The sequence below is a fragment of the Daejeonella sp. genome, assembly GCF_017495225.1.
Lineage (GTDB): Bacteria > Bacteroidota > Bacteroidia > Sphingobacteriales > Sphingobacteriaceae > Daejeonella.
Map to the genome: position 1 here is coordinate 1 of NZ_JAFEIG010000003.1, position 115,343 is coordinate 115,343.

Genomic DNA, 115,343 nt, shown 5'->3' on the forward strand with positions numbered 1-115,343 from the left:
GAGGTACTCGAAGCCCGGAAAAGAGTTATCAGTTGTCAGTTATCAGTTATCAGGCAAACGACATCAAAAATCATAAAAATCACTTCAATCTAATAAATCATAGTTCAGACAATTAAATTGCAAAAATAACCCAATCGATATATCGATTGGGTTAAATACTCTATTTATTTTCAATTTCGGTAATTCTACCTTTTCGGCCTGCCACATCAAAAGCGGCAAATTTAAACTTACCTTTTTGAGAAATTGGAGTGGTATAAATTGCACTCGTTTCGCTCGGTTCTGAGCCATCCATAGTGTATCTAATAGTTAATCCAGGAAGCTGAATATTTGCATCCACCTTGCCATTATCGGCCTTCAAGCCTACCTCGGGAATACGATAAGCAAAACCTCCATGATAATAGCTCAAACGTGGCAATTCTCTCTTCCCAAGTACATTGGTAAAAGTCGACCAGTCATTGCTGTATTTCAAATCATTTAATGCAGAAGCCTCACCAGTCTCCCATTCTGGTGCTTTAGACCAAGCACGTTCTGCCAAACCTAATAATTTAGGCAATAACATGTATTCTAAACGCTCAGCGCTTGTATTATGCTCCGACCAAAGTAATCCCTGCAAACCAACAATATTTGATTTACCATAATCAGTCAAGCGAATCATTTTTGTCTGGTCTAAATTTTTTAATGGTCTACCTGAACCATCTTCCTTCACATTCTTCAAATAATCGAAAGGCAGGAAATAAAAAGGTTTATCAACATCTACATATCCACCCCATTTTAAGCCTGGTTCAAAGTATGATGAATTTGATGCTAAGTCGAAATACATATTTGAAACAGGTGATAAAACCACTTTATAGCCTCCATTAGCTAATTTATGCGCTAAATCTTCAGCACCCCAGCCAATCACATTATTCCAAACATGAAGCTGAAAATGTTGGTTTCCAAAATCAGGATTTGCAATGTAGGTTGACTTACCATCAAGTACAGTTTTACGCATTCCTGCTTCTTCCCATCCCGAAAGGAACAAACCACGCTTTTTAACCATTTGGTTCAAACGACCGAAATAATAGTACCACATATCATCCACACTTTTGATATTTGGATTGGCTTGTTTAAACTTTTGATATGAAGGCGACTTTTCCCAAACACCTGTTGGCACCTCATCACCACCATAGTGAATGGTTTTTAATGGCGCACCAGCCTCCTTGTACATCAAAATCAATTCATCGGTAACCTTCTCCACAAAATTATATACCGATGGCATAGACACATCCATAATATTGTCGTTCCAGCCTTGAGCTGATCTAAATTGGGATTTATCTTGCGGATCAATCAAGCGATATTTAGTCGCCTCAGCCATATTACCAGCCTTTTTAAAACGCTCATAGCGATACTCCATGGCTCTAATTGCTGCACGTGCATGCCCTGGTGATTCTATTTCAGGAATCACTTCTATGTGACGAGCGGTAGCATATTTCAACAGTTCAATAAACTCTTTTTTAGTTAAATAACCGCTTCCATGCAATTTATTTGGGACTCCACCAGAAGCAAATGCAGCTTGAAGCAGATTTTTATTGTCCAATGTATGTCCGCGAACACTACCAATCTGAGTCAGCTCTGGAAGTGAAGGAATTTCAACTCTCCAGCCTTCATCCTCAGAAAAATGGAAGTGAAAAACATTCAATTTATATAAACTCATCAAATCCAAAATCTTGAATAATTCCTCTTTGGTATGGAAGTTTCTAGCAACATCCAACATGAAACTACGATATCCAAAGCGTGGCTGGTCTTTTACGTCAACAGACTGAACATTTACAGATGCTTGTTTGGATTTCCAACTTAGCGGTGGAATTAAACTTTTTAGAGATTGAATAGCGTAAAATGCACCTGCTGGACTAGATGCAGCGATTTGAATACCATTTTCAGTAACCTGAAGTGTATATGCTTCCGATGCCAAACTAGCGTCCTTTTTAATATTTATGACACCTTGCTTAGCAATTGAAGGCTTTCCTGTTAAAATTTTCGCTAATTCATCAGATAAATATGCTGCTTCTTTCGCGAAAAGCGGATCTGCTGAAATGGATGTGCTTGATGAGATTTTAAACTCACCTGTATTGACCTTCATTTCTGTGGGACTAGGGAAAATTAAAGGCAATTTTGAGCTAGGAATATCTTGAATATCTTGATTTTTAGAATGTACAAAACTAGGATTCATCCAAGTTTTAGAGCTATAAAGTGTATTTAAGTATTCTGCACTTGGTTCAGGATAAGTACATTGAAGAGGAATAGCTTTATTGGGTTCGCTATCAAAAACGATGTAAAAACCTTGTGGCGACTGAGTTACATTGTCGGTACTGCCAGATTTAAGCATTTGATAACTAAGTTTAGAACCTGCTGGAATTCCGTCGAAAGCAGCAGTAGGCTCAATTTTATACAAATCTCCATTTATAAATGACATGCTTAAACCCCTACTCTCAGGTTTCGGAATATCTGCTCCATAATTGAAATATAAAGTCCAGCCCTTTGCGGGGATGTCAAATTCAGATCCATTGCTAATGCTCAGTACTGAAAGAGATTGATTCTTACCTTCATAATTATTCTGTACGGGTTGCCATTGCAGACTGATTTTATAGTCCTTAACTTGAGAGAAACCTGTGTAAACACTGCATAATACTGCTATAAATGCAAGGAACAGGTGTTTTTTAGTGGAAATTACGTTCATGATTAGATTTAAATAAAAAAGCAAATTACAAATTTATCCTGAGAGCTAATTGTAAGAAAGATGTTATTTATTACAAATCAACATTCAGAATCAAAAAAGATAAAGGTAAAAGCTTGAGAATGAAGCTTGAAAAAAATGAAGCCCAAAGGATAAATATTACTTCATTCCTTCCACTTTTCTTTCTATTGCTCCCATTGTAATTAAGTATTGGGCTATCATATAGGTCGACATGATTAAAATACCCGCGAAAGAATAAGGTTCAACAAACTTATTAAAGGCGAGTGCAGCATCTGAAATCACGAAAAATACAGCTCCAAACAAAATCAAACGGAAACTTAAAAGATTAACCCTTTTATAGCGGTAAGCAGCCAAAATAGCCATCACAGAGATCACAAACATATAAACCATCACAGGAATTCTGAAATCATTTAAATAATCTCTAATAAAACTGTAAAAGCTCAAGGTAAATACGCCTAGTATGAATAACATCACATGACCATAAAACTTGGATGCTTGAGGATTATTCTTGAAATCCCTATAAAAGGCAAAAGAATAAAGCACATGTGCCAATAAAAATGACACTAAACCATACAAGAAAAAGTAAATATCACTACTTGCAAATAGTAAAAAACAATCCCCGAAAAGCGAGCAAATAAGTCCCGCAAATACCAAACGATTAAAACCCGCTGCCATATTTACCTTTCTAAACAAATAGAATGCTAATGCGATACAAATAAGCGGTTTAATAAAAATATTGAAGTCTTGAAAAAAGGAAGATTGAGAAAAAATATTAAGTATAAATATCAAATTAAATGCAAGCGTAAAAACTATATGATTTTTGAACATAATTAATTATTAAAGAGGCGTTTAAACCAGATATATGAAAAGAATACCAATGCTGTATTCCCAAGAAGTAAATATATAAAAAATACGTCCCTATAGAACATAAAGGGTAAAATCAGCCAAAGGAATAAACGAAAATTCTCAATAGTTTTAGCCCAATTCTTTTGCTCCATCAAAGCACCGTAGGATGTGAGTCCCAAAATTACCAAAACACAATTACTTAGCAATTGTATTGCACTTAGCTTTGAGGCTGTAAAGAGTAAAATACTTGCAATAGCTAGCGAAAAAACGAATTGGAAAAAGATGTAAGCATTAAATTTAAGCTCATAAGTGGGACTATATTTTTGATATTTATCCATGTCGATTTCTTTAGGATATTGCCTTCCTCCCATGCTTTTTGGAAACCAACCCGGCGATCCAAAGAATACAGATAGCTTTTCCTTTAGTCCATCAGCGTTTTTAAAAGTATTAAACAACTCTACCCAATAATGAAAATTTGCCCACAGCGGGTTCCAGCTAGCTAGAGGCGTGGTAATTCCATAAACAACCTCTTCTTCTTCCTTTTGGAAAGTACCGAATAATCGATCCCAAATAATCAAGGTACCAGCATGGTTTTTATCAATATATTTAGGATTAGAGCCGTGATGTACTCTGTGATGTGAGGGTGTATTTAAAACCCACTCCAAAGGGCCCATATTGCCAATGGCACGGGTATGAATCCAAAATTGATAAAGCGTATTAAAAGCACTGACAGTCAGGAACATAATGGGCTCAAAACCAACAAAAGCAAGGGGTAAATAAAATATCCATGAAAAGCCTGATTGAAACCAAGACTGACGGAGGGCAACGGTTAAATTATACTCTTCCGATTGATGATGAACAATATGAGCGGCCCATAGAGCGTTTATTTGGTGACTATAACGATGGAACCAATAATAGAAAAAATCGACTCCCATGAACAAAAGCAACCAGGTAAATAGCGTGTTAGGAAACGAAAAAAAACGCCAATGCTCATAAATGTAGAGGTAGCCAAAAAAAGTAATCGTTTTTAAGAAAATCCCGACCAATTGAGATCCAATTCCTTGGCTCAAATTAGCAATTGAATCGTTTATTCGATAGTAGTTAAGTTTTTTATAAAAAGCATAAACAAGCTCTACTGCAATCAAAATAAAGAAAATAGGAATTGAGAGGGCGATATAATCAACTTTCATAAGCACAATTTAGGATTTAAACTTGAAGACAAAAAATCCAAATGAATATTATTCAATTAGCTGTCAAGCTAGTATATTAGCAGAGTAATAAAAATTACAGAAACAATCGATTTTAAATCAAATAAACCATATCAATGAAACGTTTTCTTTTATTTTTCGCCGCAACGGCAATTTCAACTTTGGGCTTTGCACAAACTAAAACAGCAACAACACCTGCTAAAAAAGTTGTCACTCCCGCCAAAACAAGCGCCGCTCCCGTTAAAACTACGGTTGCTCCTGCCCCACTTTTCAAAAATCAAATCGATTCAATAAGCTATGCCTTTGGTGCAAGCATTGCTAACGACCTGAAAAAAAGAGGAGTAAATAATTTAAACTTCGCCTTGCTTAATAAGGCAATGAATGATGTTTTTACCTCACAAACTCTTACTATTAGTCAAGAAAAATGTCAAGAAACAATATATACCTTCCTAAGCGGATTAGAGAAGAAAAAGTATGAGGGTTCTATTGGAGACGGTGCGGCTTTCTTAGCAGAAAACAAGAAAAAACCGGGAATTACGGAGCTTCCAAGTGGTTTACAGTTTGAAGTTATTACCCCAGCTGATGGACCTAAGCCCATAGCTACTGATGAAGTTACTGTACATTATAGAGGAACATTAATAAATGGCTTTGAGTTTGATAGTTCAATTAATCGCGGACAGCCAGCTACATTCACTTTAAATCAGGTTATTCCAGGTTGGACAGAAGGACTTCAGCAAATGTCGGTTGGTTCAAAATACCGCTTTTTTATTCCTTATAAATTGGGTTATGGTGAGCGAGGAGCAGGAAATGATATCCCACCTTACAGCACTTTGATTTTTGAAGTAGAACTATTCAAAATCGGAAAATAATTTTTTGGATAACGCTGATGATTATTAAAAATCATCAGCGTTATTTTTTTTAACTCAAAAGAAATATCTCATACCTCACAATAGCCTCATTAAAAATTAATTACGAATTTCGAGCTTCTGAAATTAACTTAGAAGAAAGATCCTTCCCTAAAAAACGATCGATGATATTATGTACTACATACAATAAAGGTGTCATCAAAATAGCAACAATAAATTTATAGCTATAATTAACTATCCCAATTGCTGCAACCATTTGCCAGCTCCAATTGTACTGCGGATTGATGTAAAAAGCGATAAAAATCACTACAAAACTATCAATAAACTGAGAAGCCAGCGTTGAGCCTGTTGCTCTTAACCATAAAAAACGCTCGCCAGTCATTTTTTTGATACGATGAAAAATGATAACATCCACCATCTGCCCAATTAAAAAGGCTACAATTGATCCCACGATAATCCACATCCCCTGACCGAAAATTGCGGAAAAAGCGTTGTTCATATTCATAGGCTCATTATTTATGGTTTGATTAATCCAAAAATCTGAGGGGACTAAATTCATGGCAAAACCCACTACTAGAAAAGCGTAACTTATTAAAATAGCTGCAAGAATAGATAAAAATCGCACTTGCTTTATCCCAAAATACTCATTGATAATATCAGTCATAATAAAAATTAATGGCCAAGTTATCACGCCTGCCGACATGTTAAAGGAGAGATCTGGTACACCGAACATGTTGATATCAAATTTTTCAATCCCAAGAGAGCCTTCAACAGTAAATATTTTTACACCAATAAATTCGGCGAGAATGGCATTTGCAATTAAAAAGGAGCCCAGAATAAGAAATAAACGGCTTTCTTTGGTTTTATAAGTCATAGATATATCAAAAATAGGCCTTAAGGTAATAATTTAATCTAAATTTTAAAGATTCATAAGGATTCTGGATTTAGATTTACCTATTTTAGCTTGAAATGAATATTGAATCAAAATTGCCCGAGGTAGGTACTACTATTTTCACAGTAATGTCGCAGCTGGCAACACAATACAAGGCTGTAAATTTATCTCAAGGTTTCCCCGATTATGAGTGTTCTAAAGAGCTAATGAGCTTGGTAGAACATTATATGAAAGCTGGTTTTAACCAATATGCACCCATGGCCGGATTAATGAGTCTGAGGGAACGTATTGTAGAAAAACAAGAAAAATTACATCATACAATTTACAATCCAGAAACAGAGATTACCATCACCGCAGGTGGTACGCAAGCCCTTTTTGCCAGTATTGCCTGCATTATCCGACCAGATGATGAAGTAATAATCTTTGAACCATCCTACGATTCTTATGCCCCTGCAGTGAAATTATTTGGCGGTATTGTAAGGCCAATAGAGCTCAATGCGCCAGATTATAACATTAATTGGGATGAAGTAAAAAAAATGATCAATGCTAAGACAAGAATGATCATTTTAAATAATCCCAATAATCCTACAGGAAGAGTTTTGGAAGAAAATGACATCAAAAGTTTAATTGAATTAACCCGAAATTCCAATATTATTATTTTAAGTGATGAAGTATATGAGCATCTAATATACGATGGGAAAAAGCACCTGAGTCTTTCAAGATTCCCCGAATTAAAGGCAAGAAGCTTTATTATTGCCTCTTTTGGCAAGCTTTTACACGCTACGGGCTGGAAAGTGGGATACTGCCTAGCTCCCGAAAACCTAATGAAAGAATTCAGAAAAGCACATCAGTTTGAAGTGTTTAGCGTAAACTCATTTATCCAGCATGCCATTGCCGATTTCCTTCAAAACGAAGCTAATTATTTAGAAATAAGCAATTTATTTCAGGAAAAGAAAGATTTTTTTCATAACTTGATGTCTCAAACACGTTTCGACTTGTTAACATGCCATGGATCCTACTTTCAAACTGTCCAATATAAAAGGATAAGTGATGAAAAAGATACTGAACTGACAATGAGACTAATAAAAGAGTTTGGAGTGGCATGCATACCGGTTTCGGCATTTTATTCAAAGGGTACAGACCAGCACGTACTTCGATTTTGCTTTGCCAAAAAGAACGAAACACTTGAAAAAGCGGTTAATTGCTTGATTAAGGTTTAAAAAACATTTGTTGAATCATTACGTTTAAATAAATTCTAATGAGCACATTAAAAATTACAAGCTTTCAATCTTATCTTTTTTGGGAAAATATTGACAAAAACCTTCAAAATCTAGGTTTAAGACTCAATTCTATTCGTGAAAAAACCGACTTAATCGTTCTGCCAGAGATGTTTAATACCGGATTTTCAATGAATCCAAGCGAATTTGCCGAAGAAATGGGTGGTAAAACCATGAAATGGATGCACGATCAAGCTCGGAAATTTGAAAGTGTAATTACTGGGAGTTTAATTATAAAAGAATCGGATAAATATTATAACCGACTCATTTGGATGCGACCAGATGGAAGCCATGAGCAATACGATAAAAGGCATCTTTTCGGTATGGGTGAAGAGGATAAACATTATACGGCAGGTACTCAAAAGTTATTCGTTGAGCTTAAGGGTTGGAAAATCTGCCCGGCAATATGTTATGATCTCCGATTTCCCGTTTGGCTAAGAAATAAAAATGAAGAATATGATTTATTGCTAATTGTGGCCAACTGGCCCGAACGTCGCTCATTACACTGGCGCTCATTAATTCCCGCAAGAGCTATAGAAAATCAAGCATTTGTGGTGGCAGTAAACCGCGTTGGCCATGACGGAAATGAAGTCTTTCATTCTGGAGATTCTATGTGCATAGATCCAAATGGAAAGGTAGTTTACTATAAACCTAATGATGAAGATCTCTATACATTCACCATCCACAAAAATGATCTTACCGAAACTAGAAGGAATTTACCATTTTTAAGAGATGCTGATTCATTCGATATAAACCTCTAATTAATTTTAAAATTAGGTATGTTTTTTGCTTACAATCAGAAAAAATATTAGCAAAACCTAATTAAAATCAAAAAAACGATTTAAATATTCATTTTGAATTTATCTTAAATAAAATCAGATAAGCGAAAGACAAAAATGTATTGACCTGATATTCAGGTACATTTAACTTCTAATTTTAATTCAACAATAAAATTTATGTTTTAATTAAATTAATAATTTTTAAATTAATTCCCGAAAATTAAAAAAAATAAATTTTTATCATTTTAAGCATGATTTCCTCATATTTACCAGATGTTCAAAAGAATTAAAAACAAGAGTTTTCGCTATGCATGCATAGCATTATACTTTGTAGTACTCTTTTTCTGTGCCCTCGAACTTAATTTTTTATGGTTATTTGGATATTCACCAACAATAAAAGATATCAAAAGTCCGGCAATCAATATAGTATCTGAGCTCTACACTTCCGACGGCAAACTAATAGGTAAATATTTTAAAGAGAATAGAACTCCTGTTGAGTATGACAGTATTTCTCCGGCACTTATCGATGCCCTCGTTGCTACAGAAGATGTTCGTTTTTACAAACACAGTGGCATTGATATTCGCTCTCTTCTATCCAGTATTGTTTCAACTGCAGGTGGCGATAAGAGAGGTGCTAGTACCATTACTCAACAATTAGCTAAAAACCTTTACAGCACTAGAAACAGAAAATCGCAGGGATTTATCAAATATATTCCTTTAGTAAGGACCGTCATTTACAAATTAAAAGAATGGGTAACCGCCTATAAATTAGAGAATTATTATACCAAAAATGAAATCATCACCTTATATTTAAATACGGTCCCTTTTGGAAATAATACCTTTGGAATAAAGACGGCGAGCAAGCGATATTTCAATAAAAATGTGAACAGACTTCAAGTTGAAGAAGCTGCATTATTGGTTGGGATGCTCAAGGCTACTACCACTTATAATCCGATCAGAAATCCTGAAAAATCGCTGGAGCGTAGAAATATAGTCTTATCTCAGATGCAGAAATATGACTATCTCACTGAAAAAGAGTATGTAAAATATAGCCAAAGACCCCTTAAGATCAATCCAGGTAGTATTGATGAGGGTAGCGATGGTGGATCGTACTTAAGATCTGCCGTATCTCGTTATCTTGAAAAATGGTGTGAAGAAAATGACTATGATTTATATGCTGATGGTTTAAAAATTTATACGACTATCGATTCAAGAATGCAGCAATATGCGGAGGAAGCGGTCAATAATCACATGAAAATCTTACAAAGGAGATTTGAGAATGTGTGGGGAAATGAGAATCCTTGGCGCACATCTGATGGTAAAGAAATTCTCGATTTTCCTGAAAAAGCTGCCCAGCGACTCCCCTATTACACTTTTTTAAAGAAGCGCTATAATGGTAATCAAGATTCTATTGATTTTTATTTAAACCGCCCGAAAAAAATGAAAGTTTTTAGTTGGAATGGCGAAAAGGAAGTCGATTTTTCAACTATCGATTCTATAAAATATTATGCTAAAATCCTAAATACAGGAATGATGACCCTCGATCCATTCAATGGGCATATCAAAGTATGGGTTGGTGGTATCAATCACAATTATTTTAAATACGACCATGTAAATCAGGCAAAAAGACAGGCTGGATCTACATTTAAGCCTTTTGCTTATTTAGCTGCACTTGAGTCGGGAATGTCTCCTTGTGATAAATATATCGATCAAGCAGTCCGAATTCCTTATACCATGAGAGGTAAAACCGAATACTGGGAGCCTAAAAATTCGAGCTATACCTTCTCTGGAAGAGAAATGTCATTACGCTGGGCAATGGGTAAATCTGTAAATTCAATTACTGCTCAAATTACCGAAAAAGTTGGTGCCGAAAATGTGGTAAAATATGCTCATGAATGTGGAATTGAAAGTGATCTCAAAGCAGTACCATCAGTGAGTTTAGGTCCGAATGATGTCAGTGTTTTTGAGATGGTTAAAGCCTATGGAACATTCCTTAATAAAGGAGTTCGTTCTGAACCCATTTTAGTCGAGAAGATTCTGGATTTAGATGGCAAATTAATCGAAGAGTTCAAATCAGAGCAAAAAAGAACATTAAGCGAAGAAATTGCATGGTTGATGTTGTATATGCTTCGTGGCGGTATGGAAGAGCCTGAAGGTACATCTCAAGCATTATGGGAATGGGATTTATGGAAAAACAACAATCAGATTGGTGGTAAAACAGGTACATCCTCCGATTATGTTGACGGTTGGTACATGGGTGTTACTAAAGACCTTGTTACGGGTGTTTGGGTAGGATGCGATGAGCGAAGTGTGCACTTCAAAACATCCGAAACTGGCGAAGGATCAAGAACAGCATTGCCTATTTTTGGTAAATTTATGGAAAAGATATATCGTGATAAGTCATTAGGGATAAGTCAGGGACCATTTCCAAAACCCGGAGTAAAAATCACTAGAGAATATCAATGTGTGAGCCCTAGATTTTCAAGAGATACCAGCTTTGTGGATTCGCTGATAATTGACACTATTTCAATTCCCAAAGAAGATTTGGATACAGCAAAAGGTGTAAATTCAGGTCCGAAACCAATAATTAGCACTAAATTACCAGAAAATCGGGCAAACCCTGCACCTGAAAATAAAACACCTGCAAGTCCCAAATCTGAACCTTCAACAGAAGTAAATCAAACAAGAAAAGAAATAAGAGACGAGCGTAAACAAAATAAAAACAAACCTGTTAATTGATTTTACATTTCATTGATGCTTTTATCTAAGCTCAAAAAATCAGAATCAATATTTTTACGTATTTTAGTTAAGATCATTTTAGATATCAAATGAGAGAAAAGACCATTACCCAAAGAAAGCCATCATTCTGGCTAATTATTTCCTTTTTGTTTTTAGCAGTTTTCGGACAAACATCCGACGTTCAAGCTCAATATTTTGGCCAAAACAAGGTAAGGTATAAGAATTTGAAGTTCAAAGTGTATGAAACACCGCACTTCGACCTTTATTATTATCTTAAAAATGACAGTCTAGTACAGCGTTTCGCCAAGGAAGCTGAAGTTTGGTACGAATTACATCAACAAGTATTTAGAGATACTTTCTTTAAGAAAAACCCATTCATTCTTTATTCCAATCACCCTGATTTCCAACAAACTACAGCATTGAGTGGAGAGGTTGGTGTAGGCACAGGTGGTGTTACTGAAGGATTAAAAAACAGGGTAATTATGCCCATTTCTCAGGTAAATCATCAAACAAGACATGTTTTGGGTCATGAATTGGTACACGCCTTCCAATATCATTCATTAATTGAGGGCGACTCAACCAATCTTGAAAACATAGGAAATTTACCCTTGTGGATGGTTGAAGGGATGGCAGAATACCTTTCTGTTGGTAAAAAAGATGCCTATACATCTATGTGGATGCGTGATGCCTACTTAAATAAAGACATTCCTAGCCTAAAAGATTTAACAGAATCGAACAAATATTTCCCCTATCGTTATGGGCAGGCATTTTGGTCTTACATAGGCTCAACTTATGGCGACACAGTGATTGTTCCTTTGTTTAAAGCAACTGCCAAGTATGGTTATCAAATGGCCATTAGAAAGACATTTGGATACGATGATAGAACTTTATCTAGCCTTTGGAAAACAAGCATTGAAAATACTTACAAGCCTTATTTAAAAGATACAGCACAGGTTCCAATTGGTAAGAAATTGATTGATGAAAAAAATGGAGGTGCAAATTACAATGTTGCTCCATCTATCTCTCCTGATGGGAAATTTGTAGCCTTTCTTTCTGAGCGAGATCTCCTCAGTATCGACCTCTTTCTGGCTGATGCAAAAACAGGGAAAATTATCAGAATGCTATCTAGCAAGGCAAAAAATGGAGACATAGATGAGTATAACTTCATCGAATCCACAGGTGCATGGTCGCCAGATAGCAAAAAATTCGCCTTTAGTGTTTTTAGTGGCGGTGTAAATAAATTAGTTATCGTAAATGTGTCAAACGGGAAACTACTAAGCTCTGTGGCTATGGGAAAGGTTGAAGAGTTTAGCAATATTACTTGGTCGCCAAATGGTGAGGATATCGCTTTCTCCGGACTAAGTGAAGGTCAAAATGACATCTATGAATATAATCTTCGTGAGAAAAAATTAAACCAGTTAACCAATGATAAATACTCCGATTACCATCCTAGCTATTCTAAAGATGGACAGTCTATTGTATTTAGCACCGACCGCAAAACACTGGATCAAGCTAGTAAAAGCGTAGATATTTCTTTGAATTTGGCGACTATCGACGTGGTGACAAAAATAATTACAAATATTCCATTATTTACGGGTGCAAACAATCTAAATCCTCAATATTCTGGGGATAATAGAAGCATTTACTTCCTTTCAAACAGAGATGGATTTAGGAATTTATATCGCTATTCATTAATCAAAAAAACAGTTGAGCAATTAACTGATTATTTTACTGGCATTAGTGGGATTACTGAATATTCGCCAGCATTAAGTGTTTCGGCTAATGATGATATATTATACTCCTACTATAGAGCACAAAAATATACCATTTATAATGCCAAAGCGGATGAATTTACTCCTAAACTAGTAGGAAACGAGGATTTAAATTTTGATGCAGCACAGCTACCCCCCTTTAAATCAGTAGGAGTAAATATCATCAATGCTAACCTACAAAACTTTGATCGTTTTGAAAGAATACCGAAAGAATCCATAAAAACCATTCCTTATAAGCCTAAATTCAAGCTTGATTACCTTTCAAGTAATGGTGTTGGTGCATCGGTTGGCCGATTTGGAACGGGTTTATCGAGTGGTATTCAGGGCGTGTTTAGTGATATTTTAGGGAGAAATCAGATATTCGCTACGGCTGCCGTGAATGGGGAAATTTATGATTTTGGAGCTCAGGTAGCTTATGTAAACCAGCAGAGTAGAATTAACTGGGGTGTTGTTGGATCGCATATTCCTTATGTTTCAGGGCAATTTTCTGCTGCAATAGAAAACATACAAGGTGTTGGACCTACTTACGTTGAACGTTTTGATATTATACGAACTTTTGAAGATCAGTTTTCAGTCTTTGGATCTTATCCATTTTCGAAGAATCACCGATTTGAAGCAGGAAGTGGTATCTCAAGATATAGCTATCGTATTGATCGCTTCAATAATTATTTCGACATTAATCAGGGTTATCAAATTGGTAACAATCGCGAAAAGCTTTCTAAAGAAAAGGCTCAACAAACTTATGGTGTTCCATTTGAACCATTTACCACCGTACAATTAAATGCGGCATTTGTGGGAGATAATTCATTCTCCGGACTTACAGCACCACTTTCAGGTTTCCGTTATCGAGTGGGATTGGAAAATTATCAAGGCGACTTTAAACTAAATGCTTTAACCGTTGATGGAAGACGCTACATTCGTGTAAAGCCCGTTACCTTTGCCGCAAGATTTTATTCCTACACTCGTTTTGGAAGAGATGAAAGCAGACTCTTTCAAATGTATGCCGGCTATGGTTACCTCATTCGTGGATATGAAGCGAATTCGTTCTTTAGAAATGGGAACCAAACATCACAAGGTTTTGATATCAATCAATTAGTAGGATCAAGAATTGCAGTTGCCAATTTTGAAGTCCGAATTCCATTTACAGGACCAGAAAAATTAACCCTTGTTGAGTCAAAATTCCTATTTTCTGACTTAAATATATTTTTCGATATGGGACTAGCTTACGATAATGATTCAAAAGTAGCATTTAGATCTACACCAAAACAAATCGGTGGCACGAAAGGTTACTTTGAACGAATCCCAGCTATGAGTGCCGGAGTATCTTTAAGAGTAAATGTATTTGGATACTTTGTACTAGAACCCTATTATGCCATACCCTTCCAAAGGAAGGATGTTAACTTAGGTGTATTTGGTTTAACCTTTGCACCAGGCTGGTAAGATTTAAAAGCGACCTTTGGGTCGCTTTTTTTATGCTTAAAAGATTCTATTTAATCTTGTATGCAATCGAAATTAAATTTTAAATTATCTCTTTATTGTTCAGCCAGAAAATAAATAGAAAATTATTTTTTTTCAATTATAATATTTAACTTTAAGTAAATAACATTAAAAGGGTTGTTTTGCCACCGCAATATTGAAAGGCATTTTAAATTCTTATAAAAATGACAAAAAAAATTAGTGTTTGGACTGCTCTTAGCATTCGTTTTTACGCAGTGTAATCAAAAAGAAAAAGGATGTCTAGTATGAAGACTAATTTAGCATACCTGTCGCTTCTGGTTAATATATATTACATAGGCTCGTGGATATTTATCATTAATAAATACCCATACGAAGCTAGAGACAATGCATTTTGTAAAATTTTTCCACTTGCTCAATTATCCCCAATTGCGGTTAATATTTTCTTAATCCTGTTTAGTATATTTTCTATAATCATACTGAGTAAAAAAAGCACTGGCCATCGATTGGTTATTATAGTTCAGGCAGCTTTTATTTTACTTTTTCTATGGCAAATGATGTAGGGGTTTGGTTTAACCTTTGCACCAGGATGGTAAGATTTAAAAGCGAGCTTTGGTTTGCTTTTTTTATGCTTAAAATATTCTATTTAATCTTATATGCAATCGAAATTATATTTTAAATTATCTCTTATTGTTCAGAAAATAAATAGAAAATTGTTTTTTTTAAAATTACAATATTTAAATTATGTAAATAAATTAAATAGATTGTTTTGCCATCGCAATATTGAAAGGCAATTTAAATTCTTAAAAAAATGAAAAAAAAACTATTAGTGTTTGGACTGCTCTTAGCATTCGTTTTTACGCAGTGTAATCAAAAAGAAAAACCATTAGATGTAAAAGAATTAAAAGCAAAAATTCAAGCTTCGCAAGATTTTAAAAACTATCAATATTCTTTTTTAGAATTATCAGAAAGCATGATTCGTGGTGAAATTTCTACTTCAGGAAGCAATCATGAGATCATGAATAAGGCTCAAAATTCCAAATCTTTAGAAGAATTCACCAAATATTGTGAGGAAGCTGGTATTAAAGGTGCAAAAAAATATGCCGAATTGTTCTATTTACAGCAAACATCTCTGTTGAATATCGTAAAAAACAATCCCGAGATGAAACAATTAACACGAAATGAATTAAAACAAATATTAAAGTTTGATGCTAAACCGAATGTTTCAATTGATGATTTAAATAATAACTAAATTAAGATTGTTAATAACTGTATTGGGATTAAATTAAAAGCAGCTTGATAAAATCAAAAAACGAATTGGGGTCGCTTTTCTAGATAAATAATTGATTTTATCAATTATTTTCCGTATATTAATGGATACAAAAATTATAAAATAATAAATCCCAATAAATCAATACTATGAAGGCCCTTTTGAGTATTTTCCTATTAATTTTTATGCTTACAAATAGTAGCTGCGGACAAAACAAGTCTAAAAATATTCAAGAGTCTAATAAAAAAATAAAATTTCCCATTCAAAAATCAGATGAAGAATGGAAAAAGGTTTTAAGTCCCCTAGCCTTTGAAATAATGGTTGAACGTGGTACCGAGCCCCCTTTCAGAAATGCATACAATAGCAATAAGCAAAAAGGCATTTACGTAAGTGCTGCAACGGGAGAACCATTATTCAGTTCTGAGGATAAATATGAATCGGGTAGCGGCTGGCCAAGCTTCACCAAAGCAATTAAAGAAGGCGTAATTACTGTGGTTAAAGACAATAGTCATGGTATGATCCGCGATGAGGTTATAGAAACCAAAACGGGCCTACACTTGGGTCATGTTTTTGATGATGGCCCAAAGGATAAAGGCGGCAAACGCTATTGCATGAACTCGGCAGCACTTAAATTCATCAAACAATAATTAAGACAAGCTACTAAAAGAAGCACGCATTGGCTGAATACCTGAGACCATTATTTGCTCAAAATCTAAGCCTATGGTTAAATCTATCCAATCTGGGTTAACCCCTCTAATTAAACGATCTTTCTGAATACGTGTAAATTTACTGATTAAATTAAAGCGTTCTTTAGCAGAAGCTTCAGAGCTTAACTCTTCAAAATAAACGAGCCTAGTCAATTGCTGACCGGCATCAAAAAATAAATTAGGCATTTGCCTATAAAAAGTCATAGTTTTCATCAAGTCGGTACTCATACCCACATGAATACTGTTGCGGTTACGGTCGGTAACTAAATAAACAAATTTCTTAGTTTTCATGGCAGGCTTAGATAGGATCGGCATAATTTTAAATTTAATTTTTAGTTCCAATTATAATTGCTAATTTTATGAGCATAAATTTACTAACAATTTTAGTATTTCCAAATTTATTTTTCAAATGGCAAACATTTCTTCCAATTTAAAGTACCTACGTAAGAAAAAAGGGCTTACACAGCAGCAATTTGCAGATACACTTGATATTAAACGCTCACTAGTTGGGGCTTATGAAGAAGATCGCGCAGAGCCTAAATATGAATTACTAAAAAAATTCGCAGAGTTTTATGAATTATCGATGGATGAGCTCATCAATGAGCGCATCGATGATAAGTGGAAACCGAAGCCGAAAGCAGATCCTGCTAATATCAGAGTATTAAGTATTTCGGTAGATAGCCAAGATAGAGAGAACATTGAATTGGTGCCTGTAAAAGCAAGTGCTGGATATTTAAATGGCTATGGTGATCCAGAATATATTTCGGAGCTTCCCAAATTTCATTTGCCAATGTTTCGTCAAGGTACCTATCGTGCATTTGAAATAAAAGGCGACTCCATGCTCCCACTCCAATCTGGGACAGTTGTTGTAGGCGAGTATTTAAGTAATTGGAATGATCTTAAGCCTGGGGATACTTATGTAGTGATTAGCAAAAGTGATGGCATAGTTTATAAGCGAGTGGGAAATAAATTCAAGGAAAATAAAGCTTTGAAATTAATTTCTGACAATCCGGTTTATGAGCCCTATACAATCTCAGGAGATGACGTTTTAGAAATATGGAAGGCAAAAGCTTATATCAGCACCGACTTCCCAGAACCTGCTCCTGAACCTACCTTAGAAACACTTACGAGCATGGTTTCACAAATGCAAAAATCGATTTCTAATTTGGATCGAAATAAGAATTAGAAAGAACAATCGAATAAATTTGACCTTTTTAAGACAGATTATGAAGGTATAGAACTATGAGAAAAGCGGGATTATGTCTCGCTTTTCTTATTTTTAGCAAAAATACAAATGAAAAGCATCCATAAATTCATGTCTGATAGTCTGGCGCTACGAAAGGAAAATAATTCGCTACGCACCCTAAAAGCAGAAAGCAGTTTACTGGATTTTTGTTCCAATGATTATCTCGGTTTTGCTCGCTCTAACAATTTAAAACTCCTTTTTGAAAGTGAATTAAAAAAGCACCCCAATTATAACATGGGTTCTGGAGGCTCGCGTTTATTGGCTGGTAACTCAACATTTGCGGAAGAACTTGAACAAGAAATAGCTAATTTTCATCATTCGGAAGCCGCTCTCCTATTTAATTCAGGTTATGATGCAAACATCGGAATCTTCTCTTCTATCACTCAACGAGGCGACACCATCATTACAGATGAATATATTCATGCATCCATTATTGATGGAGTACGATTAAGTCACGCTACTCGATATGTTTTTAAGCATAATGATTTAGAGAGCTTAGAACAAAAATTAAAAGTATCCAAAGGCAAAATATTTATTGTGGTTGAAAGCATTTATTCGATGGATGGTGATCAAGCTCCATTAATAGATTTAAGCCATTTAGCAAAACAATACGATGCTGCTTTAATTGTAGATGAGGCGCATGCGACAGGAGTGTTTGGAGAATTAGGAAGAGGCTTAGTATATGATTTAGGTCTCTGTGATCAGGTATTTGCCAGAATCATCACATTTGGTAAAGCATTAGGAACACATGGTGCTGCTATTTTAGGTACTGAACAATTGAGGAGCTTTCTAATTAATTTTTCAAGATCATTTATTTATACCACTGCGGCCTCTTTTTTAAGTCATTTAGCTATAAAATGCGCCTATCAACAACTAAAAAATTCTGATTATCAATCGCCGCTTAAAGAACGTATAAAATGCTTTAGGGAGAGCATTAGCGCAGATATTAACTTATTAAATAGCCAATCTGCTATTCAAATTATTCTTATTCCTGGAAATAAAGAAGCGAGAGAAGCTGCACTCAATATCCAGAATGCAGGCTTTGATGTACGTGCTATTTTAAGTCCCACCGTTGCCCAAGGTACCGAGCGAATAAGAATATGCCTACACAATCACAATTCAATAGCTGATATTCAGAGATTATCTCACAATTTAAATGACATTATTAAATAAAACCCATATTTATCAGTGCTATTGGAACAGAAATAGGTAAAACCATTGTGTCAGCGGTTTGGAATGAGAAATTAGAAGCAGAAATTGGAAACCCGTATAATCGGAAGGACTTGTCAATAGCGTTTCTATACTCATAGAACCCCCGATTTCAAACAAACGAACATTTATTCACCCTGAAGCTTATCGTTTAACCTAGCCCTTTACACCACACGAATCGACCGTATTAGAAGGAATTCATATTGATTTAGATAAAATTAATTTACCAAAAAAAGATAATCAATTGATTATTGAGAGAGCTGGTGCAACTAATTAAAAGGAATAATCATAGAATCATTAAAAAATTTGATGCTGAGGTTGTTTTGGTCTCTAAAATTTATTTAGGGAGTATAAATCACACCTTGCTTTCGGTGGAATTATTAAAAAGCAGGAATATCCCTGTACGTAAATTGATATTTAGCGGGGAATGGAATTCGGAGGATATGATTAAGGCAAAATCCGAATTAGAAATATTGAGGGTGCCGTTTTTTGATGAGTTGAGTAAAGAAAGTATTCGAAAATTTGTTAGAAAATTTAATTTTTAAAAGGGTTATATTTTTTTGAGTCCAAAAAAAAGGCTGAACATTTACAATGTTCAGCCTTTTTTGCAAAAATTAAATTTTAATATTTGTCATTTTGGGTTATAATACCTCCAGAAGTTAAAACTTCTCTTTGAGGGATTGGCCATAAATTTCTAAATGCTTCACTAATTCCTAAAAAGGCACCAGTTTTATTGTATCTTCTTAAATCAAACAATCTGTGACCTTCATGGGCAAGTTCAACTCTTCTTTCAGCTAAAATAGCATCTAAAATTACATCCACAGAAGTTGATACCAAGGGACTTAAACCAGCTCTCTCTCTTACAACGTTCAAGTCAGCTAAACCACCAGCAATATCAGTATCACTTGGACTTGGTTTTCTTAATCTTGCTTCTGCTCTAATTAAGTAAAGTTCGGCAGTTCTCAATAGAATAACATTATCATCACGAGTTGCAATTCTTGTTACTTTTCTAGTTTTAGCTAGTGGAGCAACAACTGAATAATTAATATCTTTTCTGATATCTCTCGCTTCATGTATATCTCTCAAACTTGTTGATGCGCTTATTTCGTTTCTTCCACCAAGAGTGGTAGTGTAATAAAAGAAAGATAAATCATTCTGATCTGCAGTATTAAATTCCAATTCAAAAATAGACTCAGAACTGTTTTTACCGCTCCACATTGTGCCATAATTAGCTGTGGAAACCATTGGATATCTTGCTGAACCTATTACACCTGTCGCTAAAGTTTCAGCTTCAGCAAATTGACCTCTGTATAATTGTACACGAGCTTTTAATGCATTAGCAAAATCTTTACCAACTCGGTTAACAGTGCTTTGCTTGTTTGCAAAAGTACTTACACCAATCGCGAAATCTAAATCAGCTAAAATTGCTGTAAATATCTCAGCTTCAGTACTTCTTTTGATTGCAGCAGCTTCTGTTAAAGATGAAGTTGGTGTTAATTTTAAAGAAACACCAACACCGTTTCCTTTGCCATAACCATCAACTGAACCACCCCAGTATCTTAACAAATCAAAATACATAAGTGCTCTCAAAGTTCTCAATTCGGCAAGCGCACTTTCATTCACAAATCCTGATTCCTTGATGTTAGGTACAGCAGCAATGACAAGATTAGCAACATTTATAGTACTGTAAATACTATTGTACATATTGGTGACTTCAGCATTATCAGTCAAAATGCTTTTATTTGCAATTTGAGCAAATGATGGAAAAGTTCCAACGTGAGAAATATTATCTGCACCTAAATCCGCCATTACTTGATAGCGTAGTCCGTAATAATTTCCACTCTGCAAACCACTATAAACTGCATTAATACCTGCTCTAACATTATTTGCAGTATTGAATGCGATAGATGCATCTAATGATGCTTGCGGCTTCTGATTCTCTAATTCCTTCTTACAAGAACCGAGTAAAACTCCTGATAATAAAATTATCAGAAATGATTTATTTTTAATTATTTGTTTCATAATTCAAGTATTAAAAAGTTAGGTTCAAACCAAAAGTATAAGTTTTAGCCTGAGGGAAGGTTAAGAAATCTGTACCTGGTGCTGTATTTGTATCACTAAAAGTACTTACTTCAGGATCTAAACCTGAGTATTTTGTAATGGTGAATAAGTTTTGGCCAGCCACATATAATTTAAAATTACTAACTTTCAACTTTGATAAAACCTTAGGTGAGAAAGTATAACTTAAACTTATGTTCTTCATTCTTAAGAAATCACCACTCTCTAAAAATCTATCAGAGGTTCTTCTGTTATTATTAGGATCTGCGTAAACAGCTCTTGGCATTGTTGTGCTTGGATTGGTAGGTGTCCATCTTTCTAAAACAGCAGTAGTTTGTCCAAAAATACTATTCATACCTTCAGAAAATGCCCTAGTATTATTATAGATTTGGTTACCACCTGAAAACTGAACAAATGCTGATAAATCAAAGTTCTTATATCTGAAATTGTTGGTAAATCCACCGAAATAAGTAGGCATACCATTACCGATAATTTCTTGATCATCAGCAGTTATTCTACCATCACCATTTAAATCTTTAAATCTTTGATCACCAGGTGCAGTTGACGTTAATGCACTAGCGGTTTTTGTATGAATTGGAGCTGCAGCAATCTCAGCAGCATTTTGGAAAATTCCATCTGTTCTATAACCTCTAAAATCACCCAAAGAACCCCCTGGAGCAACCCATGAAGCAAAACCAGCAGCAAAAGGATTACCAGAAATCTCTAAAACTTTATTCTTATTGAAACTTAAATTCAGATTAGATGTCCAAGAAAAGTCTTTTTTATCAAAAATTACACCAGTCAACCCAAATTCTAAACCTTTGTTTTCCAATTTACCAATATTAGATTGGATAGTTAAAAATCCTGAAGAACCTACCAATGGCTGACCTAATAATAAATCTTCAGTCTTCTTTTGATAAGCATCAAATGTAAAAGTCAATCTATTTTTGAACATTCCTAAATCTAATCCTAAGTCAATAGAGCTAGTATTTTCCCAGCTTAAAATAGTATTACCTAATTGTGAAGGAGATAAACCAGACTGTTGCAAGTAGTTTGCACCACCACCAACTAATTGAAGTGAAGTGAAGTTACCAATTTCCTGATTACCAACTATACCATAACTACCTCTTAATTTTAAGTTACTAATTGAGCTTACATTCTTTAAGAAAGACTCTTCAGATATATTCCAAGCAGCAGAAACTGCAGGGAAAGTTCCGTATCTCTTATCAGCACCAAATCTTGATGAACCATCCACACGAACAGAACCCTGAATTACATACTTATTATCGAATGAATAGTTTGCTCTTGCTACATAAGATTCTAAAGCATAAGAGCTACCACCCGAAGCAGTAGTTACTCTTACGGCACCAGAAGATAATCTAGTGAAATCATTTGTAGGGAATCCTGTTGCAGATGCTAATAGGTTTTCATAATTAGATTCTTGATATGAAAATACACCTGTTAAATTCAAAACATGCTTATCTGCAAATGTTTTATTGAAATTTAAAATATTTTCAGTAACATAATTAACTTCCTGATTTTGACCTTCAGAACCAGAACCAGCAGATGCAGCACCTGTATTGGTAGTAGTTGGATTGTAATTTCTATCTTTTGTTGTCAGGTAATCCAAAGATAACTGAGATTTAAATGTCAATGATGGCAGAATTTGATACTCTGCCGATCCTGAAGTAAGCAATCTATTACTTGTATTCAAGAAAATTCTTTCAACAGCTGATGCCACTGGGTTATCAACAGAAGAAATTGGATCCTTACCGTATGTACCATTAGCATTATAAACAGGTACATGAGAACCTAATAAAATAGATGCACTTACTACACCATTAATATTGTTATCATTATTAATTCTGTTTGAAACTGAACTATTAAAACCAGCACTTAAAGATAATTTTAGTTTTTCAGTAGCTTGATTATCTAAATTCACACGACCACTCCATCTTTTGAAACCTGAAGCGATTACTATACCTTGTTGATCAAAATAAGATCCAGAAACAGAGAATTTAGTTTTGTCATTACCACCTCTAGCAGAAAGATCGTAGTTTTTAATGTCAGCAGATCTAAATATTTCATTTTGCCAATCAGTATTAGCATAAGTCTTAGGATCAGCACTTAGACCTGTAAGCCAATTATAGTTAGTTCCAGCACCATATCTATTAGCAACAGATTCATTCAATAATTCAATGTATTGCTGTCCAGAAACTAGCGGAAGTAATTTGTTAACTTGCTGAGTTCCGAAGTAAGAATTGAAACTTATTTTTGTAGTTTGGTTAACTCCTCTTTTTGTATTAACAATTACAACACCATTAGCTGCTCTTGAACCATAAATAGCACTTGCTGCCGCATCTTTTAAAACTTCAATCGACTCAATTTCACTCGGGTTGATATCAGATAAAGCATTTGACAACTGACCACCAGCCGCAACCTGAGTATATGAACCTGTAGAAATAGGCACACCATCTACTACATAAAGCGGTTGACTACTTGCGCCAATTGAAGATGTACCTCTGATTCGAATTGAGATACCTCCTCCTGGAGTACCTGATGATTGAGTAACCTGAACACCCGCAGCTCTACCTTGAAGAGCTTGCTCCGGACTTAAAATTGGAGTATTTGCTATATCAGCAGCTTTAACAGATGACTGTGCACCGGTAAAATCAGCTCTTCTTTGTGTACCGTAACCAGTAACAACAATCTCAGATAACTGCTTAGCATCTGTAACCAAAGCAATATTGATTGCAACCTTATTGCCAATTGTTACATTTTGAGACAGGAAACCAATGTAAGTAAACTCCAAACTCTTAACCGATGAAGTTACACTAATTGAATAGTTACCACTTACGTCTGTTTGAGTAGCAGCACTAGAACCAGTTGCTTTAATAGAAACTCCAGGCAATGGCAAACCATCTTCCTTAGATGTTACCTTACCTGTGATTCTTCTGTCTTGTGCAAATGCGGCACCAGCCAACATTATACACACAAAGAACATACTTAGTAATTTTTGTTTCATTTGATATGTATTTAGTTTATTAAATAGTTACAAAACCCTTTTAAACAAGTTTCAATAACAATATTAACGGTTTAAACTAACATTATTGTAGTTGGTTTGCAAGAATAATGTAACTAACTTGTTATAATTAGTGGTTAACTATATTCTTTTGCCAGTCTATAGGGTAAAAAAAGACTGTAGAATGCAGAAATTGACTACTAAACTAATTACGTATAACAATAAATTATTAATGCTAATTTAAAATCAAAGGACTCAAAATTTACAAAACCATGAAAATAATGAGACTAGAAGATTTAAAATCATTCCTACCTTTATTTATTATTAAGCAATCATAAAAACATGAAACAAATCTCAATTATAGGCTCCGGAACCATGGGTAATGGTATTGCTCATGCCTTTGCAATCTCAGGATTTCAAGTCAATTTAATTGATATTTCAGTCCCAAGCCTCGAAAAAGGAATGGATGCAATTCGCAAAAATTTAGATAGACAAGTCGCAAAAGCACTAATTACCGAAGATATCAAAGCTTTAGCTCTTAAAAACATACAAACCTTCACGGATACTAAATCTGGAATTGAAAATTCAGATCTTGTTATTGAAGCAGCAACTGAAAACTTATCCATTAAGCTCGAAATTTTTAAAAACTTAGACCAATATTGTAAAAAGGAAGCCATTTTAGCTTCAAATACTTCTTCTATATCTATTGGGAAAATTGCATCGGTAACAAATCGTGCTGATAAAGTTATAGGAATGCACTTCATGAATCCCGTTCCTGTGATGAAATTAGTGGAAGTTATTCGTGGATATTCAACTTCTGATGAGGTTACTCAAACAATCATGAACCTTGCCACTAAACTCAATAAAATTCCAGTTGAGGTAAATGATTACCCCGGATTTGTAGCTAACCGCATTCTCATGCCCATGATTAATGAAGCTATTTATTCCTTATATGAAGGTGTTGCGGGTGTCAATGAAATAGATACAGTCATGAAACTTGGTATGGCTCACCCAATGGGTCCGCTACAATTAGCCGACTTTATAGGCTTAGACGTTTGCCTAGCAATTATGAATGTATTACATCAAGGTTTCGGAAATCCTAAATATGCACCCTGCCCTCTCCTAGTGAATATGGTTACTGCTGGTAATTTAGGTGTAAAATCTGGCTTAGGCTTTTACGATTATAGCAATGGTATTAAAGACCCTTCTATCGCAAAGAAATTTATTAAATAAAAAAGGCGCATTAAAAAGACGCCTTGAATTATAACATTCGTTTATTACATTCTTGATGGGACGCTAATCCCAAGTAATTTCATTGCTTTGTTAATAGTTTTAGCAGTTGCAGCAGCAAGATCAAGTCTGAAATTTCGAACTTGTGGGTCTTCTGCCTTCAAAATGCTTTCTTCATGATAAAACTTATTGAAAAGTTTGGCGAGTTCAAAAACATAGTTTGCAATGTGCGCGGGACTATATTCTCTTGCTGCTGAGCTAATTACATCTGGGTATTTAGCTAAGTTGACAATCAAATCCTTTTCAAGTATTGTTAATACATTGCTATAGTTATCAGAAATTTTATTTTTATAATCGGCCTTTGCTAAAACCGAACAAATTCTGGCATGGGTATATTGAATAAAAGGCCCTGTATGACCTTGAAAATCAATTGATTCATTCGGATCAAATAAAAGGCGTTTTTTAGGCTCAACTTTCAACAAAAAGAATTTCAATGCCCCTAAACCAATCATATTATAAAGGTCTTTCTTCTCTTCTTCTGTAAAACCATCCACCTTACCTAGCTCTTCGGTTCTTTCCTGAGCAGTTTGAATCATGTCGTCCATTAATTCATCAGCATCAACAACTGTTCCTTCACGGGATTTCATTTTACCAGATGGCAAATCAACCATCCCATAAGAAAGATGAAATAGACCATTAGCCCACGATTTTCCAAGCTTTTGAAGAATTAGAAATAGAACTTTAAAATGATAATCTTGCTCATTTCCAACCACATAAATCGACTTATCCATTTTAAAGTCATCATATTTCAATTGAGCAGTTCCTAAATCCTGAGTGATGTAAACGGAAGTCCCATCAGCACGTAAAACCAATTTCTGATCTAAACCATCATCCGTTAAATCTATCCAAACAGAACCGTCATCTTTTTTGAAAAAAACACCTTTATCTAGGCCTTCCTGAATAGTATCTTTACCTAAAAGATAGGTATCTGATTCATAATAATACTTTTTAAAATCAACACCAAGCTTTTTATAGGTTACGTCAAAACCTGCATATACCCAAGAATTCATCATTTTCCAAAGGTCAATTACTTCTTGGTCGGCCGACTCCCATTTCAAGAGCATTTCTTGAGCTTCCTTAATAACAGGGGCATTCTTTTTTGCTTCATCCTCAGTCTGCCCCTCACTAATCAAGGTTTCAATCTGTTTTTTATATTCTTTATCAAAAATCACATAATACTTCCCAACCAAGTGATCACCTTTTAAACCACTACTTTCTGGTGTTTCTCCATTACCAAATAATTTCCAAGCGAGCATCGATTTACAGATGTGTATCCCACGATCATTAACCAAATTAGCCTTTATAACTTCATAACCATTGGCTGAAAGGATTTCTGCAACTGAAAAACCGAGTAAATTATTGCGAACATGACCCAAATGAAGTGGTTTATTGGTATTTGGCGAAGAATACTCAACCATTACTTTTTGTCCGTTGGATGGAAATTGTCCAAATGACTGACCATGAACGCTAGTTAACAATTCATCAACCCAATAAGAGTCGGCAATTGACAAATTCAAAAAGCCTTTAATTACATTAAAATCAGCAACTTCCTTAAGGTTCTCTTTAAGATATTCCCCTATTTCGGCCCCAGTTTGTTCTGGAGTTTTTTTAGAAAAACGTGTAAATGGAAAAGTTACAGCTGTAACTTGTCCTTCAAACTCTTTTCGAGTTTCTTGAATCACTATACTATCTAATTGTATATCAGTCGCATAAAGCGATAAAACCGCCTTTTGTATGTGTTGAACGATGGTATTTTCTATTGTCATTTCTATTGGCCTTTGGCCTGTAAATTTAATCGTTAATTAGAGAATTTGTTGCACGAAGTAAAATTTCAAAGGCATTTTCTGCCATTAAATTTTCCTTGTCAAGTGTAGGATTAACTTCTACAATTTCAAAACAACATACTTTTTCATGACTCATTAGTCGTGAAACTAAGTTTCCAGCCTCTTTTTCAGTTATTCCATTAGATACAGGGGTGCCAGTTCCTTTTGAAATTGATGCATCTAAAGCATCTACATCGAATGAAACATAAATCACATCACATTGATCTAAATATTGTAAGGCATCAATTGCCACACGTTCCACTCCGCGTTTTCTAATTTCAAGCGTGGGGAAATTCTTTATTTTATGCTTTTTAAGAAGATATTGCTCTGCCGGTTCAAAATCGCGTAAAGCAATGTAAACTAGATCATTATAGTTTATTTTAGGAGATATATTGCCTACATTTTTTAATTGATACCAATAGTTGAGAGTCTCCTGATCTGGCTTATTAATTTTTGAATCTACATTATCTTCGTCTAATACTACAGCGAGACTCATTCCATGTAAATTTCCCGAGGGGGTAGTATAAGGCGAATGAAGATCAGCATGAGCATCAATCCAAATTACTCCTAAACGAGCTTTGGGGAGTGCCTTTTTTATCCCAGAAATAGTCCCTGCCGCATTGCTATGGTCACCAGAAAGCACAATTGGAAATTCATCATTTTTCAAAGTTTTCGAAACTTCCTCAGTAATTCGTTCAACCATTGTGAGTACTCCAGATACACGTTTAGCATACTGATTGCCAACAGATTCTAGTAAAAGATGATTTTCATTTGCTATTTCAACGCTTTTATATTTTTTAAAATAGCGACTACCAAAATCAAGAGCTGCAATTTTGATGGCATCAATACCCATACTAGATCCACGTGTGCCTGCTCCAAGCTCAGATTTAACCTCAATAATTTTCAGTTCACGCATAGTCCACTTTCCCTTATTTTCGAATATAGTTTAAAAACATGTAACATTTAAGCAATGATTTATGTTCTATGCTATATGCTTTTTATATCTTTGCCAAAATTATAAAAAAATGCAGAGTTACGCGGAGTTTCTTGATTTAAGCGTGGGTTTCCCTCAGGATGGATTCGACATCATTGATGATGAATTATATTTTCATGACTTAAACCTCATGGAAATGATTGAAACGTATGGTTCTCCTTTGAGATTTACATATTTACCCATCATTAGTAAGAAGATACAACAAGCAAAATTATTGTTTCAAGCGGCTATCGTAAAGAACAATTACAGAGGTGGTTATAAATATTGTTATTGTACTAAAAGTTCGCACTTCCGACATATTGTGGAAGAAGCTCTTCGCAATGATATCCACTTAGAGACTTCATCGGCATTTGACATGCCTATGATTGATGCGCTTGAAAAAAAGGGATCTTTAACAAAGGATATCACTGTTATTTGCAATGGTTTTAAAACCTTTCAGTACAAGCAATACATTATTGATATGCTTCATGATGGTTTTAAAAATATTATTCCAGTTTTAGACAATAAAGAGGAGTTCAATATTTATGATGATGAGCTTGACATTCCTTGTAATTTAGGTTTTAGAATTGCTGCCGAAGAGCAACCTGATTCACAGTTTTATACTTCTCGTTTAGGAATTCGAATTGAAGACATAATTGACTTCTACAATCATAAAATAGCTCAAAACCCAAATTTCAAGGTTAAACTTTTACATTTCTTTATTAATTCAGGTATTTCTGATACGCCATATTATTGGAATGAATTAGAGAAATACGCAACCTTATACTGTAAATTCAAAAAAATAAACCCCGACCTCGATACACTTGATATAGGTGGTGGAATGCCTTTCAAAGATTCCTTAGCCTTTGATTTTGATTACGAATACATGGTCAACGAGATTGTGAAAAGAATCAAAGAAATTTGTGCTGAGCATGATGTTATGGAACCAGATATTATCACTGAATTCGGTAAATATACTGTTGCAGAGGCATCTGGAATACTTTATAAAGTCTTAGGACGTAAGCAACAGAACGACCGTGAAAAATGGTTAATGCTTGATGGTTCTTTCATCACTAACCTTCCTGATGTTTGGGCACTTAATCAAAAATACATTCTTGCACCAATAAATAATTGGGATTCTGAATATGAACGTGTTAACTTGGGTGGAATTACGTGTGATGGACAAGATTATTATAGTCAGGAGGCACATATGAACAACGTTTTTATGCCTAAAACACGTAAAGTTCAATATTTGGGATTCTTCCATACCGGTGCTTATCAAGAGGTTTTAAGTGGTTATGGTGGAATTCATCACTGCCTTTTACCATCTCCTAAACATGTTATTATCCGCCGAAACCGCGATGAAACCTTTAATTTTGAGGTTTTTGGAGAGGAGCAGAATAGTAAGCAGGTGTTGAAAATATTGGGTTACTAATCCGGGTCAAGCCCGGATTGACAAGTTTATCAATTGACAATTATAGTCGGGTCAAGCGCGGATTAACAATATTTTTAAATTTTCAGTGTTAAATGCCAGGTGTTAAAAAATATTAACTGAGAGTGATTTTTTAAACATGAAATCTAAATATTACCTTCTTTTATTTTGCCTGATTCCATTCATTTCATGTTCTCAGAGCAAGAAACAATCTGAAGAAGTAAAAAATGAGGCTCCAATTCTCAAACAAAGTTTTTCATCGCTTCAATTTGAATCGGATGGAAAACCTTGTATCGCATCAATTAACCAGCGATATATGTTTTTCAAAGAAAAGTCGAAATATTCCTTATCGCTTTTCGTCATAGTTAATACCCTTGAAAAGGATAAAAACGGGCATCCTACTGAAAAAGAGGCTGCGTTTTTTAATGAATTTCAAACACAAATTCTCCAGAAGCTCAGTACAGCCCTTGGTGACTATTGTTATATCGGTACGACAACTATGACAGGCTATAGGGATATATTGCTTTATATCAAGCCTGAGCATCAAAAAACAGCAATTGAAGTTTTGGAGAAAATAAAAGCTGAAGAAAGTCGCATTCAATCCATATCTTTTGAAGAAGATGCTCAATGGGAAGCTGTTTCAGGCTTTTACGATGCTGTTGATGTCAAATTCTAAGAATCGAACTTATCAAGCAGTTTAATTAAAGTCGCGAAATCCTTTGGATATGGTGCCTCAAAGGTCATTTCGGTCTTTTCATCAATCTTAAAAGTAATACTGCGAGCGTGTAAGGCAAATCGCTTCATAATTGGCAGTTCCTCCTGATCTTTCCCAATACGATAGCCTCTTTTAATTTCAGATAGATAAACTGGCTTACCACCATACATTTCATCTCCAGAGATATTTGCTCTTTGGGAAGCCAGATGAATTCTAATTTGGTGCATTCTACCTGTAATTGGCTTGCACTCCACCAAAGTATAATGTTTATAAAACTTAATTGAGTTGAAGATTGTTTCGGCTTGTTTACCCTCTTGCTTATTTATTGCGACATTTCTTGCACCCAAATTTAATATTGGAAGATCCACATGTAGCTCCTCAAAAACATGGGTTCCATTAATGATTGCATGATAAACCTTAGTCACTTTTCTATGTTCAAATTGCATAGAGATATGACGATAAGTCTCAGGGTTTTTAGCAATTATTAATGCCCCTGAGGTCTCACGATCTAAACGGTGACAAATCTGAGCGTCATCAGCGTATTGCTTTGCCATCCTAAGCAAATTATTATCCCCACCCTCCCGATCGTCGAGGGAGCTTAAAAATGCAGGTTTATTTACTACAATTAAATTGTCGTTTTCAAAAAGAATAAATTCTTGGAATTTAGGAAGCTTCACACATTAAAAATTAGAGTGCAAAGGTACGGATTTAATGGGAATGTGGAAATGGAGGTTCGTAGGGACAGGTCGCGACCTGTCCTCTTTTTATAACGTTTTTTAACGGACAGGTCACGACCTGTCCCTACACGCGTAGATTATTTCAATTCAAATTTATATCCCACACCTTTTACGGTGCTCACATAATTTTCACCTAATTTTTCACGGAGTTTGCGGATATGAACATCAATAGTCCGATTGGTAACTACCACCGAATCTTCCCAAATACTTTTCAAAATAACTTCTCGTGTATAGACCTTTCCGGGTTTAGATGCAAGTAGATATAGTAATTCAAATTCTTTTTTAGCTAAAACGATTTTTTCACCATTGCGAAACACGAGAAAAGCATCACGATCAATCACTAAATCACCAATTTCGACACTGCTTTTTACTTCTGGTTCTTCAGAATGAGAGTTTCGTCTTAAAATGGCATTTATTCGACTGGTTAAAGCACGTGGCTTAATAGGTTTTGCGATATAATCATCTGCACCAACATTGAAACCTGCAATTTCAGAATACTCTTCACTCCTAGCGGTCAGGAAAACCATAAATGTATTTTTAAATTCATTCATGGTTCTTAGTATTCGACAGGCCTCGATTCCATCCATCTTGGGCATCATGATATCGAGAATAATGAGATCAGGAAGCACTCTTTTGGCTTCGGCAACACCCTCTAAACCATTAGAAGCAGTATAAACCTGATAGCCTTCCTTTTTAAGGTTGTATTCGATAAGTTCCCGAATATCAGGTTCATCGTCAACAATCAGGATTTTGTGCTTAGCCGTACTCATAGATTTTTAATTTTAGTAAAAATAAATCCTTTGTTCTATCCTATCGTTAAGCCACTATTAACAAATTGTAAACTTTACAATCAAATTTACAAGAATAAATCTATTTCAATGTTTTCTCTAAAAATTGCTCCAATTCAGCTCCTCTTAAGTTTTTGGCAATGATTTTACCTTTAGGATCGAGAAGAAATGATGCAGGTATGCCCTCAACCTTGTAAAGCAAAGTCACTTTTCCGTCCCATCTTTTAAGTTCTGAAAGATGTGGCCAATTCAAGCGATCATCTTTAATAGCCTTTAACCATCCAGCACGATCATCATCAAGAGAAACACCTAAAACAGTGAAATTCTTATCTTTAAACCTTTCAAACTGCTTAACAATATTAGGATTTTCTTCGCGACAAGGAGCGCACCATGATGCCCAAAAGTCGAGCAAGATGTACTTTCCTCTAAAATCAGACAATTTAAACTCCTTGCCATTTTGATCAGGCAATTGAAAATCAGGAGCAATTTGACCGATAGAAACAGGCTTCAATCCCATCATTTTTGTCACGAAAGATTGAACAGCTTTATTCTTAGGGAATTTTGATTTCACCTCTTCTGCATAAGCAATTAACTCTTGCTCATACTTATTTTGATCGATAGTCCCAGCAACATAAAACCCTGCTAAATTATCTTTATTATCCTGAACAAATTTAAATCCTTTCTCAGAAAACTTATTCATATTAGACTGAAATTTAGGCATTAAGGCATTATAAATCGAATCTTTTGCATTCGGATTTGCACTTACTGATGCCGCATACTCTTCCTGAATTTTTTGGAATATTTTACCATAATCATTACTGATTTTATTAAAATCACGGATCTTCTCCGAATCACTAGAACCTGAAACTTCATAGGTATTGGTAGTGTCTAAATAATCAGACTTAAACTCCACTTCATCACCATTCTTACCTACAATAAGAAAATTTTTCTCGCCAATAACTAAAGTATAGAAATTAGGATCCGGAGCTACACGACGAAATTTAAATTCATTGCTTTCATTTAAAAAAGCTGAATCAACCACTTGGTCAGTCTCATAAAGCATAACCTTTTTGATTTCACCCGCGTTTTCAATTTTACCAGAAATAATTAGCTCATCATTGTTTTTACAAGAACTAACAAAAAACCCAAGCCCAAGTAGGGCAATCAATGTTACTTTTTTCACGATCTATTATCTATAATTTGTTATCCACTGTCTTTATTCTCTATTGTCAATTATCTCAAATCCCGCATCTCAAATCTCATATCTCATATCTCACATCTCAAATCTAACTTCTCAAATCTAACATCTCAATTATCAATTTATTAGCTACCTGCGGATTAATCTTACCCTTTGATTTTTTCATAAGATCCCCCATAAACAATCCTAAAACACCCTTTTTACCTTGTTTATATTCCTTTACCTTATCGGGATATGAATTTAACACCTCCTCAATGAGTAGCGCTAAATCATCGTCATTGGTATCGATTAAAACCTGTAAGGAAATAGCAATCTCCTCAGCAGTAGAATTTGGATTCTCAATTAAAGCCGGGAACACTTTACTTGCAGCAAGCGAATAATTTAACTTTCCGTTATCTATTAATTGAATAAGTCCCGCTAAGGTTTTAGGCTCCAACTTAAAATCTGAGACACTTGTACTAGAGTCTTGAAGATAGCTTCTTAGCGGACCAATTACCCAGTTGGCAGCAGCTTTATAATTATTATTCCAAATTACTAATTCATCAAAATAGTTGGCTATCTCCTTTTCAGAAGACAATAAAATTGCGTCATATTCAGACAAAGCGAACTTAGACATATAGCGTTCAACTTTTTTTGAAGGAAGCTCAGGTAATAATTTGGCTAATTCGTTGATGTATTTTTGGTCGATTAAAAGTGGTGGTAAATCAGGCTCCGGGAAATAACGATAGTCGTTTGCAGTTTCTTTACTTCTCAGCGGACTAGTTTTTCCAGTTTCAGCATCAAAATTTAGAGTATTTTGATCAATATATTCTCCCTTTTCAAGAAGCTCGGTTTGTCTGATAAACTCATGCTCAATTGCTCTTTGAAGGTTACGAATGGAATTTAAATTTTTTACTTCACATCGATTACCATATTCTGTTGCACCTTTCAATCGTATAGAAATATTTGCGTCGCAGCGGATACTTCCCTCCTCCATGTTTGCATCACAAATATCAATATACCTCACCAATTTACGTATTTCATTCAAATAGGCAGCGGCTTCAGCAGCTGATCGGATATCAGGTTCAGAAACAATTTCAATTAGCGGAACCCCTGCACGATTCAGGTCGATTAATGAGTCAAATTCATCCTGATCATGCATACTTTTCCCTGCATCATCTTCCATGTGAATGCGATGGATACGTATGCGTCTAATATTTTGATCATCCGTTTTTACATCAATAAATCCGGAATGACAAATAGGCTGACTATCCTGCGTAGTCTGAAAACCTTTAGGTAAATCAGCGTAAAAGTAGTTTTTACGGTCAAAATGAGTATTATTATTTATCTGACAATTTGTGGCAAGACCCATCTTAATGGCATATTCCACAACTTTTTTATTGAGCTTTGGCAATGTTCCGGGTAGGCCTAAACTTACCGGACTTATATGTTCATTTGGACCGGCACCAAAAGAAGCTGAATCTGAAGAAAATATCTTACTATAGGTTGACAATTGAACATGCACTTCAAGTCCAACAACCAATTCATATTTATCAGTTAAACTGTCAGTGATAATTGTCATTTAAAATTATTGTATTAAATACAAAGATAAGCAATTGATAACAAATGAGTATTTCAGGCAAATAATGGGCCTTTAACTATTCAAATCCTAAACAAAATGGAAAATAGACAAAAAATCTCCAAATTCCATATTTGATTTCAAAAAAGAGAAATCAAATTTTAAGCTACAAATGACTTTGCTTTATCTAATGCACGATCTAATCCGGAACTATCTTTGCCCCCAGCTGTTGCAAAAAATGGCTGACCACCACCACCACCTTGTATTTCTTTGGCAAGCTCACGGACAATATTTCCAGCATTCAAGCCTTTATCCTTAACAAGATTTTCTGAAACCATAACTGTGAGGCTAGGTTTTCCATCAATTTCGCATGCTAGGACTAATAAAAGGTCATTAACAAGGTCTTTTACTGCATAAGCCAAGTTTTTAACCGCATCAGTATTTGGCAAATCGACTTTTTTAGCTAGGAAATTAATCCCATTAATGGAAACAAACTCCTTTACAAGTTCATGTTTCAGACCGGCAGAACGCTCCAATATACTTTTCTCGATTTCTTTTTTCAGTTTACTGTTTTCTTCAATTAAACTTTCTACAGACTTTAATAAATCGGAAGGGTTTTTTAAAAGATCTTTAAGGCCTTTAATTTGCTCGCTTTGTTGATTAATAAACTGTTCTGCCACATCTGCGGTAATGGCTTCAATTCTTCTAACTCCTGCTGCTACCGCACTCTCAGATGTGATTTTAAAAAATCCTATCTGTCCAGTTGATTTAACATGCGTTCCTCCACATAGTTCCTTCGAAAAATGATCATCAAAAGTAATTACACGCACAAAATCACCATATTTTTCACCGAAAAGTGCTGTAACACCCGAATTTATAGCCTCTTGATAAGGAATATTTCTTTGCTCTTTTAAAGCAATATTTTCACGAATTTTTCGATTTACAATATTCTCAATTTCAGCGATTTCTTGATCCGTAACTTTAGAGAAATGTGAAAAATCAAAACGTAAATAATCACCATTTACTAAAGAACCCTTCTGATTAACATGAGTACCTAAAACCTGCTTTAATGCTGCATGAAGCAGGTGTGTTGCAGAATGGTTATTTTCAGAAGCTTTGCGATTTGCAGGATCAACAATCGCTCTAAACGCATTTTTAGGCTCCTCAGGAATTTGATCTAGATAATGAATAATTAATCCATTTTCCTTTTTTGTATCGCTAACCTCATATTCAAACAATCCGGTCAAATCTTCAATTTTTCCTGTATCTCCCGCTTGCCCACCACTCTCTGCATAAAAAGGAGTCTTATTTAAGACCACTTGAAACTGCTCTTTACCTTTGGCGGTAACTTTACGATATTTTAAAATTTGGCATTCGCTTTCAAGCTGATCATATCCAACAAACTCAACCTCATCACCTTCATTAGCTACCACCCAATCGCCAGTATCAATAGCCGTAGCGGCACGTGAACGTTGTTTTTGCTGTTGTAGTTCTGATTCAAAACCCTCCATATCAACAGTCCAGCCCTTTTCACGAGCCATTAACTCGGTAAGATCAATTGGAAAACCAAAAGTATCATAAAGTTCAAAAGCGAAATCTCCTTTAATCAATTTATCGCTAGTCTCAAAGCGCTCAAAGCGCTGAATACCAGTCGCTAAGGTTCTTAAGAATGAAACCTCCTCTTCAAGTACAACCTTTTGAACAAAATCTTGTTGCTTTTTAAGTTCAGGAAAAACTCCATCAAATTGATCGGCCAAAATAGGCACCAATTTATTTAGGAAAGGATCTTTTAGGTTAAGGAAAGTATATGCGTAACGCACCGCTCTTCTTAAAATCCTTCTTACTACATATCCAGCCTTATTATTTGATGGAAGTGTTCCATCGGCAATACAAAAACAAATGGCACGAATATGATCCGACATCACACGCATCGCTACAGCAGCACCCCATGTATCATCACCAGGATTTGATGCTCCGACATAGGGAATACGTGATTGCTCAGAGATATATTGAATTAGTGGCTGAAATACGTCTGTATCGTAATTTGATGTTTTATTTTGAATAACTCTCACTAAGCGCTCAAGACCCATGCCCGTATCCACATGCTGATTAGGAAGCTTCTCAAGAGATCCATTTTTCAGTCTGTTATACTGCATGAACACATTATTCCAAATCTCAATAACTTGAGGATCATCTTGATTTACAAGGCTACTACCAGCTATCTTTTTACGCTCAGCTTCAGGGCGCATGTCAACGTGAATTTCAGAGCATGGTCCGCAGGGACCTGTTTCACCCATTTCCCAGAAATTATCTTTTTTATTTCCCAAAAGGATACGATCTTCAGAAATAAATTGCTTCCAAATTACATAAGCCTCCTGATCCTTTGGTAATCCCTCTTTCTCATCACCCTCAAAAACGCTTACATAAAGTTGGTCTTTAGGGATTTTATAAACTTCAGTGAGCAGCTCCCAACTCCAAGCAATGGCTTCTTTCTTAAAATAATCGCCGAAGCTCCAGTTTCCAAGCATCTCAAACATAGTATGGTGATAGGTATCAATACCCACCTCCTCTAAATCATTATGCTTACCAGAAACGCGCAAACAGCGCTGCGTGTCTGCTACTCGCGAATGTTTAATTGCTGCCTCACCTAAAAAAAGATCTTTAAACTGATTCATTCCCGCATTGGTAAACATCAATGTAGGATCGTCTTTAACCACAATTGGTGCTGAAGGAACTATCTGATGGCCTTTTGCGGCAAAAAAGTCTAAAAAACTCTGTCTAATCTCTTTGGTAGTCATGCTTGATTCGCTAATTTGCAAATATAAATATAGAAGCGGAATTGTATGTGCTGAATGTGATATTATTTATCCCAAGCAAATAAATTATAATTAGGAAAATGGCTTATTATTTGCTAGAATTAAATAATTGCCAGTCTTATTTCTGCAATCTAAATATAAATGTCCAATTTTATTAATTTTACAGTATAATTGAAGGTATGCCATACAAGGATAGAGAAATAGAGAAACTGTATTATACGATGGGCGAAGTAACCCAGCTTTTTGATGTAAATGCATCTCAAATACGATATTATGAACGTGAATTTGAGATTCTTCAACCTAAGAAAAACAAAAAAGGAAACCGACTTTTTAGTCCGGAGGATGTAGAAAACCTAAAAATCATTTTTAGCCTTTTAAAAGACAAGGGATTTACTCTTCAGGGAGCCAAAGATTACCTTCGCAGCAATAAAGGCGAGGTGAAGGAAAATCAAAAAGTAATTGACTCTTTAGAAAGGCTGAAGCAATTTCTCTTGGAAGTTAAAGAAAAGCTCTAATTCTATGAAGAAGCCTGAAAAACCGGCAAATAATAGATTAAGGATATTATTTATCTTAAATCGAAGGTCAGGCAACAGAAATTTAAATGATTTACTTGAGATTATTGAACAAAAATCAAAATCTCATCCCTTTGAATACTCCACTTATTTTCTAGATACATTTTCATCGGATTTAATCCGCAAAGAAATCTTTAACTACAAACCTAATATCGTTGCAGTTGCTGGTGGCGATGGAAGCATCAATTTAATTGCTACTATTCTAGCTGGAACACAAATACCTCTTGGCATCATACCTTTTGGATCGGCAAATGGGATGGCGAAAGACTTAGAAATTCCGGTGGATATCAAAGAATCAATCGAAATTTTATTAACTGGATCGATAAAAAAGATTGATTTGATTAAAATAAATGATCGCACTTGTTTACATCTAGCTGATGTTGGACTTAATGCAAGAGTGGTCAATCGATTTGAGAAAGATATTAACAGAGGACTTTTGACCTACGTAAAGCACCTTTTCGGGGAAATGTTTTTCCTGAAAAACTATGTTTTTCACATTGTTTATGATGGAAAGAAAATACGAAAAAAAGGGGTTTCCATCACTTTTGCCAATGCTTCTAAATATGGAACGGGGGCAGTAATCAATCCCGAAGGCCAATTAGATGACGGAAAATTTGAGATTGTATTGGTAAAACCCTTCCCGAGAATCAAATTATTTTCAATTGCATGGAAAATGTTTAGCAATAAATTACACACCTCCGATTATGTGGAAATTTTCAGCTGCAAAAAGGCAGTGGTTTATAGCAATAAAAAAACTACCCTTCAAATTGATGGCGAGGTTATTGGAAAAGTAAAAGAAATACGACTTGAGAGCCAAGAGAAAGTCCTAAATATAATAGTTCCGCATTATCATTCAAGCAAACATTCATAAACCATTTTACCCATTTTTGCATGATGATCTATAACCCATGCTGAAAGATTCAACTTCCCATCTGCCTCAAATCGAAGTTTAAAAAAGCCCTTCTCTTTAATTCCGAACTTCAGGTTTTTACCCGACCTGAGTACATATTTTAATTTTGAACCTGCTCCACTAACAATATAATGGTTCTCATCTTTAGCAATATGTTGTAGATTATGCTCATGCCCTGATGCATAAATAATGCCTGGGTGACTCTTAAAAATTTCAATTAAACGCTTTCGCAAACGCCTATATCTGGGGTGTGCGATATCTTCTTTAGCACCAAAATATTTACGATAAATAGGTAATAATGAACCTATTAATGGAAGAGGAAGGTATGCTTTTTTATGGTAAATAGTAAAAGGAAAAAGATGGTGCTTTAATTTATAGCGACCACCATGAATTGCATAGCTATATACTGGAGCATGTCCTGCAATGAGTATTCTCTTTCCATAATTATTCTCAAGAATTGCACTTAGTTTATTAAAGAATTCGTCCTCTGTTTCTACCCCACATCCACAATCTTTACCAATGGGTCTGAAGCCTGGTTGTAACCACCATTGGGTATTTATTAAAATAAGGGTTAGTCCTAGGTTTATATTAATTTCTGTTGGCCCCGGACAGCCATTTTCGGGAAACATAACCTTCTCTGAAAAGAGTGTTTCGAGATATTGTTCTTGGCGGATAACATATTGATAGCCATCTGGTCTGCCCTTATTCCAATCGTGGTTACCTGATATAAATAATACCTTACCATGATAATCTTTTAAGGCATTTTTATGAGCTAACAAACCATTTTCGGCATCTTTTCTTAAAATATTGCCTTCAGGAGGTAAACCACGAGGATAGATATTGTCACCCAAGAAAATTACTGCAGAACTTTGTTCCTTATTAAAATGGGAGGATAATGTTTTCAAAACCGGATCTGCACCATGCCGATGCACATTTCCTGTATCACCGATTAAAAAAATTTCAAATGTATTAACTTCCTTATTTTCTGATTGCATTTCAGATAATTTAAATAGAAGAAATTACCAATCCAATTTGTTTTTGTTCAAAAATGCGGTTATTCCTTTTTTACAATCGGCAGATGACCTTGTTTGTACATTTAAACCAATCGCTAAATTTAAGCTCTCATCAAGATTAAGATCCTGAACAGTGCTTAATAATTGCTTGGTTACTGTAATTGAATTGGAAGATGTGCCTTCAACAATTTTCTTAGCGTATGTGTGTACAGCTGATTCAATTTCCTCTTTTGAGGCTATAAAGTTAATCAATCCGTAAATTGAAGCTGTTTTAGCATCTATAAGTTCACCACTTAATAGCAATTCTTTGGCTCTACCCTCTCCCAATTTCCGAATTAAAAAGCAGGATACTAAAGCAGGAATAAATCCAATTTTAACCTCCGTATAGCCAAATTTAGCTTGTGGAACCGAGAATATCACATCACAAACTGAAGCTAATCCACAGCCACCTGCAATTGCATGCCCTTCAACTTGAGCAATAACAAATTTGGGGGATCTATAAATTGTGAGAAAAAGCTCTTTTAAGATATAGGTGTCTGTGAAATTCTCCACATCAGTATTTTGCTGCAATTGTTGAAGATATTCAAGATCAGCACCAGCGCTAAACACATCACCATTTGCCTTCAATACAATTACTTTGACATCAACGTCTTCAATTACATTTTTAAATGCATTTGAAAGCAATTTTACAAGTTCCGGATTTAAGGCATTACGCTTATCGGGACGGTTAATTGTAATATACGCAATTCTTTCTGATTTATTTATAACTACTAAATCCATTTAGGAGACAAATTATTTTTTAGGTAAAAGCAATAAAAAAATAGAATAGTATCACATTTTAACGATGTATGCAGACTTTTTTTGAAGAGAAATACAGTTTATATTTAATTTTCTTGCTTCCTCTAGGTATTTATTAATCTTATAATCAGGAATCTTAGATTCAAAAATTAATGTCTTAAAATTCACTCGATTCTTTAGATTAATCAGGTTGATATTTTTTATATTTTTTTGGACAAGAACGATATCAACATCTATTTTATTTGATAAAGCTAATTCATTAAACTCATTTTTCCATCTTAAAACTCTAAAATTACCAAATTGCATAAAATCAGTCGCTAGGTAATAGCTCTCTTTCTGAAGGTGTTTTTCGAAATTTATATATTTAATTTCTTTAAGCCCACGACTAGTAAAAAAGGGCTTTATTGAGTAATTAATGAGTTTATCTAGCGAATCAATGTCGCTAATTACAATAGCCCGACCTTGATTTATGTAGGCAATTGCTGTATTCTTTCGGAGGCTAAAAAAGACCAATTCATGTCTTGTAAAATTTTGAATAGATTTAAAAGAAAAGCTAATCGATAAGAAAAAAACATTGACTAGGGCCAACCAAACAACACTTTTATTTCTAAAAGTATGCCATAATATAAAAAGAATTATAATCAAAAACAAAAATAATAGCTCAAAAGCGGAAATCCACAAGCCTTCTAAAGCAGAAAAGGGTAGGTTTTCAATTTTATATAAAATATTGTTCGTAAAGTTGATTAGGTAATTTAAAAATGTGCCAAATAGCTTATTTAATATCTCAAATGGCATAAATAAAAAGGCAATTCCTACATACATAATAATTGCAACTGGAAGCACAATTAATAAATTACTTAAAAGAAAATATATTGGAAATTGATGAAAATAATAGACACTTATCGGGAATGTGGCTACTTGAGCGGCGAGCGACAAAGCCGAATAGCTCCAGAGATAGTCTAAAATTTTATTCTTAATGTAAAAACTATTGTAAATTATAGGATGGAAATAAACTAAGCCAGCAACAGCTAGGTAGGATAATTGAAAACCTACATCAAAGAGATAAAAAGGATCATATAAAAGCAGAAAAAAAGCCGAAATAGCCATTAAATTATAGGTGTTTTGATTTTTATTGATTGCCTTCCCTAGCACTACAAAACTTAACATCAGCGCAGATCGGCATACCGAAGGAGAAAAACCAGTTAAAAGTGAATAAAACCAAATAACCCCAATGATGATGATAGCTCTTATCAAAATAAGTTGTCTATTCTTATTCATTGCTTTGAGAAAAAAGGTCAATACAAGAAACACAATACCCACATGCATTCCCGACACAGAAAGTACGTGCATTGTACCAGTTTTTGAATAAGCTTCAACCAAATCATTGCTGAGCTCTGCACGATAACCAAGAATTAATGCCGATGCCAAAGACGAAGCTTCTTCATCAGGGATATATTTTACGAATTTCTGAACCAATTTCTTTCTTAAACTAAGCGCATAAAAAATGATTGGATTCCCAAATTGCTCTGCTACTTTCTTTACTTGAGATAGGTCAACAAATTGCTGATAATAGATTTGCTTATTTTTTAAATAGGATTTATAATCAAATTCGCCAGGATTATAGGGAGCTTCAATCTCTTTAAAGTTTGAGGGGACTAATAAAAGATCACCATAATAAAAACTTCTGTTTTTTAAGCTATCAATTTTTATCGCCACCAATAATTTTCCAGTACTACTTTGGATACTATTATTGAAATAAATGGCTGGCACTTCTGCCTCGAAACGAACAATTCCAGCAGCCGTTTTAGGCTCATTAATAATTTTTAGGAAAAGCATTTCAGACTTTATAGCACTGTAATATTTTGTATCGTAAGTGCCCGAATAATGAACTGCCAAGCTATATGACAAAAGAGCAAGAAAACCATGAATGAGAATGCCAAAAACCCATCCAAATCGAAATAATCGATGTTTTTTATAAAGTTTTAACAAAAGTAAATAGGAAATAAGAATTGAAATGAGAAAAATAATAGCCCAGGAATAGATGAAAGAGCTAGGGAAATAGGAAGCGATTATTATCCCAATAATCAAAGGAATTAATAATCTTACAAATGGCACTTCCCCCTTAAAAATCATATTTAAAACTGAAAACGGACTTGCAATCTCACATCTGATCTATTATTACCATTAATCTCATCATTCCCACTACCCACTGTTTCTTGTCCATAATAGCTTGTTTGGGCATACCTCAACCACAAATCAAACCCTCGAAAAAAAGTATATCTCACATTCCCATAAAAACGAGTCCCCCTACCCTGATAAGCAGGAACAGCATAAGAATATAAAACATCATTTTCATAAGCATAGATTCTAGAGTTAAAACTTTGAGTATCAAAAATTCCAAAACGTAAATTCCCAGATAATTTGGAACTTAAAGGTTTATAAATAATATCTTGATAAAGCAAAAAGCCTGTCTCATGATTCAAAAATCCTTTTTCAAATCTTACCACCTCAGCACGATTTCTTAATGTAAATTGGTCATTTAAAGCATAAATGAGCTCTAAACGATAGTTTTGCTTATCAACTGCCTCCAAACCAAAACCATCTAAATCTGCACCATTTTCCTCTCTAAGCTGTTGCTTAAATCGGGCGCTAATTTTAAACTTCTTATTCATTTTATAATTGAGCTGTGCAAGCAACTCATAGCCTGATGAGGGAGCATCTACCCTAAACTTCAGCCATGGGAATTTGAAAAAATCGGAGTAAACAAATAAATCCCATTTTGAATCAAATTTTAGTGCCATGGCGGCATAAAATCCACTCTCATTTACTGCATTGGAAGCTTCCGAGACCGATTGATTGAAAAAGGAATGATAATTTTTCGTATATTTGCGGTGTAATAATACCAGTGAAACCCGAGATGACAGACTAGTCATCAAGCCATTAATTAAGCCATAGCCCGAATTTAAACTATATGCCATCTCCCCAAAGAAATAGGTATTTTTCAGGGCATAATCATAATGAAAACCCAAATTTGTAAGAGAATTACCCTGAAATTCATACTTCTCATACAATGATTTTCCTGCTCCAAAAGGCATGCTAAATTTTGTTTGATAAGCAGTTAATCCGAGATTCAAATTCCTCGTATTGTACTGAATATTAGTCCCATAAACAATAGAATACAGCCTATTCTTATTCTCAATTTCCGTTTTTGTCCGATGTAAGCCACTAATATTCACAGATGCTATTTCTGAACCTGAACTGCCTAAACTAGCGTCCAAATTCTTTTTAGAAACAAAGGGGGTAAATGAAATTTTCTTTAAGCCAAAAGTAGCTGAAGCACCTCTCAAAAAGCTCGCTTCATTAACTGAGCTGTATGGTTTTAGTCCGAAATCTTGCTTTGCAATAGTGGTTATTCCTACACCCTTACCAAATCCTGAACCCGACCACATGCTTAAACCCTGACCAAACTGTAGTCCATAATCACCTAAAACTAGCTTTTTTAATAGCCCTTGACCACGATAAGAGATACTCCCAGAATAGAAATCAAAACCTTCATTTCTATTGCGATCTAAAAAAAGTTCCCCAGCATCTTTCTCCATATTGAGTGATGCTGCCAATGTATTTGAATAGTTAAATCGATATCGTGTTAAAAGCTTTAATGGAGAACCTGAATAATTTGCTGGTTTCGAGGAATCAGCACTCATAAATCCTGCTTGCGGCTGAATAATTTGACCCATTCGAAGAATCAAATCATGATTCCCCTTTTGAAATAGCTTTTTAGCACTTAGATTTTGTAAAGGAGAATAAATTCCGACTTTCACAAAATTCAATAAAAGACTAATTATTTCAGGATCAAGGCTTTGCAGACTTTGCAATTCGAGCTTATCCATAAATGAGCCATTTTGAGATCTATGATTTAGGATTTCATTAATTTGCAACGGACTAAGAAAAAACAATTCTCTTAATTGCTCGGAGCTAGCGCGGTTTAAGTCCAAGGGATGAAGCTTATAAAAATTAAGCCTTTCTACGAGTTCTGAATAGTCTAAATCTTCGTCAGGGTCGCGCGAAACAAGCTCTAAAATTTGATCGATTATTTCGGAACTCTCATCTTGACTAAGTCCCACCTGCGGACTAAAAAACATCGCCCAAACCATAAACAAAAGACATTTACCCTTAAAATTCATAGCTAAAGGCCAAATTAGGTGAATAACCGAGTTGCAGGTGGGATGAAATAGCCACATCTAATGCAAATCGCTGATAATTTATTCCGAAACCTCCATATTGCTTAAAAGGATTAGCCGATAATCCGCCTCTTAGCGCAAACCAATTAATGAGCTTGTATTCCATCCCAACCTTAGTATCAATTCCGGCATTTAGCACTTTTTGAACATCGCTAATCACCAAAACCTTATCACTAAAAACATAAGAAAATCCAAATGAAAGGCCTACAGGAAGGTTTGTCCCGACTAAATCATTAAAACTTGCTTTTGCAGGATTTGAAAGATGAGAAGCAATCCATAATTTATCATTAACTCGATATTGCATTCCAGCATCTACGGAAATAAGCCTTTCTGAGCCATATTTTGCAACAGACAATTGATGATGCTTTACAGCGATTGAAAGCGCGAGCGCACCAGAAAAATTCTTTGCATAGGCGATGCTAGTAACTTGTTCTAAATATTCGTTAAAACCATAACGCTGAAAACTAAGACCGATAACATTTTTGTCAAAGGGTATGGCAAATACCGCCTTTTGAGTGCTTAGTTCTTGGTCGGAGAAATGACGCTGATAGGCCAAGGCAAAAATGGGTCTTTTAAGATGTGCAATACCAGCAGGATTATGCTGTAAAGACCAAACATCTTGGAGCGCAGTGCCGGAAGAACCCATGGCAAGTGAGCGTGGCCCGGGACTAATTTGAGCAATTGCTGATGCATGTAAGAAAATAAAAATCAAGCATATAAATTTCATAAACTGAAATTAGTCTGCACATGCTTGAGCTTCAAAAAAATTTATTTAACGGTCGTTTGTAACAATAAGCGGAAAATTTCGTCTATTTACAAGATAAATTTTTTAAACATGAAGAAAATTATTTTAAGTCTTGCGCTGTTATTAGTAGGAACAGGCATGTATGCTCAATCATTGAGCGGCAAAGTGAATGAAGGTACCATCATTTATTCGGTCGAGTGGAAATTACCTGAGCAGATGCAGGCTATGGCAGCAAGTATGCCAACAGAACTAACTGTTTATTTTAAGGGTGATTCATCAAGTCTAAAATCAGAATCTGCAATGTATAGCAGTACAAACATTCTAAATACAAGCAAAGATTATGAGCGTTTACTTTTAGATATCCCAATGATGGGTAAAAAGCTTTCTGTGGTTTTTACGCCTGCAGATCAAGAAATGATGGCCGAAAATATGCCTAATTTAACTGTAAAAGAAGGTACAGAAACTAAAACCATTATTGGATTTAAAGCATTAAAACATGAAGTAAATGAATCTAAATCAAATGAAAACTCGGAAGCTTGGTTTACAAAAGACATTGAAATTGCACCAAATTCTTTAAGTCGCTTTTTCAAGTCAAGCTATGGTATTCCTCTTGAATTTGTTTCATACATGAATGGAATCAGTGTTAAGGCTACTGTAAAAGAAATCAAAGCAGGTACAGTTCCAGCTGGTTCATTTTCTGCTTCAAAAGATTTCGAAGAAATTACTTTTGAGCAATTGATGCAAATGCAAGGGGGAAGGTAATTCCCACTCGATATTTAAAGCTTTTTAACATCCTCCTTTTTTCATAAATTGCGCTGATGTTAAAAAGCTTTTTTGTTTTCATTCGTTTCTACCTTTTTTGGCTTCTATTCTTTTTCATAGATAGACTTATATTCCTTGTTTATTTTTCAGATAGACTTAGCCATATTAAAATAAGCGAGATTGCTAGTACTTTTTTCTATGCCATCCGTTTAGATTCTTCCATGGTTGGTTATATTTCAGTAATTCCATTACTATTTTACCTTACTTTACTTTTCCTTCCTCGGATTAAATTTCCAGAAAGCATCGGAAAATACTACATCATTTTCTTTGTATTAATATTTTCAATAATCACCATATTTAATCTGAATTTATACCGTGAATGGGGCTCTAAAATTAATTATCGAGCGCTCGATTTAGCCTTTAACTCCACAAAAGAGGCTGTTGCATCGAGCTCCTCATCTCCCATTTTATCATCGCTAAGTATTTTCGCGGGACTAATCCTTAGCGCTTTATTTTTAGCGCAGAAAGTAATAGATGTAAAAATCAAGGACCATCTTCAACCTCTTTGGAAAAAGGCAAGCACAGCATTGATGATGTTGACGCTCACTTTTCTCTTAATTAGAGGTGGTTGGCAATTATCCCCAATCAACCAAAGCATGGCCTATTTTTCGAATGAGATTTTCTTAAATCATGCGGCAGTAAATACCGAATGGAACCTCATAGATGATATTTTAAGCAATAAATATGGGAAAGATAATCCATACCAATATTATCCAAGAGAGGAAGCACAGAAAATTCTGAGTGAAATCTATAAAAAACCAACAGAGAGCACTCCCATTCTATTAAATTCTGAGCGACCAAACGTAGTATTGATCATACTAGAAAGTTATACGGCAGAGTTAGTTGGCGTTTTAGGAGGCGAAAAAGGCGTAACACCAAACACGGATAGATTGGCTGGCGAAGGAATACTTTTCGAAGAAATTTATGCTGCTGCTGGCCGTACAGATAAAGGTGTTTTGGCAAGCATTAGCGCCTTCCCTGCTCAAGCTATAAGAAGCGTTATGAAACTAGGTAGCAAACAAGAAAAGCTTCCAGGAATTGCACAAGAATTTGTAAAAAACTCCTATTCTACATCTTTTTATTATGGTGGTGAAAGTGAGTTTTTTAACATGAAATCCTATGTTTTAAGTCATGGATACAAGAAATTGGTCGATCAGCATTCTTTTCAAAGCAAAGACATGAATTCTAAATGGGGCGCTTATGACGACAAGGTATTTACTAAGCAATTAGCCGATATGGAACATAGCAAGCAACCTTTCTTTTCTACCATTTTAACTCTAACCAATCATGAGCCTTTTGAAATCCCCGTTGAGAGAAAATACAAGGGAGAAAATGTAAATGATCAGTTTAGAAGCACCATGTTTTTCACCGATTCTTGCTTAGGAGCATATTTAAACGATGCGAAAAAGAAATCTTGGTATAAAAATACACTATTCGTAATTATTGCAGATCATGGCCATCGTTTACCAAACGATCTAACGGAATTTGAAGCAAGGAAATATCGAATACCACTAATATTTTATGGTGATGTAATTAAACCTGAGTTTAAAGGCTTAAAAATAAGCAAAACTGGAAGCCAGACAGATTTAGTCGCAACCTTATTAAATCAAGTAAAAATCGATGCTAGTCGCTATTCTTGGAGTAAAGATCTACTAAATCCATCTACACCTGGCTTTGCCTTTTTTAATTGGGACAATGGCTTCGGATTTGCCACAAAAGAGCAAGTCATTTCATTTGATAATGTGGGAAAAAACATTATCCTACGTAAAAATAAAGCAAATCCTAAACTTGATAATGAATTGTTAAGATATGGACAAGCTCACATGCAAGAGGTATTTCAACAGTATTTAGATCTCTAAGCGATTTCCTTCTGCAATGCTTTAAGCCAATCATTAAACAGTTTTGTTTCAAATTCAACAGCCTTTTCAGCATGCTTTTCCCAATCTGCAGAAAAACTCTTCAATTGGACAAGCATTTCCTCTAAATGTCCCTCCTCTTCAAGTATAATCGACTTCACATTCACTTTGCTTGATGCTTCGTCTAGAGCGTTCTGGTAGATGGGGTAAAGTTCATCGGCACGAACCTCAATAGCATAAGTAACTAAAAGGTATGCAGCAAATTTTAAATCATTTCCACTTAAATTAAGAGTGCTTTTCAGGTATTTGCATACTAAAACATCCAATAAATTTAAATAATATCTACTTTCTGAGCTTGCCAATAAATATTGGTCGGCGTAAGTGGGACAAGCATCAAGGCTAAGCTTAGAAATTTGTTTTTTAAGGTAATATGCATGCCTATGCTCCTCAGCGGCATGTTTTAGAATAATTAATGTAACATCCTTTTTATGCTCACTGGCAGATATTTTCCGAGCACCTGAATTTTCCATTAAGGAAAGTGTGTTCAACCAGCGTGCGTGAGTATCGTTATTGGAAACTATTTTTGAAAGTATTTGACTAAAATCCATGTTTAAAATCGTTCAAGCGCCTCTTCAATTTTTGCGTAAATATAATCGAGATCATCATTTTTAATACAATATGGTGGCATAATGTAAATAATATTTCCAAGAGGTCTTAGAATTATACCTTCGTCAAGGAAAAAATTATATAATGTATCTCTCAAACCGTTAAAATAAGATGTTTCCCCTGTTGTATTCCACTCTATCGCCAAAATTGTCCCAGTCTGGCGAATACATTTGATTTTTTTATGGGAAGCAATTTTTTCGGCAAAATCTTTGTGTTTCAATTCAATTCGATGAAGATTTTCCACCGTTGCTGGCTCCAAAAGCAAATCCATGCTGGCTAATGCGGAAGCACAGGCAATTGGATTTGCCGTGAATGAATGTCCGTGAAACAATGTTTTTAGTTTATCATCGGAAAGAAAAGCCTCATAAATAGCTCGTGTACAAGTGGTTACACCAAGAGCCATTGTCCCACCTGTAATGCCCTTCGAAAAACACATTAAATCGGCCTTTTCTGTGAGATGATCACTTGCAAACAATTTACCAGTACGACCGAAACCTGTCATCACTTCATCAGCAATTGTTAAAATATTTTCTTTCCTACAATGATGAATCAATTCATCAAGATAATGTGCCTCATACATTTGCATCCCTCCTGCCCCTTGTACCAAAGGCTCAAAAATAAAGGCAGAAATGTCTGATTTTAAGGAACTTATATGACTTTTAAGCTGCTCAATATTATTTTGATTAGGAAGTTCGATAAATTCGACCTCAAAAAGGAACTTATCGAATGGCTTAGTAAATGCACTTCTTGCACTTACTGCCATGGCTCCAAAGGTATCACCATGGTAGGAATTTTGGAATGCTAAAACTTTAGGTTTTTCAATTCCCTGATTAGTCCAGAATTGAAAACACATTTTAAGCGCCACTTCCACAGCCGTAGATCCATTATCAGAATAAAACACCTTTGCCTGATTATTGGGAAGGATATTTATTAATCTTTCAGCCAATTCTACTGCTCCAGGATGGGTAAATCCGGCGAAAATAACATGTTCCAACCTACTCAGCTGCTCCGAAACCTTTTTTGCAATGTATGGATGCGAATGACCATGGATATTTACCCACCAAGAGGAAATAGCATCCAGATATTTTGTCCCATCCTCAGCATATAAAAATACGCCCTCACCGCGCACAATCGGAATTGGAGCTGCCGCAGTTTGCATTTGGGTGTAGGGATGCCAGATTATTGCCTGGTCGCGCTCGACTAAACTTTTTTCGGCCATTTTTCTTTCAATAATTCTAAAACTTTTTGATCTGTTGGAAAGGTCAAATCATCCTTAATTAACTCATGAACACATTTCCAACGGAATGCTTGAAGTGTATCTCCTTTAGACTGAAAATCAAATGCCTTCTCTCTAAAATCAAGCTCAATATTTGAAATAGGTTTAACCAAATAGTAAACACTAATCACCTGACTTTCATTAAAGACCGATTTTATGAAAAAATCTGTCGTGTAAAAATGCTCTAAAACTTCAATTTCTGTTTGGCATTCCTCCACAAACTCTCTTTTTAATGCATCTATCAGTCCCTCGCCATACTCTAATCCTCCACCTGGGAATTTGCTGAACTGGAATCCATATTCCTCCTCATCACTGATTAAAATATGCTTATCCTCATTAAATAATAGTCCGTAAACTCGAACATTAAATTGATACATCGGGTGTAAAATGTTTATGGTTTTTGCTTACATTTTCTGTTGTCCACGCAATATCAAGAGTTTTTGGCTCAGAACGAACTGAACAATCCAACATTTTGCAATAATGACAACACTGTGGCACACATGGATCAGCATGGATAAAAAATTCAGTATTTGAATTTGCCTTGTGGTTTACCAATTTATCAAGTTCAGAAACCTCTTCATGAACCTTATTCAAATCAAAATAATAAGGAAGTGTTAGATGACAATCGATGTGAATATCAGTGCCGTAGCGTTGGGTTCTCAAATTATGTACATCAATCCACGAATTTTTACGATGTCCATTAAGAATGGCAACAATTTCATCAGTGGTGTCAAAATCAGATTCATCCATTAAACCAGAAACCGATTTTCGCACCAATTTATATCCACTATAAACAATATAAAATCCGATAACTATAGATAAAATACTGTCGAGGTAATTTAAACCGGTAGTATAAATGAGAATTAAACCCAAGACTAATCCCGCACTTGTATAGGCATCCGTTTGAAGATGTTTACCATCCGCAAACAAGGTTAAAGAATTCAGTTTTTTACTTTGATCAATGAGATAATATCCCAAAACATAGTTAATTAAGCCTGAAACGCCAATAATTACAGTACCAATGATTAAATCACTGATTTCATGTGGGAAAAAGAGGTTATAAAAGGACTTAAAACTGATTAGTATTCCTGCAATGATAATTAATGCTCCCTCAATAAAAACAGAGAAAAATTCAACTTTCCCATGTCCGTAAGGATGATTTTGGTCTTTGGGACGGGCAGCAAGATAAATACTATAAAATGCGAATAAACTAGCTAAAATATTGACAATGCTTTCGGCGGCATCCGTTAAAATAGAGTTAGATGAGGTTATAAAATATGCCGTAAATTTGGCTAGCATCAGTACGATACCTACGACCAGTGAAAGTAAAATGACTTTTTTTTGAGTTTGCAAAGCAGGTCTATATTTTCGGTAAATTTAGTCAATAGCAGAGAGCATTTATTAAAAAAATCGAAAAATTAGCTTGATTTAGCTTTAATTTTTGCATTGGCAGGTCATGTTTCTATATTTGTTATAATTATGAGCACATTATCACATCGCATCGACAATCTTTCCGAGTCCGCCACCATCAAAATGGCAAAAATGGGCCGCGAATTAGCCGCTAAGGGAGTAGACGTAATCAGTCTAAGCCTTGGTGAGACAGATTTTTTCACACCCGATTTCGTGAAAGAAGCAGCCAAACAGGCTATTGATCAGAATTTTTCTTATTACACTCCCGTTCCGGGCTATCCTGAATTGCGTAAAGCCATTGCAGCAAAGCTCAAACGTGAGAATGGTTTGGATTATGATTTTGATCAAATTGTTGTTTCTACTGGAGCTAAACAATCTTTAGCTAATGCGATATTAAGTCTCGTAAACCCTGGAGATGAGGTAATTATACCTACTCCCTATTGGGTATCCTATTCTGAACTTGTAAAACTTGCTGAAGGTGAATCTGTTCTAATTAACACCAATTTAGAAAGTGATTTTAAAATTACTGCTGAAGAGCTTGAAGCTGCAATTACACCAAAAACAAAGCTATTCTTGTTTTCGTCACCAAATAACCCTACTGGAAGTGTTTATACCCGTGAGGAATTAGCTTCATTAGTTAAGGTTTTCGAAAAGTATCCAAATATTTATATTATTTCTGATGAGATATATGAGCATATTAACTTTTTAAGTGATCATGAATCAATTGCTCAATTTCCATCTGTAAAAGATAGAGTAATCATAATCAACGGATTATCAAAGGCTTATGCCATGACAGGATGGCGTATTGGTTATTCAGCAAGTAGTAAAGCAATTGCTGCTGCATGCGATAAACTTCAGAGTCAGATAACTTCTGGGACTTGCTCAATCACCCAAAAAGCTGGAATTGCAGCTTATGAGGGTGGCTTAGAGACTATCCATGAGATGAAAGCCGTTTTTAAAGAACGTAGAGATCTTGTATTTGGCTTATTGAAAGAAATTCCAGGCTTGAAGGTTAATTTACCGGCTGGTGCATTTTATTTCTTCCCTGAAATAAGCTCATTCTTTGGGAAAACCACTCCTGATGGCGAAGTAATCAAGAATGCAGAAGACCTTTCATTATACTTATTAAATACGGGTCATGTAGCTACAGTAAGTGGCGATTCATTTGGTGATCCTAATTCAATCAGACTTTCATATGCTGCGGCAAATGTAAAATTGGTTGAAGCCATGAAACGTATCAAAAATGCTCTTGGAGCTTTAAAATAATATTTTTTCAAATAGCGGGCTAAAAACCCGCTTATAACCTTTAAAATAAAGCATGAATAACATCTTTGAAAAGTTCAATTCCTTAAATGTGTTGATTATTGGGGATGTTATGATCGATAGCTATATCTGGGGTAAAGTAGATCGCATTTCTCCCGAAGCACCGGTCCCAATTGTTCGTGTAACTAAAAAGGAAGACCGTTTAGGAGGTGCTGCCAATGTAGCCTTAAATATCCAATCGCTAGGTGCTAAACCACTTATTTGTGCCGTTATTGGCGATGATTTTGATGGAGAAAACTTTATTTCTTTATTGAAGAAACAGGGACTATCTGATCAAGGTATTATCAAGATTAAAGACCGCCCTACGACAGTCAAGACGCGAATTATCGCTCATAATCAACAGATTGTGCGTGTTGATGCCGAGACGGAAGATGATTTGAATGATTCTGACACTATTTCTGTCTTTGAAAGGATAAAACACATTATTTCGGGGCACAAAATTGATGCAATCATTTTTGAGGATTATGATAAAGGTCTGATTACTGAAAAGTTAATCTCACAAACCGTAGAACTTGCTCAATCACAAGGTATTATCACCGTTGTTGATCCTAAAAAGAGAAATTTTGAGGCTTATAAAGGCGTCAATTTATTTAAGCCAAACCTCAAAGAATTGAAAGAAGGTCTTAAAATTGACCTCGACCCAAAAAACATTCAGCAAGTTGAAGAAGCAGTAGAAAGCTTAAAAAGGCTCTTGGGAGCTAAATCCGTAATGCTTACCCTCTCAGAAAATGGAGTTTATATCAGTTCTGAGAATGGAAAGGAACTAATCAAGGCCCATAAACGCGATATAGCCGATGTTTCCGGTGCAGGCGACACTGTTATCGCTACAGCGGCGTTATGCCTTGCAGCAGGCCTAAACGAGCTTAAAACGGCAGAGATAGCTAATTTAGCTGGCGGACTTGTATGCGAGCATGTGGGCGTAGTTCCGATTGATAAGTGGAGATTGATGAGGGAAGCGGGGGATTTGTAGGGATCAGTTGGCAGTTATCAGTTGGCAGTTATTAGTTATTAGACTAGCGACATCTGTTGCCCGGTGGCTGAGGTTCTCGAAACCAGGTTCTATAAGGCAGGAAAAGAGTTGTCAGTTATCAGTTGTCAGGCTGGGCGGAGAGTAAATAGTTAAATTAATATTGAGTGTACCGTCCTTATTCCTTGCTCCTTATTCCTTATTCTAATTATTATAAATCATTATTAGACAATCTTTTTTCCTTCCTCCTTTGAAAATACTCAATGGCATCGATAATAAGTATTAAGGATAAATAAGAAACACTAATCCACTTTTCTTTACCATGTAAAAGACTAGTTTCAGTAAATTCAATAAATAAATGCAATGCTATTAAGCAAGCAACTAGTAATGTTAAAGTTTTTTTAATTGAATTATTCATCCGATTGAACAGAATTTATACCTAAAGTTACTTTTTATTCTTTAAAACTAAAATTAATAAAAAAGTCGATAATTAAGGTAAAAAACTATTCACCTCCCGCAGATTTTTGATCGTAATTGTTTCATACTTTTCAGCGCCTTTGCAAGCAAAATCAACTCTGCGCTGATCCGCGCAAATCTGCGGGAGCCGCCTCTCCGACTGGCTTCGTGAACCTCAGCCACCGGGTAAATAATAACTCCTCTCCGCCCAGCCTGACAACCGACAACCGACAACTCCCAACTGACAACTGACAACCGACAACTAAACTACTTACTCCTAATCGCCTCCACAGGATCCAGCCTCGATGCATTAAATGCCGGAATAAATCCTGATACAAGTCCGATGACGGTAGAAAGTACTATAGTTAAGATCACCTTACTCATATCAACAACAATGGTAAGATCGAAGAAAGTTTTAGAGATGAAAGCCAAGCCAAACACAATCAGTAAACCAATAAATCCTCCCATAAGGCATAAAAGCACTGATTCGATCAAGAATTGGAGCATGATAAAGTAATTTTTAGCTCCCAATGATTTTTGAATTCCTATGATATTGGTACGTTCTTTCACCGAGACAAACATGATGTTTGCAATTCCGAATCCGCCAACTAAAATGGAGAAACCACCAATAAATGCACCCGCAAAATCAATAATTCCAAAAAGTTGGTCGAGTTGAGCAGTAAGGACTGTTGTTTTATTTAAGGAGAAATCATCGTCATCTTTCGGACCAAGCCTATGAATAGAACGCATGGTTCCTTTCAGTTCACTTTCGAGCTCATCAACAGAAATATTTTCTCTGCCTTTTATAGTAATTTGCGGTCCGTAGCGCTCATCCTCCACCTTTATCACTCCTTTGGCAAAGTTTAGCGGAATTAATACAGTTTTATCTGCCGAGACACCTAACATGTCCTCCCCTTCCTCAGTAAAAACACCCACAATGGTAGTCTTTCTTCCCAAAACAGTAATCACTTTTCCAATTGGATCTTCATTTGGAAATAAGCCGTCGGCAATAGAATAACCAATAATTGCTATTGGTCTGCCGCTCTTTGATTCACTTTCAGTAAAATATCGTCCACCTTGAAAATCAAATTTCCAAACTTTATAATAGTCGTGAGATGCTGCTCTAATTTCTGCACCTTCAATACTGTTATTTCTATATTTTATAGTTCTATTGCCAATTCCAACTTCAAATGATATACCTTCTGCAGTTTGTAATCGTTCTGTAAGTTTATTGTAATCGCGCAAAGAAGGTTCCGGTCTGCTAATATATTTCCACCACGGAAAATCTGGTCCGCCAACCCAAGGCCATTTCTGAATATAAATGGTATTACTCCCCAATTTCTCAACACTACTTTGAATATTATTACGCAGAGTGTCAACGGCAGAAAAAACGCCTACAATGGTCATTATTCCGATTGTTATCCCTAATAAGGATAATAATGTTCTAAGTTTATTTTGCCTAAGAGCTTCAAAGGCAAACAAAAAACTCTCTTTTAATAGTTTGAGAAATATCATATACGAGATTAGACCAAATTTACAGAAAAACGTTACAGGTCGCTATAAGAAATACGAATATAATTAAAATTTACTAAATTTCTATCATTATAGATTAAACAAATGTGGTTTTAATTTGCTAAATTTGCGCCCTGAAATCCATTAAAAATAATTATGAAATTATCTCAGTTCAAATTTGATTTACCTGAATCATTAATAGCCCACAATCCTGTTGAAAACCGCGACGAGGCACGTTTAATGGTGCTGGACAAGAAAACCGGAGCAATTGAACATAAAATATTCAAGGATATTTTAGGCTATTTTGATGAGAAGGATGTGATGATTTTAAACAATACCAAGGTTTTTCCTGCCCGTTTATATGGAAATAAGGAAAAAACTGGTGCTACAATTGAAGTTTTTTTACTTCGTGAACTTAACCGTGAACTTCGTCTTTGGGATGTTCTTGTAGATCCTGCAAGAAAGATTAGAGTAGGCAATAAATTATACTTCGGTGATGATGATCTTCTAGTTGCTGAGGTGGTAGATAATACTACTTCTCGCGGTAGAACTATCCGTTTCCTTTTTGATGGAACTGATGAAGAATTCCGCAGAAATATTGAAATCCTAGGAGAAACACCACTTCCAAAATATATTAAGCGTAAAGCTACTGCTGAAGATAAAGAGAGATATCAAACCATTTTCGCGAAATACGAAGGTGCTGTTGCCGCTCCTACTGCAGGCTTACACTTTAGCCGCGAATTAATGAAACGCCTCGAATTAAAAGGCGTTGATTTTGCTGAGGTTACACTACACGTAGGATTAGGAACATTCAGAACTGTTGAGGTTGAGGATTTAACCAAACATAAAATGGATTCTGAGCAGTTTATTATTGAGCAAAAAGATGCAAATATTGTAAACAAAGCCATTGCTGAAAAAAGAAGAATCTGTGCTGTTGGTACAACTTCAATGAGAGCTATTGAATCGGCTGTATCTGCAGGAAAAGAATTGAAAGCTGCAAACGACTGGACAAGTAAGTTTATCTTTCCTCCATACGATTTCAGCATTGCAAATAGCATGGTGACTAACTTCCACACTCCAGAATCAACTTTATTGATGATGGTAGCTGCATTTGGTGGTTATGAGCACGTAATGAATGCCTATGAAGTAGCTGTAAAAGAGAAGTATCGTTTCTACAGCTATGGTGATGCCATGCTGATCATATAATTGCTTAGGTGGTAAAGAATGTAAATTCCAATCCACCAAAGCTTAATAATATCTGATTTTTAGCTTTGAAATATTACGCAATTATAGTTGGTGGAGGCTCTGGAAGCAGAATGCAATCGGAAATACCCAAACAATTTATGCTTTTAAATGGCAAACCCATTTTAATGCATACCATTGAAGCTTTCTACCATTCAGACCTAAAACCAGAAATTATTCTTGTCCTAAATATCGATTTCCATACTTTTTGGGAAGACCTTTGCTTAAAATACAATTTCACCATTCCTCATAAATTGGTTAAAGGCGGATTACAACGCTTTCATTCTGTTAAAAACGGAATAAATTGTGTCAAAGAAAAAGCAATCATCGCAATTCATGACGCAGTGAGACCATTAGCAAGTAATGACCTAATTACACGTTCATTTTTAGCAGCAGAAGAATTAGGAAATGCAGTGGCAGCCATTAAATCGAAGGATTCTGTGAGGCAACAAAATGACAGCAGAAGCCAATCATTAAATAGAGATGAAATCTATTTAGTACAAACACCACAAACATTCAAATCAGAAATTCTTAACAAGGCTTATAATCAGGAATTTAGAAATGAATTTACTGATGATGCCTCAGTTGTAGAGCGCATAGGAATCTCAATAAATATCATTGAAGGCGAAAGTAAAAATATAAAAATCACCTTCCCTGAAGATATTCAACTTGCCGAATTCTACTTAAATCAAAAAAAATAATCGTATCAGTCTGAATTTGACAAATACGATTATTTAATTCATTAAACAGTCCCGCCACGAATTACACGAAGTAATATTGCAATAACAGCAATTACCAGCAAGATGTGAATTAATCCTCCGCCAAAAGGGGTAATAAAGAAGCCAAATATCCAGGCTATGATCAAAATAACTGCGATTAAATAGAGTAGATTTCCCATAATTCATTTTTAAGTTTAACTATTAAATAATAACACTAAACTTTTAAAAATGTTTAAAAGGACTAAAAAATCGATTTTAATGGGACAAAAAAACCCTGCTAATGCAGGGTTAAATTTTAATATTCGTCTTCATTAAAGAAGAAATCATCCTTTGTGGGATAATCTGGCCAAATTTCTTCTATATTCTCATATGGCTCACCATCATCCTCCAATGCTTGCAGGTTTTCAATAACTTCCACTGGTGCCCCAGAACGAATTGCATAGTCAATAAGTTCATCTTTGGTAGCCGGCCATGGCGCATCTTCTAAATGAGATGCTAATTCTAATGTCCAATACATATTTCTTAGAATTTGGTTTATACTATTTTTTGCAAAAGTATAATAAATTAAATAACAAAATTAATTATTTTTCAACACCTGACTTAAACACGTGGAAACCACTGATTTTCAGGCACATTTCTATCAAAACACAACTTTCTAGCAAGAACAAATAGATAGTCGCTTAGTCTATTTAAATAAACTACTACCTTTTCATCTACAAAACTTTCCGACTTTAAGTGAACGATGATACGTTCTGCTCTTCTGCAAACACATCTTGAAACATGGCAGAATGAAACCACCGGACTCCCGCCAGGCAATATAAAATGCTTTAATTCAGGCAGTACCAAATTCATCTCATCAATTTGATTCTCAAGAAATGTAATATCCGAAAGATGAAGATCTGGAATTTTCATTTTCGATTTCTCAGGATCAGAAGCAAGTGCAGCACCAATGGTAAATAACCTGTCTTGTACCTCCTTTAGAACATCTTTCTGAGCAGCATCAATATCATGGTCGCGGATCATACCGATATATGAATTAAGCTCATCAACTGTGCCATAGCTTTCAATCCTAAGATCATATTTTGGAACACGTGTCCCACCAATTAGTGAGGTTAAGCCCTCATCTCCAGTTTTGGTATAAATTTTCATTTCTTTTTAATCGTTAGATTTCTAGATAAAGCAGAGTTCATTTTTAAGAATTGCGATATTAAGAATTATTAAGCAGAATATTAGGATTGTGGAAATGTTAATACCCTTATTTTGACATTTATAAAACATAAGTCGGGAATGCACCCAAATAAAAATCAAGAATGCTTTTCAACCAAATAAAATTATTGAATCTTCTCGAAATCAGAATCTTTGGATTTCATATCAGCCAAACGTGGAGAAACAGTTTTTACATTCTCATTGAGATAATCGTTTTCGATTAATCCATCACGCATTCTAACAATTCGATGAGCATGCTGAGCGATATCCTCCTCATGAGTTACAAGAATAATGGTATTTCCTTTAGAATGAATCTCTTCCAAAAGTCCCATAATCTCTACCGATGTTTTAGTATCTAGATTACCTGTAGGCTCATCTGCAAGAATAATTGAGGGATTGTTTACAAGCGCTCTAGCAACTGCTACACGTTGACGTTGACCTCCAGAAAGTTCATTTGGCTTATGGTCTACCCTATTCCCTAAACCAACATTTTCTAGTGTTTTTTGAGCACGTTCTTCACGCTCCTTGCGACCAACACCAGCATAAACTAATGGTAGAGCAACATTTTCGAGCGATGAAGATCTAGGAAGAAGATTAAATGTTTGGAATACAAAACCAATTTCTTTATTTCTGATTTCGGCAAGCTCACTGTCGGTCATTTCACTAACCTGATTACCGTTTAAGATATAAACTCCCTTTGATGGTGTATCTAAACAACCAAGGATATTCATTAGGGTGGATTTTCCAGAACCTGAAGGACCCATAAGAGCAACAAACTCACCCTTATTTATAGTTAATGAAACCGATTTCAAAGCATGTATAGTTTCTGCTCCAATTACGTATTTCCTACCAATGTCTGTTAAAGTGATTAGGGGTTCTTGTGCCATTTTTTTTATTTTTTAGACTATCGGTATGTATATTTTGTTACAATATTTTTAAAATTAGGCTTTATTAATCACCTTAGCTACCCTGAAAAATTTCCCATCTGACTTGGGAGCATTTTTTAAAGCTATTTCGGTGCTAATCTCTTGCTTTACTTCATCTTCACGTAGTACATTAACTTCATCGTTCAGATAAACTAAAGGCTCTATTCCCTGAGTATCCACTTCATTTAGCTTATCCATGAAGGTCAGAATTTTATTCATATCGTCTAAAAGACCTTGTTTTTCATCCTCTTGGACTTCCAATCTGGCCAGATGGGCGATTTTATCGATTGTTTCCGAATTTACTTTCATAATTGAATAAAAATCATTATATTAAATGAAGAGACATTTTTATTGAATCTTCTTCTGATAAGAGTCTAGTTGATTATAAATAATATCATAAACCTTATTTTTCAGCTCATCAGCATCGTCAGTAGTTAAACTTGCCGTATCGATGGGCGCATGAACACAAATATCGCAAATTCCGGGACGAGTACCGTATCGTTTACCATCATCCCACATTAAATTCCAATTATTGCAAATAGTAACTGGTAAAATTTGGACGCCCTGCTCAATAGCTAGTCTGAAGGGACCGTTTTTAAATGGCTGCAAAACTGGCGGATAATGCTCACTAATCATCCCCTCAGGGAAAATTACCACAGTTTTACCATCTTTTAGCTTCTCTTCAGCCTTTTTAAATGCCCTAAAGGCAGATATTTTACTCTCTCGATTTACTGGAATATCGATAGTACGAAAGTAAATTCCAGTTACGAAGTTATCGAGTAATTCTTCTTTACCAAAGAACACATAATTACGTTTTGCTAAAAGAATGATAGCCGTAATATCCAAATTAGAGGTATGATTGGCACAAATAATGTATGTTTTCGACCAATCAAGCTTTTTCTCGTAGGTGAAACGAAATAAAAAACCAGAAAAAAGAGAGCTTAAATAACTAAATATCCATCGCATCCTATTCATGGCATGAAATTTTACAGGATGACGAGAAAAGTAATAAATTACAGGATAGAGGCTCGTAAAAAATAGGCCAAGCCAAACCTGAAAATAATAAAGATGGACGCTCTTAAAAAGTCTTTTCATCGTGTCAAAAATACGAAATTCTGTCAAGCTTTTTAATTATAGCTTCAATAGTATAACAATGAGATTCTGTTACAGAAAAAATCCTTACTTTCGCGGATATGGAAACTGTTGTAAGTGGTATTCGCAGTACCGGTAAACTGCATTTAGGGAATTTCTATGGCGCTGTAAAAAACTTTGTACAGATGCAAAATGAGTTTAACTGCTATTTTTTTATAGCAGATTTTCATTCATTAACCACACACCCTACCCCTGAAGATCTACATGGTAATGTGAAGCAAGTATTAATTGAATATCTTGCTGCTGGAATTGACCCTGAAAAAGCAACTATTTATGTCCAGTCGGATGTGCCTGAAATAGCTGAATTATACCTTTATCTTAATATGAATGCCTACCTAGGAGAACTAGAAAGAAGTACTTCATTTAAGGATAAAGTTCGTGCGCATCCTGATAATGTAAATGCTGGATTATTAACCTATCCAGTATTGATGGCTGCTGATATCTTAATCCACAAGGCTACAAAAGTGCCAGTGGGTAAAGACCAAGAGCAACATTTAGAAATGGCTAGAACTTTTGGAAACAGATTTAACAGACTTTATAATAACGAATACTTCCCTGAACCATTTGCATTTAATTTCACCGAGAAATTAGTTAAAGTGCCAGGTTTGGATGGAAAAGGTAAAATGGGAAAATCAGAGGGTGAAGGCAATGCTGTTTACCTTTCGGATGAGCCAGAAATTATCCGTAAAAAGGTAATGAGAGCGGTTAGTGATAGCGGTCCAACAGAAGAAAACCAAGCAAAACCAGAATCTATTCAAAACCTTTTTGATTTGATGAAGATTGTATCACCGTCGAGTACTTATGAGCACTTCGATAATCTTTACAATAAATGTGAGATTAGATACGGCGATTTCAAGAAACAATTGGCAGAAGATATGATTATTGCTACAGCGCCTATGCGCGAACGCATTAATGAAATTTCAAAAGATGAGACATATTTAAGGCAGGTAGCCCGTTTCGGAGCAATTAAAGCCCGTGAAAGTGCCTCAAAAACAATTAGAGAAGTTCGTGAAATTATTGGATTTAAAAACTTTTAACTCGTTTGATCATAACAATTTTTAATTAAAACATTAATAGCTTTTAAAAGCTAAACATTTAAGGAAACATCATGCACATTGCCATAGTTGGAAATATCGGGGCTGGGAAAACTACCCTTACAGAATTGCTTTCGAAGCATCTGGGTTATGAAGCACAGTTTGAAGCTGTTGACAATAACCCTTATCTTGAAGATTTTTATAGCGATATGAAAAGATGGAGCTTCAATTTGCAGATTTACTTCTTAAATAGCCGTTTTCAGCAGATTTTAGAACTTCAAAATACTGATAGAAAAATAATCCAAGATAGAACCATCTATGAGGATGCTTATATTTTTGCGGAAAACCTACACGATATGGGTTTAATGTCCTCTAGGGATTATGAAAATTATTGTTCAATTTTTGAGAACATCACCTCATTTATCAAACCACCCGATTTATTGATTTATTTGAAAGCTTCAGTCCCAACTTTAGTAAATAATATTCAAAGACGTGGTAGAGAGTATGAGGCTGGAATTCGTATTGATTACCTTTCTAAGCTTAATGAAAAGTATAAAAAATGGATCGATTCTTATACAAAAGGCAAATTATTGGTTTTAGATAAGGATAAACTTGATTTTGCTAATAAACCAGAGGATTTAGGTTTTGTAATTAATAGCATTGAAAGAGAAATCAACGGATTATTTTAATAGCAATTAATTCTTTGGCAAATGAAGACCCTCGGAATTATTCCAGCACGATTTCAATCTAGCCGCTTTCCTGGCAAACCATTAATTGATATTGCCGGAAAAAGCATGATTCAACGTGTATACGAGCAATGCCAAAAATCCACTAAACTTGATAAAGTGATTGTCGCTACTGATGATCAGCGAATCATGGAACATTTGCAAAGCTTTGGCGCTGAGGGAATTATGACCAATTCAAATCATATTAGCGGAACAGATCGATGCGGTGAAGTTGCGTCAAAATATCCAGAATTTGATATTCTAGTTAATATTCAAGGTGATGAGCCTATGATTGATCCCTCTCAAATAGATCTTCTTTGCTCCTGCTTCGATAAATCAGAAACTCAAATAGCTACTCTAGTTAAGATAATCGGTTCAGATGAAGAACTTTTTAATGAAAACACTCCAAAAGTGATTCTTAACAATAAACAAGAAGCCCTTTATTTTAGTCGACAAACAATCCCCTTCCTAAGAGGGAAACAAAGCAATTCTTGGCTTAAAGAACATACTTTTTATAAGCATATTGGGATTTATGGTTTTAGAAATAAAAGTCTCTCTGAAATCATTAAACTGCCCCAATCGAGCTTAGAATTAGCCGAAAGTCTGGAACAATTACGCTGGATTGAAAACGGCTATTCTATTCAATGTGCGATTACCGATAAAGAAAGTCAGGCAATTGACACCCCCGCCGATTTAGAAAAATTATTAAATATTCTTAATTAATTTTTTAACCTTTTTTGTAAAATAAGATTCGTTTATATTTCATAAATTGGATTTATAAATTTTACGGAAAATGAAATATATTTTTGTTGTTTTTTGTCTTTTGATAGTTCAAAAATCTGCTGCGCAAGTAGAAAAACGCCTCGACTCGCTATTAAAAAGTAGTGTTGGACGTAATGAACCTGGAATAGCCCTTTACATTGAAAATAATGGTCGTGTAATTTATAATAAAGGCTTCGGGATAGTAGAAGATGAAAGTCTGAAGCAACTCAAGCCCAATACAAATTTCAGATTAGCTTCCGTATCAAAGCAATTCACTGCAATGTGTATTTTATTGCTTGAACAGGACAAAAAGCTATCAATAGACGATCCAATAAGTCGATATTTCCCTGAATTACCCAAGTCAGTTTCAGATAAAATTTCTATTCGTCAATTAATTACACATAACTCAGGAATTATTGATTATGAAGAAGTTATGGATAATTCAATCCTTAAACCATTATTGGATATTGATGTTCTAAACATCCTAAGTAAACAAGAAAAAACTTATTTCAAGCCTGGGACTGAGTTCAGGTATAGTAATTCGGCTTATGCCCTACTGGCATTAATTGTTGAGCGAGTTTCGGGGCAATCATTTCCGGAATTCATGAAGGAGAGAATATTTAAACCCTTGAAAATGAAAAATTCAATGGTTTATGAGGCCATTGCGCAAATCCCGAATCGATCTTTTGGCTTTGCAAGAGATAAAAACGAAAATATTTACCCAAACGATCAAAGTTTAACTAGCGCGATACAAGGAGATGGTGGTGTTTATACCTCATTAAATGAGTATAAAAAATGGACTCATGCATTATGGGATAATACATTAATAGATCTTCCAATTGTCTTAAAACGCTTAAATTCGCCAATTAAAGAGCTCACAAATAGTTATTATGGTCCCGGATGGTTTTACTTCGAAAATGCCAATCCGGCCTTATTTCATTCGGGAAGCACCTGTGGCTTCAGTACCTATTCTATCAATATCCCAAGTCAGAAAATATCAATTGTTTATTTCTCAAATATTGCAGGAAATTCAGAGCCATTTAAAAAAATATTGGAAATACTTAAGTCGGAAGGTATTGAAAACCCCGCAGATGTATTTACTTTGCATCAATTAACACGATAGTTATGGAGTTTATTGAAGATAAAATATTTGAAGGTATAAAGTTTCAAGAGGAGCCTCTAGCCAAGGCTGAATATGAAAATTGTGTCTTTAAACATTGTGATTTTTCAAGTGCCAATTTATTTGAATTTAAATTTAGTGATTGCGAATTTATTGGATCTAATTTAAGTTTGGCAAATATCAGTAAAACTGCATTTAGAGATATTAAATTTAAAGAATGTAAGTTGTTGGGACTACATTTTGAGCATTGTAATGAATTCGGATTAGCCTTTTCATTTGAAAACTGTCAGCTAGATCATTCAATATTTTACAAGACAAAAATCAAAAAAACAAATTTTAAAGATTCACAATTAAAGGAGGTTGATTTTACGGAATGTGATTTAACAGAGTCTGTATTTGAGAATTGCGATTTGAACAATGCTAATTTTGACCAAACGATACTCGAAAAAGTGGACTTAAGATCTGCTTATAATTATTCCATCGATCCAGAGAACAATCGAATTAAAAAGGCTAAATTTTCAATTCAGGGTATCTCCGGACTCCTCAACAAATACGACATTAAGATTGAAAATTAATTTTTCAAATGCAGAGAAATGAATGTTTTGACAAAGCAAAAACAATCTTTTCACTAAATTTACATTGTTTCTGAAGAACAAGATCTTGGGAATAGATAGGATGAAGGACGAATTTTTAAGGCATATATTCAAAAAGCAACAAGAAGCAAATTCGGTACCATCAAACGAAGAAATTTCGAATTGGGCTTTAGAACTAATTCAATTGCTCTATCCAGAAAAATCGAAGCGTACTTTACATTCCATTGACGAGCTCAAAACCGAATTCAAGAAGCTTGAAGTTGAACTTTGTAAGATCATGGAATCCACAAAAGCATGTTTACATTGTAATCATGCCCAATTGTCTAAAGATTTTTTTGAGACATTACCAGAAATATACCGACTCTTGAATACCGATATCAAGGCCATTTTCGATGGCGATCCGGCAGCAAAGAGTGAATTTGAAGTCGTGAGAGCCTACCCAGGCTTTTATGCCATCTCATTTTATCGCCTGGCACATGCGCTATATAAATTAGGGATCCCTTTATTGCCACGAATTTTCACAGAATATGCCCATTCAAAAACGGGTATCGACATACATCCAGCAGCGGAGATTGATGAGTATTTTCACATTGATCATGGAACAGGAATTGTAATTGGCGAGACCTGCAAAATTGGAAAACATGTAAAAATGTACCAGGGAGTAACTTTAGGAGCCTTGAGTGTCCATAAAAGTATGGCAGATACTAAAAGGCATCCCACCATTGGCGACCGTGTAGTTGTTTACTCGGGAGCGACGATTCTTGGTGGAGAAACAGTTATTGGAAATGACAGTACCATTGGAGGAAATGTATGGCTCACCAAAAGCGTTCCTGCAGGCTCCTTTGTTTATAATATCGCTGAAGTAAGAATATCATCCACAAAAGAGAAATCATAATGGCAGGAATCATTGATTTAGTAGGAAATACCCCTCTGGTGGAGTTGCAGCGCTTAAACCCCAACCCGAACGTAAAAATTTATGCCAAATTAGAAGGCAATAATCCAGGAGGAAGTGTTAAAGACAGAGCAGCGCTAAATATGATAAGAAGTGCCATTGAGCGGGGTGATATTAGCAAAAAAACAAAGCTTATCGAAGCAACCAGTGGTAATACAGGAATCGCTTTAGCGATGATTTCAAGCTTGTATGGCATTGAAATAGAATTAGTTATGCCATCTAATTCAACAAGAGAGCGTACCTTAACCATGGAAGCTTTTGGTGCGAAAGTAACCTTACTTGATGGAATTGAACTTTGCAGAGATTATGCTGAAGAAAAAGCTGCGAGTGGTAAAAGCTATCAACTCAATCAATTTGCTAATCCAGATAATTTCATGGCACATTATAAAACTACGGGACCAGAAATCTGGCGAGATACAGAGCAAAAAATAACGCATTTTGTGAGTTCTATGGGGACCACAGGCACTATTATGGGATGTTCAAGATTTCTAAAAGAAAAGAATCCCAACATACAAATTATTGGATGCCAGCCAACTGAGGATTCATCTATTCCCGGGATACGCCGTTGGCCAGAGGCATATTTACCAAAAATATTTGAACCTAGCCGCGTAGACCGCATCATGGATATTTCTCAAACTGAGGCCACTGTTATGAGCCGTAAATTGGCGAAAGAAGAAGGAATATTTGCAGGAATGAGTAGTGGTGGTGGGGCTTCCGCAGCTATCAGATTAGCTTCAGAATTGGAGGAAGGAGTGATTGTATTTATTGCTTGCGATCGAGGAGATCGATATTTGAGTAGTGATCTTTTTGGATAATTTAATGATTGCCATATTTCTTAAAATCTACAATTTTAGGCGAATGACAGTGTTTATTGATGATTTGATTTATAATTTCATGCGTCATATCTGGATAATTAACCTCAGTAATTTTTGATGAATGTATCCAAGCATTGATAATCATATCATTTTTATCATGCAGATTTTTAATAACAGGAACACCCATTTCTTTTAATGCAGCAGCGTTTAATTGCTGCTCATATTGATTTTTCATGGGAATAACCAAGAGCTTCTTTTTCATAAATAAAGCCTCGGCAGGAGTTTCAAAGCCAGCCCCACATAGCACCCCCTCTGATGAAGCCATGCTACTTACAAACATCTCATTATGAATGGGTTGTACGGTAATATTTTTATGGGTAAATGCTTTCCGATTATGTTTTGAAAACACATCCCATCTTACATTTTTAAATTGACTTAACTTTGCAATCAATCGCTTATCATCGTAGGCAGGAAGATAAACCGTATAATGTCCTTTATTTTCAATCTTTTGATTTCTAACCTGAGCTCTAATTACCGGAGTGAAAATATGATTTTCATAAGATTTAAAGTGAAAACCATATTGTGCAGTATTAGGTGCATAATTTTTGAGAATTAACTTACCTAACATATCAGTATGTTCTGCTTTGGGAGCCTCCTCAGCTAAAACTGCAGCTTGATGACTCAATCCGATGCAAGGAATATTCTTCATGTAGCAAGCCCATGATGATACCGGTTCAAAATCATTGATAACCAAGTCATAGTTCTCCACTGGTAAAGCATTGATTTCTTTAACTAGCTTACGAATATTAGATTTCACGAAGGTTTTCCAGAGATCAACACCTCCAGCCTTCCCGAAAATAAAACTGAGTCCGCGTAATTTATACTTCAAATGGAAAGGCAAACTAAGATCACCCTGGGTGCCACTCACAAGAATATCGACATTTCCATGTTGCTTAAGACAAGGAATTATATCCATTGCCCTACTTAAATGTCCATTTCCTGTGCCTTGAATGGCATAAAGTATATTCATTAATTAGGAGATAATCTGCTGCTAAATTGCTAAAAATCTATGAGACCTCATCGCAAAAAGAAAAATTAAGATTTCCTATTATTAAATATAAATTACAAAAATTAATTTTATTTTAAAAATTATAATGAAAATAACAAAAAACCTCCGTAAAGGTTTTTTGTTATAAAATTTTATAAAAGCAAAATTAAGACCAAAAGAATAATGATTATCGCACCAACAGAAAGATAAACACCTCCATTAGTAACCTTTAATTCCTTTTTCATTTCAATTAATTCGTTGCGTAGGTTTTTTCGTTCTTTCGAATTTAATTGAGATCTATCGATATTTTTAATTTCTTCAATTCTCTTTGTAATTACCTCAATACGGGCTTTTTGAGTCTCTGTCAGTACGGGTTTATTATTTTTCTCCTTTGCAATTACACTTGAGAACGACAAAAGGAAAATTAATGTGGTAGCGATTAAATACTGTTTCTTTTTCATGATGATTTTAAGGTTAAATGAATAATAAATACGAATGTGGGCCATTCCAATAATGAATAAACAATTATTGAGCCATTAATAGAAAAGGCTTTTTTGCGAAGAATTGAGGGCTTAACAAGGAAAACTGTCTTGAAATCAGGAATAAATCTAATATTAATCCAAAATTGCTCTAGTTTTAAATGGGAATTGTATGGAATGATTAAAGATTAGATTCCGTATATAATCATTTGATGGATAGGGAGTTAAATTCTTTTTAAGATTTGATATATCCTGATCAATTTCATCCGCTGAGACATATCCCATTCCATAAAAATGACCATTTTCTACTAAAATACAGCTTTTCTCTGCTAGATTACGACCATCATCAACAAGTAAAAAACCCGGTAAACTTGCTTTAAGATTATGTATAGCATCAAGTACACGTTGATTATAGCATTCTGGACTTTCAATTTGCTGGCATGCTTGTTTACATATTTGTTCATTTATAGATATACAGGGTTCAGCATTTTTTTGAACAAAGCATAATTTGGGACAAAGATTAAACTCACCTATTAAATTTTTAATCATTGTATGTCCTTCGAGCACCCGATTAAAGGTATAAAAAGGCTTAGAAAACTTATTACGTTTATCAACGGCCATGCGTAAATATCCATTTTGATCTTCATATAGGTATAAACCATAAGTATGTTCAAACCTTTTTAAAGAACGGTTATAAGCCGGCCATAGACGCTTAATTTCAACAGCCTCCAAAATAAAAGCCATTAATTCTGTACCACATTCTTGAAAACTTATATGATGAACATCCCTCAAAAACTCTTGTTTTTGTTTACCTGGTTTATTATTCGCAAAATGACTTGAAACACGCTTTTTAATATTTTTTGCCTTGCCAACATAAATCACTTTTGATTTACTATTGTGGAAATAATAAATTCCAGAAACAGATGGCAATTTATCCATATCCTCTCTAGGTAAATGTGGAGGAAGAGACTGTTCCTTAGAACGAGGATTTAATGTTTTGTTGATATGTCCTTCTTGATCATTTTCTAGTAACATAGAAAATAGCACTGCCGTAGCTTCCGCATCTCCCATAGCTCTATGTCTGGCTAAAATATCAATTCCAAGTGAGGAACAAAGTTTACCAAGGCTGTATGAAGGTAATCCTGGTAGAATTTTGCGACTTAATCTGACAGTACATAGTTTCTTTGTTTGTAAATTATAGCCAGACTTTGCTAGATGATAGTGAAGAAAGGAAAAATCGAAATTGACATTATGTGCGACAAATATTTTATCATGTAGAAGCTCATAAATCTCTTTTGCATAATGATCAAAGGTAGCTGCAGTACTAACCATTTCATTACTAATCCCTGTGAGCGATTGAATATAAATTGGTATGGGAATTTTGGGATTAATGAGGGTCTGGAATTTATCAACTATTTCCCTCCCATTATGAATTACTATTGCGATTTCGGTAATCCCATTCGCACTGGCATGGCTTCCTGTTGTTTCAATATCAACTATCGCGTACATTTTATTGTTTTAGCTCAAATGTATTTATTTTTACTAATATTTTTAGTAAAAAAGTAAAATTAAAGAATTATTTCTTTAAAGGTTTTAGAAGATATTCCAGCCCGTTTAATTTGATCTCATACATTGTTGCCAATAAGGTACCTAATTTGCCAGCAGGAAAGCCATTAGAATGATACCAAACCAGATAAAACTCAGGCAAATCACAGATCAATCGTCCTTTATATTTACCAAAAGGCATCCTCATAGTAACCAGCTCTAACAAAATTTCAGGATTCATTTATCAAATTGATTTTGAAGATGGCCTATAAATAAACTGAAGATAAATCAATGCAAGCATAGTAAATGAGCCTATTACATAAAAAGTAAGTGGAATCATGGCTACATCGCTTACAAACAAAGCACCCGCAACAAAGGCTCCTAGTCCAATGCCAGCCTCAAGGGCGATATACATGGTGGCGATTGCTTTTCCTCTAAAATCAGGGTGACTAAGATCAACGATCCATGCGGTAATTGCCGGAGATAACATTCCTGTGGCGATGCCATAAACTGCCGAAGCCAACATGAGTGCTAAAGGAGAGTTAGCTCTTGCAATTAAAACCATGGCAATCACTAGTAAAAACAAAGATGATTTGATGATTTTAACTCTCCCAATTCGATCTGATAGTTTTCCAGATAAAAAGCGTATCAACAGTGATGAAACAGTAAAAACCATAAAGAATAGTCCCTTATTGGCTACTCCCAAATGACTTCCCCAATCAGAAATAACAGTAAGTATTGCACCATAGCTTAAATAGGAAAGAAAAGTAATTAAAGCGCCTGGCAATACCCTTAATTCAATTAATTCACTACGATTTAACTTAAACATAGAAAAATTGAAAGGCTCTTTCTTTTTGAGAGTTTCTTTCATATTCATTAGGATTATGATGGATAAAAGTGCAATAAAAGAGGAGCAATAAAACATGGCATTAATTGAAAACTGCTCTGTTAATTCACTACCAATAGCGGGACCAATAGCTAAACCAGTACTAAAACAGAGTCCGTGGATACCCATAGCCTCTCCCCACCTATTTGCGGGTATAATATCAGCAACATAGGCGGCGGTTGCTGTAGGCTTAAATCCTGTAGAGAAACCATGAAACAATCTCAACCATAAAAAACCGGCAACAGTAGTAAGAAGAGGATATAAAAAACCACAAATTACACAGACTAAAGATCCTACAGCCATAACTGGCACTCTTCCAATTTTATCAGTTAATTTTCCGCTAAATGGTCTTGCAATTCCTGCAGTAATGGTAAAGAGTCCGATGATATAGCCTTTATACTCCGCCCCACCCATGCTACTAAGGTAGGCGGGCAGTTCTGGAATAAGCATATTAAAACTTGCTGAGAACAAAAAAGAGCTCAAACAAAGCAGTGCAAATTGTAAATTATAGATAGGGTGTTTAGGAGTTGGCATAAATCAGGTTGAAGCAAATTAAGCAAAATTTTATGGATATTTTTTGAAATAATCAGATCGGTAACAAAATTCAATTAAATAAAAAATAATGGCTTTATTTCGGGGATTCTTGATAGTTTTGCGACGAGAAATCACGATTTATGCGCCCGCTTAAACTAATTACCTTTTTAGTACTATTTTTAACTTTAGGTTCAGCATTCGGGCAGAGTAGTTCGGCTTTAAAGAAACGTAAAGACCTTATTAATAAGGAAATTGAGCAGCTAAAAAGAAGCCGAAGCAAAATCGACAAAAGTAAAAAGCTTTCACTAAATCAGATCAACTTATTAAATACCCAAATTAGGTTAAGAGAAGAAAAGATCCGTACCATCAATACGGAGATTAAAATGCTGGATACCAAAATTATCAGCAATACCACTGAGGTAAAAAGTTTGCAGTCGAATTTAGAGAAACTGAAGGCTGAATATGCCAAAATGGTCGTTTTCGCTTTCAAAAACAAGGGTGCTTATCATAAATTAATGTTTCTTTTTGCAGCTAAAGATTTTAACCAGGCCTACATGCGTCTAAAATATATTCAGCAATCGGGGCAGTTTAGAAAAAAGAAGGCAAATGAAATCCAGAATACTCAAACTAATTTAAAGAAAGAAATTTCGGTATTAGACCTAAATAAGAAGGAGAAAAGCGATTTATTGATGGATCAAATTTCTGAAAAACAGGACTTAGGAAAAGATAAAGTCCAGCAATCAAAAATTCTAAATTCCTTAACCAAGCAGGATAAAAATCTTCAGCAGCAATTATCAAAGAAACAAAAGGAAGCTGCCGCACTAAATAGCGCCATTCAGGCGGCCATTCGCAAAGAAATTTTAGCTGAGCAGAAAAAAGCTGCTGAACGTGAAAGACTTGCCGCAGAGGCAAAGGCAAAAGCCAATAAAACGAAAGAACCTGTAACTGCAATAAATGAAAGTGCAAAGAAAACTAGCATTGAAGCCAAAGGCTCCTCTATTTTAGCTTCAAGTCCCGCAGACGCAAAACTATCTTCCTCATTTTTAGGAAGCAGAGGCCGTTTACAAAAGCCGGCAAAAGGAATTGTAACTCAAGGTTTCGGTCAACAGAAATATAATAATGTTACTGTATTTAACCCAGGAATAACTATCAAAACAGAGCCTGGGGCAACAGTTTCGGCAGTTTATGGGGGCAAAGTAAGTAAGGTAATTTTCTTAGTCAATTCTTATACGGTAATCATCCGTCATGGGGAGTATTTTTCTATCTATTCGAAGCTGAAAAACGTGAGTGTAAGTGCAGGTCAGGAAGTACAAGCACGACAAAGCCTTGGATCAGTTGCAACCGATCAATCAGACGGTGTAACAGAAATGCAATTTCAAATCTGGAAAGGTGGAACTCCAGTAAATCCATCCGGCTGGATTCTGTAAGCTTATTTCAGAATTAAAGAATAGTCCTAATAAGAATATCGCAAAATCAAAGAATTCCGATTTTACTAGGAAAATTGATAAAATTTTAGTATATTATTTGAAGGGTTCAACTATTTCCCAGAATTTTCTTCAATAAGAAGTTGAATTATTCCATCGACTAAACCCACTCTCGGGACAAATATCTGCTTCACACCGCCCCATTTCATCACGCTAAGGTAAATCTCTGATGCTGGAATAATTACATCAGCTCGATCATGATTGAGACCCAAGACATTAATTCTATCCTTCAAAGAAAATGAATTAAGATAATCATAAAGGGCTTTCAATTTGGCGAATGAGAGTGCTGAACCATCCTTTTGATCAGACATTTTAAATAATTTATTAATATTACCCCCTGTACCGATTCCTGACAAGTTTTTATGATTTTGCGCCTGACTTTTCACCCATTCTTTCATCTCTGCCCAAGTCTCATCCTTATCTTGATTATCTAGAATACGTATTCCGCCAAGGTTAAATGAACGTGAAGCAATCATTTCGCCTTTACTAAAAACAGAAAGCTCAGTACTACCACCACCAACATCAATGTATAAGTAATTTTTCTTTTGGTCTAGGCTCTCTTCAATATGACTTGCATAAATAATTTTGGCCTCTCTTTGTCCTTCTACAATTTCTAAATCAATGCCTGCATCTTTCTTAATCATTGCCACAATTTCTGCTCCATTTGTAGCTTCACGCATGGCAGAAGTGGCACAAGCCATATATTCAGACACTTTATAAACATCAATTAAATTACGAAAAGCTACCATCGTTTTTAAAAGATCTTCAATCTTCTTCGCTGAAATATTCTTGTCGAGGAATGCATCATCACCAAGCCTTAAAGGAACACGAATAAGCGTATTCTTTTTGAAGCTAATAGTTGCTTCATTCTGCTTAATATCAGCTATTAATAACCTGACAGCATTCGATCCTATATCAATAGCGGCGTATCTCAATGTATTATTTCTTATATTTTAAATAATGATAAATATCTGTCTGGGCTCTTACAGGTATTTTACTTTTAGTCTTACGATAACGATTATTATTTTGCTGATTAATTTCTCTAGCCTTAGTATTATCATTTAGTTGAATATCGATAATTTTAAGAATTTCAGATTTCACTTCCTGATCTAAAATTGGAAAACCAACCTCTACCCTTTGGTCCAAATTTCGAGCCATAATATCGGCAGAGGTAAGATACACTTTTTCTTTGCCCGAATTGGCAAAAATCCAAACTCTGGCATGTTCTAAAAATCGATCAATGATACTAATTACCTCAATACGCTCACTAAAGCCTTTCACACCTGGCACAAGACAACACATACCTCTTATGATCAGCTTAATATTTACACCGGCATTATTAGCCGCATACAGTTTAGCAATAACCTCCTCATCCGTTAAGCTATTCATTTTAAGGATTATATAGGCAATCTTCCCTGCTTTAGCATTTTTAATTTCTTGATTAATTAAACTATTCAGCTTTTGCCTGCTTTCAAGTGGTGATACAATCAAGTGAGTATATCCCTTATAAAAAGTTTGGGTTCGTAAACCCTCAAATAATTTCACCAATTCGGCATTTATTTCAGTATTAGCGGTAAAAAGACTATGATCACCGTATAATTTGGCAGTTTTCTCATTAAAATTACCTGTTGCAAGGTTTGAGTAATACTTAATATGGCCTCTTTCCTGCCTTTTTACTAAACAAATTTTAGAATGTACTTTATAGTCGAGGATACCATAATTAACAATTACCCCCTCCTCTTCGAGTTTATTAGACCAATAAATATTAGCACGCTCATCAAATCGAGCCTTCAGTTCCAAAAAGCAATAAACCTTTTTACCGTTTTTGGCGGCATTAATCAAAGCGTGAATTACCCTCGAATTTTCAGCAAGTCGGTATAAAGTAATACTAATCTCTTTTACCTTGGGATCTATTGCCGCTTCTCTTAAAAAATGGATGATATAATCGAATGACTGATAAGGTAAGTTAATGAGATAATCACGCTTAGATATTTGTGCAAATATGCTACTCATGATCGACAATCCATTTACTGGAAGTGAAGGTAAAGGCGAATACTCAAGACTAGCATCTCCAACATTTGGAAAGCTTATAAAATCCTTAAAATTATGATATCGATTACCTGGAATGAGTCCGTCGATATTTAAATCCAATTTATCAACCAAATAATTAACCATATCTAAAGGCATGTCCTTATCGTATAGCAATCGCATTGGGCGGCCCTTACTCCTCTTATTTAAGCTTTTTGTTAAAGCTTCAATAAACTTATCACTTACATGTTTATCCAAATTTAACTCTGCATCGCGCGTTAGCTGTATCGAATAAGATTCTATTTGATCATATTTAAAAATAAAAAATATCTCATCTAGGCAATATCGAATTACATCATCAATGAGCGTAATAAACTTCAATTTATTAGTCTCAGGAAGCTCTAAAAATCTGTTGGGACCAGCTGTTGGGATTTCTATTAAAGCTAGGCGCGATTTTTCAAGATTTTTATTCTGAACTAGTCTAACGAAAAAATAAATAGCCCGATCCTTTAACTCAGGAAAAGGCTCATTTTTATCAATCATTACAGGAACAAGGGTGGAAAGCACCTTTTCCCTGAAATAATTTTGCACGTACAAACCTCGCGAAACGTTTAATTGCTGTTCGTTTAAAATAAAAATTTTCTGTTGCTCAAGCTCCTTGAGAATTATATCCCGATATAAATGATTGAACTTATTCTCTTGTTGAACAACAATATTTTTTATCTCATTTAAGGTTTTCTTTGGATTAAAGCCTAATAACTCTTTCGATTTAGTATTGACACTAGAAAGTCTATTTAAAGTAGCTACTCTTACGCGATAAAATTCATCTAGGTTGGATGAAAAAATTGCTAAAAAACGAATACGCTCAACAAGAGGGACAGATTTATCGGCTGCCTCCTGCAATACCCGGTCGTTGAACGACAACCAGCTAATCTCTCGATTAATAAGCGGAATATTTTTGGGCATGCGATAAAATAAAATCCTTTCTAAAGGAATATAGAAGAGTAAAAATCAGAAATAAATGTTAACAAATTATTAAGTCCAGATTAAATCTAATAATCCTTAAAAATAAACCATATTTGGCTTAAATCTAGATTTTAGGCGCTTTTGCTGGCACAGGCTTTTTTGCCTTTGGCGCCGACTTAACCGTTACAGCCTTTTTAACAGCACTTGCTTTTGGTTTAGCAGCACTAGCCTTAGTTTCATCCTTCGCAACGCGGGCATTTGGCTTAATTACTGTAATACCGCCAGACTGCATTCTTTCTTTTAAGGTACTTTTAGCTTTAACCACCTTCTTTTCCTCAACTGTTTTAGTTGCAGGTGCTTTTTTTACAGGTGCTTTGGCTGCATTTGCCTTAGCAACTGTCGGACTTTTAATCTTTTTAATTTTTATTGTAGCAGGTTTTTTAACCATTTTTTCTTCCACTGCAAGCTTCACTTCGCTATATTTCTTAGAAATCTTTTTTGCCAATACCTTACTCGACTTTTTCACTTCTTTTGAAAACTTTTCAGCATCATAACCCAAACCTTTTAGGGCATCTAAAAATTTATGTGTAATTGAAGCTTCTAGTTCTTTTTTTACAACTTTCTGAGCTGATTTTTTCTCAGCCTTTTCGGATATTTTTGATTTGTTAGCTTTCATAATCTTTCTATTAATGATTGTATCTTTGTAATCATTTAAATATATTGAAAAAATTGTTTAAAACACATAATTATGCCAACATTTGATATAGTAAGCAAGATTGATGGACAAACGCTCGACAATGCAATCAATACTGCAAAAAAGGAAATTTTAAACCGTTATGATTTTAACGATTCAAAAAGCAGCGTTGAGCTAGATAAAAAATCGAATGAAATAACCATCATTACCGAAAATGACATGCGCCTAAAAGCTATTCAGGACGCTATTATTTCACGCATGGTAAAACATAACCTCGACCCTTCGAGCATGGATTTAGGTAAAGAGCAATACGCTTCAGGAAATATGCTTCGTAAAGAAATCAAAATTAAAGAAGGTATTGATAAGGAAGTGGCCAAGAAAATCGTTAAAAAAATTAAAGATAGTGGTTTAAAGGTTCAAGCCTCGATAATGGATGATCAACTGAGAGTTCAGGGCAAAAAAATTGATGATTTACAGGCTGTTATTTCACTGTGCAGAACTGAAGATTTCGGACAGCCATTACAATATATCAACATGAGAAATTAAGGTTAAAAAGCCTTAATAAGCCAAATAATGAAGAATAATTTAATTATTAAATAGTCTTTACAAATTTGGTATCGTACTCATCAATATCCATAATATACGAATTTTGAATCAAAAATTCAAATAAATGCTTTGCTTCATTTGAAACAGGCATATTACGGGTAGTAATGATTTGATTGTTATCCTTATCTAAGTACGGATAGGCATAAAGCTTTACATTCTTGCTGAACAAATCGCTAATGTAGGCCAAAAGCTCATCCGTATAGTTTTCACTATAGTTTTTAGAATTAAAAATATTCTTTAGGTTGGCAATATTAGTAGAGATACCTACACTATGCGGATTACAGCGTGATAGATATTGAGCCAATTTGTGATTTCGAGTAAAATCGGAAACAATTACGTAGTTACCTGTTGCGCAAAGTTCTTCTGCACGTTTAGCAAATTTCTCAAGCTCCTCATTACCCAACTCTGACTGATCATCAAGGAAATTATTCATAAGAACCTCAATCATCACGATAATATTCTTGTCGTCGACGTTTTGAGTCCGCTTAAATTGTTCAACAGCTTTATTAAAAAGATCAAAATTAGGCTTAGATTTTTGTCCGAATTTGGTACGCAAAATCATCACATCTTTTTTATAAAGTACATCTTTTGATTGGCGAGCTTGCCCAGTTTGATCAAAAATTGCAGCACCAGAGAAACCTTTTGCAATTAAATATAGGTTCACCAAGCGATCATTCGCATTTTTAAATTGTGGTCCGCTTAAGCTAATTAAATCTATTTCTACTGAGCCTACTGTTAAGTTATCAACGAGCGACTCTATCATATGCTGAATATTATCGTGGTAAAAATAGGCAGCATAAACTAAGTTCACGCCTAAAATTCCGAGTACATTTTGTTGCAAACTTGAGTCGCTATCCAATAAACGGACATGAAAAACGATGTCATTTGGCTCGCCACCCGGAGTTAGCTGAAAACGAATTCCTAACCAACCATGTGGATCATTCGTTTTATTGAAATTTAGAGTAGTTACTGTATCGGCGAAAGCGAAAAATGTTTTACCCTCGTATTTAGGACCAGTTAAACGCTCAGATAATAATTCAAACTCATGTTGAATCATTTTATCGAGCCTTGACTCAGAAACATATCTACCTGATTCTTCAGCACCATAAATAGAATTACTGAACACCATATCGTAGGCCGACATCGTTTTAGCAATTGTTCCAGATGCTGCACCAGCTGTAAAAAAGTTACGTGCAACCTCCTGACCAGCACCTATTTCGGCAAAAGTTCCGTAAATAGATTCATCCAAATTGATCTTAAGTGCTTTCCTCTTATTCTCTAAAATTTCTCTCGGCATGGTGCAAAATTACGATTTTTGTGCTTGATGCTATAATTTAGAAGAAGAAAAGGCAAGCATTTTACTGCTTGCCTTTAAAATAATCGTTAAAATTTATTTTTTACTGAATAGAAATCGCTCTAGCTTGAATTTTCAATTCTTCCTTCTTCGAAATTCGAATGTTTAAAATACCATCTTTGTACTCTGCATAAATTTTATTCGAATCAGCAGTTTCAGGCAAGTTAAAATCCCTCGAAAATACAGCATAATTAAATTCCCGTCTATTATACTTTTTATTGGCATTCTCATCATTAGCAGACTCCATTTCTCCAGCCGAAACACTTAATTTATCCTCCTCTAAGTTTATCTTAAAGCTTTCCTTATTTAGGCCTGGAGCAGCAATTTCAATTAAAAATTCATCTTCATTTTCAAGTATATTTACAGCTGGTGTACGGTTAATAATACTTTTGGATAAAAATTGATCGGTATTGAAAAACGAATCAAAAAGATCATTGTAAGATGTTTTAAATACTTTACTATTGTTTCCTGGTGCAAATTTTACGAGTGTCATAATTTTTCCTCCTTTGTTTATTAATTTTAGAAAATCATAATCAATAGCAATACCAATTGGTTTTTAAGAATAAAATACTCTATCCCAAACGACAATTTGACAGTTAAATTTAAAATAATATGACAAATAGGCAGCTTAATGCAATTGAAGACTTTAAATACAGGGTTAAAATACCGATACGTTTTGCTGATATTGATGCATTTGGACATGTGAACAATGCCATTTATCTCACCTATTTTGAGATTGCACGATCATCTTATTGGGATGAAATAATTGAATGGAATTGGGATGAGTTAGGAATAATAATTAGGCGATCTTTGGTAGATTATCTGAAGCCAATTCACCTCAATGATGAAATTTACGCCTATGTAAAAACCTCTAGGATTGGTAATTCAAGCTTCGACCTTGATTATATTTTAGTAAAAATTATCGATGGTAGGGAAGAAATCTGCACAAGCGGACAGACGATGTGCGTTACTTTCGATTATAAAAGCAAGTTATCGGTTCCAATATCCGAAAAACAAAGAAATAAAATGATTGGAAACTAATAATGAAATATAGGAAGAGCTCAATTCTATCTTTTGAATACTAATTCAATAGCCGAATTTCTGACTTCTGCACCCATTGGCGGATTTAGTTTACGGATAGACACGCGAATAGTTTGCACCGCTAAAAACTCATGTCGGATGCGTTCTAGAATAGAATGGGCCACCGTTTCGATGAGTTTTCTGGTAATTTTCATTTCTTCAGAAGCAATTTCAAAAAGCCTTACATAATTTACAGTATTGGCCAAATCGTCCTTCCCATTATCAAAAACATCGAGAGAAGCATCAATATCTAAAATAAATTCGGTTCCTAAAACCTGCTCCTCTGGATAAAAACCGTGAAAGGCAAAAAAACGAACACCTTCTAGACTTACTTTTTGACTGATAGTTCCCATGATCACAAAAGTATGAATTTAGATTTATGAAATATCTTATGTAGAATCTCAACAAAAAAAATCAGAATTAAGAGAGAAAATATTACCTTCAAATACAATTAGCAATTTGAATTTAAGCGGAAACAATAAATTATGAAACGTATCTTTTTAATCAGCGTATTTTTAACAAGTTCTTTCACCTATGTAAATGCACAGAAAGGTGGCAATCCAAAAGACACCGAAGCATGGTCGCCAGTACCCAAAGTAGTAGAACTCAAAAGTGCTCTTACAGAAATCCAGCAGGCACCATCAGACGCCATCATATTATTTGATGGTAAAAATTTAGACCAATGGCTTTCGGTAAACGATAAATCTGCAGCCAAATGGACTATAAAAGACAATAGCTTTACAGTCAAAAAAGGTACAGGCAATATCCAAACCAAGCAATCATTTACAAATTATCAATTGCATATTGAGTGGTTAATACCTGCGGATATTAGTGGCAGCGGACAAGGAAGAGGGAATTCAGGAATTTTCTTAGCATCAACTGGGCCTGGCGACGATGGTTATGAAATACAAGTACTTGATTCCTATAAAAATGCAACTTATAGCAACGGACAAGCAGGAAGTATTTACAAGCAAGCCATTCCATTGGTAAATGCATCTAGAAAGCCGGGAGAATGGCAATCTTATGATATTTTATGGACTGCTCCACAATTCAATGAAGATGGAACCTTAAAATCTGCTGCCAGAATTACTGCTTTTCACAATGGCGTACTCATCCAAAATAACACCGAAATAAAGGGGGAAACAGTTTATATCGGTGCTCCATTTTACAAGAAACACGGTCCCCTACCAATCAAATTACAAGATCATGGCGATCCAAGTGAGCCCATTAGCTTCCGTAATATTTGGATTAGAGAACTGTAAAAAAGGCAGAATAAACTGCCAAAATTGTATTTATTAAAAATTGAAAAGCCAGGCAATATTTTTGTCTGGCTTTTTAATGGAATTTAAATCCCTTAAAATCAATAATTTATTTATGTAAATCACATTCACAGTCTGACACAATCCTGTTTTATGACATTTTTTGGCTTGAATATTGAATTGTAATACGAAAAACCTTAGAAGATGAAGAACATATTTATATACACTAGCCTAATAGCCTCAATTTTTATAATCAATTCATGCGCTGTAAATCCCGTAACCGGAAAAAAGCAAATTGTATTAATGTCGGAGGAGCAAGAAATTGCAATGGGCAAAGATGCTGATCCACAAATTGTTGCGCAGTATGGTTTATATGAAAATAAGGCACTTCAAGACTTCATTACTCTGAAGGGAAAAGAGATGGCTGCCATTTCGCACCGTCCGAATTTAAATTATGAATTTAAAATTTTAGACTCAGAAATACTGAATGCATTTGCTGTACCTGGTGGATATGTTTATTTCACTAGGGGTATTATGGCACATTTTAATAATGAAGCCGAGTTTGCAGGAGTTTTAGGCCATGAGATTGGGCATATTACTGCTAGACATTCGGTATCACAGCAAACTAAGGCTGTTTTGGGTCAGGTAGGATTAATTGGCAGCATGATACTTGTCCCGCAAGTAGCTGAATTTGCAGAACCCCTCTCTCAAGGTTTAGGATTATTATTTTTAAAGTTTGGGCGCGATGCTGAAACCCAATCAGACCAATTAGGTGTAGAATATTCATCTAAAATAGGATATGATGCCAGAGAAATGGCGGGTTTTTTCAATACATTGGACAGAAAAAGCAATGGTAGTGGAAACGCAGAATTACCTGATTTCTTATCAACACACCCTAATCCGGGTTCAAGAAATATTGCGGTTATGAATTTATCTGTAGAGTGGAAAAACAAGTTAAAACTCAATAATCCAAGCGTTAATCGCGATAGTTATTTAAGAAAAATTGAGGGTTTAGTTTATGGTGAGGACCCGAGACAAGGTTTTCTTGAAAACAATGTTTTTTACCACCCAGAATTAAAATTTGAGTTCCCAGTGCCACAAGGCTGGAGCTATCAAAATACCCCGCAGCGTGTTCAAGTGGCACCAAAAGACGGTAAAGCAATCATGATGATGACTTTAGCGAGCGGCAATAATTTACAAGCAGCAGCAGAGAAAGCCGTTGCGGATAATAATTTAAGGGTAATTGAATCGAATCAAATAAAGGTTAACGGATTAAATGCTATTTCAGTCCTTGCAGATGTAAAGCCAAAAGAAGGTGCGCAAAGCTCTTCTGCAAGAACATTAAGCTATCTGATACAGTATAATAATGCTATTTACCATCTTTTAGGTGCCAGCTCTGTGGCCGATTTCCAATCCTATTCTGCTTATTTTTCACAAAGCATGAAAAATTTCAAGGAATTAAAAGATGCCTCAATGTTGAATAAGAAAGCTGAAAGAATTCGTATAAAAACCGTACAAAAGTCAGGCACATTGAAGCAAGCATTAAGTGCTTTCAAAGTACCAGAAAGTCGCATGGAAGAACTTTCTATCCTTAACGGGATGCAATTAAGCGATAATGTGCAACAAGGTTCATTGATAAAGATCATTGCAAATTAATCCTCTTGGCATGCATATTTGATGCATTGGTTTAATTATAGCCGGTTTTTCTTGCTTATATGCCCTAATTTTCGTATTTTTGTAAACAAAGCGTAAGCTATTCTTTATTCACAGCTGTAGATTAATTCGTCAAATCTGTATAATGGATTTTCAAAACAATCTTGTTTAGCATCCATTTACAGATCATTTCTCCGAGTCGAATTTCACTACCCTCCTAGCAGCGAAAATATAAGCGGATAGTATTTTATTATTTAACACTAAAACATGGCTAAATCACAAGCAACTTTTATGAAGAAGCAGCTCGAAAAAAATAGAGCGAAAAAGAAAGAGGAAAAAGAACATCGTAAGCAAGATCGTCAACAAAATTCAACTGGTGGAAAGCTAGAAGATATGATGGCTTATGTAGATGAGAATGGAAACATCAGCTCTACCCCGCCAGAGCCTAAGAAAGTTTTCACTCCACAAGCAAAAAAATAATATATTTCTGAACTACCGTCCTAAGGTATTTTATAAAACAGGAAATATTAAAGAAATGATTTCTAGAGGAAATGATAGAAATCCATTATTCGAAATCTATTTTAAGGAATGTATCAGATGATTCAAATGATTTGAAGACATCATTACAATCCTTAAAAAGAGGTTTCAAAGATTAAAATTTAACCAATCAATTCTACTTCTTAGGAAATTCTGGCAGCGCCATCCAATGAGTAAAGTCTTCCAAATCCACTTTATCATCTGCCACAACAAATTTATCATAAATTTCGCTGTAAAAGCCAAAATAAATTTGTCCACCATCAAATAATAATACGTCTTTAGCCTGCTCTGGCAATTCTTCTTTTACTAATTTCCAAGTCATGATTCAAAGATAGGATAATTGTTGAAAAGGGGCTGATTTTATAGATTCTTTAGAAAAGCTTTCAATTAAATTTAATCATTTTTTGGTATCTACATAAAAAACAGAATGATTAGAAAGGCAAAAACTATAAATTAAAAACGCAAAATTATTCTTTTTAGTTAATTTTTTATAGCTTAGGTATATGCTTATATTTTAAAAATATCGCTTATCATACTATTACTAAATAGCCCTAAACATGAAAACAATTAAGCTAATCTTATTACTGTTTTTTATAACAGGCATGGTGGATGAATCATTTGCAATTTATTTAGGTTGGGATAAACTAGTTTATAATGGTAAAACATTTCAAATTGATAGACAGCCCCGTCAAAAACTCTATGGCAAGAGTCCATCAAAACATTTTTTAACTTTAAAAGAAAACGAAATCAAAGAATTTGATAGTACCTGTTCGTATTATTATGCAGAATGGGAAATTATTGACAATCAACTTTATTTGACAGGTATTTTCAGTTGTTACTATCGAGAAAATGGCTTAAAAGCTGATTTACGTAAAATATTTGGCAAAAAATTTATCAATGGTAAAGTCAAGGCCGACTGGGTTAGCGCTAATATTTTTGGCCATCAAGGAAAAATGCTAGTGATTGTTGATATGCTTACTTCAATTTTTGAAAAAAACATAGAATTTCAAATTGAAAAGGGAAAACTTATTGGAACAAAAATACACGACAATTCTAAATCAAAAAGATCTGATTATTTCGAACATCGAGGCAAACTAATTGAGTTTGTTTACAAAAATATAAATTGGGATACACTCCCCGAGCTCAACGATAAAAAAATCGCTGTGCGTGTTCAATATTCGGCAAACGAATATGGCATTATTGACAGTGCAAAAATAGTAAGTGGCGAAGGAGGACTATTTGACAAGGAAGCTATCCGAGTAATTAAATCTATTCCAGAGTGGGAGGTTTTTTATGAAAATGGAAAACATTGGCGTAGAACACATTCGTTTGAAATTATTTTTAACAATGAGAGAAGAAAAAAGTATGGTGAAAATCTGCGAAAAGTAAATTGAAAAGATGAGCTCCTTTATTGATACAAAGCCTTTTTAAAAAACATAATTCAAAAGAACAAAACAATGAAAAGGACTATTTTATTCCTATTGTTTTTTTTGCCTGTAATATTAATGGGTCAAGAAACGAGAAAAGTGACTAATGGAGAAAAGAATGAACAATTCCATGTTCTTAAGTCGGATAAACAAACCAGACATGGTAAATACCAAAAGTTTAGTCTTAAAAATAAATTATTAATCAAAGGAAATTATTACAACGGTGTTAAAGACAGTGTTTGGGTATTCTATGCTTCCGATGGTCAAATTAATTCAAAATATGATTATTCCAAAAATGAACTTATTTATTTCAAATATGATAATTTTAATGCACAGAGAGAACATAAGGTTATAAAAGGTAGCAGTAGCATAATGACGACACTAAGCAGGCCTCCTATACTCCTAGGCGGATCAGATAACTATGCTAACATACTAATAAAAAACCTTCAATATCCACAAGATGCCCGAGAAAATAGAATAACTGGGCTGGTACATGTTTTATTTACTATTAACAAGTCGGGGCAGGTAAGTGATTACCGCATAGAGAAACCACTGGGTTATGGGATTGATGAAGAGGCTATTAGAGTTGCAAAGCTTTTTCAAGAGTATTGGGTAGCTGGAATTATTAATAATCAAACAGTTGATGTAGAGATGAGATTTCCATTTTATTTTCAACTACAATGATGAATAGGTGGAATAGAAGTTTTTAATGTTATAAAATTCTTGAAATTCAAATTCATGTCATAATCATTTAGTCAAATTATAAGCTTTCGAATTACCACCAGATTTTACTAATTTTGAAAAAAGCATATTGCCATGTCTAATCAAAATTACGACCTAAATTCAATCCAAAAATCATCTAAAAAAGACCTTTTTGAAGCTCCTGATTATTATCAGATAGATGAATTATTGACTGATGAACATAAATTAGTCCGTGATACCGTTCGCAGCTGGGTAAAGAAAGAAGTAAGTCCCATAATTGAAGATTGCGCACAGAAGGCTATTTTCCCTAAACATTTGCTTCCTGGATTGGCTGAGGTTGGTGCTTTCGGTCCGACAATACCCGCAAATTATGGCGGAGCAGGTTTAGATTATATTTCCTATGGTTTAATCATGCAAGAAATTGAACGCGGCGATTCAGGCATTCGCTCTACTGCTTCTGTTCAAGGTTCTTTGGTAATGTATCCAATTTTTGCGTTCGGTTCGGAAGAGCAAAAAATGCATTATTTACCCAAATTAGCTTCAGGGGAGTACATGGGATGCTTTGGATTAACGGAGCCTGACCATGGTTCTGACCCAGGCAGTATGATTACCAATATTAAAGATATGGGCGACTATTACTTGCTAAATGGCGCCAAAATGTGGATTTCGAACTCTCCTTTTGCAGATATAGCTATTGTTTGGGCAAAAGATGAGGAAGGCATAATTCGTGGAGTGATCGTTGAAAAAGACATGGAAGGTTTTAGCGCACCAGAAATTCATGGAAAATGGAGTTTAAGAGCTTCGGCAAGTGGCGAATTGGTGTTCGACAATGTGAAAGTGCCTAAAAAGAATTTATTACCAAATATAAAAGGATTAAAAGGTCCTTTGAGTTGCTTAAACCAAGCACGTTACGGAATAGCTTGGGGGGCATTAGGTGCAGCCATGGACTGCTACGATACAGCTTTGCGTTATTCTAAAGAACGTATTCAATTTGGAAAACCCATTGGTGGATTTCAATTACAGCAGAAAAAATTAGCGGAGATGATTACCGAAATCACCAAAGCACAACTCCTTGTTTGGCGTTTAGGAGTTTTAAAAAATGAAAATAGAGCCACTCCCGCACAAATTTCAATGGCAAAGCGAAATAGCGTTGAAACGGCTATAAATATTGCCCGTGAAGCACGTCAAATGCTCGGTGGAATGGGTATTACTGGCGAATATCCTGTTATGAGACATATGATGAACCTAGAATCAGTAGTTACCTATGAAGGCACTCATGATATTCATTTGTTGATTACTGGAATGGATATTACTGGTCTGAACGCGTTTGTATAGGATTTAGGTGGTATGGTGAGAAATGAGTTATGATCAAGGAATAAGGAACAAAGAATAAGGAGCTAAGAACAAGGAGCAAGGAATAAGGAATAAAGATTAAAGATAAAAAGAGTAGCGCTAATAAAATCTAATGTTTTTGATTAAACATTTCTAAATACTATGTACTAAATACTATGTACTAATAAAGGTTGTCTGAACTATGATTTTTGTGATTGATGGGATTGCGGAGATTAGAGGAAGGAATAAGGAACAAGGAGCAAGGAATAAGGAGCAAGGAATAAAGACAGTTTAGAGTAAGTTTTTGTTTAAACTATTTTCTCTCTCCGCCCAGCCTGATAACTGATAACTCGGCTTCGAGAACCTCAGCCACCGGGTAACAGATGACGCCAGCCTGACAACTGACAACTGACAACTGACAAAAATAACGGGCTTCGAGTACCTCAGCCACCGGGTAACAGATGACGCCAGCCTAACCAACTAACTACTAACCACCTAACTACTAACCACCTACTTCGAATAAACCGATTTCACCCGTTCACGCAAATTATATCCTGAAGACATCACCTCACCATAGGCACCAGCGGTTCTAATGGCAATTAAATCGCCACGAAAAGATTCTGGAAGTTCAACTTCTTTGCCAAAACAATCGGTACTCTCACAAATTGGTCCCACCACATCATACTTAATCTTTTTAACAGATAAAGAGCTAATATTCTCAATCTTATGGTAAGCTTGATAAAGTGCCGGACGCATTAATTCGGTCATTCCAGCATCTAAAATCAAGAAATTCTTTTTTAATCCATTTTTTACATAGAGAATACGACTAATCAAGCTTCCGCATTGAGCAACTAGTGCCCTACCCAATTCAAAATGGACTTCCTGATCATTTCTACGTTCTAAAAACTGGTTAAAAATTGTAAAATAGCTATCAAAATCATTTATTGGGTTTTCGTCAGGTGCATGATAATCCACACCTAAACCGCCCCCCACATTTAAAACCTTTAATTGATATCCATGATCTGCAAACCAAACATTAAGCTCATTTACTTTCAAACATAGGCTTTTAAAGACCTCTAGATTAGTGATTTGTGATCCGATATGAAAATGTATTCCTATAAGGTTTAACTGCTTACAAGCCTTTAATTGCTCTATACAAGCATTAAGCTCCCATTGATTTATCCCAAACTTATTTTCTTCAAGTCCCGTAGTAATATATTGATGCGTATGCGCATCAACATTCGGATTAATACGAAGTGCTACACGAGCTTCTTTCCCGAGCTTAGCTGCTAGTCCGTTGATAATTTCAAGCTCTTGCACCGACTCCACGTTAAAACAATAAATATCACTATTTAGAGCTTCGGTAATCTCCTTATCCGACTTCCCCACACCAGCAAAAACTACTTTTTGAGAGTCGAAACCTAGGTCGATTGCCTTTTTTACTTCATTACCACTCACACAATCAGCTCCAAAGCCGATTTTGCGAATAGCCTCCAAAACTTGCTCATTAAAATTGGCTTTCAAAGCATAATGAACATGGAAACCGAATTTATCGGCCGCCATGCGACAAGACTCAAGTGTCTGCTCTAGCAACTTAAGATCATAATAATAAAAGGGAGTTTCTAACTCGTTGAAACTTGAAATTGTATCCTTATTTAGCATATAAAAAAATATATCTACCGAAGCAGATTGAGTATCTTATTCAAATAAACGGTTATGTAATGACCTGAGAACCTCTACTTTATCCACATTTTTAACAAGTAAAGAAATATTGTAGCTACTTCCTCCGTAGGAAATCATACGAAGTGGAATATGTTTAATTGCCTCTAGAACGCGAGCGGCAAAACCATGTTTTTCTACACCAAAATCGCCTACCACACAAACAATTGTTTGATTATGGTCAACCTCAACTGTGCCAAAGCTATTCAATTCTTTAAGAATTTCATCGAGGTGCTGTGTTTCATCAATTGTTACAGAAACGGCCACTTCCGACGTTGTAATCATGTCAATTGGGGTTTTATAGCGCTCAAAAACCTCAAAAACACGTCTCAAGAAACCATACGCTAAAAGCATACGACTGGATTGGATTTTAATGGCCGTAATACCATCTTTAGCAGCGATAGATTTAATTTTCCCACGTTCACTTTCATTGGTAATTAAGGTTCCAGGAGCATCAGGCTCCATGGTATTGAGCAAACGAACCGGTACTTTATATTTTTGGGCAGGAAAAACACTCTGAGGGTGAAGAATCTTAGCACCGAAATAAGCAAGCTCGGCAGCTTCATCAAAAGATAAAACAGCAATTGGCTTGGTACCTTTTACAATTCTAGGATCATTATTGTGCATCCCGTCGATATCGGTCCATATTTGCACTTCCTCGGCAGCAATGGCCGCACCAATTAATGAAGCTGTATAATCACTTCCGCCACGACGAAGATTATCAATTTCACCAAAAGAGTTACGACAAATATAACCTTGCGTGATAAACAAAATATCAGTTGGATATTGATCAAGCAATACTTTTAAGTGTTCAGAAATAAAAGGAATTATGGGCTCATTATCCTCATCAATCTTCATGAAATCAAGTGCAGGCAAAAGCACCGACTTTACCCCTATTTCTGTAAGATAAATATGGTAAAGTGTAGTTGAAATGAGTTCGCCCTGAGCTAAAATAACCTTTTCTTCAATAGCTGTGAACAATTCATTAGCAAAAGAAGACAATAAATTGAAGTGATAATCAATTAAATCCTTCCCATTTTCATAACCCTCATCGCTAGAAAAAAGTTCTTTTATAAATATTTCATATTTGGCTTTCAGTGCAGAAATTAAGTCGGAAGCCTTCTGTTTATCCTCAGCTAGATAAGCCTGTGAAATCTCCAAAAGACTGTTTGTAGTCCCAGAAACAGCAGAAAGAACAACAATCTGCTTGTTTTTAGGTTTAATAATATCCAATAAATTCTTCATTCGATCGGGACTTCCAACCGATGTTCCACCAAACTTTAATACCTTCATTTAATCTTGAATTTTAAATTGCCACAAATGATTTTTATACTTGCGGATTGAGATGCTAAAAATAGAAAAAACCATTCTATTTTTCACACCAAACAAAATTAAATTTGGTGTGTTTAGCCATGATCATTCCCGGTCAGAATAAAATACAAATAAAAATTAATAATTATGCACGAGTTGGAGTCCTCAATTTTAGACAAAATCAATGTTTGGCTTAATGGAAGCTATGATTTAGATACCAAAAATGAAATTAAGTCTTTATTAGATTCGGGCTCCACAACAGAGCTTATTGATTCATTTTATAGGGACTTGGAATTTGGTACTGGCGGACTAAGAGGAACAATGGGTCCGGGTACTAACCGCATCAATAAATATACCATTGGCTCAGCAAGTCAGGGATTAAGTAATTTCTTATTAAAAAAGTATCCAGGAGAGAAAATCAGTGTTGCCATTGCACATGATAGCAGAAATAATTCTGATTATTTTGCGAGGATTACTGCCGATGTCTTTTCAGCAAATGGAATAAAAGTTTATTTTTTTAAAGAATTAAGGCCAACTCCCGAATTATCTTTCGCGATCCGTCAATTAGGATGCAAGAGTGGTGTGATGATTACGGCTTCCCATAATCCTAAAGAATATAATGGTTATAAGGCTTATGGAAGTGATGGCGGACAATTCACATCACCAGATGATAAATTGGTGATGGATGAAGTATCGAAAATAAGCTCGGTTGATCTTGTAAAATTTGATCGAATTGAAGCTAATATTGAGCTCCTTGACGACAAAATAGATCATTTATATCTAGAAAAAATAAAAGAACTTTCTGTCTCACAGGATGCCATTTCGCGCCAAAAAGACTTAAAAATTGTGTACTCTCCTATCCATGGAACGGGAATTACATTAGTCCCAGCCGCATTAAAACACTTCGGTTTTACCAACCTTACCCTAGTTGAAGAGCAATCTATCCCTGATGGAAACTTCCCGACGGTAATCTATCCAAATCCGGAAGAAAAAGAAGCATTGACTTTGGCCCTGGCTAAAGCGAAAGAAATTGATGCCGATTTAGTCTTGGCTACTGATCCAGATGCCGACCGCGTTGGAATCGCTGTAAAAAATAATGAAGGCGAGTTCATTTTACTGAATGGAAATCAGACAGGTAGTTTATTAATTAATTATCTATTGACAGCCTGGGAGCAAAAAGGAAAGCTTACTGGCAATGAATATATAGTTTCTACGGTAGTTACCACTAAATTAGTGGAAGAAATTGCCAAATCAAAGAAAGTAAGTTTTTATGAAACCTTAACTGGATTTAAGTGGATAGGTGCATTAATTACCGCGCTTGATGGTAAGAAAACCTTTATTGCTGGAGGAGAAGAAAGTTATGGCTATTTAGTAGGTGATTTAGTGAGAGATAAAGATGCCGTAATTTCATGTGCTTTTATTGCAGAAATGACTGCTTTTTACAAGGACAAAGGCAGTAGTTTGTACGAGGCCATGCTTAATATGTATCAAGAATATGGCTTTTACAAAGAGAAATTGGTTTCTATTACCAAAAAAGGCAAGACTGGTGCAGAAGAGATAAAAGCATTAATGGAACGTTTCAGGACTAATACTCCGAAAAGTTTAGGCGGTTCTAAAGTGGTGTGCTTAAAAGATTATGAACTAGGGAAAGAAATCGACCTAAATACAAGTTACGAAAAAAATCTGGATTATCCAAAATCTGATGTTTTACAGTTTATTACTGCTGATGGTAGCATCATTTCAGCAAGGCCATCGGGCACCGAGCCAAAAATCAAATTTTATTGCAGTGTAAAGACTGATCTTCCAAATAAAAACGAGTTTAGCGCTAAGGAACATTTATTAGATGAAAAAATCGATCTGATTATGAAAGATTTAGCAGTCTAATTCCTTCGATTTATTGCCTAAAAGAGTAAAAAAGCAAGTATATTTGCATCATGAAAAAGGTACTATTTATTGCTCTTTTAGGCTTGATTCTTAAGTCTTGTACAAATACATCTGAAGAAAAACTTCCCATTCTAGGAGAACGTGAGCCCATTGAAAAAACGGTGGATGGAAAAGTAGTAATTGACACGCTTTACCAAAGCATCCCAGCTTTTAGCTATTTCAATCAAGACAGCATTCTTATAAGTGATAAAGATTTCGACAATAAAATTTATGTAAGCGATTTCTTTTTCACCTCATGCAATACTATTTGTCCGATTATGCACCGCAACATGCTCAACGTGTATAATAAATACAAAGGTGATTCAAAAGTTAAATTTCTCTCCCATACCATTGATATCAAATATGATTTGCCTTCTAGATTAAAAAAATATGCCACAAAACTTGGCCTTGAGGGTAATCAGTGGGAGTTTGTGCATGGTAGCCGTGATTCTATTTTCAATATTGCCGCAAAAAGTTATTTAGTGGCGGCTTATGAAGATAATACTGATCCACAGGGATTGGTACATCAGGGTTGGTTTATACTTGTAGATACTAAAAAACGTATCAGAGGTGCTTATGATGGTACAAAAGAAGATCAAGTTAAGCAGTTAATGCTCGACATGGATATTTTGCTGAAGGAAGAATTTGGTGATGCGAAATAGCCTAATTTACACCGTTTTATTGGCCTTAGGAATTGGAGTTAGTGTTCAATCTTGCCAAGATGAAAACAGTTTAGATTATAAGCGCTACTATGTTAATGGTAAACGTATTTATGAAAAGAGTTGCCAAAGTTGTCATGGTGCTGATGGCAAGGGGCTTGGGACTTTATACCCACCATTAACTGATACGACCTATTTAAAATTAAATAAAAATCAATTATCCTGCATAATCAGAAATGGTCAGCAGGGTGAAATAAAAATAAATAACATCACTTATGATGAAATAATGCCGGGTAATGAAACTTTAGCCGACATAGATATCGCACAGGTAATTGTTTATATCACCAATAGTTTTGGCAATAAACAGGGTTTTTATGATACCGAGGCTGTAACAAGCGACCTCAAAACATGTAAATAATCATTCTGCAGACCTAAGCTTAAACTTGTGGTTAACAGAACGATTTGTATTTTTGCAATTCATACAAAAAAGATGGCTAAGCGTACAAAAATTAAAGATTTATTAAATTCTAGTGATTTCGGAAAACAAGTTTCCGTAATGGGATGGGTTAGAACATTTAGAAACAATCAATTTATTGCTTTAAATGATGGCTCTACAATAAATAATATTCAAGCAGTTGTTGACTTTAATGCGCTGGATGAAAGCCTCTTAAAAAGAATTACTACTGGTGCAGCTGTATCTATTCAAGGAGAAGTTGTTGAATCATTAGGAAAAGGTCAGAAAATTGAAATTAAGGTAAATAAAATTGAAATTTTGGGTGATAGTGATGCCGAAAAATTCCCTTTGCAACCTAAAAAACATAGCCTTGAATTTTTACGTGAGATTGCCCATTTAAGATTTCGCACCAATACCTTCAATGCTGTATTCAAAATCAGACATGCACTAGCCTTCGCTGTACATAAATTCTTCAACGACAAGGGATTTGTTTACATGCATACTCCAATTATTACTGCTTCTGACGCAGAGGGTGCTGGTGAGATGTTTCGCGTTTCAACCTTCGACCCAGACCATATTCCACGTAATGAAGATGGAAGCGTTAATTACAAAGAAGATTTCTTTGGTAAAGCCACTAATTTAACGGTATCTGGTCAGCTGGAAGGCGAATTAGCCGCTATGGCATTTGGTGATATTTACACTTTTGGACCTACTTTTAGAGCCGAAAACTCAAATACAACACGTCATTTAGCCGAGTTTTGGATGATAGAGCCAGAGATGGCCTTTTACGATTTGACCGATAATATGGACTTGGCAGAAGAATTACTGAAATATGTAATTCGCTATGCGATAGAGCATTGTGCTGATGAGCTCGAGTTCTTAAAAAATAGACTTTTAGAAGAAGACAAACAAAAACCCCAGGCTGAACGTTCTGAGTTTGACTTGTTAACCAAATTGAATTTCTGCTTGGAAAATGATTTTGAGAGAATAACTTATACGGAAGCTATTTCTATCTTAAGAAACTCAAAGCCTAATCAAAAGAAACAATTCAAATATTTAATTGAGGGATGGGGTTCAGATCTTCAATCGGAACATGAACGCTATTTGGTTGAAAAGCACTTCAAAAAACCGGTTATTTTAACAGATTATCCTGCCGACATCAAATCATTCTACATGAGAATGAACGAGCCTGATGCCGAAGGAAGAACAACTGTTCGTGCCATGGACATTCTTTTCCCGGGCATTGGCGAAATTGTTGGTGGATCTCAGCGGGAAGAAAGATTAGAGAAATTAGAGAAAAGAATGACAGAGATGCACATTCCAGCAGAAGAAATGTCGTGGTATTTAGACACCCGTCGTTTTGGATCAGCCCCACATGCGGGATTTGGCTTAGGATTTGAAAGGTTAGTACTTTTCGTAACTGGAATGACCAATATTAGAGATGTTATTCCTTTCCCAAGGACACCTAAAAACGCTGAATTTTAATCTAAAAACGGGTTAAAAGCCCGTTTAGTTAGGTCTGATTTTACAAAATTGCTTTTGAGAAATTAATAAATATCCATTATGCTGATTAAAATCTACCCAGAAAACCCAAATGAAAAAGCAATTCAGCAGGTTGTTGAGGTGCTTAAAAAAGGAGGAATAATAATTTATCCTACTGATACGGTTTATGGAATGGGCTGTGATATTACTAATTCAAAAGCAATAGAAAGAATTTGTAAAATAAAAGGCATAAAACCAGAAAAAGCGAATTTTTCATTTGTCTGTTACGATTTAAGGCACATTTCAGACTACACCAAACCCATTGATAATGAGACCTATAGGATTTTGAAAAAAGCACTTCCTGGTCCGTTTACATTCATTTTCAATGCCAATAAAAATGTACCGAAATTGCTAAGTTCCAATAAAAAAACTGTCGGTATTCGGGTACCAAACAATTCTATAGCACGCTCAATTGTTCAATTGTTAGGAAATCCAATAATCTCTACATCCATACATGATGAAGATGAAATTATTGAGTATTCGACTGATCCTGAGTTGATTCATGAAAAATATGAAGAGCTTGTAGATTTAGTGATTGATGGTGGATATGGAGATAATCAGCCATCCACTATTGTAGATTGTAGTGAAGGTGATTTTGAGATTATACGCCAAGGCAAAGGCGATTTGAGTCAATATTTATAATAAATTAAAGATAAGAATATGGAAAACATAACAATTTTGGATTTTCAAAATGGGATTTTCACTATTCTAAAACCCCTCGTCTGAATTATTTTAGTATTTTGGTGGCTATGGTAAAAGCAATAAACTTAAAACCCTTTAAAGATTTCCTTAGATCCGAACAAATTGGCGGAGTCATTCTCATTTTTTGTGTCATAATTTCGCTAATTATTGCGAATTCTAATTTAGGAGAAGCATTTGAGAATTTTTTAAGTACCCAAATTGGATACAGTAACCCAAGTATTCAATTAGAATATTCTATTTCTCTCTGGATAAATGATGGCTTGATGGCTATTTTCTTCCTCTTAGTGGGATTGGAAATTAAGAGAGAAATTATTGAGGGCGAATTATCAAGCCCTAAAAAGGCAGCCATGCCCATTTTTGCTGCAATTGGAGGAATGCTTTTTCCTGCCGGTATTTATGCATTATTCAACTCAGGATCCCCTACTGTACATGGATGGGGAATTCCAATGGCGACAGATATTGCTTTTGCTTTGGGAGTAATTTCACTCTTAGGAAAACGAGTTCCTTCATCCCTAAAGATATTCCTTGCTGCCTTAGCTATAGCAGATGATCTTGGTGCTATACTCGTAATTGCAATTTTTTACACCAATGAATTACATTGGATGCAACTAGGATATTCTGCGGGGATTCTAGCACTTTTAATCGCAATGAATTGGTTCGGTGTAAAAAGGTTATTCTTTTACATTATTCCTGGTGTATTTTTATGGTATTTTGTTCATCATTCAGGCATTCATGCCACTATTGCAGGGGTGTTATTAGCATTAACAATACCTACAAATCCAGAAAAAGACGAATCACCATTAGAGAAATTAGAGCATATCATCATTTGGCCTGTTAACTTCTTAATTATGCCGATTTTTGCTTTAGCTAATACCAATATCGAATTTGAAAGCAAAATGATCGACGGATTGGGTAGTCCCCTAGGTTTAGGGATAATCTTTGGATTAGCCTTAGGGAAACCTATTGGAGTAACTTTGTTCTCTTGGTTATCTGTTAAGTTAGGTTTCTCAAAATTACCCAATAGGGCCAATTGGAAACACATTTTTGGCTTGGGATTACTTGCAGGAATTGGATTTACCATGTCTATCTTCATCGCACTTTTATCATTCAGCAATCCTGAATATAAGGTTGAAGCGAAATTTGCGATACTCGTTGCATCAATACTCTCAGGACTAGCAGGTTACCTTTTCTTAAACGCCTTAAATAATAAAGAGAAAAAAAAGATAGAAGAAGCCTAAGAACGAATAGATTTGATAAATTCTGGAATTCTTTCCAAAGCATTGTCGGAATCTAAAAACTTAACAAAGGCACTACCAACAATTGCTCCTCGAGTATACTCGGCAGCTTTATTGAAGCTCTTTTGATCTGAAATACCAAAACCAATCATGGTAGGATTTTTCAAATTCATGGCCTTAATTCTTGCGAAATAAGCATCAGCCTCATTAGAAACAGTTAAATTTTTTCCAGTTGTTGAAGATGAGGAAAGTAAATAAATGAAAGCATTGCTAAGCTCATCAATTTTACGGATACGCTCTTCTGAAGTTTGAGGCGTAACCAAGAAAATATTACTGATATTATTATTCAAAAAATCATCCTTATAAAATTCTTCATACTCAACCATTGGAAGATCTGGAACAATAACTCCATCCACTCCTACTGCGGCACAAGATTCACAAAAATCCTTAACTCCATACTGTAAAACTGGATTTACATATCCCATCAATAATACTGGTATGGAAACACGCTCACGAAGCTCTTTTAACTGCTCAAACAAAAATTTAAGATTCATCCCGTTTTGAAGTGCTATTAAAGAACTATTTTGTATTACGGGACCATCTGCCAAGGGGTCGGAATATGGAAAGCCAATTTCTATAAAATCGGCACCCGCCTTCTGTACAGCCTCGGCAATATCTAAAGTACTTGATAAATTGGGATATCCTGCAGTAAAATATATGGATAAAAGAGATTCTTTTTTATTTTGAAACAATTGATTCAGTCTATTCATTTTTTGTTATTATCAATTATAAAATATTGATTAAGAGCAATTTAAAGATTAAAATATTTCATGTAAGTATCAAGGTCTTTATCACCACGACCCGATAGGCAAATCACGACAGATTCATCGCCTTTAAACTTCATTTTTTCAAGATGAGCTAGTGCATGTGCAGTCTCAATTGCAGGAATAATTCCCTCAAGTTCGGAGCAAAGTCTACCAGCCTGCATAGCTTCCTCATCGGTAATGCTCACATATTCGGCACGATGCTGTTTAAATAAATGAGCGTGTTGCGGACCAATTCCAGGATAATCTAATCCGGCAGAAATGGAATAAGGCTCAATAACCTGACCGTCGTCACTTTGCATTAAAAGTGAGCGACTACCATGCAAAACACCTTCTTTACCCAAACTAGTAGTAGCAGCCGATTCACCACTATCTACACCTAATCCAGCAGCTTCTACGGCAATAAGTTTCACATTTTCATCATCTAGAAAGTGATAGAACATTCCCATGGCATTACTACCCCCACCAACACAAGCCATTACAATATCTGGATTTTCTGAACCTGTCCTTTCAAAAAGCTGCTTTTTGGTCTCTTCCGAGATAATCGATTGAAACCTTGCAACCATATCTGGATATGGATGAGGGCCTACAACAGAACCAATAATATAATGCGTATCAGTAGGATTATTAATCCAATCGCGCATTGCTTCATTGGTAGCATCTTTCAGGGTTTTACTTCCAGAAATTGCCGGAACCACTTTGGCGCCCATCATCTTCATTCTGGCAACATTTGGTGCTTGTCGCTCAATATCAACCTCCCCCATATAAATAATGCATTCTAGGCCCTTAAGAGCGCATACAGTGGCAGTTGCCACCCCATGCTGACCTGCACCCGTCTCGGCAATAATTCGCTTCTTACCGAGGCGCTCTGCAAGTAAAATCTGTCCAATGGTATTATTGATTTTATGAGCTCCGGTATGGTTAAGATCTTCTCTTTTTAGATAAATAGTGGCCCCATACTTCGCAGATAAGCGTTCTGCATGAAATAAAGGAGAAGGCCTACCCACATAATCCTTCAATAATTGGTTAAATTCCTCCTGAAAAGCAGGTTCATAAATAATATCCAAATATTGTTGGCGCAAATGTTCCACATTTGGATATAGCATTTCAGGAATATATGCGCCGCCAAAATCGCCGAAATAGCCCTTAGGATTTACCCCCCATTTAAAGGAACTCTTAATAAATTCTCTGTTCATATTTTTATTTTTTCACCCCGAGAGGTTGATTTTATTTTCTAATTATATCAAATGCAGATTGAAGACTATCGATATCTTTCAAACCAGGTTCTATTTCAAATTTACTATTCAAATCAACACCCAATAACTGTTTATGATTTAAATTAAAAACTTCTTGGATGTTTTCGGGACTTATTCCGCCACTCAAGAAAAAAGGTTTATCCAATTTACATTCGCTCAAAACACGCCAATCAAAACTGATTCCTGAACCTCCATGTTCTACTGTTTTAGTATCGAATAAGAAAGAATCTACGTTGTTTTGGAAAGAATTAAGTGTTTCAAAATCAAAACTTGAACTTATTCCAAATGCCTTCCAAATCTCTATTTCAATGAAAGGCGAGGTTCTAGTCAATTCTCTTTTTAATTCTCTGCAATATTCTACAGATTCAGATCCATGAAGTTGAATGGCACTTAAATTAAATTTTTGTACTATTTCAAGTACATTTTCTAAACTTTCATCAACAAATACGCCAGTCAGTTTGATTGATTTGGGCAATACGCCTAAAACCGATTTATCCAAATCACCTACAAAACGTTTTGAAAGTGGATAAAAAATCAAGCCTAAATAATCCGGTTTTAATTCCGCTAAAGCGAAAATATTTTCCGGATTTCGCATGCCACAAACCTTTATTCTCATGATAACATTTTCTTAAAACTTAGGAGTGCTTTTTTACTAAGCAATGCCTCTTCTGCTTCATAAAAACAATCTGCAAAAGATAGGTCAGGCTTTATCGTTCTAATAGCTACCGCTGCATTTGAAACAACCACATTATTTTGTTCAGAACTGCCATTCCCCTCCAATACTGATTTGAAAATATCTGCAGACTCTTTAACAGTGCTACCCCCTTCAATGGATTTAGGATCAATTTTTTCGAAACCCAATTGATCAATTGAATAAATATGCTCGCCTGAGGTAGAAAAAGTCTTAAAATCACAGGTTAAAGAAATCTCATCATAACCTTCTAAAGCATGTAAAATGGTGTATTTTGTATCTGCCTTTTGATAAAGATAAGCATACAAACGTGCCAATTCAAGACTAAAAACCCCAACCATTTGATATTTCGGACGCGCAGGATTTACCAAGGGCCCTAACATATTAAAAAAAGTTTTAACACCTAATTCCCTTCTTATTGGAGCAACAGTTTTCATAGCGGGATGAAATAATGGAGCATGAAGAAAACAAATCCCAGCCTCATCTAAAGTTTTCTTCAAATGATCTGTCTCATTTGAAAAAGAATAGCCTAGATATTCCATTACATTGGATGAACCGCATCCAGAAGAAACACCATAATTACCGTGCTTTGAAACCTTATAACCAGCACCTGCGACCACAAAAGAGGCCAAAGTGGAGATATTAAAAGTATCCTTACCATCACCGCCGGTACCACATAAGTCGATTAAGTCATAGGCTTTTAAATCCGGCTTCAAACAAATATCAAGCATCCCATCTCTAAATCCTTCAAGTTCATCAACGGTAATACTTCGCATACAAAATGCAGCCATAAATGCAGCCATTTGGGAAGAATTGTACTTTCCTTGGGTGATATTTGTCAAAATCTCTTTCGATTCATCCTTAGTAAAGGTTTTATGCTCAAATAAGTGATTTAAGATTTTTTTCATGCTTCTGATAAATTAAGACCTATAATCTGTCTTTTGTTAATGTAGTGAAAGTAAAAATTCAAAATTGTTTAAAACAAAAAAGGGCTGCTCTTTGAGCAACCCTTAGTAAAAATTTCTTTATATAAAAAAATACACAACTAACTGATTGCCAAATGTTTAGACATTTGCCACCACCAGATTGTATAAATTTGTTTCGTTTTCATTCTTTAACAAATATGAATAAAATTTTTATAGCTACAAACCTTTTCTAAATTATTACAAAAAACAGAGAAATGGTATCATACAAATAAAACTATTTAACAGCTTTTCCTCTACTCAAAAACAGCGTAAAAACCACTGAGAGTAAAAATAACATTCCTACAAACTGGTGTAAAACACCGTAAGACAATGGAATTTCACCTGTTGTATTTAATACAGTAAGTACCCCTAAGAGTATTTGAACAAACAATAAAAGTACAGGTACAAAACGAAATTTATGCAATAATGTAGTTTGAGCTAAATCTTTAGATTTCCAAAACCATATTAAAACAGGAATACAAATGATATAGGCTAATCCACGATGAATGAATTGCACAGTAATCAAATTATGGGTGATATCGGCCCAAAATCCACCCTCAGTAAGCATCCCGACTGGCCATAGCCTCCCATTGATGTCTGGCCAAGTCCTTGCAGCCAATGCAGCATGAAGTCCCGCCATAAATGCCCCATAAATTAGTTGGAAAAACAATATAAGCAATAGCCAAAGATTAATTTTCTTTAGGTTGGGCACATACAAAATTTGCTTTTTATCAATACTCAGTTTTAGGGCAAACCAAAATACATAGCACAATAAAATTAATGCCGACATGAAATGGACGGCCAAACGAATATGACTTACATATAAATCTTGATCATTTAGTCCGCTTTGCACCATTATCCAACCAATTGCACCTTGTAAGCCTCCCAAAAGAAACAATACAATCATTGGCACAACCATATTTTTCTGGATTTTATTTGTAATCAAAAAATAAATAAATGGAAAAATAAACACGAGTCCCATGAACCTTGCCCAATCCCGATGCAGCCATTCCCAAAAGAAAATAAACTTGAAATCTTCTAAGGAAAAGTGACTATTTAAATGCTTAAACTGGGCAATTTCCTTGTACTTATTGAAGGCCTCCTGCCAAGCTTGTTCATTCATCGGTGGGAAAGCGCCAATAATAGGTTTCCATTCGGTAATAGATAAGCCTGATCCAGTTAAACGGGTAATTCCACCAATAATAACTTGAATCATTATCATGACCAAACCAATATATAACCAAATAACTACCTGACGATTGTTTTTAGGCGAATCCATTGTTTTAATTTTTGATTTTAAGGATAAAAATATCGCTCAAATATCTGAATTAAAATTTTATTGATCTGAGAATAAAAACAAAGGAATGTAAAAATTCATGCTGCAATTCAGCATATAAACACAAAATTTTAAAATGATAATTTTATTTCGTAAATTGTATGTAGGAAATTTACACGAAACCAATAATCTAGTGAGCACCTGCTCTGTGAATTTGCATTATAAATTATTGAAAACGATTCAATTGAGCTTAACCTAAATTACTGTTATGAAAAAAGCAATCAAATCAATCAATAGAGAAATTAAAATTATAGCTCTATTTCTTTTCATTTTGGGTTTAGTTTCTGCAGAAGCGAATACATTAAGCAGTAACTTAATTGAGAATGATTCTACAAAATTCTCACAATTTAAAGGTAAGGTTAGCGACAGCCGAACAAAAAATGCATTAAGCTTTGCCACATTATCATTAATTGGTGAAAATATTTCAACCGTAACAAATAGTGAAGGTGAGTTCTCGATTAAGATCCCAAACAATAAACTAGAGGGTCGTTTATTAATTAGTTTTATTGGTTACAAAAAGAAAACAATTAATGTAAAGGAGTTAAAAGCAGAAGATAATACAATTTTACTTGAGCCTTTTAATATCGCATTAGGAGAAGTAATTGTTTCAACAAATAATGCTAATCAACTGATAGAGCAGGTTTTAAGTAAAATTAATCAAAATTACGGCTCAGATCAAAACCTCATGACTGGCTTTTACCGTGAAACAATAAAAAAGCGTAAAACTTATTTATCACTTACCGAATCAGTTGTAGAAATTGAGAAACAAGCCTATAACAGTAATGTAGATGATATTATACAATTATTTAAAGGTAGAAAATATACGGATTATAATAAGTTAGATACCTTAAGTTTTAAGTTACAGGGTGGCCCCTATACTTGTATTTATTTAGACATTATGAAGAATCCAGAAATGATATTTACTGATGATCCACTAGCAAACTACAATTTTACTTTAGAAAATAACACACAAATTGGAGATAATAAGGTGTATGTATTGTCTTTCAAACAGAAACCACAAATTGTTGAACCACTTTATTTTGGTAAATTATATATTGATATGGAGAGTTTAGCAGTAATTAGTGCCACCTTTAATCTAAATATTGAGAACAAAAAGGCATTAAGTAAGCTTTTAATTCAGAAAAAGCCAATTGGCTCTGAAGTTTATCCGATTTTAGCTAGCTATCAAATTAACTACCGTGAATCAGATGGGAAATGGCTTTTCGCTTATTCACGTGGCGACATTAACTTCAAAGTAAACTGGGCTAAAAAACTGTTTAATAGCAATTATGATTCTACTATTGAATTGGCTGTTACCAAGGTGGAGAAAAAATCAAATGAGGCTAATAAATCGACTGAGCGACTTAAACAAAACGTAATCATGATTGATAAGGTGTCAAACTTCGCGGATGTCGAATTTTGGGGCGAATACAATATTATTGAGCCTGAGAAATCAATTGAAGCGGCAATTAAGAAGATTCAAAAGCAGCTTTAACAAGGTTTTTTAGGCTGTTTTCGAGTTGTTACAGAATGGGGTACAAATATTTCTGTGTGATTTTTCTATTTCGAAAATAATTTTTTGTCCGCGTAAAATGTACCAAAAGGTATTAATGAAGCGATAAAACCTAGGCTAAACTTCCAAAATGACCATTTATAGAGATAAGTTACCTGTATCAACAATAAAACATAAATAATAAATAATACTCCATGCACCATTCCTACCACTTTGTTAGGCTCTGGCATATCGTATCTATATTTTAAAATCATTGTAATACCAATAAGCAAAAAAGAAATCCCTTCTATCAAGGCAATAAATCTAAAACGATCAAGCGGGTTTTTAAACATGGAAAAGTCTTAATATTTAATACAAAATTATGGAATATCTATATTATAAAAATCAGCGGAAAGTAAATCCTTTGATAATCTAAGGCGAATTAGATATTAGAATTCATAAAATTCAAAATCATATCATACATTTTGTTACTTCGAAAGATCATTTGCGAAATCATTCCAACGTGTTTTTTACCTTGAATAATGGTCAGTTCGCTCTTCTTATTGGCATTGATAAGTTCCTTATTTAATCTATCCGACTGCTTTTTAATTGCTGGATAGGTATTTTCACCAACAAAAATCAAATATGGATTTTGTACATTTTCAAGATAAAACATGGGAGAACCAAGCTTCCAAAGATTTGCATCTTTAGAGAAAGTATTCATAAAGCTCTCCGTTTGCTTATTTTTTTCTGCAACATTCAAATATTCATGCATATCCATTCCGAAGCCATCATTTAATATAACCGCTCGAATTGGATTAGTAATCCCTATTTTATTAAAAAAGCGAGGGTCATTATTAATTAAGGCAGCTAAATGTCCTCCAGCAGAGTGCCCCATCACAAAAATACGATCCGGATTACCACCAAATTGCGAAATGCTATCCTTCACCCATTTTATCGCTTCTGAGCAATCTAGAGCCATTTTATCATATTTGGCTTCGGGACTTAAACTATAATTAATTATCACAGAAACCACATTATTTCTTGCCATATTTTTTCCTAGCCACCAATAGGTTTCTTTTTTACCAGAATCCCAAGAGCCACCATGAATAAAGACAAGAACATCTTTTGAAGATTCGGTTTTCTTAGGATAATATACATCTAAGAGATTCCTAACATTAGGTGTTTGCCCACGGTAATTGATATTTCGTTTTACATCGATTCCAGCAAATGCGGTTGATATTCCGGAGAGCAAAAAATACATAAATAAGATATAAGATTTCATTTGATGAGCGGATCTTTTTCTTTAGTGAAATGATTATAAACTAGTCCATCTAACCAAGCTGGCAATATTTTATTAAGGAAAACAGTCAATTTGCCTTGTGCAGTCATAACCAGTGAGCGTTTACGCTGTTCCACACCTTTAATAATTATTTCAGCAACTTGATCAGAACTCATCATTTTGGCTTCATCCATACTAGTTTCACCTTGAGATGTACCATCTTTTGCAAGAGCTACATTACGGATATTTGAAGCTGTAAAACCGGGAGAAGCAATCATTACATGTAAGCCTGTTTTTAAGTTTTCTACTCTCAAAGATTCCAGAAAACCATTCAATGCAAATTTGGATGCCGAATAGCCCGTCCTTCCTGGAAGTCCGCGGTAACCCGCAATCGAGGAAACTCCAACCACAGAACCTTGATTTTTAAGCAATTCGGGTAAAGCATACTTAGTACAATAAACAGCACCCCAGAAATTAACATCCATTAAATTCTTGAGTACTAATAAATCCAAATCCTTAAATAAGGCCCTCATGGATATTCCTGCATTATTTATAAGCACATCAATACGCTTGAATGAATTATTAGCTTGATCAATCAAATCTTTACAATCAGATTCTATAGAAACATCACATTGAACTGCAATTGCCTTAATTCCATAACGTTTTTCAAGATCTTGAGCCACCTCACATAGTGTTACATACTGACGTGCGCCCAGCACCAAATTAGCTCCCTTTTTAGCAAACTGCTCAGCACATGACTTACCAATTCCTGATGATGCACCCGTAATAATGACTGTTTTGTTTTTAAGATTCATTGATAAAAATTTTGTTAATTGAAATATATTAAATGGAAAAATTATCTGCTTAGAGAATTTTCGTAGGGTACGCGAGTGGCAATGGATCTTCCCAAAGTAATTTCATCTACATACTCCAATTCGCCACCAAATGCAATTCCACGAGCTATTGTACTAATTTGCACTCCAGAATCTTTCAATTTTTTATAAAGATAAAAAATAGTTGTATCCCCTTCCATAGTGGCACTGATAGCAAGAATAACCTCCTTTATTCCACCCTCTTTCACCCGATCAACAAGCTTATCAATGCTTAAATCTGATGGCCCAACACCATCCATCGGCGAAATCAATCCGCCAAGAACATGATAAACACCCTGATAAGTCCCCGTATTCTCGATGGCCATTACATCCCGAGTATCTTCAACCACACAAACCAGCGTTTTATCCCTTTTTAGGGAGCTACATATCTGACATACAGCATGATCTGAAATATTAAAGCAAACTTCGCAAAAACGAATGTCCCTTTTTAATGTTGTAAGAGCATTACTGAACTTTTCTACCTCAACAAGCGGTTGATTTAACAGATGTAAAACCAAACGCAAGGCAGTTTTCTGACCAATTCCCGGTAAAGCAGAAAATTCGTTGACCGCGTTTTCCAACAGTTTAGATGAAAAATTCATGTTGCAAATTTAAATTTAAAAATACTGATTTTCGTACATGATTGATGCTTAATTTATTAGACTCTGCGGAATTAGAAAATTATCATTACAAGCAAATGAATGAAGGGAAATATGAAATAATTGTTAATTTAGACGTTTACAAAAATAAAAAAATATGGCTCCAGGCATTTTACTAAGCTTTTTATTAGGATATTTTATTATCCTACTCAGTATTTCTTACTTTACATCAAAAAAATCATCCGACAACTCCACATTTTTTACTGCGAACAGAAATTCAAAATGGTATTTAGTTGCCTTTGGAATGATTGGAACCGCATTATCTGGAGTAACGTTTATTTCAGTCCCCGGAGAAGTAGGAAACCCTGCAGGAAATGAATTCAAATATTTTCAATTTGTTTTAGGAAATGCGATTGGTTTTATTTTGATAGCAACTGTTTTGCTACCTCTTTATTATCGCATGAATTTAACTTCAATTTATACCTATATTGAAGAACGCCTAGGTACTTACAGCTATAAAACAGCAGCAACAATCTTTCTTTTAAGCAGAACTATCGGTTCATCCTTTAGACTATATTTAGTAGTAATTGTTTTACAACGCTTTATTTTCGACTCCTACGGTGTACCATTTTGGGCTACTGTACTAATTTCGCTGGGTTTAATTTGGTCGTACACATACAAAGGAGGCTTAAAAACAATCATTATTACAGACATGCTCCAAACGATTTTTTTGGTTTTGTCAGTAATTTTAACTATATTCTTCATTACCGACAGCCTAGACCTAAATATCTTCCAAGCATTTGAAACAATTAAAAACAGCGGTTATTCCAAGGTGTTCTTCTACGAGGATTTTATAACCAGTAAATTTCACGTGAGCAAGCAATTGTTGGGTGGGATATTTGTAACCATCGCAATGACGGGCTTAGATCAAGATATGATGCAGAAAAACTTAAGCTGCAAAAATATAGGCGAAGCACAAAAAAACATGTTCACTTTTACTGCGGTATTTGTAGTGATTAATATCTTCTTTTTAAGTGTTGGAGCATTATTGTATGTTTATGCATCTAAAAACGGAATTGCACTTCCTTTGGATAGCATCACTGGTAAGCCACGTACCGATTTCCTTTTCCCAGAAATAGCCTTAAATCATTTAGCAGCTGTACCTGCCATTGTGTTTATGTTAGGATTAACCGCAGCAACTTTTGCGACAACAGATTCTGCCTTAACTGCCTTAACAACGTCATTTTGTGTTGATTTTCTAGGTTTTTCAAAAAAGGAAGACATCAATTCTAAAGCTTCAATTAGAAACAGACACCTTGTGCATATTGGTTTTTCATTATTTATGTTTCTGGTAGTAATTCTCTTCAATGCAGTGAATAATGCAGCCGTGGTGAGTGCTATTTTTGTTGTTGCATCTTATACTTACGGACCATTATTAGGGCTTTATGGATTTGGATTATTTGTTAAAAGTAGAGGAGTTAGAGATAAATTAGTACCAATTATCTGTCTTATTTCGCCGGCTGTTTGTTATTTCTTAAATGCAAATTCAGCTACATTAATGGGTGGGTATGTTTTTGATAATGAGCTTATTGTTGTTAATGGGTTAATCACTTTTATCGGATTAATGCTCATTAGCAAGCCTAAAACAGGCAATACGGAATTTTAATTCAAATAGGGAAGATTATGAGTATGGATGATAAACTTAGAAATGCCTTTGAAAATAAAAATTGGCAAGAAATAAAAGTAACCGACTCTTGGCAGATATTTAAAATTATGGCCGAGTTTGTGGATGGCTTTGAAAAACTCGCCAAAATTGGTCCCTGTGTTTCTATTTTCGGATCCGCTCGTACTAAAACTGAAAACAAATACTATAAAATCGCAGAGGATTGTGCTCGAATGCTAACAGAACGCGGTTATGGGGTTATTTCTGGTGGCGGACCAGGCATTATGGAGGCCGCTAATAAAGGAGCATTTGAGGCAGGAGGTAAATCGGTAGGTTTGAATATCGACCTTCCATTTGAACAATTCCATAATAAATATATTGATCGAGATAAAATCCTTGAATTCGACTATTTCTTTGTCCGAAAGGTAATGTTCATGAAGTACTCCCAAGGCTTTATCGTGCTTCCTGGAGGCTTCGGAACTATGGATGAACTATTTGAAGCGTTAACACTTATTCAAACAGGAAAAATTGCTCGATTCCCTATCGTTCTTGTAGGAAAAGATTATTGGTCAGGATTAATGGATTGGTTCCAAAACACGATGTTAAATGCAGAAAATAACATCAAAGAAGATGATTTAAATCTATATAGATTGGTTGATACGGCTGAGGAAGCTACTGAGCATATCTTCCGTTTCTACGATAAGTACGTATTAAAACCTAATTTCTAATGAATTAATGTATGAAAATGAGGATTTCAATCTTCATTTTCATACATTCTAATTACATGTTGACGAATATCTCACCTTGAAGATAAGTCACAGCCCTCCCCGACATCAGCACACGTTCTCCCTGTAATTCACACCATAATTCACCCTTTCGAGCCGATACTTGAAAGGCATGCAATTTATCTTTCCCTAATTTTGATGCCCAATAAGGAATTAAATTACAATGAGCTGAACCCGTAACAGGATCTTCATCGATTCCCACGGCAGGCGCAAAAAATCGCGACACAAAATCACTATTTAGTCCCGGGGCTGTTACCACGAAACCAAGAGAATCAATTTGTTTTAATTTACTAAAATCAGGCTTTAGCGACTTAACCATATCTTCATTTTCGTAAACAATAAAATAATCTCGAGAACGAAGAATTTCATTAGGTTCCAATCCTCCAAGAGCCTCAATTAGTCCCGCAGGCACTTCACCAGCATGCGGAGGCCTTGAAGGGAAGTTGAGCGTGTACAAATCATTATCCTTGCTTACAGTTAATGTTCCTGCTTTTAAGGTATGGAAATGAATCGTGTTGGATGCATAGTTTAACTGTTTAAATAAAACATGAGCAGTAGCAAGAGTAGCATGTCCGCATAAATCCACTTCCGACTCAGGAGTAAACCATCGCAATTCAAAATCATTGCCTTGGCGGATAAAGAAGGCAGTTTCGGCTAGATTATTTTCTGCTGCAATCTTTTGCATGAGAGGAGCTGGTAGCCATTCAATTAAGGGACAAACAGCTGCGGGGTTTCCACCAAATAATTTATCGGTAAAAGCATCTACTTGAAATATGGGAATAGTTAGCATAGCAATGATAATTAAGAATTAAAAGGTAAAAAAAAAGATCGGGCAATAACCCGATCTTTTCAAATTTTCAATGAGATTATATTATCCGAGATAAGATTTTAAAATCTTACTTCTAGAAGTATGACGTAGGCGTTGTAAAGCTTTATCTTTAATCTGACGCACACGCTCACGAGTTAGGTTAAACTTCTCACCAATTTCTTCAAGAGAAAGAGGATGATTGGTACTCAAACCGAAAAATAATACGATAATTTCACGTTCTCTTTCAGTAAGAGTTGATAATGAACGCTTAATCTCTTCAGATAAAGACTCATTAATCAAATTGCTATCTGTATTGGGATCACTATTTTCAAGAACATCAAGCAAAGTATTCTCTTCACCTTGAACAAATGGCGCATCCATTGAAACATGGCGACCAGAATTACTTAGGGTATCTGAAATTTTCTCAACTGTAGTTTCTAAGTTATCAGCTAATTCTTCTGGAGATGGCTCGCGCTCAAACTCCTGCTCTAATCTTGAAAAAGCCTTGCTAATTTTACTTAAAGAACCAACTTGATTTAAAGGAAGACGAACAATTCTTGATTGTTCAGCGATAGCCTGTAAAATTGACTGACGAATCCACCAAACGGCATAAGAAATAAACTTAAAACCTTTAGTTTCATCAAAACGTTTTGCTGCCTTAATTAATCCTAGGTTTCCCTCATTAATCAAATCACCCAAAGTAAGTCCCTGATTTTGATATTGCTTAGCAACAGAAACCACAAAACGTAAATTGGTTTTTGTTAAACGCTCAAGAGCTGCCTGATCGCCCTCTCTAATTTTTTGAGCGAGAATTACTTCTTCCTCGGCTGTAATTAAATCTACCTTACCAATTTCATGTAAATACTTGTCTAGGGACTGTGATTCACGGTTGGTAATCGATTGGGTTATTTTGAGTTGTCTCATTTATGAATAAATACGCTTTATGAAAGTCCGCAAATCTAAATAAAATCCGCGACCAACGCGACATTTTTTATTAAAATTTAGCTGATTTTTAAGGATTTAGCAATAATTTTTGCTTATTTTCATACCACAAAAACTATTCCATTTTTATGATTTATGTATAATTATTACATAATTAACGGAATATATTCCAGAACTGTATAGCTAGATCAAATTTCTATCTCTAAACCACACATCATCTGGCTTCGAATCAAATTGTTCCATAATAGAAACAAGTTCAGCAGGATTCTCATGTGAAATAACTAAATCTCGATTTATCGGTTTTAGAAACTTGTTATTTACCATCATATCCATTTGCAGTAATAAAGGATCATAAAAACCATTTACATTTAATATTCCTATAGGATTATTATGTAAGCCAAGTTGTAACCAAGTTAGGACTTCAAAAAACTCCTCCATAGTACCAAAACCACCTGGCAAAGTAATCACGCCATCTGAAATATCGGCCATTTTCTGTTTCCTTTGGTGCATATTTTCGGTAATAATCATTTCAGTTAATCCGGTATGTCCAACCTCTTTGTCCATTAAAAACTGAGGTATCACCCCTATCGCCTTTCCCCCGCGCTCCAACACCGAATCAGCCATTAAGCCCATCACCCCTACGCTACCACCACCAAACACCAAAGTAATATCCTTAGCAACAAACACATCCGCCAATTGGTGAATTGCTTTTAGTAACACCGGATCGCCACTAAAGTTTGCGCCGCAGAACACAGAGATTGATTTCATTTTATTAGATATGTAATTTTTGAATTTTAATGGATGGCAAAGCTAAGGATTATGGTGGGAATTCGAAAAAAGGGAAATTGGGTTGGGAATATCATGGAGCAAATGGCTGAGATTTTTTTGAAGGAATGAATGGGCTTGCTTGCAGGATGCAGAAAATTGGCTCCCGCAGATTTCGCGGATCAGCGCAGAGAGGGCTTCTCGCGAAAACGCAGAGAAATACCACCGTTAAAAAAGATATGATGACAACACCAACCAGAGATTGAACAAGAGCTTATTTACATAAATGAACCGAATCACCTTAATAAACCTTAATCCCTTAATGTTTATAAATTGGGTACCTAGGTACAGGTCGCGACCTGTCCTCTTTCAAATCAATAAAAAATTGCACCACCAAATCTTTGTAAGCAAAAAACAGCGGGAAAATCTGCGGAATCTGCGGGAAACAAAAAAAGAAGCTCCCGCAGATTTCGCGGATCAGCGCAGAAAAGGTTTCTCGTGGAGCTGTAATGAACTAGTAGATTTTAATTTCGGGGCTTGAAAATGACCTATTTCCCTTAGACAAGCCCTTTAGTATTAAAACTTTGATATAAATATTAAGATAGAATTTATTGAAATAGCTAATTTTTTAATATTAAAGAAATTAATTATATTAGAACAATCGTTTTAAAATTCAAATAAATATTTTATTAAAAAAATTGCTTTTCATTTTTTTAATTCATGAAATGGTTTTCTATTAATTAGCGAATTTTTAAATTTCAATTAAGTAGTGTACGGTAAAATATTTTCAATTTCATAGTCATGATAAATTATAAAACTCAATTTTTCCTATTTGTAACAATGATTTCAATTTGTTTGGCAACATACATATTCATTGCAGTAAATTACAATGAGAACAAGACCTATCTGATTGCTTCCTTGCTTACACTTAACGTTTTAATGATGATTCTTGTAAGTCAAGCAAAAAAAAATTACAAGAAGATTAAATGGTAACTAATGGTGAATTTTCATCCTAATCGCCCAGAACCTGCTCTCGTTTAGAATGATTTTATAGTGTTTGGGCTTGAAACGCCGAGTTTATGTTTTTATGATGAAATTTATTTTATTTTTTTTAATCCTATGCTCAATCAATGTATTTGCTCAAGAGAATACTTTAGTGAAGGGCAAAATTATTAATCTCGAGACTAAAGAACCCATTCCCTATTGTTCTATAGTATATCTAAAAAAGGATAAAGGTGTTTTTTCTGATAGTTTGGGGAACTTTATTTTAAAGAAAGATCCTTTGCTTGATTCTATACAAATTACATCTTTAGGCTATGAGAAAAAGCTTTTATCAATACAAATACTTGAAGCAAATAATCTTGTCATTTCATTAAAGCCAATCTATTTTAAACTTAATGAAGTCGCAATTACTCCAGATGACAATAAAATAAAACAAAAAAAAAACAAGAAAAAGCTAGGTCCTATTGCAACGAAACTAAACTCGCCAAAGGGAATTGGACCAGGAGTCTTAGGTAGAATATCTGCAATTTATGTGGCAAATCAGACGCAAAATATACCTAAAAAAATAACTGAAGTTCATTATGATTTAAGAAACAGAAAAAATTCAATTGTCAGGGTTCAATTGTATCATAGAAATGAATTAACAAATTTACCAGACAAAGCATTGATTTTAGAAGATTTAATTGTCAAGTTGAAACCTGGCCAAAATCGCTTAAATGTTAATATTGAAAAATATAATTTAATGATGCCAAATAACGGTTTATTCGTCAGTTTGCAATGGTTAGGAGAGTTGGATGCTAAGGGACGTCACACAAATACTTATCTAAATATTAGTCCTGATTACACCTTTAATGTAGATGACCATAATATATTAAATTATGTTAGTTTTTTAAATAAAAACTGGATAGCTGATAATTTCTTTTATGAAAAAAAATATTGGATCCCCCGTTTTGGCATTTCAGTTATAGAATATTCTAAATAAGGATGAAAACTTTAATTTTCTATTTCTTTCTCCAATTTATTTTTTTGGATTTAGTTGCTCAAAGCAAGTATATTAAAGTGCTTGATAATACCACAAAAAGGCCTATAGAATATTGCACAATTACCTGCTCTAATGATGCAAAGGGTGGTTTTACAAATATCGATGGTTTATTAAAAATTACTGACTTAAAGGATTGTGCTAGTATTACAGTAAATACTATTGGATATAAAAAAAGAATTGTGGATTTAACTAAGCTGCAATTAGGTTTAGACACGTTATACTGCCTTTTAACTAAAGATACCATTCAATTAAATGAGATTAAAATCACTCCAAATAAAGATAAAGCAAAGAAGGTATTCTATAATTTAGGCCATTTTAAAGCTAAAAATGAAATTTATAATCGAACAGGGGACATAGGTAGAACTGACGCACTTTACATCCCTAACCTTAATAAATCTCTAAATATTAAAATTGAAAAATTATTGTATTCAATTGATGCTACTGAATCGGCAAAAGTTAGATTACACATCTATACATCATCCAATTTAAAAACACCCGGTACGCCTCTTATTAATGATGATCTTGTAATTAAAGTTGAGAAGGGTGCCAAGAAGATTGTTGCAGATGTTTCAAAATATAATCTAATAATGCCAGAGGATGGTTTGTTTATCTCCTTACAATGGCTCGGAGAGATAAAGGCAATGAATAAAACTAAGAATATTAACCCTATTATTAAATCACATTGGGACAAAGATTTTAATAGTGTTACTTTTTTTAAATTCCTTGATGGAAATTGGGAAAAAAGATATTTTAAATCCAAAAATGGTAATATTATACCAAATTTTGGTATTTCAGTTATAGAATATTCTAAATGAAGGTTATAATTCAATCAAATAACAAAATTTCATACATTAAAGAAATTAATTATACCAAAACGGTTATTTTTATCTTTAAAAAATATATTTTACAAAAAACTTGCTTTCTATTTTTTTTTTTTGACTTTAGGTTAATGTTTGGCCAACAGCATAACAAAACTGTACTCATGAAATGGTTTTGTATTAATTAACAGATTTTTAAATTTAAATTAAAGAAAAATGAAAACATTGAATTTAAAGGAAATGGAAGTTATTGAAGGTGGGGGAATGAACCAAAGAAATTGCGGAATATCTGGAGCTTGTATTGCAATTGGTGTTATTGCTGGTTTCGCTAGTTTTGGGTTGGGTTGGAAGGCTGCAGGAGCCTGTGCTGCAATTGCTCTAGCTGGTGATTGTTTTTAAATTAAGCATGCTAAATAAAATAAAATATGTATAATAAAAGTAAAGTGAGCACTGATATTTTGTTAATATGCCTTAGTGTATTTTTAATATTAAACTTGCAAATTAAATTTTGCGACCCAACATGGAATCTTGGTGTTCCTGTCTTTTTTTTATTACATCATGCTAGTCAAATTATTGAAAAATTAAAAACAAAAAAAAATGAAAAAAATAACTAATGTAGAAATGTCAAATATCCAAGGCGGTATAAAATGCATTTACCATTTTATGGCTGTATTACCTCTTGGGATTTGGAATGTATTTGGTAACGGAAAGTCTGTTATAGAATGTTGGAATAATCACCACAAAGAATAAAAATCTTTAAAACAGGGGCCAAAACACCCCTGTTTTTTAATAACTCATTGTCTTTATGCTCAACCAACTCAAGACCTACCCCACGGTATGGCTATTCATATTTTATTGCCTTTATCTTTCTTGTATCAACTATTTCGTACAAACATTTTTATTTACTGAAAATGTTATTTACAATAGCTATGCGGAACAATTAAGCTTTGATAGAATTGAAGAAATCATTGATGAACAAAACAAATATTCATGGCTTGGATATTTAATAATTCCTTTACTACAAGCTATAAAATTCTTTTTAGTAGCCTGTTGTTTAGCGGCTGGCGCTTTGTTTTTTGATTTAAAACTAAAATTTGGCCAAGCCTTTAAGGTGGCACTTTTAGCAGATGTAGTTTTTATTGTGCCCATGTTAATTAAAATTTTCTGGTTCATGGTAATAAAGCAAGATTATACATTACAAGATTTGCAAATGTTTAGTCCGCTTTCTGTACTAAACCTAATGGACACCAAAAATATAGGTGTTTTATGGCTTTACCCACTTCAATTACTTAATGTTTTTGAGCTTGTATATATTTTATTATTAGGTTTTTGGGTTTACCAATTTGTTGCTAAAAGTTTTGAAAAAGGCTTAAATATGGTATTAAGCTCCTATTTGCCTGCACTATTTATCTGGATAGTTTTAGTAATGTTTGTTACATTAAATTTAAACCCGCAAGCTTAATGAAAAAGAAAAAATATCTTTTACTGGCCATTGTATTAGTTTTAATGAGTTTTACTGGCTATTTAGTGAGTAAAATTATAATTACCAAACAACAAAATGCTATTGTAAAGTCCACCAAACAAACCCTACCCAATTTTACTTTTTACAATTTAGATAGTCTTGCTACTAACAGTACTTTTATAAAAAAGGGTAAGTCCGTTTGTATTTTTTATTTCAATGCAGAATGTGAGTACTGCCAAAACGAAGCCAGAGACATCAGTAAAAACATTGCGCTATTTAAGGACACTCAAATTGTGATGGTAAGCTTTAATACCATTGCTGATATTAAAAAATTTGCTTTAGAATATGGCTTGAATT

The 115,343-nt window shown here is 34.8% G+C and carries 109 protein-coding genes (1 of these 109 running past the window's edge); 52 read left to right on the plus strand and 57 right to left on the minus strand.

Going from position 1 to position 115,343, the window contains the following annotated elements; translation table 11 throughout:
- Positions 1-160 precede the first annotated feature (160 nt).
- From QZ136_RS00820 to QZ136_RS00830, 3 genes are all read right to left on the minus strand, one after another.
- Positions 161-2,716: a family 20 glycosylhydrolase gene (locus QZ136_RS00820; protein ID WP_291399424.1), complete on the minus strand. Its 2,556-nt coding sequence runs from the start codon at positions 2,714-2,716 to the stop codon at positions 161-163.
- Positions 2,717-2,872: 156 nt separating this feature from the next.
- A complete protein-coding gene (locus QZ136_RS00825) occupies positions 2,873-3,562 on the minus strand; it encodes a lysoplasmalogenase (RefSeq protein WP_291399425.1) in 690 nt (229 codons plus the stop codon).
- Between the two features lie 2 nt (positions 3,563-3,564).
- Positions 3,565-4,770 carry a sterol desaturase family protein gene (locus tag QZ136_RS00830; protein WP_291399426.1) on the minus strand — a complete coding sequence of 402 codons (1,206 nt, stop codon included), beginning with the start codon at positions 4,768-4,770 and terminating at the stop codon, positions 3,565-3,567.
- A 134-nt stretch (positions 4,771-4,904) separates the two neighbouring features.
- Between QZ136_RS00830 and QZ136_RS00835 the strand changes: the two genes are divergently transcribed.
- Positions 4,905-5,657: an FKBP-type peptidyl-prolyl cis-trans isomerase gene (locus QZ136_RS00835; RefSeq protein ID WP_291399427.1), complete on the plus strand. Its 753-nt coding sequence runs from the start codon at positions 4,905-4,907 to the stop codon at positions 5,655-5,657.
- Between the two features lie 100 nt (positions 5,658-5,757).
- Here QZ136_RS00835 and QZ136_RS00840 read toward each other — a convergent pair whose 3' ends face one another.
- Positions 5,758-6,528 (minus strand): queuosine precursor transporter, encoded by a 771-nt coding sequence (locus tag QZ136_RS00840; protein ID WP_291399428.1) that lies wholly within the window; start codon positions 6,526-6,528, stop codon positions 5,758-5,760.
- A gap of 95 nt (positions 6,529-6,623) precedes the next feature.
- On the opposite strand from QZ136_RS00840, the gene QZ136_RS00845 reads away from it, so the two are divergent.
- From QZ136_RS00845 to msrB, 6 genes are all read left to right on the plus strand, one after another.
- Positions 6,624-7,766, plus strand: a complete 1,143-nt coding sequence (locus tag QZ136_RS00845) for a methionine aminotransferase (RefSeq protein WP_291399429.1) — start codon at positions 6,624-6,626, stop codon at positions 7,764-7,766.
- Positions 7,767-7,804: 38 nt separating this feature from the next.
- Complete coding sequence (locus QZ136_RS00850; RefSeq protein WP_291399430.1) at positions 7,805-8,584, plus strand: amidohydrolase; 780 nt, start codon at positions 7,805-7,807, stop codon at positions 8,582-8,584.
- Between the two features lie 291 nt (positions 8,585-8,875).
- Positions 8,876-11,341 (plus strand): transglycosylase domain-containing protein, encoded by a 2,466-nt coding sequence (locus QZ136_RS00855; RefSeq protein ID WP_291399431.1) that lies wholly within the window; start codon positions 8,876-8,878, stop codon positions 11,339-11,341.
- 89 nt (positions 11,342-11,430) lie between these two features.
- Positions 11,431-14,553, plus strand: coding sequence for a basic secretory protein-like protein (locus tag QZ136_RS00860; protein WP_291399432.1), 3,123 nt, complete (start codon positions 11,431-11,433; stop codon positions 14,551-14,553).
- A gap of 826 nt (positions 14,554-15,379) precedes the next feature.
- A complete protein-coding gene (locus QZ136_RS00865; protein ID WP_291399433.1) occupies positions 15,380-15,820 on the plus strand; it encodes a hypothetical protein in 441 nt (146 codons plus the stop codon).
- 203 nt (positions 15,821-16,023) lie between these two features.
- Positions 16,024-16,485 (plus strand): peptide-methionine (R)-S-oxide reductase MsrB, encoded by a 462-nt coding sequence (msrB, locus tag QZ136_RS00870; RefSeq protein WP_291399434.1) that lies wholly within the window; start codon positions 16,024-16,026, stop codon positions 16,483-16,485.
- On the opposite strand, the gene QZ136_RS00875 is transcribed toward msrB, so the two are convergent.
- Entirely contained in the window at positions 16,486-16,860 is a 375-nt protein-coding gene (locus QZ136_RS00875; protein ID WP_291399435.1) for a GIY-YIG nuclease family protein, read from the minus strand. It abuts the gene before it with no gap.
- A gap of 94 nt (positions 16,861-16,954) precedes the next feature.
- On the opposite strand from QZ136_RS00875, the gene QZ136_RS00880 reads away from it, so the two are divergent.
- The 3 genes from QZ136_RS00880 to QZ136_RS00890 all read left to right on the plus strand — a co-directional run bounded on the left by QZ136_RS00880 (position 16,955) and on the right by QZ136_RS00890 (position 19,545).
- Positions 16,955-17,731 (plus strand): helix-turn-helix domain-containing protein, encoded by a 777-nt coding sequence (locus QZ136_RS00880; protein ID WP_291399436.1) that lies wholly within the window; start codon positions 16,955-16,957, stop codon positions 17,729-17,731.
- 108 nt (positions 17,732-17,839) lie between these two features.
- Complete coding sequence (locus QZ136_RS00885; RefSeq protein WP_291399437.1) at positions 17,840-18,964, plus strand: 8-amino-7-oxononanoate synthase; 1,125 nt, start codon at positions 17,840-17,842, stop codon at positions 18,962-18,964.
- A gap of 299 nt (positions 18,965-19,263) precedes the next feature.
- Positions 19,264-19,545: an AAA family ATPase gene (locus tag QZ136_RS00890; protein ID WP_291399438.1), complete on the plus strand. Its 282-nt coding sequence runs from the start codon at positions 19,264-19,266 to the stop codon at positions 19,543-19,545.
- 76 nt (positions 19,546-19,621) lie between these two features.
- Here QZ136_RS00890 and QZ136_RS00895 read toward each other — a convergent pair whose 3' ends face one another.
- Together QZ136_RS00895 and QZ136_RS00900 are read right to left on the minus strand one after the other, a co-directional pair.
- Positions 19,622-21,022 (minus strand): RagB/SusD family nutrient uptake outer membrane protein, encoded by a 1,401-nt coding sequence (locus QZ136_RS00895; RefSeq protein ID WP_291399439.1) that lies wholly within the window; start codon positions 21,020-21,022, stop codon positions 19,622-19,624.
- Between the two features lie 10 nt (positions 21,023-21,032).
- A complete protein-coding gene (locus tag QZ136_RS00900) occupies positions 21,033-24,083 on the minus strand; it encodes a TonB-dependent receptor (protein ID WP_291399440.1) in 3,051 nt (1,016 codons plus the stop codon).
- 339 nt (positions 24,084-24,422) lie between these two features.
- On the opposite strand from QZ136_RS00900, the gene QZ136_RS00905 reads away from it, so the two are divergent.
- Complete coding sequence (locus QZ136_RS00905) at positions 24,423-25,313, plus strand: 3-hydroxybutyryl-CoA dehydrogenase (protein ID WP_291399441.1); 891 nt, start codon at positions 24,423-24,425, stop codon at positions 25,311-25,313.
- A 44-nt stretch (positions 25,314-25,357) separates the two neighbouring features.
- On the opposite strand, the gene argS is transcribed toward QZ136_RS00905, so the two are convergent.
- Both argS and rocF read right to left on the minus strand, forming a co-directional pair.
- The gene (argS, locus tag QZ136_RS00910; protein WP_291399442.1) at positions 25,358-27,136 is read right to left on the minus strand and encodes an arginine--tRNA ligase; all 1,779 of its coding nucleotides are present in this window, start codon (positions 27,134-27,136) and stop codon (positions 25,358-25,360) included.
- 25 nt (positions 27,137-27,161) lie between these two features.
- On the minus strand, positions 27,162-28,109 hold the full coding sequence (rocF, locus tag QZ136_RS00915) for an arginase (protein ID WP_291399443.1): 948 nt from the start codon (positions 28,107-28,109) through the stop codon (positions 27,162-27,164).
- A 109-nt stretch (positions 28,110-28,218) separates the two neighbouring features.
- Here rocF and QZ136_RS00920 point away from each other — a divergent pair, with 109 nt between their 5' ends.
- Entirely contained in the window at positions 28,219-29,601 is a 1,383-nt protein-coding gene (locus tag QZ136_RS00920; protein WP_291399444.1) for an arginine decarboxylase, read from the plus strand.
- A gap of 136 nt (positions 29,602-29,737) precedes the next feature.
- Entirely contained in the window at positions 29,738-30,274 is a 537-nt protein-coding gene (locus QZ136_RS00925) for a DUF695 domain-containing protein (RefSeq protein WP_291399445.1), read from the plus strand.
- On the opposite strand, the gene QZ136_RS00930 is transcribed toward QZ136_RS00925, so the two are convergent.
- From QZ136_RS00930 to alaS, 5 genes are all read right to left on the minus strand, one after another.
- On the minus strand, positions 30,271-30,990 hold the full coding sequence (locus QZ136_RS00930) for an RluA family pseudouridine synthase (RefSeq protein WP_291399446.1): 720 nt from the start codon (positions 30,988-30,990) through the stop codon (positions 30,271-30,273). The two genes, QZ136_RS00925 and QZ136_RS00930, sit on opposite strands and share 4 nt — an antisense overlap.
- A 137-nt stretch (positions 30,991-31,127) precedes the next feature.
- Positions 31,128-31,820, minus strand: a complete 693-nt coding sequence (locus QZ136_RS00935; protein ID WP_291399447.1) for a response regulator transcription factor — start codon at positions 31,818-31,820, stop codon at positions 31,128-31,130.
- Positions 31,821-31,920: 100 nt separating this feature from the next.
- A complete protein-coding gene (locus tag QZ136_RS00940) occupies positions 31,921-33,021 on the minus strand; it encodes a TlpA disulfide reductase family protein (protein WP_291399448.1) in 1,101 nt (366 codons plus the stop codon).
- A 103-nt stretch (positions 33,022-33,124) separates the two neighbouring features.
- On the minus strand, positions 33,125-34,597 hold the full coding sequence (gene gatB, locus QZ136_RS00945) for an Asp-tRNA(Asn)/Glu-tRNA(Gln) amidotransferase subunit GatB (RefSeq protein ID WP_291399449.1): 1,473 nt from the start codon (positions 34,595-34,597) through the stop codon (positions 33,125-33,127).
- Between the two features lie 158 nt (positions 34,598-34,755).
- Positions 34,756-37,392 carry an alanine--tRNA ligase gene (gene alaS / locus QZ136_RS00950; RefSeq protein WP_291399450.1) on the minus strand — a complete coding sequence of 879 codons (2,637 nt, stop codon included), beginning with the start codon at positions 37,390-37,392 and terminating at the stop codon, positions 34,756-34,758.
- Positions 37,393-37,589: 197 nt separating this feature from the next.
- Here alaS and QZ136_RS00955 point away from each other — a divergent pair, with 197 nt between their 5' ends.
- Both QZ136_RS00955 and QZ136_RS00960 read left to right on the plus strand, forming a co-directional pair.
- Entirely contained in the window at positions 37,590-37,925 is a 336-nt protein-coding gene (locus tag QZ136_RS00955) for a MerR family transcriptional regulator (RefSeq protein WP_291399451.1), read from the plus strand.
- A gap of 4 nt (positions 37,926-37,929) precedes the next feature.
- Complete coding sequence (locus tag QZ136_RS00960; protein WP_291399452.1) at positions 37,930-38,853, plus strand: diacylglycerol kinase family protein; 924 nt, start codon at positions 37,930-37,932, stop codon at positions 38,851-38,853.
- Here the strand turns inward: QZ136_RS00960 and QZ136_RS00965 are convergent.
- The 5 genes from QZ136_RS00965 to QZ136_RS00985 are packed head-to-tail and all read right to left on the minus strand — an operon-like array spanning position 38,832 to position 45,671.
- Positions 38,832-39,887, minus strand: coding sequence for a metallophosphoesterase (locus tag QZ136_RS00965; protein ID WP_291399453.1), 1,056 nt, complete (start codon positions 39,885-39,887; stop codon positions 38,832-38,834). The two genes, QZ136_RS00960 and QZ136_RS00965, sit on opposite strands and share 22 nt — an antisense overlap.
- Before the next feature lie 24 nt (positions 39,888-39,911).
- Positions 39,912-40,685 (minus strand): enoyl-CoA hydratase-related protein, encoded by a 774-nt coding sequence (locus tag QZ136_RS00970; protein WP_291399454.1) that lies wholly within the window; start codon positions 40,683-40,685, stop codon positions 39,912-39,914.
- 51 nt (positions 40,686-40,736) lie between these two features.
- Positions 40,737-42,836, minus strand: a complete 2,100-nt coding sequence (locus tag QZ136_RS00975; protein ID WP_291399455.1) for a ComEC/Rec2 family competence protein — start codon at positions 42,834-42,836, stop codon at positions 40,737-40,739.
- Positions 42,837-42,838: 2 nt separating this feature from the next.
- The gene (locus QZ136_RS00980; protein WP_291399456.1) at positions 42,839-44,887 is read right to left on the minus strand and encodes a helix-hairpin-helix domain-containing protein; all 2,049 of its coding nucleotides are present in this window, start codon (positions 44,885-44,887) and stop codon (positions 42,839-42,841) included.
- Positions 44,877-45,671, minus strand: coding sequence for a hypothetical protein (locus QZ136_RS00985; protein ID WP_291399457.1), 795 nt, complete (start codon positions 45,669-45,671; stop codon positions 44,877-44,879). Before QZ136_RS00985 ends, QZ136_RS00980 begins: the two co-directional genes overlap by 11 nt.
- 108 nt (positions 45,672-45,779) lie before the next feature.
- Between QZ136_RS00985 and QZ136_RS00990 the strand changes: the two genes are divergently transcribed.
- Both QZ136_RS00990 and QZ136_RS00995 read left to right on the plus strand, forming a co-directional pair.
- The gene (locus QZ136_RS00990) at positions 45,780-46,451 is read left to right on the plus strand and encodes a hypothetical protein (protein ID WP_291399458.1); all 672 of its coding nucleotides are present in this window, start codon (positions 45,780-45,782) and stop codon (positions 46,449-46,451) included.
- Positions 46,452-46,507: 56 nt separating this feature from the next.
- Positions 46,508-48,370 carry an LTA synthase family protein gene (locus tag QZ136_RS00995; protein WP_291399459.1) on the plus strand — a complete coding sequence of 621 codons (1,863 nt, stop codon included), beginning with the start codon at positions 46,508-46,510 and terminating at the stop codon, positions 48,368-48,370.
- Here QZ136_RS00995 and QZ136_RS01000 read toward each other — a convergent pair.
- Genes QZ136_RS01000 through QZ136_RS01015 form a run of 4 tightly spaced genes read right to left on the minus strand, consistent with a single transcriptional unit; the run spans position 48,367 to position 51,662 of the window.
- A complete protein-coding gene (locus tag QZ136_RS01000) occupies positions 48,367-48,975 on the minus strand; it encodes a hypothetical protein (protein WP_291399460.1) in 609 nt (202 codons plus the stop codon). The two genes, QZ136_RS00995 and QZ136_RS01000, sit on opposite strands and share 4 nt — an antisense overlap.
- Positions 48,976-48,977: 2 nt before the next feature.
- The gene (gene bioA, locus QZ136_RS01005) at positions 48,978-50,252 is read right to left on the minus strand and encodes an adenosylmethionine--8-amino-7-oxononanoate transaminase (protein ID WP_291399461.1); all 1,275 of its coding nucleotides are present in this window, start codon (positions 50,250-50,252) and stop codon (positions 48,978-48,980) included.
- Complete coding sequence (locus QZ136_RS01010) at positions 50,234-50,686, minus strand: NUDIX domain-containing protein (RefSeq protein ID WP_291399462.1); 453 nt, start codon at positions 50,684-50,686, stop codon at positions 50,234-50,236. The genes bioA and QZ136_RS01010 overlap by 19 nt, the downstream gene beginning before the upstream one ends.
- Positions 50,673-51,662 carry a cation diffusion facilitator family transporter gene (locus QZ136_RS01015; protein WP_291399463.1) on the minus strand — a complete coding sequence of 330 codons (990 nt, stop codon included), beginning with the start codon at positions 51,660-51,662 and terminating at the stop codon, positions 50,673-50,675. Before QZ136_RS01015 ends, QZ136_RS01010 begins: the two co-directional genes overlap by 14 nt.
- A 126-nt stretch (positions 51,663-51,788) precedes the next feature.
- Here QZ136_RS01015 and QZ136_RS01020 point away from each other — a divergent pair, with 126 nt between their 5' ends.
- Together QZ136_RS01020 and QZ136_RS01025 are read left to right on the plus strand one after the other, a co-directional pair.
- The gene (locus QZ136_RS01020; protein ID WP_291399464.1) at positions 51,789-52,985 is read left to right on the plus strand and encodes a pyridoxal phosphate-dependent aminotransferase; all 1,197 of its coding nucleotides are present in this window, start codon (positions 51,789-51,791) and stop codon (positions 52,983-52,985) included.
- 52 nt (positions 52,986-53,037) lie between these two features.
- Entirely contained in the window at positions 53,038-54,012 is a 975-nt protein-coding gene (locus QZ136_RS01025; RefSeq protein ID WP_291399465.1) for a bifunctional ADP-heptose synthase, read from the plus strand.
- A gap of 208 nt (positions 54,013-54,220) precedes the next feature.
- Here the strand turns inward: QZ136_RS01025 and QZ136_RS01030 are convergent, their stop codons facing one another.
- Together QZ136_RS01030 and QZ136_RS01035 are read right to left on the minus strand one after the other, a co-directional pair.
- The gene (locus QZ136_RS01030; RefSeq protein ID WP_291399466.1) at positions 54,221-54,427 is read right to left on the minus strand and encodes a hypothetical protein; all 207 of its coding nucleotides are present in this window, start codon (positions 54,425-54,427) and stop codon (positions 54,221-54,223) included.
- A gap of 305 nt (positions 54,428-54,732) precedes the next feature.
- Positions 54,733-55,980, minus strand: a complete 1,248-nt coding sequence (locus QZ136_RS01035; protein ID WP_291399467.1) for an ABC transporter permease — start codon at positions 55,978-55,980, stop codon at positions 54,733-54,735.
- A gap of 153 nt (positions 55,981-56,133) precedes the next feature.
- On the opposite strand from QZ136_RS01035, the gene queA reads away from it, so the two are divergent.
- Together queA and QZ136_RS01045 are read left to right on the plus strand one after the other, a co-directional pair.
- Positions 56,134-57,183 (plus strand): tRNA preQ1(34) S-adenosylmethionine ribosyltransferase-isomerase QueA, encoded by a 1,050-nt coding sequence (gene queA / locus QZ136_RS01040; protein ID WP_291399468.1) that lies wholly within the window; start codon positions 56,134-56,136, stop codon positions 57,181-57,183.
- A 65-nt stretch (positions 57,184-57,248) separates the two neighbouring features.
- Positions 57,249-57,920 carry a 2-C-methyl-D-erythritol 4-phosphate cytidylyltransferase gene (locus QZ136_RS01045; RefSeq protein WP_291399469.1) on the plus strand — a complete coding sequence of 224 codons (672 nt, stop codon included), beginning with the start codon at positions 57,249-57,251 and terminating at the stop codon, positions 57,918-57,920.
- A gap of 41 nt (positions 57,921-57,961) precedes the next feature.
- On the opposite strand, the gene QZ136_RS01050 is transcribed toward QZ136_RS01045, so the two are convergent.
- The 6 genes from QZ136_RS01050 to QZ136_RS01075 all read right to left on the minus strand — a co-directional run bounded on the left by QZ136_RS01050 (position 57,962) and on the right by QZ136_RS01075 (position 61,165).
- A complete protein-coding gene (locus tag QZ136_RS01050; RefSeq protein ID WP_291399470.1) occupies positions 57,962-58,117 on the minus strand; it encodes a lmo0937 family membrane protein in 156 nt (51 codons plus the stop codon).
- A 116-nt stretch (positions 58,118-58,233) separates the two neighbouring features.
- Positions 58,234-58,455 carry a DUF2795 domain-containing protein gene (locus QZ136_RS01055; RefSeq protein WP_002996718.1) on the minus strand — a complete coding sequence of 74 codons (222 nt, stop codon included), beginning with the start codon at positions 58,453-58,455 and terminating at the stop codon, positions 58,234-58,236.
- 83 nt (positions 58,456-58,538) lie between these two features.
- Positions 58,539-59,087, minus strand: coding sequence for a cob(I)yrinic acid a,c-diamide adenosyltransferase (locus tag QZ136_RS01060; protein WP_291399471.1), 549 nt, complete (start codon positions 59,085-59,087; stop codon positions 58,539-58,541).
- A 182-nt stretch (positions 59,088-59,269) separates the two neighbouring features.
- Complete coding sequence (locus tag QZ136_RS01065; RefSeq protein ID WP_291399472.1) at positions 59,270-60,031, minus strand: ABC transporter ATP-binding protein; 762 nt, start codon at positions 60,029-60,031, stop codon at positions 59,270-59,272.
- A 54-nt stretch (positions 60,032-60,085) separates the two neighbouring features.
- Positions 60,086-60,379: an Asp-tRNA(Asn)/Glu-tRNA(Gln) amidotransferase subunit GatC gene (gene gatC, locus QZ136_RS01070; protein WP_291399473.1), complete on the minus strand. Its 294-nt coding sequence runs from the start codon at positions 60,377-60,379 to the stop codon at positions 60,086-60,088.
- Between the two features lie 39 nt (positions 60,380-60,418).
- A complete protein-coding gene (locus QZ136_RS01075) occupies positions 60,419-61,165 on the minus strand; it encodes a lysophospholipid acyltransferase family protein (protein ID WP_291399474.1) in 747 nt (248 codons plus the stop codon).
- Between the two features lie 98 nt (positions 61,166-61,263).
- Between QZ136_RS01075 and trpS the strand changes: the two genes are divergently transcribed.
- From trpS to cysM, 7 genes are all read left to right on the plus strand, one after another.
- Positions 61,264-62,259, plus strand: coding sequence for a tryptophan--tRNA ligase (gene trpS, locus QZ136_RS01080; protein WP_291399475.1), 996 nt, complete (start codon positions 61,264-61,266; stop codon positions 62,257-62,259).
- 71 nt (positions 62,260-62,330) lie between these two features.
- Positions 62,331-62,945: a deoxynucleoside kinase gene (locus QZ136_RS01085; protein ID WP_291399476.1), complete on the plus strand. Its 615-nt coding sequence runs from the start codon at positions 62,331-62,333 to the stop codon at positions 62,943-62,945.
- Between the two features lie 21 nt (positions 62,946-62,966).
- Positions 62,967-63,704, plus strand: coding sequence for a 3-deoxy-manno-octulosonate cytidylyltransferase (gene kdsB, locus QZ136_RS01090; RefSeq protein ID WP_291399477.1), 738 nt, complete (start codon positions 62,967-62,969; stop codon positions 63,702-63,704).
- 70 nt (positions 63,705-63,774) lie between these two features.
- A complete protein-coding gene (locus QZ136_RS01095) occupies positions 63,775-64,866 on the plus strand; it encodes a serine hydrolase domain-containing protein (RefSeq protein ID WP_291399478.1) in 1,092 nt (363 codons plus the stop codon).
- Positions 64,867-64,868: 2 nt separating this feature from the next.
- A complete protein-coding gene (locus QZ136_RS01100) occupies positions 64,869-65,438 on the plus strand; it encodes a pentapeptide repeat-containing protein (RefSeq protein WP_291399479.1) in 570 nt (189 codons plus the stop codon).
- Between the two features lie 100 nt (positions 65,439-65,538).
- Positions 65,539-66,351 carry a serine acetyltransferase gene (locus QZ136_RS01105; RefSeq protein WP_291399480.1) on the plus strand — a complete coding sequence of 271 codons (813 nt, stop codon included), beginning with the start codon at positions 65,539-65,541 and terminating at the stop codon, positions 66,349-66,351.
- A complete protein-coding gene (gene cysM, locus QZ136_RS01110) occupies positions 66,351-67,223 on the plus strand; it encodes a cysteine synthase CysM (RefSeq protein WP_291399481.1) in 873 nt (290 codons plus the stop codon). Before QZ136_RS01105 ends, cysM begins: the two co-directional genes overlap by 1 nt.
- 1 nt (position 67,224) lies before the next feature.
- Here cysM and QZ136_RS01115 read toward each other — a convergent pair whose 3' ends face one another.
- The 5 genes from QZ136_RS01115 to QZ136_RS01135 all read right to left on the minus strand — a co-directional run bounded on the left by QZ136_RS01115 (position 67,225) and on the right by QZ136_RS01135 (position 71,715).
- Entirely contained in the window at positions 67,225-68,253 is a 1,029-nt protein-coding gene (locus QZ136_RS01115) for a glycosyltransferase family protein (RefSeq protein ID WP_291399482.1), read from the minus strand.
- Between the two features lie 170 nt (positions 68,254-68,423).
- Positions 68,424-68,732 (minus strand): hypothetical protein, encoded by a 309-nt coding sequence (locus tag QZ136_RS01120; protein ID WP_291399483.1) that lies wholly within the window; start codon positions 68,730-68,732, stop codon positions 68,424-68,426.
- A gap of 153 nt (positions 68,733-68,885) precedes the next feature.
- Positions 68,886-70,259 carry an exonuclease domain-containing protein gene (locus tag QZ136_RS01125; RefSeq protein ID WP_291399484.1) on the minus strand — a complete coding sequence of 458 codons (1,374 nt, stop codon included), beginning with the start codon at positions 70,257-70,259 and terminating at the stop codon, positions 68,886-68,888.
- A gap of 67 nt (positions 70,260-70,326) precedes the next feature.
- Entirely contained in the window at positions 70,327-70,536 is a 210-nt protein-coding gene (locus tag QZ136_RS01130; protein ID WP_291399485.1) for a DUF3820 family protein, read from the minus strand.
- A gap of 3 nt (positions 70,537-70,539) precedes the next feature.
- Positions 70,540-71,715, minus strand: coding sequence for an MFS transporter (locus QZ136_RS01135; RefSeq protein ID WP_291399486.1), 1,176 nt, complete (start codon positions 71,713-71,715; stop codon positions 70,540-70,542).
- A 140-nt stretch (positions 71,716-71,855) separates the two neighbouring features.
- On the opposite strand from QZ136_RS01135, the gene QZ136_RS01140 reads away from it, so the two are divergent.
- Positions 71,856-73,142 (plus strand): peptidoglycan DD-metalloendopeptidase family protein, encoded by a 1,287-nt coding sequence (locus QZ136_RS01140; RefSeq protein ID WP_291399487.1) that lies wholly within the window; start codon positions 71,856-71,858, stop codon positions 73,140-73,142.
- Positions 73,143-73,252: 110 nt separating this feature from the next.
- Here the strand turns inward: QZ136_RS01140 and QZ136_RS01145 are convergent, their stop codons facing one another.
- The 3 genes from QZ136_RS01145 to QZ136_RS01155 all read right to left on the minus strand — a co-directional run bounded on the left by QZ136_RS01145 (position 73,253) and on the right by QZ136_RS01155 (position 76,869).
- Entirely contained in the window at positions 73,253-74,134 is an 882-nt protein-coding gene (locus QZ136_RS01145) for an ethanolamine ammonia-lyase reactivating factor EutA (protein WP_291399488.1), read from the minus strand.
- A gap of 4 nt (positions 74,135-74,138) precedes the next feature.
- Positions 74,139-76,193 carry a polyphosphate kinase 1 gene (ppk1, locus tag QZ136_RS01150; protein WP_291399489.1) on the minus strand — a complete coding sequence of 685 codons (2,055 nt, stop codon included), beginning with the start codon at positions 76,191-76,193 and terminating at the stop codon, positions 74,139-74,141.
- Between the two features lie 124 nt (positions 76,194-76,317).
- On the minus strand, positions 76,318-76,869 hold the full coding sequence (locus QZ136_RS01155; protein ID WP_291399490.1) for a hypothetical protein: 552 nt from the start codon (positions 76,867-76,869) through the stop codon (positions 76,318-76,320).
- A gap of 72 nt (positions 76,870-76,941) precedes the next feature.
- Between QZ136_RS01155 and QZ136_RS01160 the strand changes: the two genes are divergently transcribed.
- Positions 76,942-77,433, plus strand: coding sequence for a YajQ family cyclic di-GMP-binding protein (locus QZ136_RS01160; protein WP_291399491.1), 492 nt, complete (start codon positions 76,942-76,944; stop codon positions 77,431-77,433).
- A 46-nt stretch (positions 77,434-77,479) separates the two neighbouring features.
- Here the strand turns inward: QZ136_RS01160 and QZ136_RS01165 are convergent, their stop codons facing one another.
- Positions 77,480-78,790: a nicotinamide mononucleotide adenylyltransferase gene (locus QZ136_RS01165; RefSeq protein ID WP_291399492.1), complete on the minus strand. Its 1,311-nt coding sequence runs from the start codon at positions 78,788-78,790 to the stop codon at positions 77,480-77,482.
- Between the two features lie 100 nt (positions 78,791-78,890).
- A complete protein-coding gene (locus QZ136_RS01170; protein WP_291399493.1) occupies positions 78,891-79,340 on the minus strand; it encodes an Hsp20/alpha crystallin family protein in 450 nt (149 codons plus the stop codon).
- Positions 79,341-79,459: 119 nt separating this feature from the next.
- Between QZ136_RS01170 and QZ136_RS01175 the strand changes: the two genes are divergently transcribed.
- Complete coding sequence (locus QZ136_RS01175; protein WP_291399494.1) at positions 79,460-79,888, plus strand: acyl-CoA thioesterase; 429 nt, start codon at positions 79,460-79,462, stop codon at positions 79,886-79,888.
- A 26-nt stretch (positions 79,889-79,914) separates the two neighbouring features.
- On the opposite strand, the gene folB is transcribed toward QZ136_RS01175, so the two are convergent.
- Positions 79,915-80,280, minus strand: a complete 366-nt coding sequence (folB, locus tag QZ136_RS01180) for a dihydroneopterin aldolase (protein ID WP_291399495.1) — start codon at positions 80,278-80,280, stop codon at positions 79,915-79,917.
- 132 nt (positions 80,281-80,412) lie between these two features.
- On the opposite strand from folB, the gene QZ136_RS01185 reads away from it, so the two are divergent.
- The 3 genes from QZ136_RS01185 (at position 80,413) to QZ136_RS01195 (ending at position 83,319) form a co-directional block, all read left to right on the plus strand.
- Complete coding sequence (locus QZ136_RS01185) at positions 80,413-81,189, plus strand: DUF1080 domain-containing protein (protein WP_291399496.1); 777 nt, start codon at positions 80,413-80,415, stop codon at positions 81,187-81,189.
- 201 nt (positions 81,190-81,390) lie between these two features.
- Complete coding sequence (locus QZ136_RS01190) at positions 81,391-82,842, plus strand: M48 family metalloprotease (RefSeq protein WP_291399497.1); 1,452 nt, start codon at positions 81,391-81,393, stop codon at positions 82,840-82,842.
- Between the two features lie 264 nt (positions 82,843-83,106).
- Positions 83,107-83,319: a hypothetical protein gene (locus QZ136_RS01195; protein ID WP_291399498.1), complete on the plus strand. Its 213-nt coding sequence runs from the start codon at positions 83,107-83,109 to the stop codon at positions 83,317-83,319.
- 193 nt (positions 83,320-83,512) lie between these two features.
- On the opposite strand, the gene QZ136_RS01200 is transcribed toward QZ136_RS01195, so the two are convergent.
- A complete protein-coding gene (locus QZ136_RS01200; protein WP_291399499.1) occupies positions 83,513-83,698 on the minus strand; it encodes a DUF551 domain-containing protein in 186 nt (61 codons plus the stop codon).
- A 235-nt stretch (positions 83,699-83,933) separates the two neighbouring features.
- On the opposite strand from QZ136_RS01200, the gene QZ136_RS01205 reads away from it, so the two are divergent.
- The 3 genes from QZ136_RS01205 to QZ136_RS01215 all read left to right on the plus strand — a co-directional run bounded on the left by QZ136_RS01205 (position 83,934) and on the right by QZ136_RS01215 (position 86,840).
- On the plus strand, positions 83,934-84,770 hold the full coding sequence (locus QZ136_RS01205) for an energy transducer TonB (protein ID WP_291399500.1): 837 nt from the start codon (positions 83,934-83,936) through the stop codon (positions 84,768-84,770).
- Between the two features lie 63 nt (positions 84,771-84,833).
- Positions 84,834-85,487: an energy transducer TonB gene (locus QZ136_RS01210; RefSeq protein WP_291399501.1), complete on the plus strand. Its 654-nt coding sequence runs from the start codon at positions 84,834-84,836 to the stop codon at positions 85,485-85,487.
- Positions 85,488-85,619: 132 nt separating this feature from the next.
- A complete protein-coding gene (locus QZ136_RS01215; protein ID WP_291399502.1) occupies positions 85,620-86,840 on the plus strand; it encodes an acyl-CoA dehydrogenase family protein in 1,221 nt (406 codons plus the stop codon).
- Positions 86,841-87,347: 507 nt separating this feature from the next.
- Here the strand turns inward: QZ136_RS01215 and lysA are convergent.
- Positions 87,348-88,499, minus strand: coding sequence for a diaminopimelate decarboxylase (gene lysA, locus QZ136_RS01220; RefSeq protein WP_291399503.1), 1,152 nt, complete (start codon positions 88,497-88,499; stop codon positions 87,348-87,350).
- A gap of 36 nt (positions 88,500-88,535) precedes the next feature.
- Positions 88,536-89,849: an aspartate kinase gene (locus QZ136_RS01225; protein ID WP_291399504.1), complete on the minus strand. Its 1,314-nt coding sequence runs from the start codon at positions 89,847-89,849 to the stop codon at positions 88,536-88,538.
- Positions 89,850-90,014: 165 nt separating this feature from the next.
- Between QZ136_RS01225 and QZ136_RS01230 the strand changes: the two genes are divergently transcribed.
- The 6 genes from QZ136_RS01230 (at position 90,015) to nhaA (ending at position 96,385) form a co-directional block, all read left to right on the plus strand.
- A complete protein-coding gene (locus tag QZ136_RS01230; RefSeq protein WP_291399505.1) occupies positions 90,015-91,751 on the plus strand; it encodes a phospho-sugar mutase in 1,737 nt (578 codons plus the stop codon).
- Between the two features lie 50 nt (positions 91,752-91,801).
- Positions 91,802-92,452, plus strand: coding sequence for an SCO family protein (locus tag QZ136_RS01235; RefSeq protein WP_291399506.1), 651 nt, complete (start codon positions 91,802-91,804; stop codon positions 92,450-92,452).
- On the plus strand, positions 92,442-92,867 hold the full coding sequence (locus QZ136_RS01240; protein WP_291399507.1) for a cytochrome c: 426 nt from the start codon (positions 92,442-92,444) through the stop codon (positions 92,865-92,867). Before QZ136_RS01235 ends, QZ136_RS01240 begins: the two co-directional genes overlap by 11 nt.
- Before the next feature lie 72 nt (positions 92,868-92,939).
- Positions 92,940-94,388, plus strand: a complete 1,449-nt coding sequence (gene asnS / locus QZ136_RS01245; protein ID WP_291399508.1) for an asparagine--tRNA ligase — start codon at positions 92,940-92,942, stop codon at positions 94,386-94,388.
- 78 nt (positions 94,389-94,466) lie between these two features.
- Positions 94,467-95,087 carry an L-threonylcarbamoyladenylate synthase gene (locus QZ136_RS01250; protein ID WP_291399509.1) on the plus strand — a complete coding sequence of 207 codons (621 nt, stop codon included), beginning with the start codon at positions 94,467-94,469 and terminating at the stop codon, positions 95,085-95,087.
- A 107-nt stretch (positions 95,088-95,194) separates the two neighbouring features.
- The gene (nhaA, locus tag QZ136_RS01255; RefSeq protein ID WP_291399510.1) at positions 95,195-96,385 is read left to right on the plus strand and encodes a Na+/H+ antiporter NhaA; all 1,191 of its coding nucleotides are present in this window, start codon (positions 95,195-95,197) and stop codon (positions 96,383-96,385) included.
- Here nhaA and trpA read toward each other — a convergent pair.
- From trpA to QZ136_RS01280, 5 genes are all read right to left on the minus strand, one after another.
- A complete protein-coding gene (trpA, locus tag QZ136_RS01260) occupies positions 96,382-97,152 on the minus strand; it encodes a tryptophan synthase subunit alpha (protein WP_291399511.1) in 771 nt (256 codons plus the stop codon). The genes nhaA and trpA overlap by 4 nt on opposite strands.
- Before the next feature lie 41 nt (positions 97,153-97,193).
- Entirely contained in the window at positions 97,194-98,402 is a 1,209-nt protein-coding gene (trpB, locus tag QZ136_RS01265; protein WP_291399512.1) for a tryptophan synthase subunit beta, read from the minus strand.
- A 31-nt stretch (positions 98,403-98,433) separates the two neighbouring features.
- On the minus strand, positions 98,434-99,078 hold the full coding sequence (locus QZ136_RS01270) for a phosphoribosylanthranilate isomerase (protein WP_291399513.1): 645 nt from the start codon (positions 99,076-99,078) through the stop codon (positions 98,434-98,436).
- Positions 99,075-100,061, minus strand: a complete 987-nt coding sequence (gene trpD, locus QZ136_RS01275) for an anthranilate phosphoribosyltransferase (RefSeq protein WP_291399514.1) — start codon at positions 100,059-100,061, stop codon at positions 99,075-99,077. Before trpD ends, QZ136_RS01270 begins: the two co-directional genes overlap by 4 nt.
- A gap of 292 nt (positions 100,062-100,353) precedes the next feature.
- Positions 100,354-101,397, minus strand: a complete 1,044-nt coding sequence (locus QZ136_RS01280; protein ID WP_291399515.1) for a COX15/CtaA family protein — start codon at positions 101,395-101,397, stop codon at positions 100,354-100,356.
- Between the two features lie 265 nt (positions 101,398-101,662).
- Here QZ136_RS01280 and QZ136_RS01285 point away from each other — a divergent pair, with 265 nt between their 5' ends.
- On the plus strand, positions 101,663-102,949 hold the full coding sequence (locus QZ136_RS01285) for a carboxypeptidase-like regulatory domain-containing protein (protein ID WP_291399516.1): 1,287 nt from the start codon (positions 101,663-101,665) through the stop codon (positions 102,947-102,949).
- Between the two features lie 65 nt (positions 102,950-103,014).
- On the opposite strand, the gene QZ136_RS01290 is transcribed toward QZ136_RS01285, so the two are convergent.
- The 4 genes from QZ136_RS01290 to recR form a co-directional block, all read right to left on the minus strand.
- Positions 103,015-103,299, minus strand: coding sequence for a DUF3817 domain-containing protein (locus QZ136_RS01290; protein ID WP_291399517.1), 285 nt, complete (start codon positions 103,297-103,299; stop codon positions 103,015-103,017).
- 89 nt (positions 103,300-103,388) lie between these two features.
- Entirely contained in the window at positions 103,389-104,210 is an 822-nt protein-coding gene (locus tag QZ136_RS01295; protein ID WP_291399518.1) for an alpha/beta hydrolase, read from the minus strand.
- Positions 104,211-104,227: 17 nt separating this feature from the next.
- Positions 104,228-105,043, minus strand: a complete 816-nt coding sequence (locus QZ136_RS01300; protein WP_291399519.1) for an SDR family oxidoreductase — start codon at positions 105,041-105,043, stop codon at positions 104,228-104,230.
- A gap of 41 nt (positions 105,044-105,084) precedes the next feature.
- Entirely contained in the window at positions 105,085-105,702 is a 618-nt protein-coding gene (gene recR, locus QZ136_RS01305; RefSeq protein WP_291399520.1) for a recombination mediator RecR, read from the minus strand.
- Between the two features lie 154 nt (positions 105,703-105,856).
- Between recR and QZ136_RS01310 the strand changes: the two genes are divergently transcribed.
- Both QZ136_RS01310 and QZ136_RS01315 read left to right on the plus strand, forming a co-directional pair.
- A complete protein-coding gene (locus QZ136_RS01310; protein ID WP_291399521.1) occupies positions 105,857-107,365 on the plus strand; it encodes a sodium:solute symporter in 1,509 nt (502 codons plus the stop codon).
- Between the two features lie 17 nt (positions 107,366-107,382).
- Positions 107,383-108,090 (plus strand): TIGR00730 family Rossman fold protein, encoded by a 708-nt coding sequence (locus QZ136_RS01315; RefSeq protein ID WP_291399522.1) that lies wholly within the window; start codon positions 107,383-107,385, stop codon positions 108,088-108,090.
- Positions 108,091-108,142: 52 nt separating this feature from the next.
- Here the strand turns inward: QZ136_RS01315 and QZ136_RS01320 are convergent, their stop codons facing one another.
- From QZ136_RS01320 to QZ136_RS01330, 3 genes are all read right to left on the minus strand, one after another.
- Positions 108,143-108,937: a PhzF family phenazine biosynthesis protein gene (locus QZ136_RS01320; RefSeq protein WP_291399523.1), complete on the minus strand. Its 795-nt coding sequence runs from the start codon at positions 108,935-108,937 to the stop codon at positions 108,143-108,145.
- Positions 108,938-109,018: 81 nt separating this feature from the next.
- On the minus strand, positions 109,019-109,879 hold the full coding sequence (locus QZ136_RS01325) for an RNA polymerase sigma factor RpoD/SigA (RefSeq protein ID WP_090697759.1): 861 nt from the start codon (positions 109,877-109,879) through the stop codon (positions 109,019-109,021).
- 201 nt (positions 109,880-110,080) lie between these two features.
- The gene (locus tag QZ136_RS01330) at positions 110,081-110,665 is read right to left on the minus strand and encodes a TIGR00730 family Rossman fold protein (RefSeq protein ID WP_291399524.1); all 585 of its coding nucleotides are present in this window, start codon (positions 110,663-110,665) and stop codon (positions 110,081-110,083) included.
- 1,060 nt (positions 110,666-111,725) lie between these two features.
- Here QZ136_RS01330 and QZ136_RS01335 point away from each other — a divergent pair.
- The 6 genes from QZ136_RS01335 to QZ136_RS01360 all read left to right on the plus strand — a co-directional run.
- The gene (locus QZ136_RS01335) at positions 111,726-112,646 is read left to right on the plus strand and encodes a carboxypeptidase-like regulatory domain-containing protein (RefSeq protein ID WP_291399525.1); all 921 of its coding nucleotides are present in this window, start codon (positions 111,726-111,728) and stop codon (positions 112,644-112,646) included.
- A gap of 2 nt (positions 112,647-112,648) precedes the next feature.
- The gene (locus tag QZ136_RS01340; RefSeq protein WP_291399526.1) at positions 112,649-113,521 is read left to right on the plus strand and encodes a hypothetical protein; all 873 of its coding nucleotides are present in this window, start codon (positions 112,649-112,651) and stop codon (positions 113,519-113,521) included.
- A 219-nt stretch (positions 113,522-113,740) separates the two neighbouring features.
- On the plus strand, positions 113,741-113,923 hold the full coding sequence (locus tag QZ136_RS01345) for a hypothetical protein (RefSeq protein WP_291399527.1): 183 nt from the start codon (positions 113,741-113,743) through the stop codon (positions 113,921-113,923).
- 198 nt (positions 113,924-114,121) lie between these two features.
- A complete protein-coding gene (locus QZ136_RS01350) occupies positions 114,122-114,274 on the plus strand; it encodes a hypothetical protein (protein WP_291399528.1) in 153 nt (50 codons plus the stop codon).
- A 55-nt stretch (positions 114,275-114,329) separates the two neighbouring features.
- Positions 114,330-114,986, plus strand: coding sequence for a hypothetical protein (locus tag QZ136_RS01355; protein WP_291399529.1), 657 nt, complete (start codon positions 114,330-114,332; stop codon positions 114,984-114,986).
- Positions 114,986-115,343, plus strand: partial view of a TlpA disulfide reductase family protein gene (locus tag QZ136_RS01360; protein WP_291399530.1) — the 5' portion only. Its footprint extends 158 nt past the window's final position; only the first 358 of its 516 coding nucleotides appear in the window; it begins with the start codon at positions 114,986-114,988; its stop codon lies beyond the right edge, outside the window. The genes QZ136_RS01355 and QZ136_RS01360 overlap by 1 nt, the downstream gene beginning before the upstream one ends.

What these genes read in the sequence shown, in the direction of transcription:
- QZ136_RS01355 (WP_291399529.1), top strand. Translation starts at nt 114,330, where the DNA reads ATGCTCAACCAACTCAAGACCTACCCCACGGTATGGCTATTCATATTT.
- QZ136_RS00995 (WP_291399459.1), top strand. Translation starts at nt 46,508, where the DNA reads ATGTTAAAAAGCTTTTTTGTTTTCATTCGTTTCTACCTTTTTTGGCTT.
- QZ136_RS01185 (WP_291399496.1), top strand. Translation starts at nt 80,413, where the DNA reads ATGAAACGTATCTTTTTAATCAGCGTATTTTTAACAAGTTCTTTCACC.
- folB (WP_291399495.1), bottom strand. Translation starts at nt 80,280, where the DNA reads ATGGGAACTATCAGTCAAAAAGTAAGTCTAGAAGGTGTTCGTTTTTTT.
- QZ136_RS01065 (WP_291399472.1), bottom strand. Translation starts at nt 60,031, where the DNA reads ATGGCACAAGAACCCCTAATCACTTTAACAGACATTGGTAGGAAATAC.
- QZ136_RS01270 (WP_291399513.1), bottom strand. Translation starts at nt 99,078, where the DNA reads ATGAGAATAAAGGTTTGTGGCATGCGAAATCCGGAAAATATTTTCGCT.
- QZ136_RS00855 (WP_291399431.1), top strand. Translation starts at nt 8,876, where the DNA reads ATGTTCAAAAGAATTAAAAACAAGAGTTTTCGCTATGCATGCATAGCA.
- ppk1 (WP_291399489.1), bottom strand. Translation starts at nt 76,193, where the DNA reads ATGCCCAAAAATATTCCGCTTATTAATCGAGAGATTAGCTGGTTGTCG.
- asnS (WP_291399508.1), top strand. Translation starts at nt 92,940, where the DNA reads ATGGCTAAGCGTACAAAAATTAAAGATTTATTAAATTCTAGTGATTTC.
- QZ136_RS01210 (WP_291399501.1), top strand. Translation starts at nt 84,834, where the DNA reads ATGAAAAGGACTATTTTATTCCTATTGTTTTTTTTGCCTGTAATATTA.
- QZ136_RS01290 (WP_291399517.1), bottom strand. Translation starts at nt 103,299, where the DNA reads ATGTTTAAAAACCCGCTTGATCGTTTTAGATTTATTGCCTTGATAGAA.
- QZ136_RS00825 (WP_291399425.1), bottom strand. Translation starts at nt 3,562, where the DNA reads ATGTTCAAAAATCATATAGTTTTTACGCTTGCATTTAATTTGATATTT.
- QZ136_RS00985 (WP_291399457.1), bottom strand. Translation starts at nt 45,671, where the DNA reads ATGAAATTTATATGCTTGATTTTTATTTTCTTACATGCATCAGCAATT.
- QZ136_RS01050 (WP_291399470.1), bottom strand. Translation starts at nt 58,117, where the DNA reads ATGGGAAATCTACTCTATTTAATCGCAGTTATTTTGATCATAGCCTGG.
- QZ136_RS00895 (WP_291399439.1), bottom strand. Translation starts at nt 21,022, where the DNA reads ATGAAACAAATAATTAAAAATAAATCATTTCTGATAATTTTATTATCA.
- QZ136_RS01130 (WP_291399485.1), bottom strand. Translation starts at nt 70,536, where the DNA reads ATGAATCCTGAAATTTTGTTAGAGCTGGTTACTATGAGGATGCCTTTT.
- QZ136_RS00970 (WP_291399454.1), bottom strand. Translation starts at nt 40,685, where the DNA reads ATGGATTTAGTAGTTATAAATAAATCAGAAAGAATTGCGTATATTACA.
- QZ136_RS01240 (WP_291399507.1), top strand. Translation starts at nt 92,442, where the DNA reads ATGCGAAATAGCCTAATTTACACCGTTTTATTGGCCTTAGGAATTGGA.
- queA (WP_291399468.1), top strand. Translation starts at nt 56,134, where the DNA reads ATGAAATTATCTCAGTTCAAATTTGATTTACCTGAATCATTAATAGCC.
- QZ136_RS01325 (WP_090697759.1), bottom strand. Translation starts at nt 109,879, where the DNA reads ATGAGACAACTCAAAATAACCCAATCGATTACCAACCGTGAATCACAG.
- bioA (WP_291399461.1), bottom strand. Translation starts at nt 50,252, where the DNA reads ATGGCCGAAAAAAGTTTAGTCGAGCGCGACCAGGCAATAATCTGGCAT.
- lysA (WP_291399503.1), bottom strand. Translation starts at nt 88,499, where the DNA reads ATGCTAAATAAGGATACAATTTCAAGTTTCAACGAGTTAGAAACTCCC.
- QZ136_RS01105 (WP_291399480.1), top strand. Translation starts at nt 65,539, where the DNA reads ATGAAGGACGAATTTTTAAGGCATATATTCAAAAAGCAACAAGAAGCA.
- QZ136_RS01190 (WP_291399497.1), top strand. Translation starts at nt 81,391, where the DNA reads ATGAAGAACATATTTATATACACTAGCCTAATAGCCTCAATTTTTATA.
- QZ136_RS01300 (WP_291399519.1), bottom strand. Translation starts at nt 105,043, where the DNA reads ATGAATCTTAAAAACAAAACAGTCATTATTACGGGTGCATCATCAGGA.
- QZ136_RS01095 (WP_291399478.1), top strand. Translation starts at nt 63,775, where the DNA reads ATGAAATATATTTTTGTTGTTTTTTGTCTTTTGATAGTTCAAAAATCT.
- QZ136_RS01135 (WP_291399486.1), bottom strand. Translation starts at nt 71,715, where the DNA reads ATGCCAACTCCTAAACACCCTATCTATAATTTACAATTTGCACTGCTT.
- QZ136_RS01230 (WP_291399505.1), top strand. Translation starts at nt 90,015, where the DNA reads ATGCACGAGTTGGAGTCCTCAATTTTAGACAAAATCAATGTTTGGCTT.
- QZ136_RS00935 (WP_291399447.1), bottom strand. Translation starts at nt 31,820, where the DNA reads ATGAGTACGGCTAAGCACAAAATCCTGATTGTTGACGATGAACCTGAT.
- QZ136_RS00835 (WP_291399427.1), top strand. Translation starts at nt 4,905, where the DNA reads ATGAAACGTTTTCTTTTATTTTTCGCCGCAACGGCAATTTCAACTTTG.
- QZ136_RS01165 (WP_291399492.1), bottom strand. Translation starts at nt 78,790, where the DNA reads ATGCCGAGAGAAATTTTAGAGAATAAGAGGAAAGCACTTAAGATCAAT.
- QZ136_RS00820 (WP_291399424.1), bottom strand. Translation starts at nt 2,716, where the DNA reads ATGAACGTAATTTCCACTAAAAAACACCTGTTCCTTGCATTTATAGCA.
- QZ136_RS01315 (WP_291399522.1), top strand. Translation starts at nt 107,383, where the DNA reads ATGAGTATGGATGATAAACTTAGAAATGCCTTTGAAAATAAAAATTGG.
- QZ136_RS00925 (WP_291399445.1), top strand. Translation starts at nt 29,738, where the DNA reads ATGAAATCTAAATATTACCTTCTTTTATTTTGCCTGATTCCATTCATT.
- QZ136_RS01330 (WP_291399524.1), bottom strand. Translation starts at nt 110,665, where the DNA reads ATGAAATCAATCTCTGTGTTCTGCGGCGCAAACTTTAGTGGCGATCCG.
- QZ136_RS00920 (WP_291399444.1), top strand. Translation starts at nt 28,219, where the DNA reads ATGCAGAGTTACGCGGAGTTTCTTGATTTAAGCGTGGGTTTCCCTCAG.
- QZ136_RS01170 (WP_291399493.1), bottom strand. Translation starts at nt 79,340, where the DNA reads ATGACACTCGTAAAATTTGCACCAGGAAACAATAGTAAAGTATTTAAA.
- QZ136_RS01010 (WP_291399462.1), bottom strand. Translation starts at nt 50,686, where the DNA reads ATGTATCAATTTAATGTTCGAGTTTACGGACTATTATTTAATGAGGAT.
- kdsB (WP_291399477.1), top strand. Translation starts at nt 62,967, where the DNA reads ATGAAGACCCTCGGAATTATTCCAGCACGATTTCAATCTAGCCGCTTT.
- QZ136_RS00830 (WP_291399426.1), bottom strand. Translation starts at nt 4,770, where the DNA reads ATGAAAGTTGATTATATCGCCCTCTCAATTCCTATTTTCTTTATTTTG.
- QZ136_RS00860 (WP_291399432.1), top strand. Translation starts at nt 11,431, where the DNA reads ATGAGAGAAAAGACCATTACCCAAAGAAAGCCATCATTCTGGCTAATT.
- QZ136_RS01030 (WP_291399466.1), bottom strand. Translation starts at nt 54,427, where the DNA reads ATGAATAATTCAATTAAAAAAACTTTAACATTACTAGTTGCTTGCTTA.
- QZ136_RS01225 (WP_291399504.1), bottom strand. Translation starts at nt 89,849, where the DNA reads ATGAAGGTATTAAAGTTTGGTGGAACATCGGTTGGAAGTCCCGATCGA.
- QZ136_RS01140 (WP_291399487.1), top strand. Translation starts at nt 71,856, where the DNA reads ATGCGCCCGCTTAAACTAATTACCTTTTTAGTACTATTTTTAACTTTA.
- gatC (WP_291399473.1), bottom strand. Translation starts at nt 60,379, where the DNA reads ATGAAAGTAAATTCGGAAACAATCGATAAAATCGCCCATCTGGCCAGA.
- trpA (WP_291399511.1), bottom strand. Translation starts at nt 97,152, where the DNA reads ATGAATAGACTGAATCAATTGTTTCAAAATAAAAAAGAATCTCTTTTA.
- QZ136_RS01285 (WP_291399516.1), top strand. Translation starts at nt 101,663, where the DNA reads ATGAAAAAAGCAATCAAATCAATCAATAGAGAAATTAAAATTATAGCT.
- QZ136_RS01035 (WP_291399467.1), bottom strand. Translation starts at nt 55,980, where the DNA reads ATGATATTTCTCAAACTATTAAAAGAGAGTTTTTTGTTTGCCTTTGAA.
- QZ136_RS01160 (WP_291399491.1), top strand. Translation starts at nt 76,942, where the DNA reads ATGCCAACATTTGATATAGTAAGCAAGATTGATGGACAAACGCTCGAC.
- alaS (WP_291399450.1), bottom strand. Translation starts at nt 37,392, where the DNA reads ATGACTACCAAAGAGATTAGACAGAGTTTTTTAGACTTTTTTGCCGCA.
- QZ136_RS00905 (WP_291399441.1), top strand. Translation starts at nt 24,423, where the DNA reads ATGAAACAAATCTCAATTATAGGCTCCGGAACCATGGGTAATGGTATT.
- cysM (WP_291399481.1), top strand. Translation starts at nt 66,351, where the DNA reads ATGGCAGGAATCATTGATTTAGTAGGAAATACCCCTCTGGTGGAGTTG.
- QZ136_RS01075 (WP_291399474.1), bottom strand. Translation starts at nt 61,165, where the DNA reads ATGAAAAGACTTTTTAAGAGCGTCCATCTTTATTATTTTCAGGTTTGG.
- QZ136_RS01020 (WP_291399464.1), top strand. Translation starts at nt 51,789, where the DNA reads ATGAGCACATTATCACATCGCATCGACAATCTTTCCGAGTCCGCCACC.
- QZ136_RS00955 (WP_291399451.1), top strand. Translation starts at nt 37,590, where the DNA reads ATGCCATACAAGGATAGAGAAATAGAGAAACTGTATTATACGATGGGC.
- QZ136_RS01310 (WP_291399521.1), top strand. Translation starts at nt 105,857, where the DNA reads ATGGCTCCAGGCATTTTACTAAGCTTTTTATTAGGATATTTTATTATC.
- QZ136_RS01235 (WP_291399506.1), top strand. Translation starts at nt 91,802, where the DNA reads ATGAAAAAGGTACTATTTATTGCTCTTTTAGGCTTGATTCTTAAGTCT.
- recR (WP_291399520.1), bottom strand. Translation starts at nt 105,702, where the DNA reads ATGAATTTTTCATCTAAACTGTTGGAAAACGCGGTCAACGAATTTTCT.
- rocF (WP_291399443.1), bottom strand. Translation starts at nt 28,109, where the DNA reads ATGCGTGAACTGAAAATTATTGAGGTTAAATCTGAGCTTGGAGCAGGC.
- QZ136_RS01320 (WP_291399523.1), bottom strand. Translation starts at nt 108,937, where the DNA reads ATGCTAACTATTCCCATATTTCAAGTAGATGCTTTTACCGATAAATTA.
- QZ136_RS00900 (WP_291399440.1), bottom strand. Translation starts at nt 24,083, where the DNA reads ATGAAACAAAAATTACTAAGTATGTTCTTTGTGTGTATAATGTTGGCT.
- QZ136_RS01215 (WP_291399502.1), top strand. Translation starts at nt 85,620, where the DNA reads ATGTCTAATCAAAATTACGACCTAAATTCAATCCAAAAATCATCTAAA.
- QZ136_RS01055 (WP_002996718.1), bottom strand. Translation starts at nt 58,455, where the DNA reads ATGTATTGGACATTAGAATTAGCATCTCATTTAGAAGATGCGCCATGG.
- QZ136_RS01100 (WP_291399479.1), top strand. Translation starts at nt 64,869, where the DNA reads ATGGAGTTTATTGAAGATAAAATATTTGAAGGTATAAAGTTTCAAGAG.
- QZ136_RS01345 (WP_291399527.1), top strand. Translation starts at nt 113,741, where the DNA reads ATGAAAACATTGAATTTAAAGGAAATGGAAGTTATTGAAGGTGGGGGA.
- QZ136_RS00880 (WP_291399436.1), top strand. Translation starts at nt 16,955, where the DNA reads ATGGCAAACATTTCTTCCAATTTAAAGTACCTACGTAAGAAAAAAGGG.
- QZ136_RS01195 (WP_291399498.1), top strand. Translation starts at nt 83,107, where the DNA reads ATGGCTAAATCACAAGCAACTTTTATGAAGAAGCAGCTCGAAAAAAAT.
- QZ136_RS01060 (WP_291399471.1), bottom strand. Translation starts at nt 59,087, where the DNA reads ATGAAAATTTATACCAAAACTGGAGATGAGGGCTTAACCTCACTAATT.
- QZ136_RS00965 (WP_291399453.1), bottom strand. Translation starts at nt 39,887, where the DNA reads ATGCAATCAGAAAATAAGGAAGTTAATACATTTGAAATTTTTTTAATC.
- QZ136_RS01350 (WP_291399528.1), top strand. Translation starts at nt 114,122, where the DNA reads ATGAAAAAAATAACTAATGTAGAAATGTCAAATATCCAAGGCGGTATA.
- QZ136_RS01175 (WP_291399494.1), top strand. Translation starts at nt 79,460, where the DNA reads ATGACAAATAGGCAGCTTAATGCAATTGAAGACTTTAAATACAGGGTT.
- QZ136_RS01115 (WP_291399482.1), bottom strand. Translation starts at nt 68,253, where the DNA reads ATGAATATACTTTATGCCATTCAAGGCACAGGAAATGGACATTTAAGT.
- QZ136_RS01250 (WP_291399509.1), top strand. Translation starts at nt 94,467, where the DNA reads ATGCTGATTAAAATCTACCCAGAAAACCCAAATGAAAAAGCAATTCAG.
- QZ136_RS00975 (WP_291399455.1), bottom strand. Translation starts at nt 42,836, where the DNA reads ATGATTTTTAAGGGGGAAGTGCCATTTGTAAGATTATTAATTCCTTTG.
- QZ136_RS01205 (WP_291399500.1), top strand. Translation starts at nt 83,934, where the DNA reads ATGAAAACAATTAAGCTAATCTTATTACTGTTTTTTATAACAGGCATG.
- QZ136_RS00850 (WP_291399430.1), top strand. Translation starts at nt 7,805, where the DNA reads ATGAGCACATTAAAAATTACAAGCTTTCAATCTTATCTTTTTTGGGAA.
- QZ136_RS00865 (WP_291399433.1), top strand. Translation starts at nt 15,380, where the DNA reads ATGAAAAAAAAACTATTAGTGTTTGGACTGCTCTTAGCATTCGTTTTT.
- QZ136_RS01155 (WP_291399490.1), bottom strand. Translation starts at nt 76,869, where the DNA reads ATGAAAGCTAACAAATCAAAAATATCCGAAAAGGCTGAGAAAAAATCA.
- QZ136_RS01295 (WP_291399518.1), bottom strand. Translation starts at nt 104,210, where the DNA reads ATGTATTTTTTGCTCTCCGGAATATCAACCGCATTTGCTGGAATCGAT.
- QZ136_RS01340 (WP_291399526.1), top strand. Translation starts at nt 112,649, where the DNA reads ATGAAAACTTTAATTTTCTATTTCTTTCTCCAATTTATTTTTTTGGAT.
- QZ136_RS00840 (WP_291399428.1), bottom strand. Translation starts at nt 6,528, where the DNA reads ATGACTTATAAAACCAAAGAAAGCCGTTTATTTCTTATTCTGGGCTCC.
- msrB (WP_291399434.1), top strand. Translation starts at nt 16,024, where the DNA reads ATGCTTACAAATAGTAGCTGCGGACAAAACAAGTCTAAAAATATTCAA.
- QZ136_RS00845 (WP_291399429.1), top strand. Translation starts at nt 6,624, where the DNA reads ATGAATATTGAATCAAAATTGCCCGAGGTAGGTACTACTATTTTCACA.
- QZ136_RS00885 (WP_291399437.1), top strand. Translation starts at nt 17,840, where the DNA reads ATGAAAAGCATCCATAAATTCATGTCTGATAGTCTGGCGCTACGAAAG.
- trpS (WP_291399475.1), top strand. Translation starts at nt 61,264, where the DNA reads ATGGAAACTGTTGTAAGTGGTATTCGCAGTACCGGTAAACTGCATTTA.
- trpD (WP_291399514.1), bottom strand. Translation starts at nt 100,061, where the DNA reads ATGAAAAAAATCTTAAATCACTTATTTGAGCATAAAACCTTTACTAAG.
- QZ136_RS01025 (WP_291399465.1), top strand. Translation starts at nt 53,038, where the DNA reads ATGAATAACATCTTTGAAAAGTTCAATTCCTTAAATGTGTTGATTATT.
- QZ136_RS00960 (WP_291399452.1), top strand. Translation starts at nt 37,930, where the DNA reads ATGAAGAAGCCTGAAAAACCGGCAAATAATAGATTAAGGATATTATTT.
- QZ136_RS01200 (WP_291399499.1), bottom strand. Translation starts at nt 83,698, where the DNA reads ATGACTTGGAAATTAGTAAAAGAAGAATTGCCAGAGCAGGCTAAAGAC.
- QZ136_RS01280 (WP_291399515.1), bottom strand. Translation starts at nt 101,397, where the DNA reads ATGGATTCGCCTAAAAACAATCGTCAGGTAGTTATTTGGTTATATATT.
- QZ136_RS01085 (WP_291399476.1), top strand. Translation starts at nt 62,331, where the DNA reads ATGCACATTGCCATAGTTGGAAATATCGGGGCTGGGAAAACTACCCTT.
- argS (WP_291399442.1), bottom strand. Translation starts at nt 27,136, where the DNA reads ATGACAATAGAAAATACCATCGTTCAACACATACAAAAGGCGGTTTTA.
- QZ136_RS01000 (WP_291399460.1), bottom strand. Translation starts at nt 48,975, where the DNA reads ATGGATTTTAGTCAAATACTTTCAAAAATAGTTTCCAATAACGATACT.
- QZ136_RS00990 (WP_291399458.1), top strand. Translation starts at nt 45,780, where the DNA reads ATGAAGAAAATTATTTTAAGTCTTGCGCTGTTATTAGTAGGAACAGGC.
- nhaA (WP_291399510.1), top strand. Translation starts at nt 95,195, where the DNA reads ATGGTAAAAGCAATAAACTTAAAACCCTTTAAAGATTTCCTTAGATCC.
- QZ136_RS01120 (WP_291399483.1), bottom strand. Translation starts at nt 68,732, where the DNA reads ATGAAAAAGAAACAGTATTTAATCGCTACCACATTAATTTTCCTTTTG.
- trpB (WP_291399512.1), bottom strand. Translation starts at nt 98,402, where the DNA reads ATGAACAGAGAATTTATTAAGAGTTCCTTTAAATGGGGGGTAAATCCT.
- QZ136_RS01125 (WP_291399484.1), bottom strand. Translation starts at nt 70,259, where the DNA reads ATGTACGCGATAGTTGATATTGAAACAACAGGAAGCCATGCCAGTGCG.
- gatB (WP_291399449.1), bottom strand. Translation starts at nt 34,597, where the DNA reads ATGACAATTATCACTGACAGTTTAACTGATAAATATGAATTGGTTGTT.
- QZ136_RS00980 (WP_291399456.1), bottom strand. Translation starts at nt 44,887, where the DNA reads ATGAATTTTAAGGGTAAATGTCTTTTGTTTATGGTTTGGGCGATGTTT.
- QZ136_RS00875 (WP_291399435.1), bottom strand. Translation starts at nt 16,860, where the DNA reads ATGCCGATCCTATCTAAGCCTGCCATGAAAACTAAGAAATTTGTTTAT.